At 39.7% G+C, this 115,343-nt stretch carries 112 protein-coding genes, 1 tRNA gene and 1 pseudogene (1 of these 114 running past the window's edge); 91 read left to right on the forward strand and 23 right to left on the reverse strand.

Translation table 11 applies throughout. The features are described 5' to 3' along the window. The first annotated feature begins 338 nt into the window (after positions 1-338). The 7 genes from GHI45_RS00455 to GHI45_RS00485 all read left to right on the forward strand — a co-directional run bounded on the left by GHI45_RS00455 (position 339) and on the right by GHI45_RS00485 (position 5,900). A tRNA-Arg gene (locus GHI45_RS00455) sits at positions 339-412 on the forward strand. 289 nt (positions 413-701) lie between these two features. Next, entirely contained in the window at positions 702-1,241 is a 540-nt protein-coding gene (locus tag GHI45_RS00460; RefSeq protein WP_147779194.1) for an HdeD family acid-resistance protein, read from the forward strand. A gap of 103 nt (positions 1,242-1,344) precedes the next feature. Further along, a complete protein-coding gene (gene truA, locus GHI45_RS00465) occupies positions 1,345-2,091 on the forward strand; it encodes a tRNA pseudouridine(38-40) synthase TruA (protein WP_147779195.1) in 747 nt (248 codons plus the stop codon). A 35-nt stretch (positions 2,092-2,126) separates the two neighbouring features. Further along, the gene (locus tag GHI45_RS00470) at positions 2,127-2,951 is read left to right on the forward strand and encodes a pyridoxamine kinase (protein WP_147779196.1); all 825 of its coding nucleotides are present in this window, start codon (positions 2,127-2,129) and stop codon (positions 2,949-2,951) included. A 92-nt stretch (positions 2,952-3,043) separates the two neighbouring features. Next, a complete protein-coding gene (locus tag GHI45_RS00475; RefSeq protein ID WP_147779197.1) occupies positions 3,044-3,520 on the forward strand; it encodes an ECF transporter S component in 477 nt (158 codons plus the stop codon). A gap of 1 nt (position 3,521) precedes the next feature. Beyond that, on the forward strand, positions 3,522-4,067 hold the full coding sequence (locus GHI45_RS00480) for a TIGR01440 family protein (RefSeq protein WP_147779198.1): 546 nt from the start codon (positions 3,522-3,524) through the stop codon (positions 4,065-4,067). A 219-nt stretch (positions 4,068-4,286) separates the two neighbouring features. Continuing rightward, positions 4,287-5,900 (forward strand): CTP synthase, encoded by a 1,614-nt coding sequence (locus GHI45_RS00485; RefSeq protein ID WP_147779199.1) that lies wholly within the window; start codon positions 4,287-4,289, stop codon positions 5,898-5,900. A 29-nt stretch (positions 5,901-5,929) separates the two neighbouring features. Here GHI45_RS00485 and GHI45_RS00490 read toward each other — a convergent pair whose 3' ends face one another. The 3 genes from GHI45_RS00490 to GHI45_RS00500 form a co-directional block, all read right to left on the reverse strand. Continuing rightward, a complete protein-coding gene (locus GHI45_RS00490) occupies positions 5,930-6,847 on the reverse strand; it encodes a PLP-dependent cysteine synthase family protein (RefSeq protein WP_147779200.1) in 918 nt (305 codons plus the stop codon). 108 nt (positions 6,848-6,955) lie between these two features. Next, positions 6,956-7,813 carry a DUF1003 domain-containing protein gene (locus GHI45_RS00495; RefSeq protein WP_147779201.1) on the reverse strand — a complete coding sequence of 286 codons (858 nt, stop codon included), beginning with the start codon at positions 7,811-7,813 and terminating at the stop codon, positions 6,956-6,958. A 377-nt stretch (positions 7,814-8,190) separates the two neighbouring features. Beyond that, positions 8,191-8,373, reverse strand: coding sequence for a DUF2929 family protein (locus tag GHI45_RS00500; RefSeq protein WP_147779202.1), 183 nt, complete (start codon positions 8,371-8,373; stop codon positions 8,191-8,193). A gap of 313 nt (positions 8,374-8,686) precedes the next feature. Between GHI45_RS00500 and GHI45_RS00505 the strand changes: the two genes are divergently transcribed. Beyond that, positions 8,687-11,821 (forward strand): DNA polymerase III subunit alpha, encoded by a 3,135-nt coding sequence (locus tag GHI45_RS00505; protein WP_147779203.1) that lies wholly within the window; start codon positions 8,687-8,689, stop codon positions 11,819-11,821. 25 nt (positions 11,822-11,846) lie between these two features. On the opposite strand, the gene GHI45_RS00510 is transcribed toward GHI45_RS00505, so the two are convergent. Continuing rightward, a complete protein-coding gene (locus tag GHI45_RS00510; protein WP_147779204.1) occupies positions 11,847-12,497 on the reverse strand; it encodes a hemolysin III family protein in 651 nt (216 codons plus the stop codon). Between the two features lie 291 nt (positions 12,498-12,788). On the opposite strand from GHI45_RS00510, the gene GHI45_RS00515 reads away from it, so the two are divergent. The 4 genes from GHI45_RS00515 (at position 12,789) to GHI45_RS00530 (ending at position 15,561) form a co-directional block, all read left to right on the forward strand. After that, entirely contained in the window at positions 12,789-13,625 is an 837-nt protein-coding gene (locus tag GHI45_RS00515) for a DegV family protein (protein ID WP_147779205.1), read from the forward strand. Further along, positions 13,618-14,472: an SGNH/GDSL hydrolase family protein gene (locus GHI45_RS00520; RefSeq protein WP_147779206.1), complete on the forward strand. Its 855-nt coding sequence runs from the start codon at positions 13,618-13,620 to the stop codon at positions 14,470-14,472. Before GHI45_RS00515 ends, GHI45_RS00520 begins: the two co-directional genes overlap by 8 nt. An 18-nt stretch (positions 14,473-14,490) precedes the next feature. Beyond that, complete coding sequence (locus GHI45_RS00525) at positions 14,491-15,171, forward strand: YpmS family protein (RefSeq protein WP_147779207.1); 681 nt, start codon at positions 14,491-14,493, stop codon at positions 15,169-15,171. A 114-nt stretch (positions 15,172-15,285) separates the two neighbouring features. Beyond that, the gene (locus tag GHI45_RS00530; RefSeq protein ID WP_147779208.1) at positions 15,286-15,561 is read left to right on the forward strand and encodes an HU family DNA-binding protein; all 276 of its coding nucleotides are present in this window, start codon (positions 15,286-15,288) and stop codon (positions 15,559-15,561) included. A 99-nt stretch (positions 15,562-15,660) separates the two neighbouring features. Here the strand turns inward: GHI45_RS00530 and GHI45_RS00535 are convergent, their stop codons facing one another. The 3 genes from GHI45_RS00535 to GHI45_RS00545 form a co-directional block, all read right to left on the reverse strand. Continuing rightward, positions 15,661-15,897 (reverse strand): hypothetical protein, encoded by a 237-nt coding sequence (locus GHI45_RS00535; RefSeq protein ID WP_153497372.1) that lies wholly within the window; start codon positions 15,895-15,897, stop codon positions 15,661-15,663. 122 nt (positions 15,898-16,019) lie between these two features. Beyond that, a complete protein-coding gene (locus tag GHI45_RS00540) occupies positions 16,020-16,643 on the reverse strand; it encodes a hypothetical protein (RefSeq protein WP_147779210.1) in 624 nt (207 codons plus the stop codon). A 116-nt stretch (positions 16,644-16,759) separates the two neighbouring features. Next, positions 16,760-17,587 carry an Rgg/GadR/MutR family transcriptional regulator gene (locus tag GHI45_RS00545; protein ID WP_147779211.1) on the reverse strand — a complete coding sequence of 276 codons (828 nt, stop codon included), beginning with the start codon at positions 17,585-17,587 and terminating at the stop codon, positions 16,760-16,762. 293 nt (positions 17,588-17,880) lie between these two features. Between GHI45_RS00545 and GHI45_RS00550 the strand changes: the two genes are divergently transcribed. Both GHI45_RS00550 and GHI45_RS00555 read left to right on the forward strand, forming a co-directional pair. After that, positions 17,881-19,026: a cysteine desulfurase family protein gene (locus GHI45_RS00550; RefSeq protein ID WP_147779212.1), complete on the forward strand. Its 1,146-nt coding sequence runs from the start codon at positions 17,881-17,883 to the stop codon at positions 19,024-19,026. 100 nt (positions 19,027-19,126) lie between these two features. Continuing rightward, on the forward strand, positions 19,127-19,786 hold the full coding sequence (locus tag GHI45_RS00555; RefSeq protein WP_228385974.1) for a C40 family peptidase: 660 nt from the start codon (positions 19,127-19,129) through the stop codon (positions 19,784-19,786). Between the two features lie 56 nt (positions 19,787-19,842). Here the strand turns inward: GHI45_RS00555 and cysK are convergent, their stop codons facing one another. Next, the gene (cysK, locus tag GHI45_RS00560; protein ID WP_147779214.1) at positions 19,843-20,778 is read right to left on the reverse strand and encodes a cysteine synthase A; all 936 of its coding nucleotides are present in this window, start codon (positions 20,776-20,778) and stop codon (positions 19,843-19,845) included. Between the two features lie 192 nt (positions 20,779-20,970). Between cysK and GHI45_RS00565 the strand changes: the two genes are divergently transcribed. The 4 genes and pseudogenes from GHI45_RS00565 to GHI45_RS00580 all read left to right on the forward strand — a co-directional run bounded on the left by GHI45_RS00565 (position 20,971) and on the right by GHI45_RS00580 (position 25,825). After that, entirely contained in the window at positions 20,971-22,071 is a 1,101-nt protein-coding gene (locus tag GHI45_RS00565) for a LysM peptidoglycan-binding domain-containing protein (protein WP_147779215.1), read from the forward strand. A 264-nt stretch (positions 22,072-22,335) separates the two neighbouring features. Then, a pseudogene (locus tag GHI45_RS00570) lies at positions 22,336-23,543 on the forward strand (extracellular solute-binding protein). A 61-nt stretch (positions 23,544-23,604) separates the two neighbouring features. Next, the gene (locus GHI45_RS00575; RefSeq protein ID WP_147779216.1) at positions 23,605-24,969 is read left to right on the forward strand and encodes a carbohydrate ABC transporter permease; all 1,365 of its coding nucleotides are present in this window, start codon (positions 23,605-23,607) and stop codon (positions 24,967-24,969) included. 28 nt (positions 24,970-24,997) lie between these two features. Continuing rightward, a complete protein-coding gene (locus GHI45_RS00580; protein ID WP_255514216.1) occupies positions 24,998-25,825 on the forward strand; it encodes a sugar ABC transporter permease in 828 nt (275 codons plus the stop codon). Positions 25,826-25,957: 132 nt separating this feature from the next. On the opposite strand, the gene GHI45_RS00585 is transcribed toward GHI45_RS00580, so the two are convergent. Genes GHI45_RS00585 through recU form a run of 3 tightly spaced genes read right to left on the reverse strand, consistent with a single transcriptional unit; the run spans position 25,958 to position 29,308 of the window. Further along, positions 25,958-26,587, reverse strand: a complete 630-nt coding sequence (locus GHI45_RS00585) for an MBL fold metallo-hydrolase (protein ID WP_147779217.1) — start codon at positions 26,585-26,587, stop codon at positions 25,958-25,960. Between the two features lie 2 nt (positions 26,588-26,589). Next, entirely contained in the window at positions 26,590-28,560 is a 1,971-nt protein-coding gene (locus GHI45_RS00590) for a transglycosylase domain-containing protein (RefSeq protein ID WP_370450739.1), read from the reverse strand. A 58-nt stretch (positions 28,561-28,618) separates the two neighbouring features. Next, complete coding sequence (recU, locus tag GHI45_RS00595) at positions 28,619-29,308, reverse strand: Holliday junction resolvase RecU (protein WP_147779219.1); 690 nt, start codon at positions 29,306-29,308, stop codon at positions 28,619-28,621. 85 nt (positions 29,309-29,393) lie between these two features. Between recU and GHI45_RS00600 the strand changes: the two genes are divergently transcribed. The 6 genes from GHI45_RS00600 (at position 29,394) to GHI45_RS00625 (ending at position 33,094) form a co-directional block, all read left to right on the forward strand. Continuing rightward, the gene (locus tag GHI45_RS00600; RefSeq protein WP_147779220.1) at positions 29,394-29,918 is read left to right on the forward strand and encodes an SLOG family protein; all 525 of its coding nucleotides are present in this window, start codon (positions 29,394-29,396) and stop codon (positions 29,916-29,918) included. A gap of 175 nt (positions 29,919-30,093) precedes the next feature. Beyond that, complete coding sequence (gene spx, locus GHI45_RS00605) at positions 30,094-30,483, forward strand: transcriptional regulator Spx (protein WP_147779221.1); 390 nt, start codon at positions 30,094-30,096, stop codon at positions 30,481-30,483. 2 nt (positions 30,484-30,485) lie between these two features. Continuing rightward, positions 30,486-30,764 (forward strand): UPF0223 family protein, encoded by a 279-nt coding sequence (locus tag GHI45_RS00610; protein ID WP_147779222.1) that lies wholly within the window; start codon positions 30,486-30,488, stop codon positions 30,762-30,764. Then, the gene (locus tag GHI45_RS00615; RefSeq protein WP_147779451.1) at positions 30,745-31,518 is read left to right on the forward strand and encodes an inositol monophosphatase family protein; all 774 of its coding nucleotides are present in this window, start codon (positions 30,745-30,747) and stop codon (positions 31,516-31,518) included. Before GHI45_RS00610 ends, GHI45_RS00615 begins: the two co-directional genes overlap by 20 nt. Positions 31,519-31,619: 101 nt before the next feature. Next, complete coding sequence (murA, locus tag GHI45_RS00620) at positions 31,620-32,903, forward strand: UDP-N-acetylglucosamine 1-carboxyvinyltransferase (protein ID WP_147779223.1); 1,284 nt, start codon at positions 31,620-31,622, stop codon at positions 32,901-32,903. Further along, on the forward strand, positions 32,903-33,094 hold the full coding sequence (locus tag GHI45_RS00625) for a DNA-directed RNA polymerase subunit beta (RefSeq protein WP_147779224.1): 192 nt from the start codon (positions 32,903-32,905) through the stop codon (positions 33,092-33,094). The genes murA and GHI45_RS00625 overlap by 1 nt, the downstream gene beginning before the upstream one ends. A 13-nt stretch (positions 33,095-33,107) precedes the next feature. Here GHI45_RS00625 and GHI45_RS00630 read toward each other — a convergent pair whose 3' ends face one another. Next, on the reverse strand, positions 33,108-34,334 hold the full coding sequence (locus GHI45_RS00630; RefSeq protein ID WP_147779225.1) for an MFS transporter: 1,227 nt from the start codon (positions 34,332-34,334) through the stop codon (positions 33,108-33,110). A gap of 270 nt (positions 34,335-34,604) precedes the next feature. Between GHI45_RS00630 and tig the strand changes: the two genes are divergently transcribed. The 3 genes from tig to GHI45_RS00645 all read left to right on the forward strand — a co-directional run bounded on the left by tig (position 34,605) and on the right by GHI45_RS00645 (position 37,397). Continuing rightward, the gene (gene tig / locus GHI45_RS00635; protein ID WP_147779226.1) at positions 34,605-35,888 is read left to right on the forward strand and encodes a trigger factor; all 1,284 of its coding nucleotides are present in this window, start codon (positions 34,605-34,607) and stop codon (positions 35,886-35,888) included. A gap of 305 nt (positions 35,889-36,193) precedes the next feature. Continuing rightward, complete coding sequence (pflA, locus tag GHI45_RS00640; protein WP_187230058.1) at positions 36,194-36,976, forward strand: pyruvate formate-lyase-activating protein; 783 nt, start codon at positions 36,194-36,196, stop codon at positions 36,974-36,976. Positions 36,977-37,079: 103 nt separating this feature from the next. Further along, positions 37,080-37,397, forward strand: a complete 318-nt coding sequence (locus GHI45_RS00645; protein WP_147779228.1) for a role in replication — start codon at positions 37,080-37,082, stop codon at positions 37,395-37,397. A 49-nt stretch (positions 37,398-37,446) separates the two neighbouring features. Here the strand turns inward: GHI45_RS00645 and GHI45_RS00650 are convergent, their stop codons facing one another. Then, a complete protein-coding gene (locus GHI45_RS00650) occupies positions 37,447-39,222 on the reverse strand; it encodes a L,D-transpeptidase family protein (protein ID WP_147779229.1) in 1,776 nt (591 codons plus the stop codon). Between the two features lie 381 nt (positions 39,223-39,603). Between GHI45_RS00650 and GHI45_RS00655 the strand changes: the two genes are divergently transcribed. From GHI45_RS00655 to pepT, 3 genes are read left to right on the forward strand one after another with little or no spacing between them, the layout of a single operon-like run. After that, complete coding sequence (locus GHI45_RS00655; RefSeq protein ID WP_147779230.1) at positions 39,604-40,548, forward strand: manganese-dependent inorganic pyrophosphatase; 945 nt, start codon at positions 39,604-39,606, stop codon at positions 40,546-40,548. Positions 40,549-40,584: 36 nt separating this feature from the next. After that, positions 40,585-41,373 (forward strand): DUF1803 domain-containing protein, encoded by a 789-nt coding sequence (locus GHI45_RS00660; protein ID WP_147779231.1) that lies wholly within the window; start codon positions 40,585-40,587, stop codon positions 41,371-41,373. A 34-nt stretch (positions 41,374-41,407) separates the two neighbouring features. Next, positions 41,408-42,649, forward strand: coding sequence for a peptidase T (pepT, locus tag GHI45_RS00665; protein ID WP_147779232.1), 1,242 nt, complete (start codon positions 41,408-41,410; stop codon positions 42,647-42,649). A gap of 308 nt (positions 42,650-42,957) precedes the next feature. Here the strand turns inward: pepT and recQ are convergent, their stop codons facing one another. Beyond that, on the reverse strand, positions 42,958-44,736 hold the full coding sequence (gene recQ, locus GHI45_RS00670) for a DNA helicase RecQ (RefSeq protein ID WP_147779233.1): 1,779 nt from the start codon (positions 44,734-44,736) through the stop codon (positions 42,958-42,960). Between the two features lie 195 nt (positions 44,737-44,931). Between recQ and adhP the strand changes: the two genes are divergently transcribed. Then, a complete protein-coding gene (adhP, locus tag GHI45_RS00675; RefSeq protein ID WP_147779234.1) occupies positions 44,932-45,957 on the forward strand; it encodes an alcohol dehydrogenase AdhP in 1,026 nt (341 codons plus the stop codon). Positions 45,958-45,989: 32 nt separating this feature from the next. Further along, positions 45,990-46,247 (forward strand): hypothetical protein, encoded by a 258-nt coding sequence (locus tag GHI45_RS00680; RefSeq protein WP_147779235.1) that lies wholly within the window; start codon positions 45,990-45,992, stop codon positions 46,245-46,247. 52 nt (positions 46,248-46,299) lie between these two features. Here the strand turns inward: GHI45_RS00680 and GHI45_RS00685 are convergent, their stop codons facing one another. Continuing rightward, a complete protein-coding gene (locus GHI45_RS00685; RefSeq protein WP_147779236.1) occupies positions 46,300-47,751 on the reverse strand; it encodes a UDP-N-acetylmuramoyl-L-alanyl-D-glutamate--L-lysine ligase in 1,452 nt (483 codons plus the stop codon). 64 nt (positions 47,752-47,815) lie between these two features. Between GHI45_RS00685 and GHI45_RS00690 the strand changes: the two genes are divergently transcribed. From GHI45_RS00690 to rpoC, 5 genes are all read left to right on the forward strand, one after another. Further along, complete coding sequence (locus tag GHI45_RS00690) at positions 47,816-49,483, forward strand: polysaccharide biosynthesis protein (protein WP_147779452.1); 1,668 nt, start codon at positions 47,816-47,818, stop codon at positions 49,481-49,483. 80 nt (positions 49,484-49,563) lie between these two features. After that, complete coding sequence (locus GHI45_RS00695; protein ID WP_147779237.1) at positions 49,564-51,447, forward strand: M13-type metalloendopeptidase; 1,884 nt, start codon at positions 49,564-49,566, stop codon at positions 51,445-51,447. Between the two features lie 27 nt (positions 51,448-51,474). Continuing rightward, a complete protein-coding gene (locus GHI45_RS00700) occupies positions 51,475-51,783 on the forward strand; it encodes an MGMT family protein (protein WP_147779238.1) in 309 nt (102 codons plus the stop codon). A gap of 343 nt (positions 51,784-52,126) precedes the next feature. Continuing rightward, positions 52,127-55,747 carry a DNA-directed RNA polymerase subunit beta gene (locus GHI45_RS00705; RefSeq protein WP_147779239.1) on the forward strand — a complete coding sequence of 1,207 codons (3,621 nt, stop codon included), beginning with the start codon at positions 52,127-52,129 and terminating at the stop codon, positions 55,745-55,747. Between the two features lie 173 nt (positions 55,748-55,920). After that, positions 55,921-59,559 (forward strand): DNA-directed RNA polymerase subunit beta', encoded by a 3,639-nt coding sequence (gene rpoC / locus GHI45_RS00710; RefSeq protein WP_187230057.1) that lies wholly within the window; start codon positions 55,921-55,923, stop codon positions 59,557-59,559. Positions 59,560-59,619: 60 nt separating this feature from the next. Here the strand turns inward: rpoC and GHI45_RS00715 are convergent, their stop codons facing one another. Beyond that, entirely contained in the window at positions 59,620-60,543 is a 924-nt protein-coding gene (locus GHI45_RS00715) for a diacylglycerol kinase family protein (protein WP_147779240.1), read from the reverse strand. 144 nt (positions 60,544-60,687) lie between these two features. Here GHI45_RS00715 and GHI45_RS00720 point away from each other — a divergent pair, with 144 nt between their 5' ends. From GHI45_RS00720 to GHI45_RS00770, 11 genes are all read left to right on the forward strand, one after another. Then, positions 60,688-61,374 carry an amino acid ABC transporter permease gene (locus GHI45_RS00720; protein ID WP_147779241.1) on the forward strand — a complete coding sequence of 229 codons (687 nt, stop codon included), beginning with the start codon at positions 60,688-60,690 and terminating at the stop codon, positions 61,372-61,374. Beyond that, complete coding sequence (locus GHI45_RS00725; RefSeq protein WP_147779242.1) at positions 61,371-62,105, forward strand: amino acid ABC transporter ATP-binding protein; 735 nt, start codon at positions 61,371-61,373, stop codon at positions 62,103-62,105. Before GHI45_RS00720 ends, GHI45_RS00725 begins: the two co-directional genes overlap by 4 nt. Before the next feature lie 127 nt (positions 62,106-62,232). After that, a complete protein-coding gene (locus tag GHI45_RS00730; RefSeq protein WP_147779243.1) occupies positions 62,233-62,943 on the forward strand; it encodes an adaptor protein MecA in 711 nt (236 codons plus the stop codon). Positions 62,944-62,946: 3 nt separating this feature from the next. Continuing rightward, positions 62,947-64,263 carry a glycosyltransferase family 4 protein gene (locus GHI45_RS00735; RefSeq protein WP_147779244.1) on the forward strand — a complete coding sequence of 439 codons (1,317 nt, stop codon included), beginning with the start codon at positions 62,947-62,949 and terminating at the stop codon, positions 64,261-64,263. Between the two features lie 344 nt (positions 64,264-64,607). Further along, positions 64,608-65,390: a Fe-S cluster assembly ATPase SufC gene (sufC, locus tag GHI45_RS00740; RefSeq protein ID WP_147779245.1), complete on the forward strand. Its 783-nt coding sequence runs from the start codon at positions 64,608-64,610 to the stop codon at positions 65,388-65,390. Between the two features lie 50 nt (positions 65,391-65,440). Further along, positions 65,441-66,697, forward strand: coding sequence for a Fe-S cluster assembly protein SufD (gene sufD / locus GHI45_RS00745; protein ID WP_147779246.1), 1,257 nt, complete (start codon positions 65,441-65,443; stop codon positions 66,695-66,697). Continuing rightward, positions 66,697-67,923 (forward strand): cysteine desulfurase, encoded by a 1,227-nt coding sequence (locus tag GHI45_RS00750; RefSeq protein WP_147779247.1) that lies wholly within the window; start codon positions 66,697-66,699, stop codon positions 67,921-67,923. The genes sufD and GHI45_RS00750 overlap by 1 nt, the downstream gene beginning before the upstream one ends. 29 nt (positions 67,924-67,952) lie before the next feature. Then, a complete protein-coding gene (gene sufU / locus GHI45_RS00755; protein WP_147779248.1) occupies positions 67,953-68,417 on the forward strand; it encodes a Fe-S cluster assembly sulfur transfer protein SufU in 465 nt (154 codons plus the stop codon). 29 nt (positions 68,418-68,446) lie between these two features. Further along, positions 68,447-69,844: a Fe-S cluster assembly protein SufB gene (sufB, locus tag GHI45_RS00760; protein WP_147779249.1), complete on the forward strand. Its 1,398-nt coding sequence runs from the start codon at positions 68,447-68,449 to the stop codon at positions 69,842-69,844. 19 nt (positions 69,845-69,863) lie between these two features. Continuing rightward, a complete protein-coding gene (locus tag GHI45_RS11545) occupies positions 69,864-69,941 on the forward strand; it encodes a polymorphic toxin type 50 domain-containing protein (protein ID WP_147779454.1) in 78 nt (25 codons plus the stop codon). A gap of 9 nt (positions 69,942-69,950) precedes the next feature. Beyond that, positions 69,951-70,151, forward strand: coding sequence for a hypothetical protein (locus GHI45_RS00770; RefSeq protein ID WP_147779250.1), 201 nt, complete (start codon positions 69,951-69,953; stop codon positions 70,149-70,151). A 517-nt stretch (positions 70,152-70,668) separates the two neighbouring features. Here the strand turns inward: GHI45_RS00770 and GHI45_RS11465 are convergent. Then, a complete protein-coding gene (locus tag GHI45_RS11465; RefSeq protein ID WP_255471376.1) occupies positions 70,669-70,794 on the reverse strand; it encodes a hypothetical protein in 126 nt (41 codons plus the stop codon). A gap of 234 nt (positions 70,795-71,028) precedes the next feature. On the opposite strand from GHI45_RS11465, the gene GHI45_RS00775 reads away from it, so the two are divergent. The 11 genes from GHI45_RS00775 to GHI45_RS00825 all read left to right on the forward strand — a co-directional run bounded on the left by GHI45_RS00775 (position 71,029) and on the right by GHI45_RS00825 (position 81,037). Further along, positions 71,029-72,207, forward strand: a complete 1,179-nt coding sequence (locus GHI45_RS00775) for an SLC13 family permease (RefSeq protein WP_147779251.1) — start codon at positions 71,029-71,031, stop codon at positions 72,205-72,207. A gap of 101 nt (positions 72,208-72,308) precedes the next feature. After that, positions 72,309-72,866 (forward strand): GNAT family N-acetyltransferase, encoded by a 558-nt coding sequence (locus GHI45_RS00780; protein WP_147779252.1) that lies wholly within the window; start codon positions 72,309-72,311, stop codon positions 72,864-72,866. 108 nt (positions 72,867-72,974) lie between these two features. Next, positions 72,975-73,178, forward strand: coding sequence for a helix-turn-helix transcriptional regulator (locus GHI45_RS00785; protein ID WP_147779253.1), 204 nt, complete (start codon positions 72,975-72,977; stop codon positions 73,176-73,178). A 12-nt stretch (positions 73,179-73,190) separates the two neighbouring features. Beyond that, positions 73,191-73,868: a hypothetical protein gene (locus GHI45_RS00790; RefSeq protein ID WP_147779254.1), complete on the forward strand. Its 678-nt coding sequence runs from the start codon at positions 73,191-73,193 to the stop codon at positions 73,866-73,868. Between the two features lie 152 nt (positions 73,869-74,020). Next, positions 74,021-74,230: a helix-turn-helix transcriptional regulator gene (locus GHI45_RS00795; RefSeq protein WP_147779255.1), complete on the forward strand. Its 210-nt coding sequence runs from the start codon at positions 74,021-74,023 to the stop codon at positions 74,228-74,230. A gap of 12 nt (positions 74,231-74,242) precedes the next feature. Beyond that, positions 74,243-74,842: a hypothetical protein gene (locus GHI45_RS00800; protein ID WP_147779256.1), complete on the forward strand. Its 600-nt coding sequence runs from the start codon at positions 74,243-74,245 to the stop codon at positions 74,840-74,842. Positions 74,843-74,927: 85 nt separating this feature from the next. Beyond that, positions 74,928-75,851, forward strand: a complete 924-nt coding sequence (locus tag GHI45_RS00805; protein ID WP_147779257.1) for an ABC transporter ATP-binding protein — start codon at positions 74,928-74,930, stop codon at positions 75,849-75,851. After that, positions 75,835-77,199, forward strand: a complete 1,365-nt coding sequence (locus GHI45_RS00810) for an ABC transporter permease (protein ID WP_228385978.1) — start codon at positions 75,835-75,837, stop codon at positions 77,197-77,199. Before GHI45_RS00805 ends, GHI45_RS00810 begins: the two co-directional genes overlap by 17 nt. Positions 77,200-77,245: 46 nt before the next feature. After that, positions 77,246-77,908, forward strand: coding sequence for a helix-hairpin-helix domain-containing protein (locus tag GHI45_RS00815; RefSeq protein ID WP_147779258.1), 663 nt, complete (start codon positions 77,246-77,248; stop codon positions 77,906-77,908). After that, a complete protein-coding gene (locus tag GHI45_RS00820) occupies positions 77,901-80,111 on the forward strand; it encodes a DNA internalization-related competence protein ComEC/Rec2 (RefSeq protein WP_147779456.1) in 2,211 nt (736 codons plus the stop codon). The genes GHI45_RS00815 and GHI45_RS00820 overlap by 8 nt, the downstream gene beginning before the upstream one ends. Before the next feature lie 140 nt (positions 80,112-80,251). Further along, positions 80,252-81,037 (forward strand): alpha/beta hydrolase family protein, encoded by a 786-nt coding sequence (locus GHI45_RS00825; protein WP_147779259.1) that lies wholly within the window; start codon positions 80,252-80,254, stop codon positions 81,035-81,037. 28 nt (positions 81,038-81,065) lie between these two features. Here the strand turns inward: GHI45_RS00825 and GHI45_RS00830 are convergent, their stop codons facing one another. From GHI45_RS00830 to GHI45_RS00840, 3 genes are all read right to left on the reverse strand, one after another. Then, positions 81,066-81,725 carry a Crp/Fnr family transcriptional regulator gene (locus tag GHI45_RS00830; protein WP_147779260.1) on the reverse strand — a complete coding sequence of 220 codons (660 nt, stop codon included), beginning with the start codon at positions 81,723-81,725 and terminating at the stop codon, positions 81,066-81,068. Between the two features lie 355 nt (positions 81,726-82,080). Then, positions 82,081-83,295: an MFS transporter gene (locus GHI45_RS00835; protein WP_147779261.1), complete on the reverse strand. Its 1,215-nt coding sequence runs from the start codon at positions 83,293-83,295 to the stop codon at positions 82,081-82,083. An 87-nt stretch (positions 83,296-83,382) separates the two neighbouring features. Continuing rightward, positions 83,383-83,589 (reverse strand): hypothetical protein, encoded by a 207-nt coding sequence (locus GHI45_RS00840; RefSeq protein WP_147779262.1) that lies wholly within the window; start codon positions 83,587-83,589, stop codon positions 83,383-83,385. A 356-nt stretch (positions 83,590-83,945) separates the two neighbouring features. Between GHI45_RS00840 and GHI45_RS00845 the strand changes: the two genes are divergently transcribed. The 12 genes from GHI45_RS00845 to GHI45_RS00900 all read left to right on the forward strand — a co-directional run bounded on the left by GHI45_RS00845 (position 83,946) and on the right by GHI45_RS00900 (position 95,341). Then, entirely contained in the window at positions 83,946-84,161 is a 216-nt protein-coding gene (locus GHI45_RS00845; protein WP_147779263.1) for a F0F1 ATP synthase subunit C, read from the forward strand. A gap of 43 nt (positions 84,162-84,204) precedes the next feature. Further along, positions 84,205-84,918 carry a F0F1 ATP synthase subunit A gene (gene atpB / locus GHI45_RS00850; RefSeq protein WP_147779264.1) on the forward strand — a complete coding sequence of 238 codons (714 nt, stop codon included), beginning with the start codon at positions 84,205-84,207 and terminating at the stop codon, positions 84,916-84,918. 9 nt (positions 84,919-84,927) lie between these two features. Continuing rightward, a complete protein-coding gene (gene atpF / locus GHI45_RS00855; RefSeq protein WP_147779265.1) occupies positions 84,928-85,431 on the forward strand; it encodes a F0F1 ATP synthase subunit B in 504 nt (167 codons plus the stop codon). A 1-nt stretch (position 85,432) separates the two neighbouring features. Further along, complete coding sequence (locus GHI45_RS00860; protein ID WP_147779266.1) at positions 85,433-85,960, forward strand: F0F1 ATP synthase subunit delta; 528 nt, start codon at positions 85,433-85,435, stop codon at positions 85,958-85,960. A gap of 15 nt (positions 85,961-85,975) precedes the next feature. After that, entirely contained in the window at positions 85,976-87,484 is a 1,509-nt protein-coding gene (gene atpA / locus GHI45_RS00865; RefSeq protein WP_147779267.1) for a F0F1 ATP synthase subunit alpha, read from the forward strand. 74 nt (positions 87,485-87,558) lie between these two features. Then, positions 87,559-88,431, forward strand: a complete 873-nt coding sequence (locus tag GHI45_RS00870; protein WP_147779268.1) for a F0F1 ATP synthase subunit gamma — start codon at positions 87,559-87,561, stop codon at positions 88,429-88,431. A gap of 259 nt (positions 88,432-88,690) precedes the next feature. After that, positions 88,691-90,100: a F0F1 ATP synthase subunit beta gene (gene atpD, locus GHI45_RS00875; protein WP_147779269.1), complete on the forward strand. Its 1,410-nt coding sequence runs from the start codon at positions 88,691-88,693 to the stop codon at positions 90,098-90,100. 106 nt (positions 90,101-90,206) lie between these two features. Beyond that, positions 90,207-90,641, forward strand: coding sequence for a F0F1 ATP synthase subunit epsilon (locus tag GHI45_RS00880; protein WP_147779270.1), 435 nt, complete (start codon positions 90,207-90,209; stop codon positions 90,639-90,641). A gap of 128 nt (positions 90,642-90,769) precedes the next feature. Then, on the forward strand, positions 90,770-91,411 hold the full coding sequence (locus GHI45_RS00885) for a hypothetical protein (protein ID WP_147779271.1): 642 nt from the start codon (positions 90,770-90,772) through the stop codon (positions 91,409-91,411). Positions 91,412-91,442: 31 nt separating this feature from the next. Next, entirely contained in the window at positions 91,443-92,366 is a 924-nt protein-coding gene (locus tag GHI45_RS00890; protein WP_147779272.1) for a glycosyltransferase family 2 protein, read from the forward strand. A gap of 105 nt (positions 92,367-92,471) precedes the next feature. Beyond that, the gene (locus GHI45_RS00895; RefSeq protein WP_147779273.1) at positions 92,472-94,301 is read left to right on the forward strand and encodes a hypothetical protein; all 1,830 of its coding nucleotides are present in this window, start codon (positions 92,472-92,474) and stop codon (positions 94,299-94,301) included. Positions 94,302-94,426: 125 nt separating this feature from the next. Beyond that, positions 94,427-95,341, forward strand: coding sequence for an L-lactate dehydrogenase (locus GHI45_RS00900; protein ID WP_147779274.1), 915 nt, complete (start codon positions 94,427-94,429; stop codon positions 95,339-95,341). 11 nt (positions 95,342-95,352) lie between these two features. On the opposite strand, the gene GHI45_RS00905 is transcribed toward GHI45_RS00900, so the two are convergent. From GHI45_RS00905 to GHI45_RS00915, 3 genes are all read right to left on the reverse strand, one after another. Continuing rightward, complete coding sequence (locus tag GHI45_RS00905; RefSeq protein WP_147779275.1) at positions 95,353-95,793, reverse strand: hypothetical protein; 441 nt, start codon at positions 95,791-95,793, stop codon at positions 95,353-95,355. 106 nt (positions 95,794-95,899) lie between these two features. Then, complete coding sequence (locus tag GHI45_RS00910; protein WP_147779276.1) at positions 95,900-96,640, reverse strand: amino acid ABC transporter ATP-binding protein; 741 nt, start codon at positions 96,638-96,640, stop codon at positions 95,900-95,902. Positions 96,641-96,661: 21 nt separating this feature from the next. Then, the gene (locus tag GHI45_RS00915; protein ID WP_147779277.1) at positions 96,662-98,809 is read right to left on the reverse strand and encodes an amino acid ABC transporter substrate-binding protein/permease; all 2,148 of its coding nucleotides are present in this window, start codon (positions 98,807-98,809) and stop codon (positions 96,662-96,664) included. Positions 98,810-99,046: 237 nt separating this feature from the next. On the opposite strand from GHI45_RS00915, the gene GHI45_RS00920 reads away from it, so the two are divergent. The 20 genes from GHI45_RS00920 to aroA form a co-directional block, all read left to right on the forward strand. Further along, a complete protein-coding gene (locus GHI45_RS00920) occupies positions 99,047-99,700 on the forward strand; it encodes a VTT domain-containing protein (RefSeq protein WP_147779278.1) in 654 nt (217 codons plus the stop codon). 109 nt (positions 99,701-99,809) lie between these two features. Further along, positions 99,810-100,706: a shikimate dehydrogenase gene (aroE, locus tag GHI45_RS00925; RefSeq protein WP_147779279.1), complete on the forward strand. Its 897-nt coding sequence runs from the start codon at positions 99,810-99,812 to the stop codon at positions 100,704-100,706. A gap of 17 nt (positions 100,707-100,723) precedes the next feature. Beyond that, positions 100,724-101,791, forward strand: a complete 1,068-nt coding sequence (gene aroB, locus GHI45_RS00930; protein WP_147779280.1) for a 3-dehydroquinate synthase — start codon at positions 100,724-100,726, stop codon at positions 101,789-101,791. A gap of 29 nt (positions 101,792-101,820) precedes the next feature. After that, positions 101,821-102,408 (forward strand): DUF1054 family protein, encoded by a 588-nt coding sequence (locus tag GHI45_RS00935; protein ID WP_147779457.1) that lies wholly within the window; start codon positions 101,821-101,823, stop codon positions 102,406-102,408. Positions 102,409-102,426: 18 nt separating this feature from the next. Beyond that, complete coding sequence (gene aroC / locus GHI45_RS00940; RefSeq protein ID WP_147779281.1) at positions 102,427-103,599, forward strand: chorismate synthase; 1,173 nt, start codon at positions 102,427-102,429, stop codon at positions 103,597-103,599. A 1-nt stretch (position 103,600) separates the two neighbouring features. Then, positions 103,601-103,855, forward strand: coding sequence for a hypothetical protein (locus tag GHI45_RS00945; RefSeq protein WP_147779282.1), 255 nt, complete (start codon positions 103,601-103,603; stop codon positions 103,853-103,855). Positions 103,856-103,959: 104 nt separating this feature from the next. Continuing rightward, the gene (locus GHI45_RS00950; protein ID WP_147779283.1) at positions 103,960-104,316 is read left to right on the forward strand and encodes a YxeA family protein; all 357 of its coding nucleotides are present in this window, start codon (positions 103,960-103,962) and stop codon (positions 104,314-104,316) included. A gap of 158 nt (positions 104,317-104,474) precedes the next feature. Further along, the gene (locus GHI45_RS00955; RefSeq protein WP_147779284.1) at positions 104,475-105,260 is read left to right on the forward strand and encodes an ABC transporter ATP-binding protein; all 786 of its coding nucleotides are present in this window, start codon (positions 104,475-104,477) and stop codon (positions 105,258-105,260) included. Next, positions 105,253-107,193 carry an ABC transporter permease gene (locus GHI45_RS00960; RefSeq protein WP_147779285.1) on the forward strand — a complete coding sequence of 647 codons (1,941 nt, stop codon included), beginning with the start codon at positions 105,253-105,255 and terminating at the stop codon, positions 107,191-107,193. The genes GHI45_RS00955 and GHI45_RS00960 overlap by 8 nt, the downstream gene beginning before the upstream one ends. Before the next feature lie 93 nt (positions 107,194-107,286). After that, positions 107,287-107,946 carry a response regulator transcription factor gene (locus GHI45_RS00965; protein ID WP_147779286.1) on the forward strand — a complete coding sequence of 220 codons (660 nt, stop codon included), beginning with the start codon at positions 107,287-107,289 and terminating at the stop codon, positions 107,944-107,946. Further along, positions 107,933-108,817 carry a HAMP domain-containing sensor histidine kinase gene (locus GHI45_RS00970; RefSeq protein ID WP_147779287.1) on the forward strand — a complete coding sequence of 295 codons (885 nt, stop codon included), beginning with the start codon at positions 107,933-107,935 and terminating at the stop codon, positions 108,815-108,817. The genes GHI45_RS00965 and GHI45_RS00970 overlap by 14 nt, the downstream gene beginning before the upstream one ends. Before the next feature lie 55 nt (positions 108,818-108,872). Beyond that, entirely contained in the window at positions 108,873-109,943 is a 1,071-nt protein-coding gene (locus GHI45_RS00975) for a prephenate dehydrogenase (protein WP_147779288.1), read from the forward strand. Between the two features lie 14 nt (positions 109,944-109,957). Continuing rightward, positions 109,958-110,506, forward strand: coding sequence for a GNAT family N-acetyltransferase (locus tag GHI45_RS00980; RefSeq protein WP_228385979.1), 549 nt, complete (start codon positions 109,958-109,960; stop codon positions 110,504-110,506). Continuing rightward, entirely contained in the window at positions 110,499-111,053 is a 555-nt protein-coding gene (locus GHI45_RS00985) for a GNAT family N-acetyltransferase (RefSeq protein WP_147779290.1), read from the forward strand. The genes GHI45_RS00980 and GHI45_RS00985 overlap by 8 nt, the downstream gene beginning before the upstream one ends. Beyond that, on the forward strand, positions 111,046-111,606 hold the full coding sequence (locus tag GHI45_RS00990; RefSeq protein ID WP_147779291.1) for a GNAT family N-acetyltransferase: 561 nt from the start codon (positions 111,046-111,048) through the stop codon (positions 111,604-111,606). Before GHI45_RS00985 ends, GHI45_RS00990 begins: the two co-directional genes overlap by 8 nt. Positions 111,607-111,740: 134 nt before the next feature. After that, on the forward strand, positions 111,741-112,376 hold the full coding sequence (locus GHI45_RS00995; protein ID WP_147779292.1) for an alpha/beta hydrolase: 636 nt from the start codon (positions 111,741-111,743) through the stop codon (positions 112,374-112,376). Continuing rightward, a complete protein-coding gene (locus GHI45_RS01000; protein ID WP_147779293.1) occupies positions 112,373-113,539 on the forward strand; it encodes a VOC family protein in 1,167 nt (388 codons plus the stop codon). The genes GHI45_RS00995 and GHI45_RS01000 overlap by 4 nt, the downstream gene beginning before the upstream one ends. 94 nt (positions 113,540-113,633) lie before the next feature. After that, entirely contained in the window at positions 113,634-114,221 is a 588-nt protein-coding gene (locus GHI45_RS01005; RefSeq protein ID WP_147779458.1) for a flavin reductase family protein, read from the forward strand. A gap of 67 nt (positions 114,222-114,288) precedes the next feature. Next, positions 114,289-114,489, forward strand: coding sequence for a DUF4649 family protein (locus tag GHI45_RS01010; protein ID WP_187230056.1), 201 nt, complete (start codon positions 114,289-114,291; stop codon positions 114,487-114,489). A 218-nt stretch (positions 114,490-114,707) separates the two neighbouring features. Then, positions 114,708-115,343: the 5' end (the start) of a 3-phosphoshikimate 1-carboxyvinyltransferase gene (gene aroA / locus GHI45_RS01015; protein ID WP_147779295.1), read on the forward strand. 651 nt of this gene lie beyond the right edge of the window; 636 of the gene's 1,287 nt are visible here — the first part of the coding sequence; its start codon is at positions 114,708-114,710; the stop codon falls past the right edge of the window.

Raw genomic sequence — 115,343 nt, forward strand, 5'->3', positions numbered from 1 at the left:
TTCGACTGTTTGCTTCAGCAAACTAGCGAGAATCGACAAGCCAGTCATAGCTATATGAATTCCTCAGTTCCTGAGGTCAACGGTACTCGTATAAAAACGGTTCAGTAGCTCAGCTGCGATTTCGACTGTTTGCTTCAGCAAACTAGCGAGAATCGACAAGCCAGTCATAGCTATATGAATTCCTCAGTTCCTGAGGTCAACGGTACTCGTATAAAAACGGTTCAGTAGCTCAGCTGCGATTTCGACTGTTTGCTTTAGCAAACTAGCGAGAATCGACAAGCCAGTCATAGCTATATGAATTCCTCAGTTCATGAGGTCAATGGTACTCATATTAAAAAGGTTCAGTAGCTCAGCTGGATAGAGCATTCGCCTTCTAAGCGAACGGTCGAGGGTTCGAATCCCCCCTGAATCATTGATAAATCATTACTTTTATTGGTTTATCCTTCGATGTTTTATTTAATCCTTCAACAATGGGTGCCAAACCTCATCCTCGCTTCGTGCGAGATGAAAAAGACGATACTTTCGTGGTATCGTCTTTATTTTTTGTGAAATATAATGTATAGAATTATATATATTTTTTTAATAGTTATAATTATTAATTTAAAATTCTAAATATTGCATTTGTAATCATATCGTGATAAAATTAAGTCATTGAAATAGGATTTATTTCGATAAATTAGGAGCATAAATGGAGGTTTCTTATGTCAAATGAATTAGAAAAAATTCATCGTAGTGTCGGATTTAGTGGTATTCTTTCTGTCATTTTCGGACTGTTGATTCTTTTTTTACCAAATAAAACAGCCAACATTATTGCAACAATCGTTGGTATTGGTTTTATCATTATTGGTATCATCTATCTTGCAACAAATTTCATTAAAAAGGGCGATGAAAAAAGTAAATGGGCTCGTTTAGGTCACATTTTACTTGGTTTTGTTTATCTTTTTGCAGGTTTGTTTGTCTTTATTGATGTCAATGCTGCAACGGATTACCTCTTTATGTTAGTGGGAATTCTTGTTGGTGTTGTATGGATTGTTGACGGAATTGTCAGCTTTACAACATTGAAAAATTTCACTAATAAATTATGGGCAATTTTGCTTGGAATTTTAAGCATTGTCGGTGGAGTTATCTTGGTTTTAATTCCAGTTTGGGGTGCAAAAACATTGTGGCTCTTACTTGGAATTGAATTTTTGATTATTGGTATTGTGAAATTAATTCACTATGCCACATGGCCAAAAAACTAAATCAAGTATAAAAACGTCTCAGACGTTTTTTTTTACGACAAGTGGACTTTGCTTTGATTTTGACAAAAAGCGTCTGAGCTACTTTTTTGCTATAATATAAAACATGACAAGATATAAAGCAATTATTGCTTACGATGGGACAAATTTTGCGGGCTTTCAGACTCAGCATCATCAAAGAACCATTCAAGAAGAAATTGAAAAAGTATTAACGAAATTAAATTCGCATGTGCCTGTGATTTTACAAGGGGCTGGTCGAACGGATTCTGGCGTTCATGCGGCTGCTCAAGTCATTCATTTTGATTTGGAGGGGGCACGCGATGTGGAACGGCTCCGCTTTGCATTGGATACACAGACGCCAGACGATATTGCTTTCAAAAAGGTGGAAATCGTCGCTGGTGATTGGCATGCCCGTTTTGAACCGCATGAAAAAATTTACGAATATTATCTGGAAAATGCGCAAGTGAGAAATCCATTTAATCGCTTGTATTATGCACATTTTCGTTATCATCTGGACGCTGACAAAATGCGCGAAGCCTTGTCATTACTGACAGGAACGCATGATTTCACTGGTTTTACAGCCAGTGGCTCTTCAGTCGATGACAAAGTAAGAACGATTAGCGAAGCCAGCCTTGTCGTCATTGATGATGAGCATATGAAGTTCGTTTTTCGTGGCAATGGTTTTTTGTACAAGCAAGTTCGAAACATGGTGGGAACCTTGATTAAAATTGGCAATGAGCGCATGCCTGTTTCACAAATCAATCAAATATTGGACAGTAAAAACCGAAAATTTGCAGGGCCGACAGCTGCACCAGAAGGCTTGATTTTGAAAGCCGTCATTTATCATAAATGATTGCATTTCATCAGCATTGAAGAAGAAGGAAAAAAATGAGTAAGAAAGTTTTGGCAGTGCACGATATTTCGTGCGTGGGAAGATGTAGTTTAACAGTGGCGTTACCAATTTTAAGCCATTTTGGCCTTGAAACGCGTGTGCTTCCAACGGTACTTTTGTCAACTCATACCGGTGGATTTACTGGTTTTACCTCTCTTGATTTGACCGATGAAATGAAAAAAATAATGGCCGCTTGGCAACCGCTCGATTTGCAATTTGATGCGATTTATTCGGGATATATGGCTTCTGCGGAACAAATTGATGTTTTGAAAACATTGATTTCGACTTATAAAAAGGCTGAAAATATCATGATTATTGATCCTGTCATGGCTGACAATGGTCAACTTTATCAGGTTTTTGATGCAGCTTTCGTTGACAAAATGGCTGAGCTTATTCCATTTGCTGACGTGCTGACACCCAATATTACAGAAGCTTGCTTGCTGACAGGCACTGCTTACGAGTCAGGTCTTCATAATGAAGAATGGCTGTCAGAAATTATTGGAAAACTCCATGCCAAAGGAGCAAAAGTGGTGGTTCTGACAGGTGTTAAATTAGAAACTGGAAAAATCGGTGTGGCTGTCAGTGCTGACAAGCAGTTGCAGATTTATACAGCTGAGGAAATTTCAGGAACTTATCATGGCACAGGCGATATTTTTGGATCAGTATTGACAGCTGGCATCGTGCAAGGACACAAGACTTTTGATGCGGCAAAGACTGCTGTGGATTTTGTTTTAGCAGCCATTCAATCCACGCCTGAAATGCAAGACAAACGCTATGGCGTTGAATTTGAGCAAGTTCTTGCAAGTGGAAAGTTTTTGTAATAAAATGTAAGACATAATAAAATGAGAAAGGCCGACGATGAAAAATGATGCAGCAGATGTGTTGATGCCGACCTCGATAATAAAGGAGTCTCATGAATACGCAACATCGCACATTTAAAATCACGCTGCTGGCAATCCTTGCGGCGCTTACTTTCGTCTTAGGCTGGTTTACAAAAATTCCTATTCCTGGCGGTTATTTTACGCTTCTCGATGCGGGGATTTTTACAAGTTCCATGCTTTTAGGCAAAAAAGAAGGCATGATAGTTGGGGCTTTAGCTGGCTTCCTGAATGATTTTTTAGCAGGCTATGCGGCTTATATGTTTTTTACCCTTGTTATTCATGGGCTTCAAGGATTTACAGGAAATTTAACCAAGCACAAATGGTTGAATTATATCATTTCGACAATCGTAATGGTCGGCGGTTATTTTATTGCCGACATGATTATCGCACACAGTTTGGGTGTTGCTTTGCCTGATTTATTCATCAATTTTGTTCAGACAACAGCAGGCTTTGTGATTGCATTGATTTTGACACCGCTCCTTAAAAAAGCGATTGGAAATAGAGGATAATATGGATTTTAAGAAATTAGAAACAGATACACAAATGATTATCGATGATGTTATCGAAAAATCTGGCATTAAAGCAGGTCAAATTTTTGTTTTAGGTCTGTCTTCAAGCGAAGTTAATGGTGGTTTGATTGGCCATGCTTCATCTGCTGAAATCGGTGAAGTAATTGTAGGTGTGATTTATAAGACCTTGAAGGCCAAAGGGATTTATTTGGCTGTACAAGGTTGCGAACACCTGAACCGTGCGCTTTTGATTGAACAAGAATTGGCTGACAAAAAAGAATTCGACATTGTGAGCGTCATTCCTCAGCTCAATGCGGGAGGAAGCGGTCAAGTTGCTGCTTATAAGTTAATGGAAAATCCCGTTGAAATAGAACATATCACAGCAGTTGCAGGTCTTGACATTGGAGATACCAGCATTGGCATGCATGTTAAACACGTTCAAATCCCATTGCGCCCCGTTTTGAAAGAACTGGGAGGCGCACATGTTACAGCGCTCAAATCACGTCCTAAGCTGATTGGTGGCGTTCGCGCAAAGTATGCAAATTAAAAAAATCCTTACTTTGAGAATAATTAGTTGACAAGTTCTGATGAATTCGTGTATAATTAAGTTCGGGCACTGGTTTTCAAAATGAAAGCTGGTAAATACAGAAGCTCCCCATAGGGGGAGCTTATTTTTGTTTTTCCCACTGATTAATTTGTAAATATCAAAAATCTCTTGTTTTTCGTAAGATGAACGAAGCGATTTGAGACAGAAAAAGGAGAAGTCATGTCAACGAAGTACATTTTTGTTACAGGTGGTGGTACATCATCAATGGGGAAAGGGATTGTTGCAGCGTCACTCGGACGTTTGCTTAAAAATCGTGGCCTTAAAATCGCTGTTCAAAAATTCGACCCATACCTTAATATCGACCCAGGAACAATGAGTCCATATCAACACGGGGAAGTTTTTGTCACCAATGATGGCGCTGAAACTGACCTTGATCTCGGTCACTACGAACGTTTTATCGATATTAACTTGAACAAATATTCATCTGTATCATCAGGTAAAGTTTACAACGAAATTCTCCAAAAAGAACGTAAAGGGGAATATCTTGGGGCAACAGTTCAAATGGTTCCTCACGTAACTGATACAATCAAAGAAAAGATCATGCGTGCTGCTACGACAACTGACGCCGATGTTATCATTACTGAAATCGGTGGAACAGTGGGCGATATGGAAGGAATGCCAATGATTGAAGCAATCCGTCAGATGAAATCTGATATGGGTGCTGAAAATGTCATGTATATCCATACTGTTCCAATTCTTTACTTACGCGCAGCTGGCGAATTGAAAACAAAAATCGCACAAAATGCGACAAAGACTTTGCGTGAATTTGGAATTCAAGCCAATATGCTCGTGCTTCGTACAGAAGTTCCTGTCACAAATGAAATGCGTAATAAAGTTGCCATGTTCTGTGACGTAGCTCCAGAAGCAGTCATCCAATCTGTTGACGTTGAACACTTGTACCAAATTCCATTGAACTTGCAAGCACAAGGCATGGACCAAGTGGTTTGTGATCACCTCAAAATCAATGCACCAAAAGCAGACATGACAGAATGGTCAGCCATGGTTGATAAAGTCATGAACTTGAAGAAAAAAGTCAACATTGCAATGGTCGGAAAATACATCGAAGTACCAGATGCTTACATCTCAGTTGTTGAAGCATTGAAACACGGTGGTTTCCCACTTGATGCTGAAGTCGATGTGGATTGGGTTAATGCCAATGACTTGACAGATGAAAATGTTGCAAAACGTCTTGAAAATGCAGACGGTGTGATTGTTCCTGGTGGTTTTGGTCACCGTGGAACAGAAGGAAAAATCGCTGCCATCAAGTATGCGCGTGAAAACGATGTGCCATTCCTCGGCGTATGTCTTGGGATGCAATTAACAACCATTGAATTTGCACGTAATGTCCTTGGCATGAAAGACGCCAACTCATTTGAATTAAATCCAGATACAAAATATCCAGTTGTTGACATCATGCGTGATCAAGTTGACGTGGAAGAAATGGGTGGTACACTTCGTTTGGGCTTGTATCCTGCGAAACTTAAACCAAATACAAAAACAGCGGCAGCCTATGACAATGCAGAAGTTGTTCAACGTCGCCACCGTCACCGTTATGAATTCAACAATAAATACCGTGATCAATTTGAAGCAGCTGGCTTCACATTCTCTGGTGTCAGCCCTGACAACCGTTTGGTAGAAATTGTCGAACTCTCTGACAAGAAATTCTTCGTGGCATGTCAATATCACCCAGAATTGCAATCTCGTCCAAACCGCCCAGAAGAACTCTATGCGGCATTTGTTAAAGCTTCACTCGAAGCATCAGAAAGTAAATAATAAAAAAGTCTGTGCAAACAGACTTTTTTTTATCGGTAAATATTTTTTGATAGATATCGATCACTCCCATCTGGGAAAATCGTAACTAATATACTTCCTTCAGGCAAGCGTTTGATTTCTCTTAAGGCAGCGGCAAAAGCAGCACCACTAGAACTTCCGACTAAGAGTCCTTCGTTTTTTGCAAGGAGACTGACCAGTTTGAACGCTTCTTCATCAGAGATGGTTTCGTAAGCACTGACAGCAAGCGATTTGACAAATGGTGGGATGAATTCCACACCGATGCCTTCAATGTCATGTCCGTGAGCGGGACCACCGTTCAAAATTGAGCCTTCGGGTTCAACGCCAATCAGTCGAATGTCGGGTTGAACCGATTGGAGATACGCACCGACACCAGCAAAGGTTCCACCGCTTCCAAGCCCTGCAACAAAGCTAGTGATTTGACTGCCTAAATCTTCGACAAGTTCTGGTCCAAGGCTTTTGAAATAGGCATCAGGATTGTCAAAATTTTCAAATTGCAAAGGCAGATAGGCATTTTCCATGCTGTCTCTCAAGTCTTTAGCTTTTTGAATGGCAGCAACAATGCCACCTTCTGTCGGCGTTGAAACAATCTCAGCACCTAAAGCCCGCATCAGTTGTTGCTTTTCAAGACTGAATTTTTCGGGAACTACAAAAATTGATTGAAGTCCCAGTTGCGACGCTGCCAATGCAAGTCCAATCCCAGTATTTCCAGCAGTAGGCTCAATAATTGTAGTTTCAGCGTTGATTTTTCCTTCTTTTAGGGCTTGTTCCAGTAAATACTTCCCCAAACGGTCTTTGACACTGCCACCTGGATTTAAAAATTCCAATTTGGCATAGATTTTTGAACCCTCTGGAATTCCATAGGCTGGATTTGTGATTTCAAGAAGCGGTGTATGTCCCACGGCCTCTAAGATTGAATGTATAATCAAAAGATACTCCTAACACTTTTTATCGTTCATTTCTTATTTTAACAAAAAGCAGACGGACTGACGATAAAATTATTTAAATACGGTGATTGAAAGCAATAAAAAACATTGTCAATGGACAATGTTTTCATTTACGGCGGCTAATTCTTCATCGTCGTCAGTATTTTCTTCAATATTATCAAGGGTTTCTTCGAAATCATCCAGTTGATCTTCGACATCATCAAGCCGTTCACGAATGTCTTGATTTTGTTGATAGACCTCGTTGAGCAAGATTTGAATGTCGCCAAGCATTTCGGTTTGGATTTTTTGAATTTGCATGTTGGACGTTTGATCGTCCATCATCAGATGATCCAGTTTTTCATGGAGGGCTGCAACGCCTTTTTCAGATTTGATGTTGGTCTGAAAGTCATTCTTGGCAGTCAAGCGGTCATGATCGGCTGCTCGATTTTGACTCATCATGATAAGTGGAGCCTGCATGGCAGCAGTGACAGAAAGAAATAAATTGAGCAAGATGAAGGGATATTTATCCCATTGAAGCCCAAAGAAGAGGCCTGTCACATTCAAGAACATCCAAACAATGAGAATGCCCGTATAAATCAAAATAAAATTCCATGAACCAACAAATTCAGTGACTTTGTCAGCAGCTTTTTCACCTAAAGTTTCTTGAGCTTCAAGTTGTTCTTCGACGTCATGAATTTCAAAGTTCGCTTTTTCAAGTTCTTCATTGAGTCGGTCATTGACAGTGAAATTTTTCTGTAAATCCAAGTGAAACAAGGTATCAAGCACTTCCAAACGGAATTTGACCTGATGTTCATTACAAATAAAACTATGCGAGTGTGAGGCTGGATAATCACGTTTGATCACCGTCTGCAAACTCGGGTCAAGATTTTCGAGATAGTCGCCGCCTGATACGCGGTGAATTCGTCCGTTGACCAGACAGATTACTTTATTAGATGCAAGTGGAGCCATAATTGGTGTGGCTTCGGCGTGAATAACAAAAATGCAAAACAGCACAACAAAAGAAGCAGGGTGTGGCTGTTTTTATTTTAGAACAGAGAAAGAAACAGGAGCGTGCAAAAAAGCGTCCTGCGCTAATAACCTTTGTGGTAAATCATCAAAATCTGCGTTCGGGGGTATAGGGGTGTCGCTATTCAAACTGAAGCACTCTCCTTTCTTTTGTTTCTTTTTGTTCTGCTTTGAGAACATTCCTTATTTATTATAACCTCTTTTGTCATTTTTTTCCTCTATAAGCATTATAAAGTATAATAAAGCATTTTTTGCAAATAAAATAACTCTAATTCGATAGGATTAGAGTAACTTTATAATTGTCATTGCTGACAAGAATTTTACTTGCTTTCAGAAGGTTCGATGACAGCAATATTGCTGACCAAGTAAACGAACAAACCGAAAATAAGTGAGACAATAAGCGTCCAAAACACATTGTCAGTAACGCCAGCAAGTGCTGTCATGATGTAGCCGGCAACTTGTCCGATACAAACTGACCAAAAAAGTGCAACAACAAGTTTCATTTTTTTGCCTCTTTCCAATAGGTTCTTCAAAGCCCAAGTATAATACAAAAGCTTGATAATGTCAAGTTTCTTCAAGAGTTAAAAAGCTTAAAACATGTCCGATTATGAAAAAGTACAAAGCCGATTGAAGCTTGTGAAATCAAGCTTTTAAGCGGTTTTTAAATTGAGACTCATCTTGAAAAAAAGTCAAGATTATGCTACAATAAAAGAACTAATCTCAAGGAGAAATCACAGCTTTTTTCTTTGAAAATAAGCTGAAAAGAGACCGAAAACTCTTTTTTTTTCGAGAGGACAAAAGTAAGAAAGGAGCCTCATGTTCGCTTTATTAAACACCAAAACAGAATACAATTTTTTGGACAGTGTTGTTCGTTTGGATGACTATATTGACCTCGCTCAACGTTATGGCTTTCATTGCATTGGGATTTGTGATCAAGGTAATCTGCACGCTGCCTACCAATTTATCAAAAAAACACAGCAAAAAGGAATGCAAGCAGTCGTTTCAATCGAACTGGCTTTTGAGCTTTTTGGTTTTCCAATGACCATTGCTTTTGTCGCGAAAAATACAGTGGGTTACAAAAACTTATTGCGGATTTCGACGCTCCACAATCAAGAACAAAGACGGTTTTCAGACATTCAATCTCATCTTGAGGGGCTTGCCTTAGTCGTTCCAGAAGCTTATAGCGACCTGTCAGCGCTGACAGAGCTATCTCAGCAGTACGAAATTTACGTAGGCATTACTCAGCAAACGCGACCAGAGACCGTTTTTCAGTTGCCTACCTTGCCATTCCCATCTGTGCGCTATTTAAGCCGTGCAGACAATGCCACACTTGAGGTCTTGCACACGGTGCGGGATGGTGCTACATTTGATGACACAAAAAATTTGGGCACACAGGAGCTCTTGCAAACGGCTGACACTTATGAAAAATACTATCAGAAGCATTTTCCACGAGCTTTGGCAAACCTGTCAGCACTGACAAAATCGATTGCTTATTCACTTGATGAGCAGCTCGAATTGCCTCGCTTTGACAAAAGTAAAAATCCTGCTGAACAGTTGAAGATGCTTGCCATGCAAGGCTTAGTAGATAAGCATTTGCAAACTGATGCATACGTCAACAGGCTAAATGAGGAGCTGTCTGTCATTCACCAAATGGGTTTTGACGATTACTTTTTGATCGTTGGTGATTTGCTTCGTTATGCCAGAGAAAATCAGATTTATTGTGGAATGGGACGTGGATCCGCAGCGGGATCGCTGGTGGCTTACGTCTTACAAATCACACAGGTTGACCCTGTTAAGAACCATTTGTTCTTTGAACGTTTCCTCAATCCTGAACGCGTCGCCATGCCCGATATTGATATTGACATGCCTGACGACCGTAGAGGACAGTTACTTGCTTACATGAAACAGCGCTACGGGAGCGTCCATGTGGCACAAATCGTTACCTTCTCAACTTTTGGGAAAAGACAAGCCCTGCGTGATGCCGGTAAAGCATTTGGCATGACCGAAATGGAGCTTGGACAACTGACGAAAATGTTGTCTCGCCGTTATGACAGTCTGTCTGCCGAATATGAGAATAACCCTAAATTTAAGGCTGAATTACTAAAAAATCCAAAACTTCACAAGATTTATGAGCTGGCAAGACGGATTGAAGGAATGCCAAGACAAACATCTACGCACGCCTCAGGTGTGGTCTTATCAGATGAGTCTCTGGTCAATTACGTGCCATTGAAGCCATCTGACGACTTAAGCCTGACGCAATATGAGGCACCAGACGTTGAAGCCTTAGGATTGCTCAAAATTGACTTTTTGGGGCTGCGAAATCTGACCTTGATTTCACAAATGCGTCAATTGGTCCAAGAACAAGAAAAAATAGATGTTGATCCGCTTCAAATCAATCTTGAAGATGAAGCCACTTTGGCATTGTTTAGAGCTGGAAACACCATGGGGATTTTTCAGTTTGAAAACCCACAAATGCGTCGTTTCTTGCGCAATTTAGCACCGACAAAATTTGACGACATCGTTGATGCAACGTCAATTTTCCGTCCCGGGCCAAGCCAATTTATTCCAGAATTCGTGGCCAGACGGCATGGAAAAGAAGCAGTCCCACTCATCGACCCATCAATCGATGAAATCCTTGGGACTACTTATGGAATCATGATTTATCAAGAGCAAATCATGCAGGTTGCCCAACGTTTTGCAGGATTTTCTCTCGGGAAAGCAGATTTGCTGCGTCGTGCCATTTCTAAGAAAAAGGGAAATGAATTTGAAAAACTGCGGGAAGAATTTTTAGCAGGAGCCATAAAAGAAGGGCATACTGCCCAACAATCCAAAAGCATTTATGAATTGATTGAGCGCTTTGCAAACTATGGTTTCAACCGCTCTCACGCTTATGCTTATGCAGCTCTGGCCTTTCAGATTGCTTATTTTAAAGTTCATCATCAGGCGGCCTTTTACGAAATCCAATTTCAAGACCGCAAACGAGAACTGATGATTGCAGATGCTATCGAAAATGGCCTTCAAATCGAGTCCCCATCCATCAATCAGATGCCTTATCATGACCGTGTTCGTGCAGGAAAAATATATCTTGGCCTTTCGCACATTCAAAATATTCCACGTGATTTTGCTTTTTGGATTGTGGAAAATCGTCCCTTTGAGTCTGTCGAGGATTTCATCCGCAAATGTCCTGAAAAATTCCAGAAAGTTGAACTAATAGAGCATCTGATTAAGATTGGAGTGTTTGATAAAATGGAAAATAATCGAGGAAAGTTATTAGCAAATGTGGCTAATTTGATTGATTATATCCAAAATATTCAACTTGACTTGTTTATCAATTCGCCTTTAAAATTCAGTTTTCAAGCCGCTGATGATTTAAGCCAAGCTCAAAAATATGAGCAAGAAAAAACGGCTTTAGGTGTCGGAATAACGCCACACCCATTGCAAAGTTTGGCTCAACACTATGCCGGCCAATTCAGCCCCTTTGCTGACTTAAAGAAAAATCAACGGGCGACAGTTTTGGGCGAAATTCAGTATATCCGAACGCATCGGGCAAAAAATGGACAAAATATGGCTTTCTTGACGATTTCAGATAGTCAAAATCAACTGGATATTACGCTGTTTCCTGAATTTTACAGAGCCTTTCAAAATCAACTTGAACAAGGAAAATTTTATTTTTTCACTGGAAAAGTGACAGAACGCAATGATAATTTACAGCTAGCTGCTGACAAGATTGCTCCGGCAGAGCTGACAGACCGCAAACTTTGGCTGAATTTGACTGACGCAAGTAAAAACACACGGCTCAATCAAATTTTACGGGAATTTCCAGGCAATCATCAAGTCATTTTACATTTTGCAGATAAAAAAACGACCACTCAAACCAACATTTACGTGGAAGAAAGTGATCAGTTAATCAAGCGCTTGACAGGTTATGCGCAGAATATTATTTTTAAATAAAAAACGAGCAAGGCTCGTTTTTTTATTATCCCATAAAGCCATACACAGAAAACCACATCAAAATGGCTGCGATAAGAACAAAGATATGCCAAACCACGTGTGCATAGGGGAATTTGTAGTGATAAAAGAGCGCCCCTAAAGAATAAGTCACTCCACCAGCTACCAAAAGCCAAAATTGGAGTGGCGTAATGGTATTCCACAAAGGATAGATTGCCAATAAAATCATCCACCCCATCAAAATATAAAGCAGGGTCGAAGACTTTGGAACGCTGTTCCAACGCGGTAAATAAATGGCAGTCAAGGTAATGCCGACAATGGCACAAGCCCAGATGACTCCAAAAATTGTCCAGCCTAACCAGCCTTTGACAGCCACTAAACAATAAGGTGTATAAGTTCCCGCAATCAAGAAGTAAATCCCGCTGTGGTCAAAAACTCGAAAAACTTTTACTGCTTTGGTAAAATGCAAACTATGCGCTAAAGTCGAAAATAAGAAGAGCAAGATTAAAGATGCCCCATAAATGCTTGCAGAAACAACCTGCATGGCTGAACCACTCGCATTGGCTTTGATTAAAAGTAAAACTAAACCAGCAATCGCAAGCCCCAAACCAATCCCATGTGTAATGGAATTGAAGACTTCATTGATGATTAGGTATTTACGAGATTCAATTTTTTCCATAAAACCCTCATTCTAAATTGAAACTAATATACTCGAAATTTTCTGTCAGTAATGACGAAAATAAAAAATGATAATAATACATCATTTTGCCTTAAAATATTAACTTGGCAAAGAAATTTTAACGAAAACTATCTTTTTTCGTCTTTCCACCTGAAAATTTGATATAATATATAATATCATAAATCGTATAGAAAAGGAAATGAGTTTTTTGACAGAAAGCTAGCTTCTGTCAGTACTGATGGATTTTTATTAATCAATTTGTAGTAAGTAGAAACTTAATTTGGAGACATTATGGCAATTAAAATTGTGACAGATTCATCAATTACGATTGAACCTAAAATCGTAGATGACCTGGACATTACCATCGTTCCGCTTTCAGTAATGATTGATGGCGTATTATATTCCGACGCAGATTTGGAATTAGATGAATTCATGGAAAAAATGGCAACTGCCAAAAATTTACCTAAAACGAGTCAACCACCCGTCGGTGTTTTTGCTGAGGTCTATGATAAATTATCTGAAGAAGCAGATGAAGTGATTTCGATTCACATGACAGATATTTTGTCTGGAACAGTTGAAGCAGCACGTCAGGGAAGTATTTTATCAGGAAAAAATGTAACAGTTATTGACTCTGATTTTACTGACCAAGCGCTCAAATTTCAAGTGGTTCAAGCAGCGAAAATGGCAAAAGATGGTGCAAGCAAAGATGAAATCTTAGCTGCAATCAAGAAAACACGCGAAAATACAGAACTTTATATTGGCTTTTCAACGCTTGAAAACATGGTCAAAGGTGGCCGCGTTAGCCGTATGACTGGACTTTTTGGAGCGCTCTTGAATGTGAAAGTTATCGGGACACTTAAAGACCATGAATTAGGTACTTTAATTCGTGGGCGTGGTAATAAAACCTTTAACCGTTGGCTTGAAGATTTAGCTGCTTCAATCAGTAGCTCAGGTCGTGCCATCAAAGAAATTGGAATTTCACACGTTGAAAGCCTCGAATTTGCACAAAATGCGAAAGACACCCTGCAAAAATTTGTTGAGAAACCCATTGCTGTTTTGGATACAAATTCGACCATTGCAACGCATACAGGACCTGGTGCGTGGGCAATCATGATTAGTTATGAATAAGATGAAAAAAATAGTGATACAAGTTGCTGGCTTCCTGCTGGCAACTTTACTTATATTTACTGCCCTATGGTTTTCAATTCCTAAAGCAGGAAATTTGCTGACCAATAAGACGGCAAGCATAAAAAATCAGAAAAATATTAAGCTCGTGGCGCTTGGAGACTCCCTAACAGAAGGCGTCGGCGATACAACAAAGCAAGGAGGATTTGTCCCACTCTTTGCTAAAGCAATCGAAAATTCAGAGCATAATACAATTACTGTAAGCACTCAAAATTTCGGTAAAGCTGGCGATACAAGCACTCAGATTTACAAGCGAATGACCACGAACACTAAAATTCAAAAGGCCTTGAAAACAGCAGATGTCATCACGCTGACTGTTGGTGGAAATGATGTCTTGAAAGTTTTTAGAGACAATATCACAGAGATTTCAAACATGAGTGAAAAGGACTTTGAGAAGCCCGCTGAGCTTTATCAAAAACAAGTTGAGGAAATATTTGCTCAGATTAGAAAAGTCAATCCCAACGCACAGATTTACGTGCTGGGTATTTATAATCCTTTCTATCTCAACTTTCCAGACATTAAAGCATTCCAAAATATCATTGATAACTGGAATGCGGCGACTGAGAAGGTCGTCAAGGCACAGCAGCGGGCCTATTTTGTACCAATCAATGATTTGCTCTACAAGGGTGCCGATGGACAAGCAGTCGATGCAATTGAGTCCAGCAAGACGTCAACGGATGAAATCGTCAATGAATTACTTTATTCTGGCGACCATTTCCACCCGAACAATACGGGCTATCAAATCATGGCAGATGCTGTTTTTGAGCGTTATGTCAAAGAAAATCACTAATCAAAACGGAGCACGTGCATGACCGAAAATAATGAAAATATAGAAACTCAAGCAGCAACTCAACCAATCGAAAAAAGAAGCCAGTCAAAAACCCCAAAAATAAAAAAAGAAAAAACAAATAAAAAATTCTCCATTTGGAAAATCCTCTTTTTGCTTTTACTTGCATTTAACTTAGCAGGCTTGATTTTTGTGGCTGTTCGAGTAACAAGCTTGAGAGATGAAGCCAGCTTGTCAAAAGTGACATCAACTGTAAAAAGTGGGCAAAAGATTGCCAGCATTTCAAGTACGACAGACAGTCTCAATCAAGTCATTAACAGCTATCTTGACAAAAATCAAAGCAAAGATTTGACTTATAAATTTTATATCTCTGATCGTTATGCTGTTTTCAATGCAGATTATAAAATTTTGGGGACAAAAGTGCCACTCTATATTTATTTTGAGCCGGTAGCCTTATCAGATGGTTCGATTAGCTTGAGTGTGTCGAGTATTTCGGCAGGTACATTGAGTTTGCCGACCTCAGAAGTCTTACTCATGGCTAAGTCTTACAAGCTTCCAGCATTTGTTGAAGTCAAAAGTTCAGCCAATCAAATCATTCTTCATCTGAATAAAATCGAGCTTGGCAATGATTTGTTTGTCAAAGCAAATCAAATTGACCTTCCTTCTGGAAAATTTATTTTTGATTTAATGAAAAAAGATTAAAAATCAATAAAAACGGTGTTAAATCGCCAATTTAGCTTGCAAAGACGGGCAATATTTGATAAAATAAACAGTGCCTAAGTAAAAGGTAAAAAATAAATGGAGGACATTTTTAAAATGGCTAACAAACAAGATCTTATCGCTGAAGTTGCAGCAAAAACTGGTTTGACTAAAAAAGATTCAGAAAAAGCAGTTAACGCTTTCGGTGAAGCAGTTACAGAATTCCTTGCTAAAGGTGAAAAAGTACAACTTATTGGTTTTGGTACTTTCGAAACTCGCGCTCGTGCAGCTCGTGAAGGTCGCAACCCTCAAACAGGCGCTGCAATCAAAATCGATGCAACAGTAGTTCCTGCATTTAAAGCTGGTAAAGCACTTAAAGACGCAGTTAAATAAGAATTAATTATAAAACAGAGACATCGCAAGCCTTGCGGTGTTTTGTTTTATTTCGTCATTACTGCGTCAAAAAAAGCTGTCAGTTCTGACAGCTTTTTCTTATGCGTTTTTCTTTTGAAAAAAGTAATTCAATAAGCCAATGAGTGACACCACAGCCCAAACACCTTCAAGTGCCACAAAGCCCCATTGTTGAAGATGGAGGGCATCCAGTGCCAAAATGGTTGAACCGATGGCATTGAGAAACAGATAAATCAGACTGCTGGCTTTCAAAAGCCCGATTTGTGCCAAAATAAAGGCAATCAAAATCAAGGCAGAGCCAAAAACTTGTAGTAACATGAGTATTCTCCTTAAAATTACGCCGTCGTGCTTACCTGGTACGGTGTTTGTCGTCAGGAGAAAATAACTTTTCTGTATCTATTATATCACATTTTTTAAAATGCTACTTTTTACTTTTTTATTTACCAATTTAAAGTGCCATAAGCAGCACTTGAAGCATAGTAGTTTGAAGTATAACTTGCTGATATTGAAGCAGAACCTTTAGCTCCAACCCCAATATTAATACTTCCACTACCTGTGGTAGTTTGAGTTCCAGTCTCATAAAAATCGCCGTTGATACTATAATAAATTCGATTGGCGTTTTCCAAGTTAAAGTAAATGTTTCCAGTAAATAATTTAGAGACGCCATTGTAAGTTCGATTCATATTAACATTCAATATTTTTACTATTCCATGAAACAGTCCGCTTTCAGATGTTTGGCAATAGAATAATAATATTGGTTTATAAGTGGCAGTTACTGTAAACTGAATAGACAATGTCCGATAAGTGTTCAAATCTCGTACTCTCAAATTGATACCTAGTTGGGTAGCTGCTGCAGATAAAGAAATTCCGTTATCTTTTGCGAATTGAGAAACAATTTGTGTTGAAGTCATACTATCACTAGGTGTTGCATCTTGATAGATATCTGCTAGTGCAGCATTTTGTGGGATTGTACTTACATCATCGGCATAAACCATGAGTGGTGCTACTGGAGATAGTAGTGCGATGCTTGTCAGAAGACCAGCAATAATTTTTTGTGTTTTCATAAGAAATTCCTTTCTGTTTAAGAAATGAGAGAGGTCTCATTTGTTTTTTATTTAATTTAATTATAATCAATAAAGCATTAGTCATATAAAATAACTCGTTCCTATACAGGAACGAGTTAAGATTTGTTTTTTAATATTTTTATTTTTTCACGATAATAATCACTTACTTGTTTACTGTCCAGTTTTTCAAAATTGTTTAGACAGCATTCAATTTCTTCATTGGCCTGTATGGAATCGCCAAAGCAATAGTCATGAATGGCATGGGCTAAATGGGATAATTGAGTTATAAAAAGGTCGTGTGTGATTTTTTTCCGATTACAAATTTTTAAGATGAAATCTGATAATCGCTTTTCTCCGCGAAAGTCCAAAATAATGCTGGCACGATAGGCGACCTGAAGTATTCTTCTACGATATTTAAAAATATCATAATAATTTTTACTTTTTTGCTCAAATCGGCTTAGAATTTCAATAATGTTATTTGTTTCAAGATTGTCTATCGTGAAATAAACTAAGCAAATTTGAAGATAGCCATATTGTTTTATACTTCCTAAAAAATCAAGTAATGCTTCAACTTCAGGGAGGCTCAAGTGAGAAAATCTCGCTTTTGCCATGATGGCAAACCAGTGGTATCCAGAGTCTCTTGCAGTGACATAGAGTTCTTGAAGTTTTTTAATGTCTTTTGCATAATCAGCTTCCTCAACTTCTAAAATAAATTCTTCTTGAAAGTCCATTGAAAAATTGTTAAGCATGAGTTCATACTCTGCTAAACTTACATTCATCTCTTGGAGCATGATATCTAGTGTTGCAAATCTAATTCCCACATGTCCATTTTCAAATCTGGAGAGTACTGAACGTGCTATCCCTATATTTTCAAAGTAGCTCATAGGAAGTCCTTTATCATTACGTATTTCTTTAAAAACTTGCCCATATCTTGAATAAACCATTTGGCACTCACTTTATAAAGTATTTTTTAAATTTCATTATATCACATTTTAAAAAAATCGACATTTAATTTTCGGATAAGTTTGCCTTTAGCTTCTGTTAAGTCATGTCGGTTATACTATATTTATTCCAAAAATATTTTTCATAAAAACTCCTAATAAAAACGGTACCTGAAGTGAGTGAGGGTACCGTTTTTGTGTTATAATTGAGGAATGAATGTTAGAAAACTCGTCAGCTTTGACGGGACTTTTTCTTTCATAACAAGTCTAGAAGCAGAAGAAATAGGAACAAAAAAATGATTTACTTTGATAATTCAGCGACCACAGCAATGGCGCCTGAAGCAATTAAAACTTACACTGATGTGGCCAGTCGGATTATGGGAAATCCATCAAGCCTGCACAATTTAGGAACTGTAGCAACGCGTTTATTAGACGCATCACGCCGTCAAATCTCAGAATTATTGGGCGTGAAGGCTCATGAGGTCTTTTTCACAAGTGGCGGTACTGAAGGCGACAACTGGGTTCTAAAAGGGGTGGCTTTTGAAAAACGGCCTTACGGAAATCACATCATTGTCTCAAATGTTGAACATCCAGCCATCAAAAACGCTGCTGAATGGTTAGCCACACAGGGATTTGAGATTGATTATGCGCCAGTTGATGACAAAGGTTTTGTCAGAACTGACAAACTCGCAGCCCTTATCAGAGAAGATACCATTTTGGTATCAGTGATGGCGGTTAACAACGAAGTGGGAGCCATTCAACCTTTGCGTGAGATTGCAGCATTGCTTGAAGACAAGCCAACCATTAGTTTTCATGTGGATGCAGTCCAAGGGCTTGGTAAAATTGCTGTGGAGGACTTTATGCTCCCTCGTGTTGATTTTGTCACATTGTCAGCTCACAAGTTCCACGGCCCACGTGGCGTTGGGATTTTGGTAATCAAAGCTGGAAAACGCCTGACGCCACTATTACACGGTGGAGGTCAAGAAAATAATCGACGTTCAACCACTGAAAATTTACCAGCCATTGCAGCAACTGCCAAAGCCATGCGTCTTGCGCTGACTGATGATGCCATGAAACGTCAGAAAGTCGCGGGTATGAAGCAAGTGATTTATGACGCTTTGAAAGCTTATCCAAAAGTCGTTTTATTTAGCGAAATGGAAAACTTTGCACCTAATATTTTGACTTTTGGAATTCGTGGCGTTCGTGGCGAAGTCGTTGTGCATGCGTTTGAAAATCATGAAATCTATATTTCGACCACATCGGCTTGTGCTTCGAAGAAGAACGCAACAGCTGGAACCCTTGTTGCCATGAATGTACCAAATAAAATCGCAACAAGCGCGGTCAGAATTAGTCTTGATCACACCAATAATATGGCTGAAGTTGAACAATTTTTGACTGTTTTTAAACAACTCTACACAGAATTTGATAAAATCGCCCGTTAAGCTGATTTTAAAAGTCATTGCTTAAAATAGAGTTATGAAAAAACAAAGCAAGACATCACAGCGCCGAAATACACAAAGCAATTTGGCTTTAAGAAAAAAGATGAAAAGAAAAAAACAGCGCCGTTTTTTAATGAGCATCGCTGTTTTATTGATGTTACTGGCTGGCGCTTTTTATAGCTTTCAACAGCTAGGAAACACGCAAAGTTCAGCAAGTAGCCAAACGACTTCGTCCACAAGTTTAAGCTCAAATTTGGGTATTCCAACGACTAGCTCGACGATTAAAGCTTATTTAAAAGTTGCCTCAAGCTTGAATTCGGGAAATGCAGTGATTGAAAAAACAATCAGTGAGGGCTTCAAACTGGTGGGCATTAGTCCTTATGTTTATGGCGGAGGGCGCACAGACGCCTCCGTAGCCAAAAATGAATATGATTGTTCGAGTTTTGTCGCGCAGATGTTTCGATTAGGCGGTCAATCTCTGGTCTATCAATATGCGGCTTCGACGACACTTCTTGCACAAACAGGAAATTCGGTGAGTTGGTCAAATAAAGCAAGAGGAGATTTGCTGGTTACTGCTGCAGATGCGACTGAAAATGAACAACACGTTGCAATATATCTTGGCGATGGGTACATCTTGCATGACTCAAACAGTACAGATGGGGTCAATATCAGTAAATTGACTGACGTTATTAATCCGTCAGTTTTAGGAGACATGACTTGGCAGCAACTTTTTGAAGCTGGTGTCGTTCGACGTGAAGTATAAAAAAATGCTAACGGAAGGTTAGCATTTTTATTATTTGGTCAGAAATGATGCTTGTATTAGTCAAAATCATATAAAACTGTTGAGAGGTAACGTTCGCCATTGTCAGGCAGAATGGCAAGCACTTTTTTACCTTTGCCTAATTTTTGAGCGACTTGGCGAGCGGCATAAATGGCTGCACCAGAGGAAATACCAACCAAGAAACCATCTGTAGCGCCCATTGCGCGTGCAGTCAAGATAGCGTCGTCACCTTTGACAGCGATGACTTCATCATAAGAAGTTGTGTCCAAAATGCTTGGAATGAAACCAGCAGAAATTCCTTGAATTTTGTGAGGACCAGCAGGATTACCTGACAAGATAGATGACTCAGCAGCTTCAACCGCATAAGTCTTGATGTTTGAATTTACTTTTTTGAGGGCATGAGAAACTCCAGTAATGGTACCGCCTGTGCCGGCACCTGCAACAAAAGCGTCAAGCCCAATGTTGTCAGCACTGATTGCAAAGCTGTCAATGATTTCTTGACCTGTTGTCGCTTCGTGAATGGCAGGATTGGCAGGATTTTCAAATTGCATGGCAAGGAAATAGCCTTTTTCATCAGCAAGTTCTTTAGCTTTAGCAATCGCAGCACCCATTCCGCCAGCACCTGGTGTTAAGACAAGCTCAGCACCGTAGGCTTGAATGAGTTTGCGACGTTCGATTGAAAAAGTCTCAGGCATGACAATCACGACCTTGTAGCCCAAAGCAGCACCTACAAAGGCAAGTCCAATTCCGGTATTTCCTGAAGTTGGTTCGACAATGGTTCCACCAGCAGTCAGTTTGCCGTCTTTTTCTGCTTGGCGAATCATGGCAAGAGCGATACGGTCTTTAACAGAGCCACCAGGGTTGAAACTTTCCAGTTTAACATAGACATCAGCTGCATTTTCATCTGTCTGTGCGAGTTTAAGAATTGGTGTTTTTCCGATTAGTTCAGTGATGTTGTCATAAATTTTGCTCATTTTTTGTGACCTCTTTCTTAGGCTTTTTATACCTCTATTTTACACTATTTTACGATTTTCGCTATAAAAAATATTTATGTCAGCATTAAAAAAATTTATAAGCAATACTTTTCAAGGTATCATTTTGCAAATGGATTAGAAATCTATTATAATAGGATTAAGCTTTAGAGTTGAATAGAAAGTGAGTAAGGAATGAAAAAGAAACATCAATTTGCTTTAGGGGCGTCTGTCCTCGCCCTGTCAGTACTGACAGGTGTCAAAGCACAAGCATTGTCTGTCACATCGATTGCGCAAGCTGTTACGCCCGTGGCCAATGAATATGGTTTATATCCGTCAGTTATGATTGCTCAAGGTATTTTGGAGAGTAGTCACGGTCAAAGCGGACTTGCAAATAATTACAACAATATTTTCGGCGTAAAATACACGTCAGGAAATCCTGTTTATCTGCCAACACAAGAATACATCAATGGCCAAATGCAAACTGTTGTTGAACCTTTTCAGGCTTATGGGTCACTTTATGAGTCATGTATTGCTCATGCGCAACTTTTACGTGGTTCAAAACTTTATGCAGGGGCTTGGCGTGAGAATACAAGCTCATATCGCGACGCAACTGCTTGGTTAGAAGGCCGTTATGCAACAGACCCTGATTATGCATCAAAACTGAATTACTTGATTGCAGAACTTGGTTTAACAGCTTATGACAATGGTGGTATCCCCTCATCAACACTGACAAGTGCTACGACAAGTAGCTCAGGCCAAAGCTATAAGGTTCAATCAGGCGACAGTCTCTCAGCCATTGCTGCTAAATATGGCGTCTCTGTATCAAGCCTTGTGTCAATCAATGGCCTCACCGACAGCAATAGCTTGCAAGTAGGACAAGTCTTGAAAATCAGTGGTTCAAGCACAGTGACAAGCACGAGTAGCCAAACAACGACAAGCTCAAGTGCAGGCACTTATACGGTCAAATCAGGCGATAGTCTTTCTTCTATTGCGAGTCAGTACGGCATGACGATCAGTCAGTTGATGTCTGCCAATTCGATTAGTGATGCAGATGTAATCCATATCGGAGAACGGTTATCCGTCTCTACGGCGTCTCCTGCAACACAGACAACGACCAGCAGTAGTAGCACAACCAGCAGCACGCAAAATTCCCGCTATGCGCATACCGTTATCTCAGGCGAAAGTCTCTACTCGATTGCGACCGCCAATGGAATGTCAGCAGAAAGATTGGCTGAAATCAACGGTATCGGGACAAATGAGACCATTTTACCAGGTCAAACCATAATGATATAAAATTAAAAAACTGTCAGTTCTGACAGCTTTTTTTTTGCTTAAAAATTGAAAAAATAAGAATGAATTTTCTAGTTTAGTATAGAAAACAGGAATATTTGTCCGAACTTTTACATTTGATACTGTAATTTAATTTCTACGTAATTTATTTATTACGTCAAATTTGGTAAAATGATTACAGATTTAGAAAACGATTTCAAAGATAATGAAATTGCTTCCTAAACGAAAGATATTTCTAAAACCCGTTTTCACTAGGAGGAAACAAAAATGAATTCTTGGAAAAAAGTTGCACTCGGCGGAGCATCAGTTCTTGCAATCGCAACACTTGCTGCTTGTGGAAGTTCAACAAGCTCAACTAGCTCATCATCATCTTCTACATCAAGTTCAACAAACCCTAAAGATATTAAAGGTTCAGTTAGCTTGATGGTCGATACTGCTACAGTACCTGCCTACAAGACACTTGCTGCAAGCTTCATGAAAGAATATCCTAACGTTAAAGTTACTGTTGCTACTAACCCAAATGGTTCAGCCAATGCTAAACAAGATATTGCCAAAGACCCTGCTAAATACGCTGATGTCTTCAAAGTTCCAAATGACCAACTCAAGTTTCATGGATTAAATCAAATGATATCGCGATTGCGGCTACTGCTGTAACTTGGAAAGGTAGCGTTTATGCTTACCCACAAGACCAACAATCTAATATCATTTTCTACAACAAATCTAAAATGAAAACTGCTCCAGCAGCTTGGACAGACTTCACAGCAGCTACTCCAATCGGTACTGACTTCTCTAACGCATACAACTGGTACCCAGCCTTCCTTTCAAATGGTACTGTTTTGTTCGGTAAAGATGGTGAAACTTTGACTGGTACAACTGCTGCCAATGCTCAAGGTGTTCAAGCTTTGAAATGGTTCGCTGCTCAAAAAGCAAATGCTGGTGTTAAAAACTCTGGTACTGCCCTTCTTGCAGACTTCCAAGCTGGTAAAACTTCAGCTGTTCTTGATGGCCCTTGGGACGCAACCAACATTCAAAAATTCCTTGGTTCTAACATGGGTGTAACAACACTTCCTACTATCGATTTTGGCTCAGGTTCTAAACAAATGCAAGCCTTCTCTGGCGTAGGTACACTTGCTATCAATGCCAAGACACCATCTGCTGACATTCCTGCAGCAAATGCCCTTGCACAATACCTCTCTAACGAAGAATCACAAATGGCTCTTTACAAAGCAGAAGCAGCCATCCCTGTATCAACATCAGCACAAACAAATTCTACAATTACTGCTGATCCAGTTGCACAAGCCGTTATCAAACAAGTTGCTAACGATACTTTGATGCCTAAGATGCCTGAAATGGCAACATTCTGGACAGAAGCCGCTCCTATTATCCAAAATGCATATCTTGGAAAAACACCTGCTGCTCAATTCCAAACTCAACTTACTAAATTCGTTACTGATATCTCAAAAGCAGTTAACTAATTTCATGATGATTAACGGGTGGGCAGAGCCCGCCCGTTTCTTTTTTTAGAAAGTACAAGATATGTTTAAAAGGAAAATAAAGCTTCCACCTGAAGCGACTTTCAAAGAAGTTTGGACGAAAGGTGATTTGGCGACCAAACTGAGCTTTTTCATTATGGGGACGGCCCAATTAAAAAATAAGCAATGGCTTAAAGGATTAGTCTTTTTATTCACTGAAATTTTCTTCTTTGCGTGGTTGATTATTGGCGGACTCTCTGCCTTGAGTGGCTTGTCAAATCTTGGTGCCAATAAAACCATTCACAGAACAGTCGATGCACAAGGATACCCCATCACAGTTCAACCTGACGCATCACTTCCAATCTTACTTTACGGAGTATTGGCAATTATTGTTGTTGCCTTGTTGATTTACATTTACTATGTCAGTCTCAAGTCAACCCGTCATCTTTTCGCTCTTAATCGTGATGGAAAACACATTCCAACTACGAAAGAGGATTTGAAATCACTTTTGGATGACCGAATTCATCAAACCTTGATGACCATTCCTTTGCTCGGAATTTTGCTCTTTACTGTTTTACCTTTGATGATTAACATTTTGGTCGCATTTACCAATTATGATTTTAACCACCAAATCGGTTTTTCATGGACAGGATTTGAGGCATTTGGTAAAATTTTCACCCAAGGTAATATCGCCAATACCTTCTTCTCACTTTTGATTTGGACAATCGTTTGGGCAATTCTTGCAACCTATACCACTTTCTTCTTTGGTATTTTATTAGCTTTGCTGATTGAGAAGAAAGGGGTCAAGTTCAAAGGCTTCTGGCGGACTTTGTTCGTTATCGTCTTTGCCATGCCTCAATTCATGTCATTGCTGATGATGAGTCAATTCTTTGCGGATGGTGGCCCAATCAATACGTGGCTGCAAAGCATTCATGTCATTGGCGCCAACAATCCAATTCCGTTTTTGTCTGATCCAACCTTTGCAAAAGTAACTGTTCTTTTGGTCAATATGTGGATTGGTATCCCAGTTTCGATGTTGCTTGCGACAGCTATCATTCAAAATATCTCTCAAGATCAAGTGGAAGCTGCAAAAATCGATGGTGCGAACACTTTCCAAGTTTTCCGTTCCATCACTTTCCCACAAATCTTGTTTGTCATGACTCCTGCCTTAATCCAACAATTCGTTGGGAATATCAATAACTTCAACGTTATTTATTTGTTGACAGGAGGGGCCCCCTTGAATGCCAACTTCTATCAAGCAGGATCAACAGACTTGCTCGTTACATGGCTCTTTAATTTAACCATGAAAGGCGGTATCGCCAATTATAATATTGGTTCTGCCATCGGTATCTTTATCTTTATCGTCGTTGCAGGCTTCTCATTGATTACTTATCGTCGGACATCAGCATTTAAAGAAGGAGCAAATTAAAATGAAATCTTAAAAACTTCAAAATCAAATTTCATTGGTATTAAGCTATATTGTGCTGACGATTTTGGCAGTCATTTGGCTGTTTCCTGTCCTTTGGATTATTCTGGCAAGCTTTTCACAATCAACAACAGGATTTGTCCAAACGTTCATTCCACAACATTGGACCCTATCAAACTATACAGGAATCTTCAATAACCCCCTCTATCCTTATGGAAACTGGCTTATCAATACGTTCTTGATTGCGGTTTTCTCAACGATTATCAGTACCATTTTTGTACTCGTGGTTTCATTCTCCCTCTCGCGTCTTCACTTCAAGATGAAAAAGACCTATATGCAACTGGCTTTGATTCTCGGAATGTTCCCAGGTTTGATGTCAATGGTCAGTCTTTATTACATCATGAAGGCTTTCAATATGCTCAATCTTGTCGGCTTGCTTTTGATTTATGTGGGTGGTGCAGGTTTAGGATTTTATATCTTCAAAGGTTTCCTCGATACCATTCCAGCGTCGATTGATGAAGCAGCCATCATTGATGGTGCGACCAAATGGCAACTCTTCATTCATATTACGCTTCCTTTGTCTAAGCCAATCATTGTTTATACAGCTTTGATGGCTTTCATCGGCCCATGGTTAGATTTCCTCCTGCCAATGATTTTGTTGGGGACAGGAAGTCCTAAAGGATGGACAGTCGCATATGGTCTTCAAAACATGATGACCAACGCCAGAGGTGCAGCAGGTGGATATTTCCCACAATTTGTCGCTGGGTGTATCATTGTCTCTGTACCAATAACCATACTCTTTATCATCATGCAACGTTTCTACGTCAACGGCATTACCGCTGGTGCAGATAAAGGTTAATTGTTAAAATCTTTGCTGCTGATGAAGTTGTCCAAAGTCGTTTCCTCCTAAATGGATATTTTTGAGCGATTAGGTCAGTAACAAGTTTTTTATACATCAAAAAAAGACGCTGTCAGTACTGACAGCGTCTTTTTAATGTCTAAAGAAAGGATTATTCGCTTTCTCGTATCCAATTTGTGTTGCTTGACCATGTCCTGGAAAGACTTGGATACGATCGGGCAGTGTAAATAACTTGCTCTTGATTGATTTCCGTAAGCTCTCATAATTTCCGGTCGGTAAATCCCAACGTCCAATAGCTTCTTTGAATAGGGTATCGCCGGTAAAAACAAGCTCATCATCTGGAAAATATAAACTGACACCACCAATCGAATGACCAGGTGTTTCTAAAACATGGAAGGAAAAACCTTTGATTTCGCTTTTCCTATCCACAGTATAGAATAAATCAGCATCTGGTGCGATAATATCTTGATGAAGAAGTAATCTTGAGGCATTTAACTCAGGTGCTTTGGGCCAAGCTTTCTCAGCCTCATGAAGATAAATCGTTGCTTGTGGTGCAAATGTCTTTAGTGACTCAAGCCCCATGATGTGATCAAAATGGGCATGTGTCAGTAAAATGGCGACCAAAGGCAAATTTAGATTGTCAAGTTCTGTCAACAGTTGCTCTGGATTTGAACCTGGATCAATAACCATGCACGCTTGAGCGTTGCTAAGCAGATAAGTATTTTCCTGAGCAATGGAATTAATAATTTTTTGTATTTTCATGATTAATTATTGACCGTTACATAGGAGCCATCATCGGTAACGGTGCTTGGAGCAGTCCAGTCTGTCACTGTCGAAGGATCAGGATAGAACATCGACATCATGCTTCTAAAGACGCTCGTCGCACATAAAATCGTATCGCCATAAATTGGGGTCATACGGTTTTTGTAACCTGTCCAAACGGACATCGAGTATTGAGGCGTGTAGCCGACGAAGTTTTCATCGGGCGAAACCATTCCTGAGATTGAACCGTATTTTTTGTCAATTTCGGCACGTTCAGTGTCATCGTAATTTGACGTTCCTGTTTTACCAGCGAGTGCTGTCAGTCCAGGAACATTTGCGTTTCCACCAGCAGAAGTTGAAATCGGAAGCTGTACGACACCTTTGAGCATGTCAGTAATGACATAAGCGGTAGAAGCTTTCATGGCCTGAGATTTTTCAGGTTTATAGTCAATTTCGCGTCCGTCAGAAAAGACAATTTTCGTCACATAATAAGGCTTCGTATAAACACCCTCATTGGCAAATGCAGCATAAGCAGAAGCCATTCGGACAGAATTCACACCTTTGGCACTTGACTTGGTCGAATGAGACAAATTACTTGAAATCGCATTTGACCAAACCAGTGGTGACAAGTCAATTCCGACTTTATTAAGAAAATCATTGGAATTGGTTAAGCCGACTTTAATCAATGTTTTAACGGCTGGAATATTCCGTGAGTATTGAAGGGCTGATTTAACAGTCATGGTTCCCAAATAAGAATTATTCCAGTTCTTAAGTGCGGTTCCATCAGGATAAGTTGTTGGTTCGTCGCTGACCGTATCCGCAGTAGAAGTGTAAATGCCATCTTCAAAGGCAGGCCCATAGTCAACGAGTGGCTTCATGGCAGAACCCCAGTCACGATTGGTTTGAACTGCCTCATTGGTACCAAAAGTAACGTTTGATGGTGTATTTCGACCACCAATTTGAGCCACGACAGCTCCAGTCTGGACATTGACTACTGTTGATGCGACTTGCAAATCTTTGTCAGGATAATTAACGTATGTGTCAGTATTGACAATGTTGTACAAGTTTTGTTGAGCAGCGGTATCTAAAGTCGTATAGACTTTAACGCCTGCATTTGCAGTATCGACACCGGCCAATTCGTCAGCTTGCGCTTTTGCTTCTTTGAGGAAGTTGTCCGCGTAACGTGGAATGGTAACACTCTGTTTCAAGGGCTGCAAACCATCTTTAATCGGTGTTGCAAGAGCAGTCTTGCGTTCTGCGTCAGTAATTTTTCCATACTTGTACATGGCTTCAATGACCAAATCTCGACGGTATTTAGCAGCAGTAGGATTTGTGTACGGATTGTAGGTTGTCGGCGCTTGAGGCATCCCTGCAAGGAGTGCAATTTGAGCGATTGACAATGCAGTTAAATCTTTTCCGTAATAAGCCTTTGCGGCTGTACCCATGCCGTAATAACCATTTGCCATGTTGACTTTATTGACGTATGCCGTGAAGATTTGCTCTTTTGTCCATTTTTGATCTAGTTGGAGCGCAAGCCATGCTTCTTGAATTTTAACACGTAAATTTCGGTCAGAAGCATCGGTTGAAAACATGCCCAATTTAATCAGTTGCATATCGAGCGTAGATCCACCATTGAGTGAGCCGCCCTTTAAGTTATGCATGAATGAACCTGCAATACGGACGGGATCAATGCCTCGCGTACTGAAGAAACGATGGTCTTCAATAGAAGTGACAGCATTTACCAACTGAACAGGAATATTGTCAGTTTCGACAAGGGTTCTATTTTCCGTCCCCATGGTAGCAATAACGTTACCTGAAGCATCTAAAAATTGACTAGATGGTGCAGACGAGAGTTTTGTTAAGTCCAATTTTGGCGCATCTTTCGCGTAATAAACAAAGATAGAACCGCCAGCAATTACCGCTAATAAAATTGCAGAAAAAAGTACAATAAAAAAAAGTTTAATTCCAGTGATCCACTTGGCTTTTGTCGAACGATGAGCTTTCTTGTGTTTTGATTTTGACGTATTTATTTTAATTTACCTCACAAAGTTTTTTTATGATATCTAAATAAGGAAGGCGCGGAATTTGCTCAGACGGAATTTCGTAGCCAAACTTTTGAATAAACGGAAGTGGAATTGATTTCAAGCCGTGCTTCTCATAGTAAAATTCTATCAGATTTGCTGAAGGAAGTAAATATGTTTTACCAAGTGTAGCAAAATGAAGCAAAACAAAGGCAATTCCGCCCTGTTTTAGAACACGTTCCATGTGAACGATTTGATGCTCATGGAAATTCTTCAGCGGAAAAACAGTTTTCTGCTGGGTTTCTTTGGCTTCAAAGTCAATATATTTCCCCTGCCAAACGCCTGAATAGTCTGTCGTTGACGCCTGTTTGAAGTAAGCTTCTGTGATTTTAGCGCGACTTCGTTTTGGATAATCCACTTTAACAATCTGAATGGGCGTCGGCTTTTTGTGAATGACCGCAAGCCCGCGACTCAAATAATAATTATTGGTCTCGTTGATTTCAGCTTCAAAATTCATGCCTCGCTTACCGAATTCGACCTTATTTGAGGTCTTGTCAGCACTGACAGAAGGTCTTTTGATCAATTTCAGCCGATTTTCTAGCGAAACTGTTGGACTTTTATCCGGAATGGACGCTTTGACAGGCGCTGTTTTCACGCTTTTTCTGATAGGGCGTGAAATGCCATTTGGATATTTTATCATCTTGACCTCCTGTTCTCTTTTTTTTTCATTTAAGACTTGTAGTATAATGTTTATTATAGCATAGTTTAGCGGGGATATCACATAAATGGACGCACTTTTAATCACAGGATACAGTAGTTTTGACCTTGGCATTTTTGACGAAAAGGACTTAAAAATAACCGTCATAAAAAAGGCCATTCGCAAGCGCCTGATTGCCTATCTTGAAAATGGCTTAAAATGGCTTGTTTTCACAGGTTCAATGGACTTTGAATACTGGGCTTTACTCGAGGCAAAGGAACTGCAAAAAGAGTATCCCTTCAACATTTCGACGATTTTTGATTTTGAAACACATGGCAAAAAATGGAACGAAGCCAATCAACAAAAATTAGCAGCATTTAAGACCGTTGATTTTGTCAAATATGCCTATGAAGATTATCAAAATCCGTCTCAATTTCGTCAGTATAATGAATTTCTACTGGAAAATACCGAAGGCGCCTTTGTCTTTTATGACGAGGAAAATGAAACACGTTTGCATTATTTGGTAGATAAAATGCGTGCAACGGAAGATTATGAACTCGACCTTCTCAATTTTGAAGATTTGCAAGAAATATTTGAAGACATGAACGAATAAAAGAAAATTATTTTCATTTTTTTTCATTTGCACTTTTTTTGCTACAACAATTTTGATATAATAGAAAAAAGTATCTAAAACGTTGGCTCATTTTTTGAAGGACGTTTTAATCTATTTTCTTTCCAAAATCATTTGGAAAGCTATAAAAAAACAGAAGAGAGTAGGATCAAAAAAAGTGATTGATTTGTATTTGTCTCCTTCATGTACGAGTTGCCGAAAGGCACGTGCCTGGCTACAAAGTCATAAAGTTCCATATATAGAACACAATATCTTGACTCAACCATTGACACCGGATGATTTAAGAAAGATTTTGACCAAGACAGAAAACGGGACTGAAGATATTATTTCAACCCGTTCCAAAGTTTTTCAAAAATTGGCTGTTGATGTTGATAATTTAACCATCAATGAACTGATTGACCTCGTGTCAGAGTTCCCCAATTTGTTGCGTCGTCCTATCATTACTGACGAAAAACGCCTGCAGATTGGTTTCAATGAAGATGAAATCCGCGCCTTTTTGCCTCGGGATTATCGTCGTGCCGAAATGTCTAGTTCGATAAGGAAATAAGGATGAAAGAGAATTATTCATATCCGATAGATTTGACATGGAGTACTGCTGAGATGACAGTGGTGCTTTCATTTTTAAATCAGGTCGAAAAATATTATGAAGCAAAAATTGAATGTGCTGATTTTTTAGCACATTACACAGCATTTAAAGAAATTGTTCCTTCAAAAATGCAAGAAAAGCAAATTGGGCGTGAATTTGAACAAGCAAGTGGCTATTCTATTTATGAAGCAGTAAAGGAAGTCAAAGCAAGTGAAAAAAAATATGTCAGCCATCAAGCTTGAACGAGCTAAACAATGGGTTCAAGAAGCTGGAATTTTTTTAAGAGACAATCTTTCAAATCCAATGGAAATAACCGAAAAATCAAGACATGATGATTTGGTGACGAATTTTGATACTGCCGTGCAAGAGTTGATTGTAGGGTATATTTTGAGTGATTTTCCAGAAGATTTGATTTTGGCGGAAGAGGATAAGAAGAGTCTGACTTTTTCTGTTGACATTCCACATTTGTGGATTTTAGACCCTATTGATGGGACAACAAATTTCATTGTGCAAAAGGACAAGTTTGCGATTATGCTTGCCTATTATGAATATGGTATTGGAAAATTTGGCATCATTCTTGATGTCATGAAAAACAAACTTTATTGGTGTGATGAGAACGACGCTTATCGTGATAAGGTCAAGCTCACTCAAAAGAAATATCAGCTTAGTCAAAGTTTGATTGGGGTCAATGCCTACATGTATCGAACCAATACAGGTGGTCTCTTGACGCTGAGTCTCAATACACTTGGCGTTCGGTCATGCGGTTCGGCTGGCATTAGTTATACCGAGCTGATTGAAGGTAAAATGATGGGCTATTTTAGCAATTTGCAGGTTTGGGATTATGCTGCAGGGCAGTTAATCACAGATAAATTGGGCTTTGTTACAAAAGCATTAGATGGGCAAGCGCCTCGATTTGATGGGCGGCAAATGATTTATACAGTGCCTGCAGATTTGCTTGATGAAGTCCAAGAAAAAATGAAACAAGACAACTTCTAATTGACCGAAACATTTTTTATGTTATAATAAATAAGCTTTTAAGCAGGTCAAATGTTTGGGTATTATTTACATTTGAAAGCGAACCGAAGGGAAATATTGAAATGGATAAAATTATTGTAAAAGGTGGCAATACACGACTTCAAGGTGAAGTTGAGATTGAAGGTGCTAAAAATGCCGTTCTTCCTCTGCTTGCAGCAACATTGCTCCCAAGTGAAGGCGAAGTGGTCTTAAGCAATGTTCCCATCTTGAGCGATGTTTTTATGATGAATAACTTGGTTGAACATTTAGGTGTTGACTTAGCATTTGACCAAGAAAAGAAAACAATCCACGCTAAAGCAGGAAAAACAATCGAAATTAAAGCACCATACGAATATGTCAGTAAGATGCGCGCCTCAATTGTTGTGATGGGGCCAATTCTTGCAAGAAACGGACATGCACGTGTTTCAATGCCAGGTGGCTGCTCAATCGGCTCGCGTCCGATTGATTTGCATCTCCGAGGTTTCGAATTAATGGGTGCAACAATCACGCAAAATGCAGGCTATATTGAAGCAAAGGCAGACCATCTCAAAGGGGCTCAAATCTACATGGATTTCCCATCTGTAGGTGCGACACAAAACTTGATTATGGCAGCAACACTGGCTGACGGTACTACGACGCTTGAAAATGCAGCGCGTGAACCTGAAATTGTTGATTTGGCAAACCTCTTAAACAAAATGGGGGCTAATGTTAAAGGTGCAGGAACAGATACCATCATTATTAAGGGTGTCAAGTCAATGCACGGTGCAAAACACGCGGTTGTTCAAGACCGAATTGAAGCAGGAACGTTTATGGTCGCTGCAGCGATGACACACGGAAATGTCTTGATTAAAGACGCCATCTCAGAACACAATCGTCCTTTAATTTCTAAATTGACTGAAATGGGCGTTAAATTTACAGAAGAAGCAAACGGAATTCGTGTGGTTGGGCCGGAACGCTTAAAAGCGACAACGGTTAAAACTTTGCCACACCCAGGTTTTCCGACAGATATGCAATCACAAATGACTGCTGCTCAAGCAGTTGCTGAAGGCGAATCAACCATGATTGAAACGGTCTTTGAAAATCGTTTCCAACATCTTGAAGAAATGCGCCGAATGGGCTTGAATGTAGAAATCACACGCAATACAGCATTGATTGAGGGAACAAAACAACTTCAAGGCGCAGCCGTTAAATCAACGGATTTACGTGCGTCAGCAGCTTTGATTTTACTTGGACTGGTTGCTCAAGGGCAAACAGAAGTGTTTAAACTCAATCATTTGGATCGTGGCTATTATAAATTCCACGAAAAATTGAAAGCTTTGGGGGCAAATATTGAACGTGTCAAAGCTGACGAAAACGAGGAAGACTAATGTTTAAAAAGACCATAAAATTTTTAGGAGTGAGAATATCTTTGTTGCTGCTCGTCTTGATTTTGTTGGTTGCAGCAGTTATCTTTGGCTTAATGCTCGGCTACGGCGTGCTTGGTGGCGGAAATGCCATACGTATTTTTGATCAATCCTTATGGCAAGACGTTATGACAAAATTAAATCCAAAAAAATAAAAGGCCTAGCCTTTTATTTTTTTTTGATTTGTTTTGCTGTTGTTAAAAAGTGTAAAAAGTTAGCCACGATAAACAAAGCACCCGTGATGAAAATTGCTCGGTAACCCCAAGTATTAGCAACATAAGCCCCAATCAGTGGGCCAAAGACACCGCCGAGAGACATGAAGGATTGATTGTAAGCAAAAATGCGACTGGTCATTTCACTTGGCGATGATTTTGTCATCAACGAATTGATCTGAGGTAACATAGCGGCATCGGAAATCCCAATCATAAAGCGAAGGAGCATGAGTACAAAAATGCTACTGACAAATGCTGTCGGAATTTGAACAATGAAGGCCAGTATAAATCCGCCAATCAAAACGTATTGAGGGCCGATTTTATCTCCGATTTTTCCAAAACGTGGTGCGGCGATAATGGTTGAAATTCCTGGCAGGGCAGCGATTATTCCGACGAGCAAGGTTGTGTTCCATGAGGTATGATTGATTTCACGAACAAAGAGTGCCATGATTGGATTGATGGAAGTATTGACGATTTGGATAACCATCGTTGTGATGAACATGCCAATCAAAAGATTTTTATTGGGTAAATCTTTAAAAGAATGGCTGGCAACTTGTTTGTCATTGCTGACAAGTTCGGTTGGTTTGTGATTTTCTGTCACTGCAAAGATGACTAAAATCGTAACGACGAAAAGAAAGAAACCAGTGATGAGAAAAGTGCCACGGTAAGAAAACATGGAAGAAATAATGCCGCCGAGTAAAGGGCCAATCAACTGACCTGAAGTGGTACCAGTAACGATGATGCCCAGCGCCCTCCCGGCTTTAGCTTTCGGCGTTTGGGTAGCAATTAAAGCAGTGGCATTGGAGATGAAACCTCCAAACAAGCCTTGCAAGGCACGTAACACAATCAGTTGCCAAACGTTTGTCACGCAAGCCATCAAACTGATGACAATGGCCATGCCAAGCGCAGCACGAATGAGCATGGGTTTACGCCCATATTTGTCGGCTAATTTTCCCCAGTAAGGAGAAACGAGTGCTGTCATGATGAAACTAATGGCAAAAGTAACACTCGATAAGATATTTAATGTTGCCGTATCAAAATGTCCGAGTTGTTCGATATAAAGCGGTAAAAAAGGCATAAAAGCGGAGAAGCCCATGCCTGCCATAAATACGCCAAACCAAAGAACAACAAGATTTCGGTTGGCCTCAGCTTCAATGCTGAGGGCTGTATTTTTTTTAGTCATACCGACATTATAGTACTTCCAAAAACTATTGTCAATAGTTAAAAAGTTATGAACGATATTTTAAGCTGTCCTTAATCTTAGTATATTTTAATTAAAAGATAAAAATAATTCGAATTTCATAAGAAAGAACTGTCGTAAAGACTTGAAATATAAGGTTTTTTATGCTATTCTTGAAAGGTATGAAATTCTAGGGGGAAAAAGTGCCGAACTTGTTTATAAATAAGGAAAAGGTTTACTGACAAAGGCCCCTAAAATAAGGAGAATCTAAAAATGACTGCAAGTTTTGAAAAAACTGGTGTTAACAATGGTACACTTTCATTTTCAATCGACCAAGAAACAATCAAAAATGGTCTTGATAAAGCATTTAATAAAGTAAAAGGGAACATCGCTGTTCCAGGTTTCCGTAAAGGTAAAATCTCTCGTCAAATGTTTAACCGTATGTACGGTGAAGAAGCTTTGTACGAAGAAGCTTTGAACGCTGTACTTCCTGAAGCTTACGATGCTGCTGTTAAAGTTGCAGCTATCGAACCAGTTGCACAACCAAAAATCGATGTTAAAAAGATGGAAAAAGGTTCTGACTGGGAATTGACTGCTGAAGTTGTTGTTAAACCTGAAGTTAAACTTGGCGACTACAAAGGTCTTGAAGTTTCAGTAGAACTTTCTAAAGAAGTAACTGATGCTGATGTTGAAGCACGTTTGGCTGCGAGCCAAAATAACCTTGCTGAACTTGTTGTTAAAGAAGACGTTGCTGCAAACGGCGATACAGTTGTTATCGACTTTGCTGGTTCAGTTGACGGCGTTGAATTCGAAGGCGGAAAAGCTTCTAACCACAGTCTTGAACTTGGTAGCGGTCAATTCATTCCTGGCTTCGAAGAACAATTGGTTGGCACTAAAGCTGGTGACGAAGTAGAAGTTAAAGTAACTTTCCCTGAAGATTACCAAGCAGCTGATTTGGCTGGTAAAGATGCTATCTTTGCAACAACAGTTCATGAAGTTAAGACTAAAGAAGTTCCTGAGCTTGACGACGAATTGGCAAAAGACATCGACGAAGAAGTTGAAACTTTGGACGAATTGAAAGAAAAATTCCGCAAAGAATTGACTGAACAAAAAGCTGAAGCTTTTGATGACGCTGTAGAAACTGCTGCTATTGATGCTGCTGTAGCTGCTGCTGAAATCGTTGAAATCCCAGAAGAAATGATTCACGAAGAAGTTCATCGCGCGATGAACGAATTCCTTGGTGGAATGCAACAACAAGGTATTTCTCCAGAAATGTACTTCCAAATCACTGGACAAACTGAAGATGACCTTCACAAACAATACGAAGCAGACGCTGACAAACGCGTTCGCACAAACTTGGTTGTTGAAGCTATCGCTGCTGCTGAAGACTTCGCTACATCTGATGAAGAAGTTGAAGCTGAAATCGCTGACCTTGCAGCTCAATACAACATGCCAGTTGAACAAGTGAAGAGCTTGTTGCCAGTTGATATGTTGAAACACGATATCGCTGTTAAGAAAGCTGTTGATTTGATCACTTCATCAGCAGTTGTAAAATAATTTTGAAATAAAATGAATGGTCAGTGCTGACAAAGCCTGATCATTTTTTTATTTTATTGATAAGTCTTGGATTAAATCGCCTAACTCTTAAAATCAAATAGTTGATGACATTGTAATTAAACTTTGTGAAAAAAACGTCAAAAAGTCCTAAAATGAGTTGAGAATTGATGAAAAATGCGGTATAATAAGTCTGTAAGGTTGTGATTTAATTAACTTTTCAAAATTTTTAATTTAAGATTTTTACTGAAAGTATAGATTAGATTGATTGGGTTTGTTGGCGCAAATCCGATGGATTGGAGACTGAAATGGTTGAAGATTATAAGCAAGTGACTGGAATGATTCATTCGACAGAAACTTTTGGAACTGTAGATGGCCCTGGGGTACGTTTTGTTGTGTTCGTCCAAGGCTGTCGTATGCGTTGTAAATATTGCCACAATCCCGATACTTGGGCGATTAAAAGCGATAAAGCAACAGAACGCACGGTGGAAGATGTCATGGAAGAAGCACGTCGTTTCCAAGGTTTTTGGGGCGAAAATGGTGGGATTACGGTCTCAGGTGGTGAAGCCATGTTGCAGATTGATTTTGTCACAGCACTGTTTACTTATGCTCATGAGCTCGGCATTCACACGACGCTGGATACAGCTGGCCAACCCTATAAGACCAACGCTTATGTAACGGAACGCATTGATGACTTACTTGCAGTGACTGATTTGGTCTTGCTCGACTTGAAAGAAATCAATCCCGAACGTCATAAAGAATTGACAGCCAATAAAGTGGACAATATCTTAGAATTTGCTCAATATCTTTCAGATTCTGGGAAAGCCATGTGGATTCGTCACGTCTTGGTTCCTGGCGAATCAGACTTTGATGAAGATTTGGTAGAACTTGGCAAATTTGTCAAAACCTTAAACAATGTCTTGAAATTCGAAATCTTGCCTTATCATACAATGGGCGAATTTAAATGGCGTGAATTGGGCTGGAAATATCAACTTGAAGGCGTACAGCCGCCTACAAAAGACCGCGTTCATAATGCCAAAGAAATCATGAATACCGAAAGTTACCAAGATTATTTAGAACGAATAAAATAAAAACTGTCAGTACTGACAGTTTTTTTCTCAAATCTGGGAAAAAAATGAAAATCCTAAAATCTGGGTTTATAATGAATGTATCAAAATAAAGTGAGGCTTTAAGATGATTGCAAAATTTAAAAACCAAGTTGTCGAGGTTTGGGAAGTTTCAAAAACAGGAGCGCGTCCTGACTGGGTGGTCGAGGCTTTTAAAAGAGAACATTTTCTTTGGCATGACAATCGTTTACGGATTCGCATGGCTTTTGTTCAGCCACACGCAAGCTCAAATCTTTTGTCAGGTCTGACTGGCGGTGCTGGAGGCTATGTCGCTGGTTTTGGCGAAGTTGTCATGGCTGACGATGGAGATTTTATTGACCGGACAAACGGAAAAATCGTTAGCCCAAAAGCATTTGCCAAGAAATACAGCCCTATCGATGAATAAAAAGCTTGTCAGAACTGACAAAAAACTCACTGGTGTGAGTTTTTTAATTTTATCTGATGATGACTGGAACACCCGTGCGTAGATTAGAATAAATCCATTGGGCATCTGGGATAGAGAGACGGATACAGCCGTGGGACATACCAGACCTACCAAGTTGCTGAGCTTCAGCCACATTGACGCTACCGTTCGGATTGAGTGTAACCGAGTGGAAGAGGTAAATGCCATGCCCTTTCCAAGATGTATATGTTTTGGCGATATTAAAGCCGTATTCATGTAAGTAAGGGGCTCTTTCTGCTTGAACAGCAAAATTACCAGAAGGGGTAACGCCTAAACTTGCTTTAGCAGTCGAGGTGTACATGATAAAGAGAACTTGGTTGTTAGATTTAACGTAAAGTCTTTGTTCTGATTTATTAACATAAATGGAAATGTTTGAATAATTTCTCAAGTTAGGATATGCCTTTTGACTTGATGGCAAATTCCAGTAAGCACCTGTCATTGGCGTCATCTTAATCAGACTGCCTGGACTCAAATGGAAGGTGCTTCCGTTGATTTTTTTATAGCCAGAATTTGATTTTCCTGACAGGTAAGCATTGGCTGTGCTACCAGATTGGGCTGTTCCCTTAGGAACCAGTTTGATTTTAAATCCTTCTGCCCGCAAGCTGAGTGAACTAGTTCCAGAGTTTGCTCCATTTTTAGCCCAACCTAGCCAACCTAGACTTTGTACATGTGTCGTGTATTGAATATCAAAATATTTTGCCAGATCGCCAGTTAACTTGACATTCAAGGTCTCAAGGCGAAGGGCACGTCTTGAAGTACCTGCAACGGCACCATTTGAAACAGCGGACTGCCAACCGATATTTTGAACTTGCGTTTGATAAACGACACTTCCAGATAAGCCTTGAGGCTGATTTGGGATGGAGATTTTCAATGCTTCGACACGAAGTGAACGCCCGGAAGTACCTGCAAGCGCCCCGTCTTTTACGGGAGCTTGCCAACCAATATTTTGCACATGGGCTTGGTATTGCAGGGTTGGTTTATATAAATAAGCAAATTTATTGCCACTAGCTGTAGGAGCAGCTGCTCCTTTTTTGACCAGTTGAATTTGAATGGCTTCAATCCGATAAGCCATTCCAGAAGAACCAGCAATAGCGCCATCTTTTGCATAAGCTGTCCACCCTGCATTTTGGATATGGACACGATAATAAACAGAATATTGGCTTGCCAGTTGGCCAGTCAGACGAATTTTGACCGCTTCAGTTCGAAGTGCCTGGTTTGGAGCTCCAGATACAGCTCCGTCTGCCCGTTCAGCTTGCCAGCCTGAATTTTGCAAGTAGCTTTGATAAGCAATGCCGCCGGTAATCTCATCGGGTAAATTTGTCAGACTGATTTTCAAGGCTTGGAGCCTTAAGCTTTGTCCACTTGTTCCCATTGAAGTCCCGTCAGTGACTGGACTTAACCAGCCCTTGTTTTGAACTTGGGCAGTGTATTCTACCTGAGGAACTTTCTGCTCTGTCGTACTGTTTTGATTTTGTCCCGCGTCGGATGGGGGAGTTGATGTATTTGTTGCTGAACTTGTCGAAGTGAGAGAAGAACTTGAACTACTTGCGCTAGATGGTTCAGAAGATGAGCTACTTGAAGCACTCGTTGAACTAGAAGTACTCGCTGAGCTTGAAGAAGCTGGTGTTGTATCTGGAAGTGAGCTTGAAGATGCACTTGTCAGTTCTGACGAAGAAGTGGTTAAGTCATCTGCCAAGCTGACCGTGCTTAAAATTGGACTGACCAGCAGACAAGAAAGCCCCAATAAGATGAACTTTTTTCTTTTCATAATTAAAAACTCCTTATTATATATCCTACAGTTATTTTGTCATAAAAAAAGAAATATTGCAATGCTTTCGTTATAATTCTTGAAAATTTAATGCTTATCCAAATACAAATAACACAGCAAGCCAGCAATCACGAAAAAATAAACCAGATGAGTCTGAAATCTGGCAAAATATGATTTAAAAAAAGAACCAAGGACATTAAAATAGCACTCATCAGTCCTCCAATGAACATCTTGTATTTTTTTTCCATGTTGTCTCGCTTTGTGTAATAATTATACTACAAAATGAAAGTCCTGTCAAAATTTATTAGGAATGAAAGTATGAAATGTTCTTCCTTTTTTGATATAATAAAAATGAATATAATTTAAAAAGAGGTATTAAACATGTCAGACAAAATTTTAGTCTTTGGTCATCAAAAACCAGACACTGACGCTATCGGTTCATCAATGTCATTTAGCTACTTGTCAAACCACCGTAAACACGTTGCATTGAACACAGAAGTTGTTGCACTTGGCCCTGCCAACGAAGAAACTCAATTTGCACTTGACACATTTGGTCTTGAATTGCCACGTATCGTAACATCTGCAAAAGAAGAAGGCGTGGACACTGTTATCTTGACAGACCACAACGAATTCCAACAATCAATTTCAGATATTGAAGATGTAACAATCATGGGTGTTGTTGACCACCACCGTATTGCTAACTTCCACACAGCAAGCCCATTGTTCATGACAGTTGAACCTGTTGGTTCTGCATCATCAATCGTTTATCGTAAATTCCTTGAAGAAGGCGTTGAAATTCCTAAAGCACTTGCAGGAATGATGTTGTCAGGTTTGATTTCTGATACATTGCTTTTGAAATCACCAACTACTCATCCAACTGACTTTAAAGTGGCTGAAGAATTGGCTAAAATCGCTGGTGTTAATCTTGAAGAATACGGTCTTGCGATGCTTAAAGCAGGAACAAACTTGGCTTCTAAAACAGCTGAACAATTGATTGATATTGACGCTAAAACATTTGAACTTAATGGAAAACAAGTCCGTGTTGCCCAAGTCAATACTGTTGATATTCCTGAAGTTTTGGCTCGCCTTGACGAAGTTAAAGCTGCAATCACGAGCTACATGACAGCTGGTGGCTTTGATGACTTTGTTTTGATGATTACAGATATCGTTAACTCAAACTCAGAAATCTTGGCACTTGGTTCGGACATGGATAAAGTTGAAGCTGCTTTTAACTTTAAACTTGACAATGACCACGCCTTCCTTGCGGGTGCTGTTTCACGTAAGAAACAAGTAGTACCACAATTGACAGACGCTTTTAACGCCTAAGCATTTCTGAAGAACCCTTGAGTTCTGAGAGGAAGCATGAAAATTACAATATATAATGAAAATCGACTGACCCGTCAGCCGTTTTTCAAATCTTTGATTGCTTATTTAGCTCAGACTGACGATGTCAATTTGCGTCAGTTGCATCACGTTTTTAAGGCTGAAGACAAGTTAGACCGTAAGTTAGACGCTTATATTGCTGCTGGTTTGATTGAACGTCAAAATCGGCGCTATCGCAACAGCTTCAAAATTTTCACTGATGAAGATTTTGAGTTGTCAAATTTTGAAAAGACTAGTACTCCTCAAATCAATACTTACGACCGTCCGTTTTTTGTTGAAAGCGGAAGTCAGATTGAGACACTGCTCAATCAGTCTCTCATTTTTCAGATTTTAGAAAATGATATCAATCAAATCAAGCTGCATTTTACGACTCGTTTTGATTTTAAAGAAAACCCAACAGACGACACCGTTCCCGCGACTTTGGCTAATTATTTTATTAAAGTTGCTGAAAATCTGCCGTTGACTGCTTTTGAAGAAGGCATTTATCATATCATGGGCGATACTGATCCCAATTATGCTCTAAAATACATGACCAGCTTTTTATTGAAATTTTCAAAAAAAGACAGGGTTAAAAGTAAGCCAGATATTTTTGTCAAGGTTCTTGAAAAATATGGCTTGATTGAAGCAATCAATGAGAAAGAGTATGCCTGTCTAATTGACTTTGAAGGCGAGTCGCCTGCTCTTGTTCAGTTTGAACAGGCAGATGATTTTATTGTGGCACAGTTGAAGCAAAGTAAAAGATTAGCGTCATGGATTGAAATTGGCTGAGCTAAAAAATTTTTTATAGTGAAAAGGAAACCAAATGAAATACGAAAAATTGTTACCACGTTTTATTGACTATGTTAAAGTAAACACACGTTCTGATGAAAACTCAACGACCGTTCCTTCTGTTCCATCACTCGTTGAATTTGCACACAAAATGGGCGAAGAAATGAAAGCCATTGGTGTCAAAGATGTTCATTATCTTGAAAGCAATGGTTATGTTGTTGGGACAATTCCTGCAACGACAACTAAAAATGTCCGTAAAATCGGTTTGATTGCACACATGGACACGGCTGATTTTAATGCTGTTGGAATTAACCCTCAAATTCTCGAAAATTATGATGGAAAATCCATCATCGAACTTGGAACTTCTGGTTTCACGCTTGATCCAGCTGAATTTCCAAATCTTAAAAATTATGCTGGGCAAACATTGATCCACACTGATGGAACAACTTTGCTTGGTTCTGATGATAAGTCAGGTGTAGCAGAAATCATGACTTTGGCGGATTATCTTTTGAACATTGAACCTGATTTTGAACATGGTGAAATCCGTATCGGATTTGGCCCTGATGAAGAAATCGGAACAGGTGCTGACTTGTTTGATGTCGCTGATTTTAATGTTGATTTTGCCTATACGGTCGATGGTGGCCCACTTGGCGAACTTGAGTATGAAACATTCTCAGCAGCGGGTGCGGTGATTGATTTCCAAGGTAAAAATGTCCACCCTGGAACAGCCAAAGACATTATGGTCAATGCCCTCCAAGTTGCAATGGATTATCATGCCCAATTGCCTGAGTTTGACCGTCCTGAAAAAACAGAAGGGCGTGAAGGTTTCTTCCATCTTTCTAAACTTGAAGGAACAGTTGAAGAAGCGCGTGCTCAATACATTATTCGTGACCATTCGGAAGAAAAATTTGAAGCACGTAAGGCTTTGATGGCTGAAATTGCTGATCAAATGAATGCTGAATTTGGTGTTGACCGTGTCAATGTTGTCATTAAAGACCAATATTACAACATGGCTCAAATCATTGAAAAAGACATGTCTATTATTGACATTGCACGAGAAGCAATGGAAAATCTTGGCATTGAACCAAAAATCGAACCCGTACGTGGTGGAACAGACGGTTCTAAGATTTCATTCATGGGACTTCCAACACCAAACCTTTTTGCAGGTGGCGAAAACATGCACGGTCGTTACGAATTTGTTAGTTTGCAAGCCATGGAAAAAGCAGTAGATGTTTTGCTTGAAATCATGAAATTAAACAACAAAGTTGAAAAATAAGTTTATACTAGTTCATCTTTAAAAATACTGAAAGTATTTTTATTAGATGAACTGCACATATACTGCCTTGCGCAAGCCTTTTGCTCTTGTTGCTTTAGCAACTAAGCAAACGGACAAATGTTTTAAGCCTTTTGCTCTTGTTGCTTTAGCAACTAAGCAAACGGACAAATGTTTTAAGCGTAAAACGCAAACTTTGCGACTGCGACTAACGAACTTGTTCGTGTAGCGAGCATCGACAGCGAAGCAACTTTTAACGTATTTTTAAAAGTTAAACAGTATTAAAACATGAATAAAATAAAAAAGCTGATTTATTCAGCTTTTTTGTATGCAATCAATTTGTCAAGAAAGGTGTGACCGTATTTTTTGAGTTTGACAGGACCGACACCTGAAACATCAAGCATTTGTTCTTGAGTCTGAGGCAGTCGGCTTGCCATGTCTTTGAGACTGGCGTCTGAAAAAATCATGAATGGTGGTACGCCCTCTGATTTGGCAATGTCAAGGCGGAGCGCTCTAAGTTCTTCAAAGAGACTTTCAGAGAAGTTGTCAGCACTGACAGGCCTTTTGTCAGCGATAAGTGTAGCCTTACGATAGACTTTTTCTTGTCCCCGCAATACTTTTGCTCCTTTTGGAGATACACTCAGCAATGGAAATTTACCTACACTGACGGAAAGATAATTTTCTGCGGTCAGAAAATCAATTAATTCGCTGACGGCTTTTTGAGAAATACCTTTCATAATGCCAAAAGTAGAGAGTTTTTCAAAATTCCAATGTTCAAGTGCCTTATTTTTTGAGCCAACCAGAACCTGAGTGACTGCGGTTTTGCCAAAACGTTCTTGCATTCGTATCACGCAGGAAAGGACTTTTTGTGTCTCAATCGTGATGTCAACTCTCTCTCGCTGGTCAGTGCAATTTTGACATTTGCCACAATCATCGCCGTCATCCCCGAAATACTGTAAAATATAACGTTGCAAACAGCCTTCAGAATTCGCATAGCCTTGCATTTGGCGGAGCTTTTCATAGTCGTTTTCCTTGTGACTTTCATCGGCTTCCGATTGTTCAATAAAATAATTTCGGAGGCGGACGTCATTTGCCGAATAAAACAAAATGGCATCGGATGGCAAGCCATCCCGACCTGCACGGCCGGCTTCTTGATAATAAGCTTCAATAGTTGACGGAATTCCATAATGAATGACAAAACGAACATTACTTTTGTTAATACCCATGCCAAAAGCGTTAGTAGCAACCATGATTGGCTTTTCGTCATAGAGAAAGGCATCTTGATTGGCCTGGCGGACTTTTTCGGAAAGTCCAGCATGGTACATGGTCGCTTGGAAATGTGCTTTATTTAATGCCTCACAAATGCTCTCGACATCTTTTCGCGTTGAGGCATAAATAATGCCAGATTGGTCGGTATGTTTTTTGAGGTAATTTCGCAGATATGTCCGTTTATCTGAACCCTTAACGACTTCAAAGCGAAGATTTTCACGTAAAAAGCCAGTTTGGACAGTGTTGTCAGCGCTGATGGACAGAAGTTGCTGAATGTCACGACTGACAAGTGGCGTTGCGGTAGCTGTCAGTGCCAAAAGCGTTGGCTGCGTCGGCAAATCGCGTAAATGATGGGCAAATTCGACATAAGATGGTCTAAAATCATGCCCCCATTGACTGATACAATGGGCTTCGTCAATGGCAACCAGTTCAATGGGGAGTTGCTTGAGAAAAATGTTGAAACTGGTCATTTCAAAGCGTTCAGGAGCAACGAATAAGATTTTGACGTGGCCTTGTTCGACTTGCATCATGCGATTTTGAGTCTCAAATTCATCAAGGGTTGAATTGATAAAAGTAGCTGGAATACCTGCTACATTGAGTTGGTCAACCTGGTCTTTCATCAGACTAATCAAGGGCGAAATGACCAAAGTTACCCCATCCAGTAAAAGAGCTGGTAGTTGATAACAAATCGACTTTCCTGCACCAGTCGGCAGAATGCCTAAACTGTCAACTCCTGCTAAAATTTGTTCAATAATTTGTTTTTGGCCCGCCCGAAAGGAGTCGTAACCAAAATTTTCTTTTAACGCTTTTTCTAAGTTCATCACTCCTATTATACGTGAAAGAAATGAAAAAAGAAATCATTCTTAATTTTTGAATTAAAAATCAGATAAAACTTGAAAAAATAAAAATGAAAGCGTATAATAAAATTAAATAAGTTAGTGAAATCACAAACTAATTACTGAATTTTTGTCATTAAACAGTCAACAAAATAAAGATAATATAAGGAGATTTTCAAAATGAAAGCAGCAGTAGTAAGACAAAACCCAGACGGCTATGCCGATATCGTTGAAAAAGAACTTCGTCCCATCAAAGCAAATGAAGCCAAACTCAAAATGGAATATTGTGGTGTCTGCCACACAGACCTTCACGTTGCAGCGGGGGATTATGGCAATATGGCTGGAACAGTCCTCGGTCACGAAGGAATTGGGATTGTGACCGAAATTGGTAGCGATGTGAAGTCACTCAAAATCGGGGATCGTGTTTCTGTCGCTTGGTTCTTTGAAGGTTGTGGACACTGTGAATATTGCGTTTCAGGTAACGAAACATTTTGTCGTGAAGTTAAGAATGCTGGTTATAGCGTCGATGGCGGAATGGCTGAAGAAGCAATTGTCACAGCTGATTATGCCGTGAAAGTTCCAGAAGGACTTGACCCAGTTAAAGCCTCATCAATCACTTGTGCTGGTGTAACAACTTACAAGGCCATCAAAGTTTCAGGCATTAAGCCAGGTCAACCAATCGTCATTTTCGGTGCAGGTGGACTTGGAAACTTGGCCATTCAATATGCCAAAAATGTCTTTAATGCAAAAGTCATTGTTGTTGATATTAACCAACCAAAACTAGATTTGGCTAAGAAAATCGGTGCCGATGTGATTATCAATTCGGCAGAAGTTGATCCGATCAAAGCCATCAAAGAAAATACACCTGGCGGACTTGGTGCAAACGCTTCTGTAGTTTGCGCAGTTGCGCGTGTTGCCTTTGAACAAGCCGTTCATTGCCTTCGTCCAATGGGGAAAATGGTTGCCGTTGCCCTTCCTAATTCAGACATGTCATTGTCAATTCCAACAACGGTATTTGACGGTGTTGAAGTTGCGGGTTCTCTTGTCGGAACACGTCTTGATCTTGAAGAAGCATTTGAATTTGGCCGTCAAGGATTGGTTACACCAATCGTTGCCACACGCCCACTTTCTGATGTCAATGCCATCATTGACGAAATGAAAGCAGGAAAAATAGAAGGACGTATGGTCATTGATTTTACAAAATAAAATCTGAAAATATTGAAAAGGAGTATCTTTATATGGAGTCATTAATCAATTATACCAGCGAAGAATTTCACCGTTTGTCAGAGTTTAAGCAAGAAGAAATCACAAATAATTTCAAACGTGCCATTTTGTACAAGATGAAAGAAAAAAACTTGGATATTGATACTGTTGGAACCAAAGCAGGTTATACTGGTCGTCAACTCAGCACCTTGCTTCATTCTGATACCGTCAATTATGAAACGCATGCGGAGTTGCAACGGATTTTAGCTGTTGTCAATGCCTTTCCTGATTGATAATGTTGAAAAAATAAGATGAAAAAAACGACTGTCAAAGTCGTTTTTTGATTTACAAATATTTTTCAGCCGCCGCCGTATCTCCAAGATAAGGTTCGCGTTTTCCCATATAAAGTTGGAATTTATCCGTTCCTTTTCCTGCGATGATGACTGCGTCATCTGCCGTGTGGCTTCTTGAAATGGCTTCTTTTATGGCAAGTTCACGGTCTTTGACGAAATCAACTTTTCTGCTCACATGACTGGCAATTTCGTCAGCGATGACAGCAGGGTCTTCACGGTTGGAGTCGTCGGTTGTCAAAACAACATCAAGGCGAGGGTGTGCTTCAATCACGTCCCCAAAGTCTTTACGACGGCTTTCGCCTTTATTTCCAGTAGAACCAAGGACTAGAATCAATTTTCCTGTGTGATGTTCTTCAACCACTTGAACCAAATTTTTCAATGAGACACCATTGTGTGCATAGTCCACATAAATGTGGGCGCCGTTGTTTGCTGTGAGTAATTCCATGCGTCCAGGAACGACAGCTTTTTTGAGGCCTTCACGAATTTGGTCAAGGCTTGCTCCCAGGTGTGATGTCATCAATGCAGTGGCCAAGGCGTTTTCTTGATTGAAACGTCCTAAGAGGCGAATGTCAAAATGTCCAGCGATTTTACCACTTGTGACAAAATCAAATTGACCGCTGTCAGTAATGATATTTTCTGACCCTTGTCCGTAAAAATCCGCAGGCACATTAAAGGCTTGCAATTTTTGTTCGACCAAATTGAAATGACTCATTTCATGATTGGCAACAAAATAACGTGCATGTTCAATCAGCATACTTTTACAGTAAAAGTAGTCTTCCATGGTTGGATGTTCATTGGCACCAATATGGTCTGGGAAGAAGTTGGTAAAACCAGCGACGTCAAAGTCTAAGCCGTAAACACGTTCGGTTTTGTATGCTTGGCTCGATACTTCCATGACCAAATGGGTCATGCCATTGGCAACTGCTTGGCTCATCATATCAATCAAATCAAGACTTTCTGGTGTTGTCAGTTCTGACTTGAAATAATGTTTGCCGTCCAATGTGGTTTGGGCAGTAGATAAGAGCGCCGTTTTCCCACCATTCATCTCATCCAAGATGGATTTGGCAAAATAAGCTGATGTTGTTTTTCCTTTGGTTCCAGTGATGGCAAGGATTTTCAACTTGTCCTGAGGACGACCGTAAAAAGCTTGAGCAATTAAACTCATGGCCCGTTTGACATTGCTGACAATGATGGCAGGAATATCAACTTCATAGTCGGTTTCAGAAATATAAAAAGGAATGGTCAAATCTGCCAAATAATCTCTTTTAAAGTTAATTCCTTTGGCAAAAAATAAAGTCTGGTCGTCTGTTTTACGGCTGTCGTAGGACAGGCGATTAAAAAATGTGTCAGTGCTGACAGTGTAGTAGTAGTCATTTTCAAGAACAATTTCTCTAAAATTGTTATCTTGTTTCAAGATTTCAAGAATTTGTAGTAAACTTATCATATCTTTATTATAATATTTTCTTTGAAAAAAAGCTAAATTAGGGTAAAATAGAGGAATGGAAAATATAGAACAGATTGAAGAGATAGAAAATTCAGCCCTCACTGCTCAACAAGGTGCCACAAAAGCGAAAGCTCAGATGCTTTCGGGTACCGCTTGGCGAACAGGTGCTGATATGTTAGGAAAGGTGTTGGGGGTTGTTTACATCATCCCTTGGTATGCTTGGATGGGGCAAGCCGGTAACCAAGCCAATGCACTTTATAGTATGGGATACAATATTTATGCCCTCTTTTTGTTGATTTCAACTGTTGGTATTCCTTCTGCGGTTGCACGAGAAGTAGCGCGTTATAACACGCTTGGCGACCCCAACATGAGTTATCGTTTGGTCAGACAAATGCTTGGCATTATGACGATTTTAGGCGTTTTCTTTGCCGTTATCATGTCGGTGTTTGCGGCGCCATTAGCCAATCTACTTGGCGGAAGTGCTGCATTGGTTCCAGTCATTCGGAGTTTGTCGCTCGCCATCTTACTTTTCCCGTCCATGTCCGTTATTCGAGGCTATTTCCAAGGGCTCAATCAAATGAAAGCCTATGCCATTAGCCAACTTTGTGAGCAAGTGGTGCGGATCATTTGGATGTTGGTAACAGCTTTTGCCATCATGAAACTTGGTTCAGGAAACTGGCAAGCTGCCGTTACACAGTCCACGTTGGCTGCATTTATCGGAATGATTGCTTCCTACGCTGTGTTGATTTTCTACCTTTGGAAATCAGGAAATCTGAAACATCTGATTTCGCCTGGTCCTGCCAGAAGTAAAATCAATCCCATGCAAGTCATGAAAGAGACGATGAGAACAGCCGTTCCCTTTATTGTCTTAGGATCTGCAACACAAGTTTTCCGCTTGATTGATAACTCGACTTTTATGCACTTTATGCCGATGTTTACGAGCTTTAGTCACAGCACTTTAATGGATTATTTGAGTTATTTTTCTGCCAATACGGATAAATTAACTTTGCTTCTCTTAGGCGTTGCTTTGACTTTAGGTTCTGTTTCTGACCCATTGATTACAGAGCATTATGTGCGGGGCAATAAGCAAGCCTTGTCAACGCTAGTCGGCTACAATTTCCAATTGTATGTTGGCTTTATGTTGCCTGCAATTATTGGTATGTCATTGCTGACAAAACCGATTTATACCTTGTTTTATCAAATTCCATCGACTTTCCAAATTGCTTTATTTGTCTTTACGGTTTTACAAAGTTTCTTACTTGGACTTTACATGTTGGTTTATCCACCATTGTCCGTCATGGATCACAAACGCTTGGCCATGAAATTTTTCGTGGAAATGTTGGTTGTGAAATTGATTTTACAAGTGCCAATGATTTGGCTCTTCCATAGCTATGGCCCACTGATTGCAACGACCATTGCCTTTGTCTTTGGAGATTATCTCTTCATTCGCAAACTCAAACGCTTGACTAATTTCTCTGTCAAAAATACCGTTCGTGGTATTCAGGGCGCAGCCTTATTGACTTTGATTATGGCGATTGTCGTCATTATTGTAGAAAGCATTTTGGGCATGTTCTTTGGGAAAAGACCAGGACGAATGGCTTCTGCAATTATCCTTGCTTTGAGTGGTGGTGCTGGCTTTTATGTTTATCTATATCTGGCCGCACAGCTTGGACTTTTGGAAAAATGGTTCGGCGAAAAAGGCAAGAGCTTACGCCGCAAATTGCATATCTAAAAATGAGAATGAAAAGCCTGAAAAGGCTTTTTTATGATATAATGATAGTGTTCTAAATAGTAGAAATATTGGAGAAAATTATGACAAGAATTCAAGATAATCTTTTTGAAGCAGTCAACGCAGATTGGCTTGCAACCGTTGAAATTCCTTCTGATAAACCAAGAATGTCAGCATTTGATGAATTGGTGCTGGAGATTGAAAAAAACTTAACGTCAGACCTGACAGAATTGTCAGTCAACCTGCCAAAAGAAAATAAGGAATTACTTGAAGCCATCAAGTTTTACCTGAAAGCAGGCGATTGGGCAAAACGGAATGCTGATGATTTTTCAGCAGTCAAAAAAGAATTACAAAAAATAAGCGACTTGAAAGACTTTGAAACTTTCAAAGCACAAGCGGGCGATTTGATTTTGCATTCGCAAGCAGCCATGCCTTTTGGACTCGCAGTCGAGTCTGATATGATGGACGCCATTCATCATGCTCTTGTCTTAACTGGGCCAGGGCTCATCTTGCCAGACACGACTTACTATGCAGATGAACACCCACGCAAAGCAGAGTTACTTGATTTCTGGGCAGAAAATTCAGCAGAAATTCTTGCTGCATTTGGGTTTGAAGACGCAGAAAAAATTGCAGCAGATGCGGTTACTTTTGATAAACTTTTAGCACCATTCTCAAACACATCTGAAGAGTGGGCGAAATATGCTGAATTGTACCATCCTGTCAGTGCTGACAGCTTTTTGTCAACAGCAAGCAGCCTTGATTTTAAAGCCATTATTGAAACCCTTGTGGGCACAATGCCTGATAAAATCATTGTCTTTGAAGAACGCTTCTATGAAAACTTTAACCAAATTGTCAGTCCTGAAAATTGGAACTTGATTAAGGCATGGATGCTGACAAAAGCAGCCCGTAAGGCAACCAATTATCTGTCAGAAGACTTGCGTGTAAAAGGCTCTGCTTACAGCAGAAAAGTGTCGAACGTCGCAGAAGCACGCAAACAAGATAAACATCAACTTGATGTTACTGAATCTTATTTCAGCCAAGTGATTGGACTTTTCTACGGTAAAAAATATTTTGGTGACGAAGCAAAAGCTGATGTCAAAAACATGACGGACAAAATGATCAAAGTCTATCAAGATCGTTTGCGTACGAACGCATGGTTAAGCGAAGCAACACGATTGAAAGCCATTGAAAAATTAGATGCTATCACAGTAAATATCGCCTATCCAGATCAACTTCCAGAATATTACAGCCGTTTGAAAACAGGTACAGGAAGTCTCTACGAAGATGTTGTCAGCTTTGACGAAATTTTGACTGCTCGTCATTACGAAAAATTCTCACAAGAAGTGGACAAAAAAGAATGGCAAATGCCTGCACACATGGTCAATGCCTACTATACTTCTGACAGCAACAGCATTTTCTTCCCTGCTGCTATCTTACAAGCGCCATTCTACAGTTTGACACAGTCCAAATCACAAAATTATGGTGGGATTGGTGCAGTCATTGCCCATGAAATTTCTCATGCCTTTGACAACAATGGTGCTCAATTTGACAAAGACGGTAATTTGAACAAATGGTGGTCAGAAGCAGATTATGCTGCATTTGAGAAGAAACAAGAAGAAATGATTGCTGAATTTGACGGTGTTGAAACAGTTGCTGGCCCTGCCAACGGAAAACTTATTGTGTCAGAAAACATTGCTGACCAAGGAGGAATTACGGCAGCGCTGACAGCAGCTCAAAGCGAAGATGACGTCAATTTGGTTGATTTCTTTGAACAATGGGCAAGAATTTGGCGCAACAAAGCCAGTTTGGAATTCCAACAAATGTTGCTGTCAATGGACGTTCATGCTCCAGCAGCACTGCGCGCCAACATTCCACCGACAAATCTTGAAGAATTCTATGAAACTTTTGGCATTGTCAGTACGGACAAGATGTATCGTGCTCCAGAAAATCGAGTTAAGATTTGGTAATCCAATCAAGACTCAAAAGGACAAACCATGGATTATGATGATTTAAAACCTGAAACCAAACGGATTTTAGCAGAAATAAAAGCCATTCCGTATGGTTCTGTCAGCTCTTACAGGGATATTGCCATAAGGGCGGGTCTTATCAATGGTGCAAGGCAAGTTTCGAGAGCCTTGCATGGTCTATCCGATAAGTACGCATTGCCTTGGTGGCGCGTGATTAGAAGTGATGGAAAAATTGGACTGACAGGGGCAGGAAAAAATGAACAAATTCGTCTGCTGCGACTGGAAGGTTTGGAAGTTTCAGAACTTGGAAAAGTAATGTTAAAAAAACACGATTGAGGTCGTGTTTTTGTTTTTTTCAGGCGCTTGTTCTATCAAAAATAGGAAGACGAAACCTTGTATAAATTGACAAAAAATGCTATAATAGTAATAATGGTTTGTCAGCAAAACCCAACGGATCTCTTGTCCCTGCGGGTCTTGTAAGCAGCGAAAAACGTTTGTTTCTCGTTGCTTTTTTGGCGTTTTTTTACCATGAAATTTGAAAAGTTAACAAAAAGACAAACTACTAAATTTTCAGATTTTTTAATGAAAAACTCACTAAATTGACAGATTAAACTTATTTTACACTATTTCTGACCTTTGAAAATGGGGAGAAATAGATAATTATTAGAGGAGAAACAACTTGGCAGGACATGACGTACAATACGGTAAACACCGTACAAGACGCAGTTTTTCGCGCATCAAAGAAGTAATCGGATTGCCAAATCTGATTGAAGTTCAAACTTCAAGTTATCAAAACTTTCTCGACACTGGCCTCGCAGATGTATTCAAAGAAATGTTCCCAATCGATAACTTTGCCGGAACAATGGAACTTGAATTCATAGGCTACGAAATGAAAACACCTAAATATACAGTTGAAGAAGCTCGTGCGCACGATGCAAACTATTCAGCTCCTATTTATGTGACTTTCCGTCTTGTGAATAAAGAAACTGGCGAATTGAAAACTCAAGAAGTTTTCTTCGGTGATTTCCCACTTATGACTGAAATGGGGACATTTATCAACAATGGTTCAGAACGTTTGATCGTCAGCCAGTTGGTTCGTAGTCCTGGGTCATATTTCCATCTTAAAACAGACAAAAACGGTCTTGAAAGTTATGGACATACGACAATTCCTAACCGTGGGGCTTGGTTCGAACTTGACACAGACGCTAAAGGCGTTGGTTACGTCCGTATCGACCGCACACGTAAATTAACATTTACAACAATGGTACGCGCACTCGGATTTTGTTCAGATGAAGAAATCCGTGAATTGTTTGGCGAAAGTGAATTACTTGAAACAACTTTAGGTAAAGACATTCACAAAAACCCATCAGACACACGTACAGAAGAAGCACTTAAAGACATCTATGACCGTTTGCGTCCTGGTGAACCTAAGACAGCCGATAGTTCTCGTGGGCTCTTGGTAGCACGCTTCTTCGATCCAAAACGTTACGACTTTGCACCTGTTGGACGTTACAAATTCAACAAAAAATTGGCGCTTAAGAACCGTTTGCTCGGATTGACTTTGGCAGAACCAATCGTTGACCCTGAAACTGGTGAAATTGTCGTTGCTTCAGATACACTTGTAACACGTGATGTTTTGAATATCATCGAACCATTGCTTGAAGCTGGATTAAACACAGTTATTTACCAACCTTCTGAAGATGGTGTAATGCTTGGCGAACCAATCGAAGTTCAAGCCATTAAAGTATATTCACCAAAAAATCCAGAACGCGTCATCACTTTGATGTCAAATGGACAAGTTCCTGCTGAAGACCGCGTTTTGAAACCAGCCGATGTGATTGCTAATATCAACTACTGGCTCGGACTTTTCGAAGGAATCGGCAAAGTTGATGATATCGACCACTTAGGTAACCGTCGTATCCGTTCCGTTGGTGAATTGCTCCAAAACCAAGTTCGTATTGGACTTTCACGTATGGAACGTGTCATTCGTGAACGGATGTCATCTACTGAAAATGAAAATATCACACCTCAAGGTTTGATTAACATTCGTCCTGTTACAGCTTCAATCAAAGAATTCTTTGGTTCATCTCAACTTTCACAGTTCATGGACCAACACAATCCTTTGTCTGAATTGTCACACAAACGTCGTTTCTCTGCCTTAGGCCCTGGTGGTATCTCACGTGACCGTGCTTCATATGAAGTACGTGACGTTCACTATACTCACTACGGTCGTATGTGTCCTATTGAAACACCTGAAGGACCAAATATCGGTTTGATCAACAACTTGTCAACTTATGCCAAGATTAACGAATATGGTTTCATCATGTCTCCATTCCGTCGTGTTGACCGCACAACTGGTATTGTAACTTCAGACGTTGAATACTTGACAGCTGATGAAGAAGACAACTATACTGTTGCCCAAGCCAACTCTCGTTTGACAGCTGACAATCATTTTGCCAGCGAAACAGTTATGGCCCGTCATCAAGGGAACAATATCGAAGTTGAATCAGCAAACGTTGATTACATGGATGTTTCACCTAAACAGGTAGTTGCGACAGCCGCTGCATGTATTCCTTTCTTGGAAAACGATGACTCAAACCGTGCCCTTATGGGAGCCAACATGCAACGTCAAGCCGTACCATTGATTGACCCACACAGCCCTTGGGTTGGTACTGGGATGGAATACCAAATCGGTCACGACTCTGGAGCTGCTGGTATTGCTAAACATGATGGTATCTGTGAATATGTTGATGGTAATGAAGTAAGAATTCGTCGTACAACAGGCGAACTTGACATTTATAATGTTACAAAATATCAACGTTCAAACTCAGGAACTTCTTATAACCAACGCCCACTTGTTGCTCTTGGCGACAAAGTAGAACAAGGCGATGTTGTCATCAATGGTCCTTCAATGGTCGATGGCGAATTGGCTTTGGGTAACAACCCACTTATCGCCTACATGACATGGGAAGGTTATAACTTTGAAGATGCCGTAATCATGTCAGAACGTATGGTTAAAGATGATGTTTATACATCAATCGCCATTGAAGAATACGAATCAGAAACACGCGATACAAAGCTTGGCCCTGAAGAAATTACTCGCGAAATTCCAAACGTTGGTGATGAAGCAATCAAGAACCTTGACGAAGACGGAATTATCCGTATTGGTGCTGAGGTTAAAGATGGCGATATTCTTGTTGGTAAAGTAACACCTAAGGGTGAAACAGATCCAACACCAGAAGAACGTTTGCTCCGTGCAATCTTCGGTGAAAAAGCACGCGAAGTTCGTGATACATCACTCCGTGTTCCTCACGGCGGTGGCGGTATTGTTCACCAAGTTCACGTCTTTACTCGTGATAACGGTGACGAATTGCCTTCAGGTGTCAATACACTTGTTCGTGTCTTCATTGCGCAAAAACGTAAAATCCGTGTCGGAGATAAAATGTCTGGTCGTCACGGGAACAAGGGTGTCGTTTCAAACATCGTTCCTGTTGAAGATATGCCATACCTTCCAGATGGAACACCTATCGATATCATGTTGAATCCACTTGGTGTGCCATCACGTATGAATATCGGACAAGTTAAGGAACTCCACTTGGGAATGGCTGCACGTATTTTGGGTATCCAAAACCGTGAAGCAGGTAAAGATGAAGACTTCTATGTTGCAACACCAGTCTTTGATGGGGCTTCCGATGATGAAATCTGGGAAACTGTTAAAGAAGCAGGGATGGCAGCTGATGCTAAGACCGTGCTTTATGACGGACGTACAGGTGAACCATTTGATAACCGTATCTCTGTTGGTGTCATGTACATGATCAAGCTTCACCACATGGTTGATGATAAACTTCATGCACGTTCAGTAGGTCCTTACTCACTCGTTACTCAACAACCGCTCGGTGGTAAAGCACAGTTCGGTGGACAACGTTTCGGTGAAATGGAAGTTTGGGCACTTGAAGCGTATGGTGCATCTAATGTCCTTCAAGAAATCTTGACTTACAAGTCAGATGACGTTATTGGACGTACACGTGCCTATGAAGCGATCGTTAAAGGCGAACGCATTCCTCGTCCAGGTCTTCCAGAATCATTCCGTGTCCTTGTAAAAGAATTACAATCACTCGGTCTTGACATGAAAGTCCTTGATGCAGATCACAACACAATTGATTTGCGTGAATTGGATGATGATATGGATAACCGTCAACCAGAACCAGAAATCACAGCTGAAATGCTCGAAGCTCAAGAAGCACGCGTTGTTGAAGCTGAACAAGAAGAACAAACTTTGATTGATACTGATAAAGCATAAGCATTTTTGAAATAGCGTAGCTATTTCGTTATAAGATAATTGAAAACAGTTGTTTTATAACGGAATAGCTACGTCAAAGAAAAAATTCAATCATTTTTAGATTGCAAAAAATATTTTGCACTAAAACTTAAACTGATCAACAGTATCATATTTTATAAGAAGTGGAGAAAAAATTGGTCGATGTAAATAAATTTGAGAGTATGCAGATTGGTATCGCATCTCCCCAAAAAATTCGTTATTGGTCATATGGTGAAGTTAAAAAACCAGAAACAATCAACTATCGAACACAAAAACCAGAACGTGAAGGACTTTTCGACGAAAGAATTTTCGGCCCACAAAAAGACTGGGAATGTGCATGTGGAAAACTTAAAGGTGTTTTCTACAAAAATCAAGTTTGTGAACTTTGTGGTGTTCAAGTAACAACTGCTAAATCACGTCGTGAACGCATGGGACATATCGAACTTGCTGCCCCAACATCACACATCTGGTATTTCAAAGGAATTCCATCACGTATGGGACTTGCTTTGGACATGAGCCCTCGTGCGCTTGAAGAAATCATTTATTTCGCAAGCTACGTCGTAATTGATCCTAAAGAAACTGATCTTGAAAAGAAACAACTTTTGACTGAACGCGAATATCGTGAACAACTCTTGAAAAATGGATTTGGTTCATTCGTCGCTAAGATGGGTGCAGAAGCCATTCAAGATTTGTTGAATGATGTCGATTTGGACAAAGAAATTGCTGAACTCAAAGTTGAGTTGAAAGTTATTTCTGGTCAACGTCGTGTTAAAGTTATTCGTCGTTTGGACGTTTTGTCAGCTTTCCGTAAGTCTGGCAACCGTTTGGAATGGATGGTACTTAATGTCCTTCCAGTTATTCCACCTGATTTGCGTCCAATGGTTCAACTTGATGGTGGTCGTTTTGCCACATCTGACTTGAACGATTTGTATCGTCGTGTTATCAACCGTAATAACCGTTTGAAACGTTTGATGGAACTTAATGCACCAAATATTATCGTTCAAAATGAAAAACGTATGCTTCAAGAAGCTGTCGATACTTTGATTGATAATGGTCGCCGTGGTCGTCCAATTACTGGTCCTTCTAACCGTCCATTGAAATCATTGTCACACATGCTTAAAGGGAAACAAGGACGTTTCCGTCAAAACTTGCTTGGTAAACGTGTTGACTACTCAGGTCGTTCAGTTATCGCCGTAGGTCCAACACTTAAAACTTACCAAATGGGTCTTCCACGTGAAATGGCAATCGAATTGTTTAAACCATTCGTTATGTCAGAACTTGTAAAACGTGAACTTGCTGCTAACATTCGTGCTGCAAAACGTAAAGTTGAACGTCAAGACTTTGAAGTTTGGGATGTCCTCGAAGATATCGTTAAAGAACACCCTATTTTGATGAACCGGGCACCTACGCTTCACCGTTTGGGTATTCAAGCGTTCGAACCTGTATTGATTGATGGGAAAGCAATGCGTCTTCACCCATTGGCCTGTGAAGCCTTTAACGCCGACTTTGACGGTGACCAAATGGCCGTTCACTTGCCTTTGTCTGAAGAAGCCCAAGCTGAAGCACGTCTTTTGATGCTTGCTGCAGAACACATCTTGAACCCTAAAGATGGTAAACCAGTCGTTACACCATCACAAGATATGGTCCTTGGTAACTATTACATTACTATGGAACAACACGACCGTGAAGGTGAAGGAATGATTTTCTCTTCTGCTGAAGAAGTAGAAATTGCACGTACAAATGGTGTCGTTCACTTGCACACACGTATCGGTATTTTGGCAAGTGCTTTGGATCGTCCTTGGACTGAATTCCAACAAGATAAAATCTTGATCACAACAGTTGGTAAAGTGATGTTTAACTCAATCATTCCTGTCGGAATGCCATTCATCAACGAACCAACTGATGCTGCTTTGTCTAGCGCAACAGATGACCGTTTCTTCATGGGAGCTGGTGAAGATATTCACGCTTTCCTTGAAAACTTGCCAACTGTATTGCCATTCAAGAAAAAATACTTGGGTAAAATTATCGCTGAAGTCTTCAAACGTTACGGAACAACAGCAACATCAATGTTCCTTGATGAATTGAAAGACCTTGGTTACCACCAATCAACATTGGCTGGTTTGACTGTGGGGATCGCAGATATTCCAACGGTTGAGAAAAAACCTGAAATCATCGAAGCTGCGCATGCTAAAGTTGCTCAAATCACAAAACAATTCCGTCGCGGTTTGATTACTGATGAAGAACGTTATACACACGTTTGTGATGTTTGGCGTGATGCAAAAGAAGCACTTGAAAAAGAACTGATTGCGCACCAAGATATTTCTAACCCAATCGTCATGATGATGGACTCTGGAGCCCGTGGTAACATCTCAAACTTCTCACAACTTTCTGGTATGCGTGGATTGATGGCAGCTCCTAATGGTAAAACAATGGAACTTCCAGTTATTTCAAACTTCCGTGAAGGTTTGACAGTACAAGAAATGTTCTTCTCTACCCATGGTGCCCGTAAAGGGATGACCGATACGGCCCTTAAGACAGCCGAATCTGGTTACTTGACACGTCGTTTGGTTGACGTTGCGCAAGACGTTATCATTCGTGAAGAAGACTGTGGAACTGACCGTGGACTTTTGGTTCAAGAAATTGCCAATGGTAAAGAAATGATTGAACCATTGTTCGAACGTTTGGTTGGTCGTTATACTAAGAAATCTATTTTCCATCCAGAAACTGGTGAATTGATTTTGGGTGAAGACCAATTGATCACAGAAGAAATTGCAAACCAAATCGTTGATGCCGGCATTAAAGGTGTAACAATCCGTTCAATCTTTACATGTAAGACAGCACACGGTGTATGTAAACACTGTTATGGTATGGATATGGCTACTGGCGGAACTGTTGAAGTCGGTGAAGCTGTTGGTATCGTTGCCGCACAAGCCATCGGGGAACCTGGTACACAACTTACCATGCGTAACTTCCACTTTGGTGGTGTTGCCGGTAATGCCGATATCACACAAGGGCTTCCTCGTGTCCAAGAAATCTTTGAAGCACGTAATCCTAAAGGGGAAGCAACAATTACTGAAGTAACGGGTACCGTTCAAGCATTTGTTGATGATCCTGCTACACGTACACGCGAAATCACAATCAAGGGTGAAACAGATACACGTTCATACGTTGTTCCAATGTCTTCACCACTTAAAGTTGAAGAAGGCGAATTTATTCACCGTGGTGCACCACTTGTTGACGGTTCTATTGAACCAAAACACTTGCTCCAAGTTCGTGATGTTTTGTCAGTTGAAACTTATCTCCTTGCCGAAGTTCAAAAAACTTACCGTGGCCAAGGGGTTGAAATCGGCGACAAGCATATCGAAGTAATGGTACGTCAAATGTTACGTAAAGTCCGTGTTATGGATACTGGTTCAACAGACCTCCTTCCAGGTACATTGATGGATATTGATGATTTTGAAAAGAGCAATGAGTCTGCTTTGTTGAATGGTGAATTGCCTGCAACAGCACGTCCAGTTCTTATGGGGATTACAAAAGCCTCACTCGAAACAAATTCATTCTTGTCAGCTGCCTCATTCCAAGAAACAACACGTGTCCTTACTGACGCTGCGATTCGCGGTAAAGAAGACCACTTGCTTGGTTTGAAAGAAAATGTCATCATCGGTAAGATTATTCCTGCCGGTACTGGTATGGCACGTTACCGCAATTTGGAACCATTGTCAGATTTGACAAATGCGCCTGAAGTGGTAAAAAAAGAAGTTGAAACTGTAGCTCCTGAAGCTGCTAAAAAATAAACAATAAAAAAACGAGCAAAAGCTCGTTTTTTTATTTTGTCAGTGCTGACAGATGAATAATCAGTAAATGATGGTTCGTTTTTCTGTTGATAAGGTCAAAGGATCATTTTTGAGGATTTCGTGCGTCTCTCCGTCAATTTGGACGGGTTGATTGACATCGGTGGTTACTGTAAATGTCTTTGAGATACGATGATCAAATAAAGGATTTGTCAAATGTGTGCCTTTGAGTACTTTAGGGACAACTGGAAAAATTTTGCGCATGGGATGACGATCGAATTCAACCAAATGAATTTCTGCGTTCGAATTACTTGCCTCAGGCGAAATTTTGACACCGCCACCGAAATAAGGATGTTTGGTAAATGTCATCAAAAAGGCTCTGGCATATGCTTTTTCTTGAACTTTATTGTCGTTTGTCAGAGCTGACAAGTGGACAGCAAACGGTTTTTTTGTAAATAAAACATGGAGAGCTGTCATCAAATACGCCAGTTGTCCAAGTTTGATTTTATTGAGCCAGGTTTTGAGTTTTCCTTCATTGGCTGATTTGACAATTTGTGCGTCAAGGCCAATGCCAATGTTATTTAAGGCATAGCCAGAAAGCTGATGAGAACTGTATTTGATGATGTATATGTCATGCTTTTCTTGGCGTTCAATATTTTTGAATGCTTCAATCGGGTCAAGTGAAATATGCAAGCTTCGCGCGAAGTCATTGCCCGATCCTGCAGGAATATAGGCAAAGGGAATATGGTCAGGGAGAGCATCAATGGCAAGTGAAATGGTGCCGTCTCCTCCAATAATCAAGAGCTGATCGGTACTTGTTTTGAGTTCTAAAATAGCATTGATAAGTTGAGCTTCCTGCCCAATTTCTGAAGTGGCAAAAAGTTGATATTTAATCTGATTTTCATTAAAATAAGGGAGTAAAACATCAAGCGTATGTGCCCCTTTTTTAGCACCAGAATTTGGATTTGCAAGAATGAAATAAGTCATGCTCTTATTCTACCAAAAAATCAGACAAATATTCACATAAAAAATTAGGAAATAAGGAAAATGGTTTGAATTTTTATGCAAAATGGGTTATAATTATACTTAATATAAAAAAATATTGAATAAAATAAGAAAAGAGAACAAATTATGAGTTGGAGTTTTATTCCTGAATACTTACCGTATTTTAATGACGGTGTCATCTTTACCATCATTATCTCCGTCTTTGTCGTTATTTTTGGAACAGTGATTGGGATTTTAGCCGCACTTGGAAAAATGTCAAAAATTGCACCCTTGCGTTGGATTTTAAATGCCTACATCGAAATCTTCCGTGATACACCAATGTTGGTTCAAATTGCCTTAGGTTATGCCATTCTTGGTGTGTCAAATTGGCCAACCATTCACATTGGGATTTTATCAGAAGACTCAAACCGTCTGGCTGTAGGGATTTTGATTTTGTCCCTTAACTCAGGTGCTTATATGGCTGAAATTGTGCGTGCGGGGATTGAAGCAGTTCCTGCTGGCCAAAAAGAAGCAGCTTACTCACTCGGTATTCGTCCAGCCAAAGCCATGATGAGTGTCATTTTGCCGCAAGCCGTTCGGAACATTTTACCAGCTGTTGGTAATGAATTTGTGACCATCATCAAAGATAGTTCGCTCTTGTCAACTATCGGCGTTATGGAAATCTACTTTGGTACACAAACAGTAATCACGTCAACCTACCAAACAATCACACCACTTTTATTGGTTTCTGTTTATTATTTCGTTGTTTGTTTCGCGCTCAGCCGCTTGCTTGCACGATTTGAAAAGAAACTTGGAAAGGGCTATGCAAAATGAGTGAAAATTTAATTGAAATCAAAGGTTTATACAAAAGTTTCGGAAAAAATGAAGTCTTAAAAGGACTAGATATCGCGATTAAAAAAGGCGAAGTCGTTGTTATGATTGGGCCTTCTGGTTCGGGAAAATCCACTTTCTTGCGGACCATGAACTTACTTGAAACACCAACCAAAGGCGAAGTTTATTTTGAAGGAACAAACATTGCTGATAAATCCGTGGATGTTTTTAAACACCGCGAAAAAATGGGCATGGTTTTCCAACAGTTTAATCTTTTTCCAAACATGACGGTTCTTGACAATTTGACATTGGCTCCTGTTAAAACAGGAAAAATGACCAAAGATGAAGCGACAGCAAAGGCAAAAGAATTGCTCGAACGTGTCGGACTATCTGAAAAGGCTGAGGCTTATCCACAAAGCTTGTCAGGTGGCCAACAACAGCGTGTTGCGATTGCACGTGCCTTGACCATGGCACCTGATGTCATGCTCTTTGATGAACCAACTTCTGCACTTGATCCAGAAATGGTTGGCGAAGTATTAAACGTCATGCAAGAATTGGCTAAAGAAGGCATGACCATGGTTGTCGTCACTCACGAAATGGGCTTTGCTAAAAATGTAGCAGACCGCGTGCTGTTTATGGCAGATGGTGTCATTGTTGAAGAAGGCAAACCTGAAGCTGTCTTTGATCATCCAAAAGAAGCTCGGACACAAGATTTTCTTGCTAAAGTATTATAATCAATGAGCTGTCAGTGCTGACAGCTTTTTGTTTTCTCAAAATCAAATATGAATAAAGTTTTAGTAGAGACTGTGGTATAATTAAACTAAGAACCAAAAGAGGAACTTGAACAAGAAAAGAGAATCTATGAAATTTGAAAATATAAATGATAATACAATTAAGATAAGTCTGACCTTTGAGGATTTGTCAGATCATGATGTCAAGCTCTCTGATTTTTTCCAAAATCAACAAGTTATCGAGCAGTTATTTTATGATTTGGTTGAAGAATTAGGACTAGAAAATCGCTTTAATCAGACAGGATTATTGACTTTCCAAGTCCAACCGCATCCAAAAGGCGTTAATTTAATTGTTTCTGAAGAAGTCTTAGGAGAAGATGGAACTGGCGAAATTCCAGATGATCCAGAAGAATTTGAAGAATTGATGAAAGGCTTTTATAGCAAGCTAAATGAAATTGGCTCTGATATGGCTGCCGAACGTGGAATCAAAGACTTTAAACCTGGACTTGGTGCAGAAAATGCTACCGAAAATGAGGATAAAAAAGAACGCGATTTTATTTTTTATGCCATTGAATTTGCTCAACCAATGGCCCTTTTTTCAGCAGTAAAAAACGTTGTTTTTGAAGAAGAATTATCTGAGCTTTTCCAATTTGACGATAAGTTTTATTTGGTTGTTTTGGATAGTATTAAAGCCAAAGGACAGTTGCAAATTGATGCCATGCGGAGTCGTTTGTTGGAATATGGTCAACTTTCGCCTTACGAACGTGATTACTTGCAAGAATATGGAAAATGCCTGATTGAAACCAATGCAATGGCTATTCTCAGAAAAATTAAAGGCTAATTTATGACAATATCAGCAATCCCTTTTTCACTTAAATTTTTGATTGTTTTGGTGATTACATTTTGTATTTCGCTTATTTTAACGCCTTTGATGACATTTGTCTCTAGAGCCATCGGCGCAGTTGATAATCCAAATGCCAGAAGAATAAATACAAAACCCATGCCATCGGCTGGAGGTTTGCCTATATTTATTTCTTTTGTTATCACAACTTTGGTTATTTTACCTTTGATAGTTCATGCACAGCCTTCAATGTTGGGCGTGGCTCCTGCAAAATCAGGCAGCGGGCCACAGTTGCAAACCTATTATAGTTATATCCTACCCTTTGTGATTGGCGCAGCTATCGTTGTCATAACGGGTTTGATTGATGACATCAAAGAGATTTCGCCAAAGATGAAAATGCTTGGACTGACGATTGCAGCAAGCTTCATTTGGTTTTTCACGCATGCTCGATTTGACAATATCAAAATTCCTTTTGGTGGCCCTTTGCTTATTTTTCCAGCTTGGCTCTCGTTTATCTTTACCGTTTTCTGGATTTTGGCTATTACCAATGCCATCAATCTGATTGACGGGCTAGACGGGCTTGCAAGTGGGGTATCCGTGATTTCATTGCTGACGATGGGCTTAGTTTCTTACTTTTTCCTTCCCAGTCCAAATGTCTTTTTGCCAATTACAATCTTTACATTAGTCGCTGCCATTATGGGCTTTTTCCCTTATAATTATCACCCAGCCATTATTTATTTGGGTGATACAGGTGCTTTATTCTTAGGATTTATGATTTCGGTGGCTTCTTTGCAGGGCTTGAAAAATGCGACTGCTGTTGCTGTTTTGACCCCCCTTTTAATTTTGGGGGTTCCGATTACGGACACGGTCATGGCTATTTTACGTCGTAAGCTTAATCGCCAGAGTATCACATCAGCGGACAAGCGTCATTTGCATCATCGTTTGATGGCACTCGGTTTTACACATCGCGGAGCTGTCCTTGTTATTTATGGCATTGCTGGCATTTTTGCCTTTATCTCCGTGATTTTGCAGGTTTCATCACGTTTTGGTGGGATTTTGCTCCTTGTTGCTTGCCTGTTTGGTTTGGAAATCTTTATCGAGCTGGTCGGAATTTTGGGAGAAAATCGTCAACCCATGTTGAAATTATTACGTTTCATCGGAAATTCAGGCTACCGTGATGCTGTGCTAACGCACACAGATTACGAGAAAAATGAGGCTGAACGAGATACAATTGAACTTGAAAGTCCACTCATTAAAGAGGAAGAAAATCAAGTCAAAAGACCTCAACATTTGAGTCGTGTTGAAAAAGATAAAAAATAGGAAATAAACAGCTTAAACCTACCAATTAAGCTGTTTTTTTGTTAGAATAGAACTGTTTAAGTAAAATGTCAAATCTAATTGACAGAATACAAAAACGAATACAAATTGATTATTTAATACTGTTTAACTTCTAAAAGCATAGAAGTTAAAGTTTGCGTTTTACGCAGCGGTGCATGTCCGTTTGCTTAGTTGCTAAAGCAACAAGAGCAAAAGGCAAACCACTTCTTGCGCACGCGCAAGGCAGTATATTTGCAGTTAATCTACTAACCGACTTAAAAGTCGGTTAGAGGTTAACTAGTATAAGTTGTTTAAAATAATAAAAAAGTTGTCAAAGAAGGAGCGGTATGTCAGTTTTAGAAATTAAAGATTTACACGTAGGCGTTGATGAAAATGGCGTTCACACATATATTCTCAAAGGTGTAAATTTAACAATTAACACAAATGAAATCCATGCAATCATGGGGCCAAACGGAAATGGGAAATCAACGCTTTCTGCGGCAATCATGGGAAATCCCCATTATCATGTTACAAAGGGAGAAATCCTTTTTGATGGCGAAAATTTTTTGGAAATGACAGTTGATGAACGTGCACGTTTGGGGCTTTTTCTGGCCATGCAATATCCAAGTGAAATTCCTGGCATTACCAATGCCGAATTTTTGCGCGCTGCCATCAATGCACGTCGTCCAGAAGATGACAAAATTAGCGTCATGAAATTCATTAAAAAATTGGACGCAAACATGTCCCTCTTGAACATGAAAGAAGAAATGGCTGAACGTTATCTGAACGAAGGCTTTTCTGGTGGCGAAAAGAAACGCAATGAAATTCTTCAACTTTTGATGTTGGAACCTACTTTTGCCATCTTAGATGAAATCGACTCAGGACTTGATATTGATGCCCTGAAAGTAGTAGCTAAAGGTGTGAATTCAATGCGTGGCGAAAAATTCGGTGCCATGATTATCACTCACTACCAACGTTTATTGGATTATGTGACCCCTGATTTTGTTCATGTCATGATGGATGGGCGCGTGGTCAAATCAGGTGGTGCAGAACTTGCACTTCGTCTTGAACAAGAAGGATATACAGGAATTGCTGCCGAACTTGGTTTAGATTACAAAGAAGAAGAATGAGGAGGTCTTGAAGGCGAGGACAGTATGATTTGTGCTTTGCCGAAAATTGTATGAACGAAGAAATTTTAAACTTTTCACAAGCTCATGCGGAGCCGAAATGGTTGCAAGAACTCCGTCTCAAATCAGCAGATACTTTCAATGAAATTCCGTTGCCATTTATCGAAAAAGTAAGACTTGAACGCTGGAAACTTGATGAATTTAAGCTGGCAGAGTCTCTTGAAACAGGAAATGTGCCAACATTCACAGAACTTCCTAATCACCCAATGCTTGTTCAAGTTGGTTCACAAACCATCATGGAACAAATTTCACCTGAGCTGGCTGACAAAGGCGTAATTTTCACGGATATTTCGTCAGCGCTGACAGAAATTCCAGAAGTAATGGAAAAATATTTTGCCAGTCTGGTAAATTTCAATGAAAACAAATTGACAGCATTAAATGTGGCTGCCTTTAACTCAGGTGTGGTTCTTTATGTTCCTGACCACGTTGAAGTGATGGAACCAATTGAAAATTTATTGTTCCATGATTCTGAAAGTGATTTGCCATTTTACAAGCATGTTTTGCTCGTTGTTGGGAAAAATAGTAAAGTTGAATACTTGGAACGTTTGCAGACGCTTGGCAAAGGCAAGGAAAAAATCAAAGCCAATGTGGTTGTAGAAGTCATTGCTGACAAAGGCGCGCAAGTTAAATTTTCTGCCATTGATGAATTGGGCAAACAGGTCACAGGATTTATTACCCGTCGCGGTTTGATTGGTGATTCTGCAAGTATTGACTGGTCAATTGGTGTCATGAATGACGGAGAAGTTGTTTCTGATTTTGACAGCGAGTTACGTGGTCAAGGTAGTCATTCCAATATTAAAGCAGTTGGGATTTCATCAGGCAAACAAACGCAAGTAGTTAACACGCGTGTGACCAATTATGGACGCAATTCAGTCGGTCATATTTTGCAAAATGGGGTCATTTTGGAAAGAGGAACGCTGACTTTCAACGGGATTGGTCACATTATTCATGGCGCATCTGGTGCTGATGCACAACAAGAAAGCCGTGTTTTGATGTTGACAGATAAAGGACGTGGCGATGCCAATCCAATCTTGCTGATTGATGAAAATGACGTTACCGCAGGCCATGCCGCATCTGTTGGACAAGTTGATGAAGAAGACTTATTCTATATGCAATCGCGTGGAATTGATGAAGAGACTGCTAAAAAATTAGTCATTCGTGGCTTCTTAGGATCAGTAGTTACTGAAATTCCAATCAAATCGGTGCGTGAAGAGTTTATTGCAACAATCGATAGAAAGCTGGACATCTGATGTTCGATGCTGAAAAAATTCGTCAGGATTTTCCAATATTAGATCAAGTCGTTAATGACGAAGCATTGTTCTATCTTGACAATGCAGCAACAACGCAAAAACCCTTGTCAGTACTGACAGCCTTGCGTGATTACTACGAAAGTGACAATGCAAACGTCCATCGCGGTGTTCACAGCCTGGCAGAACGAGCAACGGCTGCTTATGAAGCTTCACGTGAAAAAGTGCGTGCCTTTATCCATGCAAATTCGACAAAAGAAGTGCTTTTCACACGCGGAACGACAACTTCGCTCAATTGGGTCAGCAAGTTTGCTGAACAATGCCTGACGAAAGACGACGAAATCCTGATTTCCATTATGGAACATCATTCCAATCTAGTGCCTTGGCAACAAGTGGCTGATAAAACAGGTGCCACATTAAAATTTGTGGGCATCAAAAATGGCCAACTGGACATGGAAGATTTGAAAAACAAGCTGTCAGCAAAGACAAAATTTGTCAGTATGACGCAGGTTTCAAATGTTTTAGGCTGCATCAATCCCATCAAAGAAATTGCACAGCTGGCTCACCAAAATGGAGCTTATATGGTTGTTGACGGCGCTCAATCTACACCTCACATGCAAATTGATGTGCAAGATCTTGACGCTGATTTCTTTGCTTTTAGTGGACATAAAATGCTCGGCCCAACAGGAATTGGCGTTCTTTATGGAAAAGAAGAATTGCTCAATCAAATGGACCCTGTTGAATTTGGTGGCGAAATGATTGACTTTGTCTATCAAGATTATTCGACCTGGTCAGAATTGCCCTGGAAATTTGAGGCGGGAACGCCCAATATTGCGGGGAGTATTGGTTTGGGTGCTGCCATTGATTATCTGTCAGCGCTGACCATGCCTGCTGTTGAGGCGCATGAGCGTCAACTGATGGATTATTTAATGCCAAAACTTCGTGCCATTGATGGCTTGACCATTTATGGACCTGAGGATAATGCCAATCGCAGTAGCGTGATTGCTTTCAATCTTGAGGGCTTGCATCCACATGATTTGGCGACAGGGCTTGATATGGAGGGCGTCGCAGTCCGTGCGGGACATCATTGTGCGCAACCATTGATTGAGGTCTTAGAGACCAAAGTAGGAGCAACAGCGCGTGCCAGTTTTTATGTTTATAACACAAAAGCCGATTGTGATAAATTTGTAGAAGCGCTCCTTGCGACAAAAGCATTTTTTAGCTTTTAATCAAATAAAATATTAAAAAGGACAAGAAAATGTCACTTTCAAAACTAGATAATTTATACCGTGCAGTTATTCTTGACCATTCGGCTCATCCTAGACACGCGGGGCAATTAGCAACGGGTTGTCAGATTGATTTGAACAATCCAACCTGTGGTGATGTGATTCGACTGACGGTCGAATTTTCTGAGGATAAAATTAAAGATATTGCTTTTAGTGGGCACGGCTGCACAATCTCTACAGCTTCTGCGTCAATGATGACAGAAATTGTCATCGGAAAAAGTAAGGCTGAAGCACTTGATTTGGCGCACATCTTTTCTGACATGGTGACAGGTCAAGAGGACGACCGTCAAGAATTACTTGGCGATGCTCAATTTTTAGCAGGCGTCTCCAAATTTCCAGCCCGCGTCAAATGTTCGACATTGGCATGGAATGCCTTGAAGAAAGCATTGGACGATGACCAGGAAAAAGCAGAAGCAGTTGTCAGAGCTGACCATTAAAAGAGAAAACGAACAGGAAGGTAAATAATATGACTGAAGAAATCCCAGAGTTGGGAGAATATAAATTTGGCTTTCATGATAATGCTGAATTAGCATATACAACTGGACTTGGTCTGACTGAAGATGTCATTCGTGAAATCTCTGCAACCAAAAATGAACCAGAATGGATGCTTGATTTTCGTTTGAAATCATTTGAAGCATTCAAAAAAATTGATTTGCCAAAATGGGGGCCAGACTTAACAGAAATTGATTTCGACGACATCGTCTATTATCAAAAACCCTCAGCCAAAGCAGCAAGAAATTGGGACGATGTTCCAGAAGAAATTAAAGCTACCTTTGAGCGCATTGGTATTCCAGAAGCTGAACGTTCATATCTGGCGGGTGCATCTGCGCAGTATGAGTCAGAAGTGGTGTACCACAATATGAAAGAAGAATTTGAAAAATTGGGCATTATCTTTACGGATACTGACTCAGGACTTCGGGATTATCCTGAAATTTTCAAAAAATATTTTGCAAAATTGGTTCCGCCAACAGACAACAAATTGGCCGCTTTGAACTCAGCCGTTTGGTCAGGTGGCTCTTTTGTCTATGTGCCAAAAGGTGTCAAATGCGAAATCCCAATTCAAGCATACTTCCGGATTAATAATGAAAAATCAGGTCAATTTGAACGCACCTTGATTATTGTTGAAGAAGGTGGCTCAATTCAATACGTTGAAGGCTGTACAGCACCAACTTACAGTGCAAGTTCACTTCATGCGGCTGTCGTTGAAATCTTCGTTGAAGAAGGCGGCTATATGCGTTATTCAACCATTCAAAACTGGTCAGACAATGTCTATAATTTGGTAACGAAACGTGCCAAGGCAGAAGCCAATGCTACAGTTGAATGGGTGGACGGCAACCTCGGCTCACGTGTCTCAATGAAGTACCCATCCGTTTATTTGGATGGCCCTGGCGCACGCGGAACCATGCTTTCGATTGCTTTTGCGGGAGAAGGTCAAAACCAAGATACAGGTGCCAAAATGATCCATAATGCACCGAACACGTCAAGTTCTATCATCTCAAAATCCATTTCAAAAGGTGGAGGAGCCGTGAACTATCGTGGTCAAGTAAAATTTGGACCTAAATCTAAAAAATCAGCTTCCCACATTGAATGTGATACCATCATCATGGATAACATTTCCAAATCAGATACCGTACCATTCAATGAAATTCATAATTCACAAGTCGCACTTGAACATGAAGCAAAAGTATCAAAAATTTCAGAAGAACAACTCTACTATCTGATGAGTCGTGGCTTGACTGAAAAAGAAGCAACCGACATGATTATTATGGGCTTCATCGAACCCTTTACAAAAGAATTGCCAATGGAATATGCCGTCGAACTCAACCGTTTGATTTCATACTCTATGGAAGGTTCTATCGGTTAAGTAAAACAAACCCAGTCGTATCAAGGATTTAGAGACATCGAAATTTACAATACATCATGATAAAAAAGGTATACACGTTGTTCCATCCCATCCATAGGAGATTAAAATGAGGATTGAACTTAATAAGCTAGTAATGCTAAAATTGAAGAACGGCAAAACATACAAAGGTATGTTTACTGAGATTTTTCAAAAAGAAGACTGGGATACTGAAAAAGACCATTTTGGTTTTGAAGTTTATAATCAAAACGGTAATGGATATGAAATAGATCCAGATGATATTGAGTCCATCGAAAAATTAGCTGACTAATAATCAGAACAACATTATTAAAACGAGAAACGAGCGCTTTTCACACAAGATAAGTATGTTTACTTATTCGTGTGGAGGTGCTTTTTGCTTCTCGTTTTTCTTTTGGGAACGCATAGCGGGGCACAAATTACCTTAATGTCATACCTCCTTATGAATAAGTTTCAGATTACAGGCCCGTGGGTGCAACTCCTGCTGTTCCCATCCATATGAGCACACGTCAACTGCTCAAATAAAATCCAACGAGTTCGTAACTCGTAAAAGAAACGTGAGGAGAATAAAAATGAAACGTGAGGATTTGAAAAATCTCGGGCTAACTGATAACAGATTGATGATGGCATGGAGATGTACGGTTTTATAGATTGATTTTAACAAACCCAGGCGTATCAAGGATTTAGAGATTCGAAAAAAACTTTTTTATGAAAAAGAGCAGAAAATACAAAAACTCAAGTTCATTAGACTTGAGTTTTTTTGATACAAAAAAACACCTTTCGGTGTTCTTATTTCATCATAAGAAGCATTATTTAGCTTCTGCAGTTGCTTTAACTTCTGGTTTCACAACAGTTTTAACACCGACTTTGTCGAAGTGTTTGTTTCCGCCGCTTTTACGGTTACGTTTACCAGCTTTTCTTGATTTATAAGCCATTTTGGATTCCTTTCCTTATCTGAATGCCAAATTGGCACCATTTATTTCTTCATTTTATCATATTTACCCTTTTTTTTCAAGATTTGCGTTGGACAATAGAACAAACATGTCAAAATATGTTTTATTCTTTTCAAATGATTTTTTTTCAATAAAATATAAAAAAGGCTTTGAAATTTTATCAGTTACTGTTATAATTAAAGATGTGTGTTTTTAACAATAAAGTTAGGGGAAAAGATGGAACATACCTCGTCAGAAGCAGGATTTCGGAAGCTTTTAGCCAAAATTTGGCAATTTTTTTATTCAGATAAAGTTTTCTTGATTTCTTTCTTCATCGCACTTAATGCCATGGTCTTTGGCCAAGCGCATTTCACTACGGAATTTTTTGACTGGAAGGTCATCGCAACAGTTTTTGGGCTAATGCTTGTCATTGGTGGTTTTAGAGGATCAGGCTTGCTTCGTTATATCGGAGAAACCATGGTTAGTAAATCAAAAACGACAAGACAACTGGTTCGTTTTACGACAAATTTGACCTTTTTCTTGGCTGTTTTCTTTACAAATGACTTAACGATTTTGACCATGTTACCTTTGTATTTGTATATTACAAAGCATGTTGAAAATCGAAAAAGCGTTTATTTGGGAGCGGCATTCATTGTACCTGCTTGTCACATGGGTTCAACCTTGTTACCTTTTGGTAACCCGCACAACTTGTACGTGTACAATTTCTTCCACTTATCATCAAATAATTTGGAATTCTTCAAAGGAACTTTTCCAATGTGGATTTTAGGTTTGATTGTTTTAAACCTTGCTTGTTTATTGATTGATAAGGATCCCATTCATGTGGATACAAAACCTAAGAACTTCAATATTGTTGAGGTCATGGTTTTTGTGGCTTTGATGGTTTTGATGGCAACATCAGTCTTTACAAAAGTTGCAATTGGTGGAATTAATTTCTACTGGATTGCGACTGGGATTACAGCACTTATTGTCTTTTTATATAAGCGTGAATTGTTCAAAACGGCAGATTATCATTTGATTTTGACCTTCATGTGTTTCTTTATTATTGTTGGAAATCTTGTTGATATTCATCAAATCACAACTTTTGTTTCAAACATTGGTGCAACACCTCAAGGTGCTTTCTTAGGCACAGTCTTGATTAGTCAAGTGATTTCAAACATTTCATCAGCAGTCTTGATGTCGCCATTCACATCACACGGAATGGCCGTTCTTCTCGGTGCAGATGTCGGTGGTGTCGGAATGCTGACTGCTTCGATGGCAACTTTGATTGCTTATAAGGTCATCGTTGTTCAAGCACATGGCGAATTGGCAGGTTTTGCTAAATATTTTGCCTACTGTATGGTTGGTTTCTTGATTGTATTGACCTTACTTGGACTTCTTGTTGTTTCAGTAATTTAAGAATTGTAAGCTGGCTTTGCCAGTTTTTTTTGATTTAAAAATGTTTGTTCTTCGCAGTAAAAACGAGTATAATAAAGCAAATATCAGAAATTGGAGTGCTTATGGAAATCAGATTTGCAACAAAAAAAGATGCAGCAGCTTGCCTTGAAATTTATCGTCCTTACGTCGAAAAAACGGCCATTACTTTTGAATATGATGTTCCAAGCGTGACCGAATTTGCCAAAAGAATTGAAGCAACGGCTGCTGATTTTCCGTATTTTGTTGCCTTGGAAGAGGGCAAAATCATTGGCTACGCCTACGCGTCCCGTTATCGTGAACGCAAGGCTTATGATTGGGTTGTGGAGCTGTCGATTTATGTGGACGAAAATGAGCAACATCACGGAACTGGAAAAATTTTGTACAAAAAATTATTGTCAGCTCTGACAAAACTGAATTATCAGCGTGCTTATGCCTGCATCACTTATCCGAACGAAAACAGCGTGGCATTTCATGAACATCTTGGCTTTCATTGGATTGGCGTTTTTGAAAAATCAGGCTACAAGTTTGAACAATGGTGGGGCATTAGCTGGATGGACATTGAACTTCAAACAAGTGACGAAGTCAAGCCAGTCAAGCTTCTGTCAGCTCTGACAGAAGATGAAAAGAATGAATTATTATAAGACCGATAGGTCTTTTTTTGTTTGCAAAGCCCAGATAATGTCACTTATAGTTGACATTTGATTGAATAAATCATATACTCATTACAATACCAAAAAAGGAGTACTGAAATGAATGGCAAAAATTTTAAGTTGAAAGCGGAGCGAACACTCAATGGCATGACCCAACAAGAACTCGCAGACGCAGTGGGCGTAACCAGGCAAACGATTGTTGCGGTTGAGTCGGGAAAATACAATCCGACCATCAGTCTCTGCAGACAGATTTGCAAGGTACTTGGGAAAACGCTCGATGATTTGTTTTGGGTGGAGGATTAAAGGGGAGTAAAAATGGATAAGTTTGTGAAAAATAACAGGTCGATTTGGGGGATTATTCTTTTTCTAATCGGGCTTATTTGGGGACTTGGCGTTGGTTTTATATTGGATATTTGGTTGAACCCGATTGCGATAGCTTTAGTTGTCATCGGTGTACTTTTATATATTGCGAGTCTGAAAGTCAGTGAAGAGGATATGAAGGCTATTTTTTCTCGCACTTGGATTTATGATGAGCGCCAAAGAATGGTTCGGCATCAAGCCTATACGCATGGTTTCTTTATTCTTGCCGCGCTCGTTTATGTAGGGAGGATTATTCAGATTTTCAGTCCAAAGCTGGATCCAGATTATTTAATAGCCAGCATTGCTCTGACCTTCCTTATCATCATAGGCGAAATGATTTTACGCAATGCCTTTGAGAAAGAGTCAAGCAATATTCCTATCATGCCCTATGTATATGGCATATGTTTCGTGCTTGGTGTGGGTTTAATTGTGCTTGATTTTGTGCGGTTTGATTCTCGTTCAAATGACATTTTCTCAAGGTTTTTAGAGCTTTTTTGGGGAATTTATTTAGTAGAGTTTGGTTTGCTTTCGCTTGGGCGAAATCTGTGGAATAATAAGCATCAAAAAGACGATGATTACTCGGATGATTATGACCATAAAGAGGAACATCAAGAGAATGAAATATTTTTTTGACACTACCACTTGTTTGTCTGACAGAATTAAGAAATGCTTGAAAGACCGTTAGGTCTTTTTTTGTCAAAAAAAAAAATAAGTCACATATAATTGACTTTTAGAATGATATATCATATAATGTACGCAAAAGAATAGAAAAATAAAGTGAGCGAATGGCGAATAAGAATTTGAAATTAAAGGCGGCACGTACTCTGCTTGGCTTGACGCAAAATGATTTGGCCGAACGTGTGGGCGTGACTAGGCAAACCATCGTTGCGGTGGAGTCTGGTAACTATAATCCGACCATCAGCCTCTGTCTTGATATTTGCAAGGTTTTGGGAAAGACATTGGATGATTTATTTTGGCCGGACACATCAGCATGAAAGGAAAATGCGATGAAAAAATATTTTAAAAATCAGTTATCTCTTGTTGGCGGCACTTTTGTGGTTATCGGTGTCATTTGGATGATTATTTTCGGTGGACTGTTGGGTTTTTGGTTCAATCCCATCGCAATCCTGCTGATGTTTGTGGGCCTTATTTGTTTTGCCATAGGACAGAAGCGGGCGCAAACTTTTGAAATGCCCTACTCAAAAAAGTTTGATGAACGGCAACGCATGGTGAGGGGAAAGGTATTCACACACGGCTTTCTTCTGTTTGCCCTTGTCAATTTGATTGGAATTTCCTTGTTGACTTTGGATTATAAAATGGCTCGGATGGTGTTCATCGGTGGCTTTTGTCTGGTCTTTTTCATAGTACTTGGCGAACTGATTTTGCGTGGCGCATATCAAAAACGTGGCGTGGGTTGGGCATATCATCCGCGTTGGTATATTTTTTATATCTTTTTGGGTCTTCTTTTCTTTCATATGTTCAGACAGTCTTTAAGGCTATCAGGTACATTGGATTTTAACAGTTTTGCTCAGCTATTTGACAGTATTATTTTTCTTGAGGTTGGTATTCTTTCTTCTGCGAAATATCTGTGGGATAAAAAGCATTAAAAATTCCCAGATATGAGAATAAATCGAGAATTGCCTTATTCTATGGTAAAATAAAGGCAAGAATTAAAAGATAAAAGGGGATAGGATGACCTTAAAAATTGAAAATATCACCAAACGTTTTGGAGAAAAAATTGCGGTCGAAGCTTTGTCAATGCAAGTTGAACCAGGGCAAATTTTGGGACTTATCGGACAAAATGGGGCAGGAAAAACAACGACTTTTCGCATGATTTTGAAATTCATCAGTGCTGACACAGGCTCAATCAGTTGGAACGGTGGCCCAATTACGCAAGAAGTCAAGCAAAAAATCGGCTTTTTACCTGAAGAACGTGGCCTCTACCAAAAGATGACCGTTGAAGACCAAATTTTGTATTTTGCGGAGTTGCACGGCATGAAACGTTCAGACGCACGTATCAAATTGGCCGACTGGATGAAACGACTTGAAGTTGTTGGAAAACCGACAGACAAAGTACAGACCTTGTCAAAAGGAAATGCCCAAAAGGTTCAATTTATCGCAACATTGCTTCATGAGCCAGAATTTCTTATTTTGGATGAACCATTTACAGGACTAGATCCGGTCAACACGGAACTCTTGCGCAATGAAATCAAACGCAGTCGTGATAATGGTGCAGCGGTAATTTTCTCAAATCACAACATGAGTGATGTGGAACTTTTATCAGATCAACTTTTGATGTTGAAAGCAGGAAAAACAATCCTTCATGGCAGTGTTCAAGCCATTCGCGAAAGCTATGGACGCACGCGAATTTATCTGGAGTCGCCAGTCACGGATGACGAAATCAAGGCAATCGCTGGTGTAAGGTCAGTCGAAAAACAAAGTTCTGGCCGTTTAATCACCATTTCGGAAGCTGAAATTGGCCGTCAGATTTTCCAAAAAGTCGCCGAAAATGGCTACGTGCAAGCTTTTGTTCAAGCACCACCGTCTTTAGATGAGATTTTCCGACTGGAAGTCGCCACTGTGGACAAGGAAGAAAGTCATGGAGGAACCTTATAAAATGAAGCATCAAACTTGGCTTGTCGCCAAAAATATTTATCGGAGTCGAATTAAAGGTGCAGGATTTTGGGCATTGGTCGTTTCTCCTTTCCTACTTGCTGCTGTTTATTTAATCATTGGACTGATTGTATCTTCTGGTGTCAATGCTACGCCACAAATTGCAGTTGTCAATGAACCCGCCTTGAGACAGGTTTTGCAAGCTGACAAAAATCTGAAAGTGGATTTGACGGATGTCAGTGATGAAGCCAGTGCCAAAACAAAATTAACTGACGGAAAAATTGATGGTTATTTGACCATCAATTCGGGAGCTTATACCATTGTTACCAGCAGTAAAACTGCTGTCAAAGTTGATCAGACTGCCTTTCAGTCAGCGCTGACAGAAATTAAAATCAGCCAAACAGCTAAAAAATTGGGCTTGTCAGCTGCTGATGTGCAAAGTTTATTGACGCCAGCGTCGCTTCAAATGCAAACTCAGACGACCACAGGAAAAACAAGTGGTGGCGATGATCGTGCTGGCGCTAATATTGCGGTTGGAACCATCGCATCAGTCTTGATTTTTGTGCTTTTGATGATGTATGTCGGCATTATTGGACAAGAAATCGGGAACGAAAAATCAAGTCGTATCATGGAAACTTTGCTGGCAGCGACCAGCTCAAATGTTCAATATTATGGAAAAATCATCGGAGTCATTCTACTAGCACTGACGCAAATCGCAATCTATGTAGTTGGCTTTAGTATCGCTTATCCATTTATCAAAACACAAGACGCAGTCAAACAAATCCAAAGCATGCTGTTAGGCATTGATGTTGGTTTTGGGATATATCTTATTTTGATGGCTTTGGTCGGCATTTTAGGCTATTTGTTCCTTGCCTCAATCGTCGCCTCTTTAGTTAATGAACAAGCACAGGTGCAACAGGCCACACAACCGATTGCCTTTCTTTCAATGATTGGTTACATTGGCGGAATTGCTGGTGCAGCTGTTCCAGGAAATCTGGTTTTGAAAATCTTGAGTTTTGTCCCATTTGTCAGTCCAACCTTGATGACTTCACGTTTTGCCATTCAATATTCGACCACGGCTGAAGCATGGACAGCGCTTGGCTTGCAACTTGTGGCAACCATTTTGGTGGCTAAAGCAGGTGAGAAAATTTACGCCAGAAATGTTTTGTCTTATAGTGATGAAAAGATTATTACACAGTTGTTCATAAATATAAGGGGTAAAGAAATCAAATCGCAGAAAAATACTTCAAAAAATCAAACTTGGAAACAAAGAAAATTACAACCTTGGCGGATTATTTTGGCTATCCTTATCATTATCTTGATTATTTTGTTCAAATTTTTCTTCAAATAAAATCTAAAACCAGTGATTATTCATTGGTTTTTTCGTACTAAAAAGTATGGAAAAACTCATTCAATGGTTACAAAACCACCAAAAAATGCTGGTCATGTCAGCAGTCGTTTTTATCGCAGTCGGAATTTTTTACTTTGTCAGTTCTGACAAGCCCGCAACGACGCTTTCTGTGGACGATTTATACGCTGTCAGCACTGACAGAAGTAGTAAGCTGGATAAAACGCAGTCCTCGCAGGAAAAAAGTGCAAACACTAGGATTAAAGTGGATCTGAAGGGCGTGGTCAAAGCTCCAAAAGTGTACGAACTTTCAAGCGAAAGTCGGGTCAATGACCTGATCCAAATGGCAGGCGGTTTTATGTCTGACGCCGATCAAAATAGTGTCAATTTAGCTTCAAAGCTGAAAGATGAAGCAGTGATTTATGTGGCAAGCAAAGGTGAAAATCAGTCTGTTCTGACCAATTCAAGCGGACAATCTCAGGCAGCTGCTTCAAATCTTGAAAGCAGTCAAAAGGAAAAGGTTAATATCAATACAGCCGATGCAACGACTTTGCAGACTTTGAGTGGCATTGGGAGTAAAAAAGCACAAGATATCATTGACTATCGCACTCAAAATGGAAATTTTAAAACGGTTGACGAGTTAGGAAAAGTCAGCGGTTTTGGCAGTAAAACATTAGAAAAATTGAAAGATTTGATTACGATTGATGAATAAAATTCATTTTCCGCTTATTTATCTGGCTTATTTATTGCTGTTGATTTATTTTAGTATTTTCAGTTTTCAAATTCCCTTACTATTTTTACTTGTTTTTTCGCTGATTTTTCCAATAAAAAAGAGACAGTATCTTGTCCTACTTGTTTTGACCTGCTTTTCTGCATATTTTTTCTGGGTCAAACAGGTTGCCGCCTTTGAAAAAGCACATCAACCGACTCAAATAAGTCAGATTAGTCCCATGATTGATAGCTTGCAGTTAAACGGCAATCAACTTAGCTTTCAGGCAAGCTCTGACCACCATAAGTTCCAAGTCTATTATCTCTTGAAAACAGAAGCTGAAAAAAAATACTTTCAAAAACTTGATAAAAATTGTGAACTGACGGTAGAGGCAAGTCTCTCAGTTCCTGAGACACAACGCAATTTCAATGGTTTTGATAATCAAAAATTTTTGGCAACAAAAGGCATTTATCGGCAAATCAAAATCGAAAAAATTATTCGTATTCGAGAAAATGAGCGCCTCAATTTGCGCCGTCTGCGCCGACAAGCCATTGTCCATATTCAAACGCATTTTTCTCCAAGAGTAGCAACTTATATGACAGGGCTTTTATTGGGTTATTTACCGAAAGAGTTTAGCGAAATATCTAGAATGCTCAGCAGTCTTGGTATCATTCATTTATTCGCACTCAGTGGCATGCATGTCAACTTTTTTGTAGATAAAATCAGGAAAATTCTCCTGCGTTGTGGCTTGACGCAAGAAACGGTCAAAATTCTGCTTTTGCCCTTGTGCTTTTTTTATGGTGCCATGGCTGGATTTTCTGTCTCAGTCATCCGAGCCTTGATACAAAAAAATCTTTCTTTTAAAAGCTTAGACAATCTGGCAATGGCGCTAATGATAGTCATGCTTTTGATGCCGTCAAGTTTGTTAACTGTTGGCGGCCAACTGACCTTTTTTTACGCCTTTGCACTTGCCATGTTGCAGGGAAAATTTGTCGGAAAAAATAAGATGATCAATAGTCTGGCTACGGGAAGTGTTTTGTCAGTACTGACATTGCCCCTATTGGTTGTCCAGTTTCATGTTTTTCAACCCTTGTCGATACTTTTGACTTTTGTATTCGGAATGTGTTTTGAACTTCTGATTTTGCCACTTTTATTTATTGCCTTTGCTCTTTCATTTCTTGGTTTATTTTTGCCTATTGACTTTATTTTTCAAGGCTTTGAAAAAATACTTGCTTTTCTTGATGGACTCTTTCATTATCCAATGGTTTTTGGGACGCTTCAAAATTGGCAATTTTTGTTGCTTCTCATTTGTATTGGTTTGTTAGTTGATTTTTGGCGGCAAAAAATGAAACGTCGGTTGCTCATTTTGGCTCTTTCTATTCTCTTCATTTCTGGTAAATATCCTCTATTTCCAAGTATTACAATGATTGATGTGGGACAGGGCGACAGCATCCTTTTGCAAGACAGTTTCAATCGACACACCATTTTGATCGATACAGGTGGAAAAGTAACATTTGAACAGCCAGACAAGTGGCAGCAGGCAAGCCAGAAAAGCAATGCTGAAAACACACTTATTCCATATCTTCAAGCTGCGGGAATTGGTAAAATTGATCAGTTGATTTTGACCCATACAGACGATGACCATGTTGGCGATTTTGTTAAACTGGCGGATAAAATAAAAATAAAAGAAGTCTGTGTCAGTGAGGGAGAACTGAGCAATCCTTCATTTATCAAAAAATTAAAGCAAGCTAATAATATTAAGGTGAGACTTCTGAAAATGGGCGATCAACTTCCTATTTTTGATGGACATTTGCAGATTTTGTCTGCTGGATTCACTAAAAAAGGTGATAATAATGATTCTGTCATCACTTACGGCAATTTTTTTGGCAGTCGATTTTTATTTACAGGGGATTTAGAAAAAGAGGGCGAGAGTGAATTGCTCAAAGCCTATCCTCACTTGAAAGTTGATGTTTTAAAGGTGGGACATCATGGTAGCAAGTCAAGTTCATCTGTTGATTTTATTCAAAAAATACAGCCAAAACTGGCTTTGATTTCTGTGGGCAAAAACAACCGCTACAAACATCCTAATCAAGAAACGCTGGCTACCTTGGATCGTCAGCGGGTCGAAATCCTTCGAACAGATGAAAATGGAAGTATAAAACTAATAAAAAAATTAAAAAAATGGAAAATATTGACAGTAAAATGATATAATTTATCAAAGATAAAAATTAGCCCAGCGCCTCGGTGTGACATCAGTGTCATACGACAGGCGCGTTTATACTATCCCAACTAAAAAGGCATTATTTTTAGTCGGTCCAGTAGAGGATAACAAAGAAGGAGTAACAATTGGCACTTATAAATCTTGAATACTTTAGTGAAGTTCTTGGCATGAACCGTAATGTTAAAATTATTTATCCTGAAGCCAGTAAGGTAGAACAGTTTACAGGAGAGGACATTCCTGTTTTGTATCTGCTCCATGGTATGTCAGGAAATGAAAATTCATGGCTTAATCGTTCTGGAATTGAACGTTTGGTTCGTAAAACCAATCTTGCCATCGTGATGCCTTCTACAGATTTGGGCTTCTACATCAATACGACTTATGGAATGAACTATTTTGATGCGACAGCGATTGAGTTGCCTCAAGTCATTCATAACTTTTTCCCAAATTTGTCAACCAAACGCGAGAAAAATTTTATTGCAGGGCTGTCTATGGGAGGCTACGGCGCTTTCCGTTTGGCTTTAGGGACTGATCAATTCAGCTATGCGGCAAGCCTCTCAGGCGTCCTTACATTCGATGGTATGGAGGGTCATTTGAACGATAGTGAAGCGAGCGCAGCCTATTGGGGCGGTTTATTTGGAAGTTTTGAGCAATTTAAGGGGTCAGAAAATGAAATCTTGACCTTGGCTGAAAACTACCCAACGGAAAAACCAAAACTTTACGCGTGGTGTGGTAAACAAGATGGGCTCTTCTTAGGCAATGAATATGTAGCAAGTCAACTCAAAAAATTGAATTATGACTTGACTTACGAAAGTTCAGACGGCATTCACGAATGGTATTATTGGACAAAAAAAATCGAAAGCGTTCTGGAATGGCTTCCTATTGATTATGTTCAAGAAGAAAGAGCAATATAAAAAAGATTTGGCATTGCCAAATCTTTTTTTAATTCACATAATTTTCAAGATAGGGAAGATTATAAATCATAATTAAATTGTCGATAATGTCGATAACGCCCTCTTCTTTGAGGTCATGGATAATCCGATTGACGCTTGTTCGGGTAGAGATACCACAAAAATTGGCGATGTCTTCGTTTGTAATTGCGAAATTGATGAGGATGCCGTCTTTTTTCTGAATTCCAAAGCTATCAATCAAATTATAAATGCAAACGCAAACGGCGCCTTTTTTACCATTGGTCATCATTTTCTGCAAAATTTCAAGAAAAGAAGACAATCTGAACTGATAAAACTCATCAACAATTCTAAGAAGTTCAACGTCAGCGCTGACCCATTCCCAAAAAGCTTTCCGTGGCACTCTGTAAAAGGTTGCCTCCTCGGTTTCAACGCGAACATTGAATAAGGCGAAAACATTATTGGTCTGCTTGTTTTCGAGTAAAGAAATGAAATCGGGTTCGGTCACATAAGCGATATTAAATTCGCGTCCGTCCCGCAAGATATTGCTGATTTTGGCAACACCTTCTTTTAAAATGTAAATGTATTCTGACTCGATGCCTTGATACATGACATAGGTATGTTTTTTTCTGGTTACTGTCCCGATCTGCTTTTCTTGTAGCATTTCCATCAAGTAATTGAAATTTTGAAGCATTGAATTATCTTTCTAATACTGTTTAACTTATAAAAAAACGTTAAAAATTGCTTCGCTGTCGATGCTCGCTACACGAACAAGTTCGTTAGTCGCAGTCGCAAAGTTTGCGTTTTACGCATAAAACATTTGTCGGTTTGCTTAGTGACTAAAGTCGCAAGAGCAAAACGCAAACCATCTCTGCGCTTACGCAAGGCAGTATATCTGCAGTTGCCATTTGGCGTTGTTGCTTCAGCAACTTACAGCCAATGGACAGCGTAGTAATCTAATAAAAATACTTTCAGTATTTTTAAAGATGAACTAGTATAAGCGCTCAATTTGCCGTCTTTTTTGTTCTTAATTATACACCTTTTATGGCTTAAGCTCTCTTGTTTTGTTTCTTACCATGAATCAAGTAATAAATGACCCAAACGATAAGGACTGCTGGGGCGCTATAGAGATAGAGATTTTGGAAACCTTTCATGCCATGGCCAAGCATGGGAATCAAGGCACCCAAAATGATTGGACCGCCACCAACACCTAAATCCAGAAAGCCAAAGAAAGTAGAAGTAGCAACGCCAATGCGTTCTTTGTTTGAATCACGAATTGCAACAGCTTGACCAAACGGTGCAACACCACCATAACCGAGACCAAAAGCGCTCCCTGCGACTAATAAAATCATAAACGCCGTTGCTGGCGTAAAGAAACCTGCAATTCCGACAAGAAGCATGGCTACCGCAAAGAAAAAGAAGGTAGGGTGCCAAACCCAGTTATCGCCTTTTGTATCAAAAATCCGTCCGGTAAATGGGCGTGAGAGGAAGATGAAAATGGCGTACATCGTAAAGAATAAAGAACCTGCCAGTGGAATTTTGAGGTCTGTTGAGAAAGTTCCCATTCCTGTTAAAATGGCCGAATCAATGAAACCAGCAAGAAAGGCAACGATTGAAATTGGCAGAGCTGATTTTTCAATGTAACGATTAAGTCCTTGCGGTTGATTTTGGAGGGCATGAATTCGTTCTGCTTCGGATAATTCTTTAACATGAACGAAGAAAATCAAAACAAAAGTTAATGCTAATAAAGCAAGTGCAATTCCCAAAAGGACATTAAAACCAAAATCAGAATAAATCATAATCGATAAGGCAGGACCAACTGCAGCCGCCAATGTGACGGATAAGGCATAGTAGCCAATTCCTTCACCACGACGGCGCGCCGGAACCACATGACCGGCAATGGTTCCAGAAGCGGTCGCACCGATTCCGAAACCAGCCCCTTGAATGATTCGGATTAAGAAAAGGAGTGGGATATTTGTCGTTAAATAATAACCAAATGTCAAAACGAGAAAAATAATGCCACCAATATAAAGCAGCTTTTTCATTCCCAGTTTGGTAATGGAAAGGCCAGTCCAGACATGGCCAATCAAAGCCCCAATGACAAAAATACTTGATAATGACAAACTAATAACTGTTGACTGATGCAGTTGAACAAGTGCGTAAGTTCCGATTGAAGAAGTCAGAACGTAAAAGACGATGTAAAATAAAAAGCTGATAAGCGTATTTATAATGAAAGTAGGGGTAAAGATACTTTCTTTTTTCATGATGTTTCCATTTCTATTGAGGTGGCTTTTGCCTGTTTTTTCCTATTTAATTGACATAAAAAAAATTGTCAGAGCTGACAGATTTTTTTAGTTGTTGACTTGTTTGATATTTCTGACCACAAAAGCAAAAGTATTATCGTCGGTTGTCATAAAGCCTTGATGTGCATTGACATAGGAAATCGCACTATTGATATTATCAAATTCCCGGATAACACTAGGGATATTTGCATCTCCCATATAATCACAAGCTGCATCTTCTTCGAAACTAGAAAGACCTTTAAATTCAAATCTCATTGTATTGACTCCAATATTTATAATTTTCGTTGTTTACTCTGTAACTGTGACGAGTTCACCAGCGAATGTTCATATTTTATAAAAAAATTGGACATTCTTCCACAACATTATTGAATATTAAATCAGCATAACAAATGGGGTTAACAAATGTTAATGGTAGAGAAACACTTGCATGGCAGTTATAAGTAGTAAATGGACTACGAGCTTTTGAGATAATCTATGATTACTAGTCGATTTGTAAAATAATTATCTTTATTTTCATGCAAAATTTTGACAAAAAGTTAGAATAAGGCTATAATTTTTAAGTAATATCAAATTGCGAAATAAGAAATTTCGCTAATAGAAAGAGGTCTCACATGACAATTATTCTTAATTCTCTTGGAGCTATCGCCATTGGTCTTGCCGCACTTGGTGCAGCAATCGGTGACGGACTCATCGTTTCAAACTTCCTACAAGCGGTTGCTCGCCAACCTGAACTTGAAGGAAAATTACGTGGTTCTATGTTCATGGGTATTGCCTTCGTCGAAGGTACATTCTTTATCGCCCTTGCGATGGCTTTCCTTTTCAAGTAAGAATTTGTTCTCAACGAATGATTAACTAGAAAGGGGATGGAATATGGAATCAACTTGGACCTTCAATATTGGCCCGATTGCATTTGACGGCACTGTCACAGTAATGACTGCTGTCACAATTCTAATCGTCTTTGGTCTAATATTCTGGGCTAGCCGCAATATGCAGCTAAAACCTTCAGGTAAACAAAATGTTCTTGAGTGGACAGTTGATTTTGTCAATGGTATCGGAAAAGATATGCTTGGCAGTAAAGAATCACCTCGTTTTTCACTTTTGAGTTTTACCCTGTTCTCATTCCTTATTGTTGCTAACTCGATTGGTTTGGTTACAAAATTGAGTACTACAAATGATGTATCCCTCTGGAAGTCCCCAACTGCAAATGCTACTGTGGACTTGACTTTGGCCGTAATCGTTGTGGTGCTTTCCAACGTTTTAGGGGTTCAAAAATTTGGCTTTGGAAAATACATAAAAGTCGCATTTTGGAAAGATCCTAAAGCTTTACTTCCAATGAATATTTTGGAAGAATTCACGAATACACTCTCTCTTGGACTTCGTCTTTACGGAAATATTTTCGCTGGCGAAATCATGCTTGGACTGATTGCAGGAATGATTTCCGCATCAGCTTTCATGTATCCAATCGCGATAATTCTTGAAATTGTTTGGATTGCTTTCTCACTTTTTATCTCAGCCCTTCAGGCCTATGTCTTTGTCTTATTGACAAACTTGTACATCAGCCACAAAATCTTAGAAGAAGAATAGGAGTAGAATATGTTTACATTATTAGAAACTGCTCCGAACACCGTTATTGGTAACGTGATCGTTGCGAGCGGAGCGTTTATTATCTTGTTGGTTTTGCTTCGTGTCTTTGCATGGAAACAAATCACAGGAATTTTTGAACAACGTGCGAAAAAGATCTCTGACGATATTGATTCTGCTGAAGAATCAAAAGTTGAAGCAGCCAAATTGGTTGCCCAAAGAGAAAATGAACTCGCTGGCTCAAAAGCAGAAGCAGCAAATATTATTCAAACAGCTAATGATACTGCGACTCAAAACCGCAATAAAATCGTAGCTGCAGCAAATGAAGAAGCTGCCAATACAAAAAAACGTGCACAAGGTGAAATTGAACAAGAACGCAAAGAAGCGCTCAACTCAGTTAAAGGTGATGTGGCTAATATTTCAGTCAAAATCGCTGAAAAACTGATTGGTCAATCACTTGATCCTCAAGCACAAACTGAATTGATTGACACTTATCTCGCTAAAATAGGAGAATAAGATGACAAAATTAAATTCACAAAAATACAGTAAAGCCCTTCTTGAGGTCGCAAAAGAACAAGACAAGGTAAATGAAATTTTGAATGAAGTGTCAGAGCTGACAAAGCTTTTTGACGGTTCAAATTTGAAAACTTTCTTTGCAAGTGATGTCTATTCTTTTAAAGTAAAATCTCAAGTTATTGAAACACTTAATCAATCTGCATCTGAATTGATGCGCAATTTTTTAAACACTATTCGAGCAAATGGACGGATCGCTGATTTATATGAAATCTTGACTGAAGTCAAAAATTTGGCGGATGACCTGTTTAAAATCGCTGATGTCGAAGTGGTCACAAGCGTGGCATTAACTGAGACACAAGTCGAAAAGATGCGTCAGCTTGCCCAAGCAAAATTTGATTTGAACACCGTTAATATCATCAATCGAATTGACGAAAAAATCATTGGTGGCTTTGTGATTAACTCTCGCGGAAAAATTATTGATGCTTCAATTAAGACTCAACTTGCGAAAATCGCGCAAGAAATATTGTAAGAAAGGAGTAAATCTTTGGCAATCAATGCAAATGAAATCAGCTCGCTGATTAAACAACAAATTGAAAATTTTACACCAGATTTCGAAGTTGCTGAAACTGGTGTCGTTACCTATGTTGGTGACGGTATCGCCCGTGCTTACGGTCTTGAAAATGCAATGAGTGGTGAACTTGTTGAATTTTCAAATGGCGTGTTTGGTATGGCGCAAAACCTTGATGCTACTGACGTTGGTATCATTGTACTCGGTGACTTCCTCTCAATTCGTGAAGGAGACACTGTAAAACGTACAGGTAAAATCATGGAAGTTCAAGTGGGTGAAGAACTCATCGGACGTGTCGTAAACGCACTTGGACAACCAGTTGATGGACTTGGTGAAATCAATACTGGTAAAACTCGTCCTGTCGAAGCAAAAGCTCCTGGTGTTATGCAACGTAAATCCGTTTTCGAACCCCTTCAAACTGGTTTGAAAGCCATTGACGCCCTCGTTCCAATCGGACGTGGACAACGTGAATTGATTATCGGGGACCGTCAAACAGGGAAGACATCAGTTGCAATCGATGCAATTTTGAACCAAAAAGGTCAAAATATGATTTGTATCTACGTGGCAATCGGACAAAAAGAATCTACTGTTCGTACACAAGTAGAAACACTCAAAAAATACGGTGCAATGGATTATACCATTGTCGTAACAGCATCTGCTTCACAACCTTCTCCATTGCTTTATATCGCTCCTTATGCTGGTGCAGCAATGGGTGAAGAATTCATGTATAATGGTAAACACGTTTTGGTCGTTTATGATGACTTATCAAAACAAGCCGTTGCTTATCGTGAACTCTCACTCTTGCTCCGCCGTCCACCAGGACGTGAAGCATACCCAGGTGACGTTTTCTATCTCCATAGCCGTCTTTTGGAACGTGCTGCTAAACTTTCTGATGATCTTGGTGGTGGTTCAATGACTGCTTTGCCATTCATCGAAACGCAAGCAGGAGACATCTCAGCTTATATCGCGACAAACGTTATCTCAATCACGGACGGACAAATTTTCCTTGAAAATGATTTGTTCTATTCAGGTGTTCGCCCTGCCATCGACGCAGGTTCATCTGTATCCCGTGTTGGTGGTGCTGCACAAATCAAAGCCATGAAGAAAGTTGCTGGTACTTTACGTCTTGACCTTGCGTCATATCGTGAACTCGAAGCCTTTACTCAATTTGGTTCTGATTTGGACGCTTCAACACAAGCCAAATTAAATCGTGGGAAACGTACTGTTGAAGTGTTGAAACAACCATTGCACAAACCATTGGCTGTTGAAAAACAAGTCTTAATCTTGTACGCTTTGACACACGGCTTCTTGGATGATGTTCCAGTTGAAGACATTCTTGATTTTGAATCAAAAATGTCTGACTTCTTCGATGCAAATTATGCTGACTTGTTAAATGTCATCACAGAAACAAAAGATTTGCCAGAAACTGACAAATTGGACGAAGCAATCAAAGCATTTAAAAACACAACAAATTACAATAAGTAAAGGGGGTTAGTTGTGACACTGTCAGAGCTGACAAGTCTAAATCGCAGCGCTGACAGCATCACATAAGTACAAATATGCCAGCTTCACTTAACGAAATTAAAACAAAAATCGCATCAACTAAAAAGACCAGTCAGATTACAGGTGCCATGCAAATGGTCTCTGCAGCAAAATTGCAAAAATCTGAAAGTCATGCTAAAAAATATCAAATTTATGCGTCGAAAGTTCGACAAGTAACCGTTGATTTGATTGCTCATGATAAAGGCCCTTCAAAAAACCCAATGCTCTTGAAAAGACCAGTAATAAAGAAAAAAGGTTACTTGGTCATTACATCAGACCGTGGGCTTGTTGGAGGCTATAACGCAAATATTTTGAAATCCGTTATGTCAGAGCTGATGAAAGAAAAGGACGAAGACTCATTTTCTGTCATGGCACTTGGTGGAATGGGCGCTGACTTTTTCAAAGCTCGTGGGATTAAAGTCGCTTACGAATTGAGAAATTTGTCAGACCAACCTTCATTTGACGAAGTCAGACATATTGTTTCAGAAGCCGTTGACCTTTATCAAGCCGAAGAATTCGATGAATTGTATGTTTGCTACAATCACCATGTCAATTCTTTGGTTAGTCAAGTTCGCATGGAAAAAATGTTGCCCATCAGTTTTGACACTGTTGAGGAAACACCTTCAAAAGCGGAAACTTTATTTGAATATGAACCAGACCGTGACAATATTTTAAATCAATTATTGCCACAATATGCTGAAAGCATGATTTATGGCTCAATTGTTGATGCCAAAACGGCAGAACACGCTGCAGGTATGGCAGCAATGCGTACCGCTACCGACAATGCGCACAATGTCATTAACGATTTAACAATTCAATACAACCGTGCCCGTCAAGCTGCAATCACGCAAGAAATTACGGAAATTGTAGCAGGAGCCGCAGCGCTTTAAGGAAAAATAAGCTGTCACTATGTTGACAAAGCGCGTGAGCGCTACCTCGAGAATTTTTCTAGTAGTGAGAATACCAACAGCTTTGCTGTTGAGTATTCCGCGCAGTGGGAAATCATCTCGTAGTCAGTCCTTACAGATGTGAAGACTCCAAAGGAGACAAGCAAGCTGTTAGAACTGTCACGAGAAAGTTCCCCGAGCATTCACTACTAGAAATATTTCTCAAAAAAAAAGATTAAAAATAAAACAAGGAGGAAATACATTGAGTTCTGGTAAAATTACTCAGGTTATCGGTCCCGTCGTTGATGTGGAATTCCCTAGCGACGCAAAATTGCCTGAGATTAATAATGCCCTCGTCGTTTATAAAAACGTCGATGGTCTTAAAACGAAAATCGTGCTAGAAGTTGCGCTTGAACTTGGTGACGGTGCAGTTCGTACCATTGCCATGGAATCAACTGACGGCTTGACTCGTGGACTCGAAGTCCTCGACACTGGAAAACCAATTTCAGTTCCCGTCGGAAAAGAAACACTTGGACGTGTGTTCAATGTTCTCGGAGATACGATTGACCCAGGCGAAAATTTTGCAGCGGATGCAGAACGTAGCCCAATTCATAAAAAAGCACCAACATTCGATGAATTATCAACAGCTAACGAAATTCTCGTAACTGGGATTAAAGTTATCGACTTGCTTGCCCCTTATCTTAAAGGTGGTAAAGTTGGACTTTTCGGTGGTGCCGGTGTTGGTAAAACCGTTCTTATCCAAGAATTGATTCACAATATCGCTCAAGAACACGGTGGGATTTCAGTATTTACCGGTGTTGGAGAACGTACACGTGAAGGAAATGACCTTTACTTCGAAATGAAAGAATCAGGCGTTTTAGCTAAAACAGCCATGGTCTTTGGTCAGATGAATGAACCACCTGGAGCACGTATGCGTGTTGCTTTGACTGGTTTGACACTTGCCGAATATTTCCGTGATGTTGAAGGACAAGATGTCTTGCTCTTTATCGACAACATCTTCCGTTTCACGCAAGCCGGATCAGAAGTATCAGCCCTTTTGGGTCGTATGCCTTCTGCCGTTGGTTACCAACCAACACTTGCAACTGAAATGGGACAACTTCAAGAACGGATCACATCAACTAAAAAAGGTTCTGTTACTTCAATCCAAGCCATTTACGTCCCTGCCGATGACTATACTGACCCAGCGCCAGCTACAGCCTTCGCCCATTTGGACGCAACAACAAACTTGGAACGTCGCTTGACTCAACAAGGGATTTATCCTGCCGTTGACCCATTGGCATCATCATCTCGTGCATTGACACCTGAAATTGTCGGTGAAGAACACTATGCTGTTGCGATGGAAGTTCAACGTGTCCTTCAACGTTATAAAGAATTGCAAGACATTATCGCCATTCTTGGGATGGACGAATTGTCTGATGATGAAAAAGTATTGGTTGGACGTGCGCGTCGTATCCAATTCTTCCTTTCACAAAACTTCAACGTTGCTGAAACATTTACTGGTATTCCAGGTTCTTATGTTCCTGTTGAAAAGACAGTGGAAGACTTTAAAGCTATTCTTGATGGTAAATATGACTCACTCCCTGAAGATGCCTTTCGTGGCGTAGGTCCTATTGAAGACGTCATTGAAAAAGCTAAAAAGATGGGATTTTAATCAATGAACTGTCCAAAAGGACAGAAAATTGATACTCATTTGTCTTTGAAAGTTTACTTTCAACAGTGACGGAAAACTTGACTTGAGAGAGCATATTGGAGGAAAAATGGCTGAAGATTTAGAAGAAATGACAGTTCAAGTCATTACACCTGATGGCCTTGTTTACGATCACCATGGCCTCTTTGTCTTGGCTCGCACAACTGGTGGGGAAATGGGGATTTTACCTCACATGATTTCTACCATTGCGGCTCTGGAAATTGATGAATTGAAAATTCGTCGTCCAGAAGACAAAAAAGGGAAAGTTGATTATGTAGCAGTAAATGGCGGAATTATCGAGATTAGTCATAATTTGGTTACGATAATTGCTGACTCTGCTGAACGTGAACGTGACATTGACGTTTCTCGTGCTGAACGTGCTAAAATCCGTGCAGAACGTGAAATCGAAAAAGCGAAAGCTGCTTCCAAAGTTGATGACGTTAAACGTGCAGAAGTTTCACTTCATCGTGCTTTAAATCGCTTGAATGTTGCAAAACATCTTTAATTGATACTGCAAAAGAAAATTCTATGATTTGTTCATAGGATTTTTTGTTTCTTAGACTATACATTGCACAAATGTTGCATTCATGATAAAATGATTAAGTAAAACAAAAAGAACGAGAAAGGTGGGAAATGGATTCAAAAGCTTTTAAAAATTTACTGTTTGAGCTCAATCGACTCGAACAAAAAGTTCATCAAATGGATGACTTGAAACGTGAATTAGCGATAGAAGTTGATCGACAAATCAATCGGAAAGCGACAATCCTTTCCGGCCTTTTTTCCGTTCTTTTAATTTATGTGTATTCAGTGGAGTTTTCAACACTCTTCAAAGATGAAGCCATTCATGTCTCATTTTTTGCTTCTTTTTTGCAAATGTTTCTGATTGGCTTTATTGCTTGGGGCTTCGGCTTGTTTTTAAAAGTTGTCTTTACTGAGCTTTGGTCGAAAGATAAAATTCCAGGTGGAAGGAAATCAATCACTGCACATACAAAGGCCAAATTCGCTGCAAAAGAAAAAGTCATTTTGATTGAGATTGATCACATCTTATCCCAAGAATTGATTGTGGATTCACACTTGCCGTATCAATATTTGAATACGAGAAGTTTGAACTATTTGATTGATGTGTCAAATCAGCAGGAATTGGACTCGGTTGATGCGGCCATCCAATTGTTAGAATTGGAAATAAGAAATCCGAAGGCACATCGTTATTTATTGCCGGATGAAAATTTGATTACCTATGCCAAACGAATGACTGCTTTGCAACTCAATAAATAAAAAATAAATTAGACTAGTGGAAAGGCAGATTATGCCATTATTATCACTCATTGTTCCTTGTTTTAACGAGGAAGAAGGGTTGCCCGAATTTTTTAAACGGACAGAAAAAATCCATGCTCAACTTGGAATAGATTTTGAATATTACTTTGTCAATGACGGCTCAACTGACCGAACGCTACAGGTTTTGAGGCAGATGGTAGCTGAAAACAAAGACGTGCATTATCTTTCTTTGTCCAGAAATTTTGGGAAGGAAGCTGCAATGCTTGCTGGATTAGAAGCGTCAAGCGGGGATTTTGTCACCATTTTAGATGCCGACTTACAAGATCCACCCGAACTTTTGCTTGAGATGTTTGAAAAAATCCAAGCTGAAGATGTGGACTGTGTTGCAGCCAAAAGGACGGATCGTTCTGGAGAACCGGTCATCATTTCCCTTTTTTCACGGCTGTTTTATAAGCTCATCAACAAAATGACTCAAACGCCAATCATTGATGGGGTAAGAGATTTCCGCTTGATGACACGACAGATGACCGATGCGATTTTGAGTTTGACCGAGACCAACCGTTTCTCAAAAGGCTTGTTCACATGGGTCGGATTTCAGACCGAATATGTCGAATTTGCCAATGAAAAGCGGACAACTGGCGAAAGTAAATGGAACTTTTCATCTAAAGTTCGTTATGCGATTGACGGCATTGTCAACTTTAGTGAGGCACCTTTAGATTTTGTGACATATAGCGGACTTTCAATGGTTGTCATGACTTTGTTAGCCATTATTGTGTTGATTATCCGTCAACTCTTTTTCCATCGGTCTGTCTCAGGTTGGACGTCGATGGTTGTAATTATGCTATTTTGCTTTGGTTTTACTTTGCTAACCTTGGGCGTGATTGGAAAATACATCAGTACCTTATTTTTGGAAGTCAAAAAGCGTCCGATCTATATTATTAAAGAGAAAAAATAGCCTTTTTTATATGTATATAATATTTCAAAACGAAACTATTGTAACAAAACAAAAATAATGATAAAATATGAGTATTGGAAAAGTTATCTTAGAAAGGAGAATGCGATGACAAAAAGAAAAATAAATCACTGGTTTGGAAATAATAAATTTGTTTATCCACTCCTTTTACTCTTTACGGTGGCTGTCAGTCTTGGCTTATTTTCACAATCTGTGCGTGCAGAAGAAGTCAGTTCAACTGCCAATCGTTTGGAAGCTGGCTCGACATTTACTGTCAAGGATCCTTTTACACATTGGACAGATCCAAGTCTGTGGCATAATTATGGCAGCACAATTGATACATCAGACGGTTCTTATTCGTCGATTTTGGTCAATAATCAGGCTTCATCGGTTGGTTATGCCTTTTTGGAAAATGATGTGGATATGACAAAGAGTTTTGACTTATCAGGTCAATTCTCTTTTAAAGCTCATTCGGGGACGGATCCATTTAAAGCTGGCGATGCACTTGGCTTTATTTTGACGCCGGAAACTTTTGATAAAATTCAAGCGAACCGTGCTAATGCAGCAGGTTCAAACATTGGGATTGGTGGACTTTCCCAGTCGGTCTTTGCGGGACGTGATTTATTCCAAAACCGGTTGGTAGATAGCTTAGGTACAGGTGCGATTGATAGTGCCTCAAATGACATCTCCATTCGACAAACGGATGCGACTGGTGCGTTGATTTGGACAAATTATGCTAATCTTTCAGTTCCAGATACTGGCAATCAAGACTATCAGGTCTCAAATGTAATGACCATGAATTGGCAACCAGAAACTGTCAGTGCTGACAAGACTCAAGTGACGGGACAGTTGACCTACACTATCTCATCAGCAACTGCGGCCACTCAAACCATTAGCCAAACGCTGACACTTTCTAGAACAATGAAAATTGGTGTTGTCGGTGGGACAGGCGGAAATTATGGCTGGCTCAAGTTGGATTATTTTGTTGAACCAACACGTGTCTTAAATCAAGCAACCGTTCGTTATCTTGATGTAGATAGTCAAGAAGAAATCGCGACAGCTTCAACAATCAATGCTTATGAAGGTGATGTTTTATCTGTTAATTTAACAGAAGATGAAGCAATGCGCGCAGAAGGATATGGCTTTGTTGCACCAACACTAGCAGATTATCGTTTTGTATCTTCAGAGAAAATGGTCATGAATGCGACTGGAAGCAATCTTATCACTGTTTATTACAAAAAAATTCCAGATTCGACAGTCAGTTTTGATTTTGCTTGGACGGATAAAGATAATACAGCAGCATTGCCACAGACGATTGTATTGACAGGACGTCCTGAAGCGACGATAACAGCGCCAGAGCTTACTTTAGCTGATGGTATCAGCATTTCATCTGTTGTCAGCGCTGACGGCACAAGCTACGCTTCTATAGCCGAAGCGATTGCAGCTTATCCGCTCTTTAAAGAAAATGAAAATCCTCATTTTACCATCAATTTACAAAAAGCCGCTGAACCTAGCCCAATGCTACCTGCCATTGATGACGTGACGTCAACACCAATAACACCTTCAAATACAGACGATTCAGATGAAACAGCTCAAACAAATTCTACATCGCCACATGGTTTGATTGACCAGATTGAGTCGATAAATCCAATCTCAGCAGAGCAACATCCACTCCTTGCCTTCATTCCAGCTTTGTTTTCTCCAAAAGTGACACAAGAAAGTCAAGAGAAGAAAACAGCTACTGCTGCACCAATAGCCGTAAATGATACTGAAGAAGCATCCGATGCTAAATCAAATAAGAAGCGTACGGGTGTTGATAAGGAAGCTTATTTGCTCAAGGTAAGATTAATTGGAACGAGTGGAATCGTTGCTGGTGGAGCTTCGTCAGCGGCCCTCCTTTTCTTCCTTAAAAAATGGATTTTATTCTTGAGAAAGTAAAAGTTTGAATTGTATATAAAATAATAAAATATATTACAAAAAGTCAGCATTCTGGCTTTTTTTGTGTTAAAATAGAGCCATTATTTCCTTAGAAATAAGAATGAATTGAGATTGGAGATTTTATTATGCGTAAAGTAGGAATTATTGGTTTGGGTCATGTTGGCGCGACAGTTGCTGTAAATATCGTTCAAGGTGGTTTTGCTGATGAATTGATTTTGATTGACAAAAAGCCTGAAGTGGCTGAAGCCGAAGCGATTGATTTGCAAGATTCATTGGCTCTGCAGGCATTTCACACCAAAGTTTATACCGGTAGCTATGCTGATTTGGCAGATGCGGACATTGTCTTGTCAACTTTGGGGCATATTGAAGCACTCAAGCCGGGTGGAGACCGCTTCACTGAACTTCGATTGAATGCTGAAGAAATCAAACAAGTGTCCGAGGACTTGAATGCGTCTGGTTTTAAAGGAATTTTGATTGCAACGACCAATCCTAATGATGTGATTGTTGATATGTACGCCAAGTATTTAAACTTGCCTAACCAACGAATTTTGGGGACAGGGACTTATTTGGATACGGCACGTATGAAACGGCAAGTGGCTGGACATTTAGGCTTAGACCCCCGTTCTATTGAGGGATATTCGCTTGGCGAACATGGCAATTCACAATTTGTCGCCTGGTCAACAGTCCGTGTTGGTGGGCGTCCCTTTACCGAAATCGCGGCTGAAAAAAATTTAGACTTAGATCAGATTGAAGAAGCTGCGCGTCAAGGTGGCTTTGCGGTCTTTAACACCAAGCATTATACGAATGTTGCCATTGCAGCAGCAACGGTTGGTTTGATGAATTTGGTTTTCTCAGATGCTAAAAATGTAGCGATTTGTTCACATTATGATGAAAAATTTGTCTCATATATTTCGACACCGGCTTTGATTGGTAAAGCTGGTGTGGAGGCATTGATTGATTTGCCACTAACTGCTGAAGAACAAGTGAAACTCCAAGCATCAGCAAATGAAATTCAAGATAAAATTAAATTATTTGGATAAGAAAAACCCTGTCAGTACTGACAGAGGGGTTCTATTTTTTTTATAAAAAGTCGGTATAAGTCATCGATTGAGCCATTTACATCTGTTTTTGAGAAATAAATCGCATCATCAAAGCCATTGATTTTAATCTCAAAACCTGTCATTATTCTTCCGTGATATAAATGCCCCTTCACATCGGTGACATCATGCCATAAGAAAGGCCCCCTTTCGTTCTTAGTATCAGGTAAATAGACGAAATAGTTTTTGTCATTGTAGAGGATAAATTTGCTTCCTTTTTTAATCCAACGCAGAATGCAATACACAGTGTATACAGCGAAATTTATTGTGAAAAAGTAATTTGCGATAACTAGAGAAAGTGTTATTACGATGACTGAAATGAAGATACCGAGAAATGAGCTAAACTTAACTTTAGATGGGACATATCCGCCATCATTTGAATTTTTTTCAATCATCAAAAATCCTCTTTCTTGTATAAATTAACTCTATTATAGCTTTTTCTGGTGGAAAATACATTTTGTAAAATAAGAAAAACCCTGTCAGTACTGACAGGGTTTTTAATTAAGCATTTAAAACTTTTGATAAGAAATCTTGCAAACGTGGATGTTTTGGATGATCAAAAAGTTCTTCCGGTGTGCCGTCTTCAAGGATAACACCGCCATCTGTGAAAATGACGCGGTTGGCAACTTCACGGGCAAAGCCCATTTCGTGAGTCACAATCAACATGGTCATACCTTTGCCAGCCAAATCTTGCATAACTGCAAGAACGTCACCGACCATTTCAGGATCAAGCGCAGACGTTGGTTCATCAAAGAGCATGACATTTGGATCCATGGCAAGCGCGCGAGCAATGGCTACACGTTGTTTTTGTCCACCTGAAAGCATGGCTGGCATGGCATCTTTTTTGTCCATCAGACCAACAGTTTCAAGCAATTTGATTGCTTTGGCTTCAGCTTCAGCTTTGGTCATTTTCTTCAGCTCAACAGGAGCATAAGTGATGTTTTGAAGGACGGTCATGTTTGGAAAAAGGTTGAAATGTTGGAAAACCATTCCGACATTTTGACGGACCAAATTCAAGTTGGTATTTTTGTCTGTCAAGTTGTAACCGTCAATGATGATGTCGCCAGATGTAGCAGTTTCAAGTCCATTTAATGTCCGAAGGAAAGTTGATTTACCAGAACCAGAAGGGCCGATGATACAAACAACATCGCCTTTATTAAATTTTGTTGAAATACCTTTTAAAACTTCATTTTTTCCATAGTATTTATGCAGGCTGTTGACTTCAATTTGTGTTTTTGTCATTCTATTTTTTCCTCCTTGTTCTTATTTCAATTTCTTTTCGACGTAACGGCCGAGCCACATGATAATCAAGAGAATTACCATGTAAATCACACCGATAATTCCATAAACGCGGAAGGCTTGGAAGTTACGGGCAACGATGATTTGTCCTGTTTGGAGTAATTCAACCAAACCGATAACAGAAACAAGTGTGGTATCTTTTGTTGTGATGACAAATTGGTTAATCAAACTTGGAATCGTGATTTTAACCGCTTGTGGCAAGATGACTTTACGCATGGTTTTCACATAAGGAATACCAAGTGAGCGAGAAGCTTCCATTTGGCCGACAGGAACGGCTTTGACACCGCCACGGACGATTTCAGCAATGTATGATGACTCGTTGAGTGTCAAGGCAATGACACCCGCTGTGAACTCGTTGAGTGGCGATTGATGACCAGTAATCATTTGAATCAAGTTTGGAATACCATAGAAAAGGAAAATGGTCAAAACAAGGAGTGGCAATGAACGGTTAACGTCCACATAGACACGTGAAATTCCACGTAATGTTTTACTTGGAGAAACTGAGAAGAGTCCGAAGATGATTCCGACAATCAAAGCTAAAACAAATGAAATAAGTGCTAATTCAATCGTAACTTTAAGTCCATTAAGGATTTGTGACCAGTTGTTTTGAATAATTCCCCAAACGGTTGTTTCATCAACAGTAGAAGTTTCAGTCGTATCTGTACCAGTTGAGAGGTATTTTGCAACGATTTCATCGTATTGACCATTGGCACGAAGTTGTGCTAAACCGTCGTTAAACATTTGGATAAGTTCAGGATTTTGTCCTTTTTTAACAGCAAATCCATATTGACCATCGGCAATTCCCTTAAGTGGTGTTTTGATTTGTTTGCCTTGTTTGATGGCATATTGAATGACAGGTTCATCATCCATGACAGCTTTGATTGAGCCATTGTCAAGTGATGAATACATGGTCGTTGCATCAGTGAAAGCTTTGAGTGTAAAGCCATATTTTGAAGCATTTTTACTCAAATAATCATAAGAAGCAGTTCCGTTTTTAGCACCAACGGTTTTCCCTTTGAGGTCATCCCATGACTTGATGCTGTCGTCAGTCTTGGCGACACCCAATGTCAGATTAGCTGAGAAGTAGGCATCTGAGTAATCAAATACTTTTTTACGGGCGTCAGTAATGGTCATTCCTGACATCATTCCGTCAGCATGGCCAGCTTGGACAGAGTCAACGGCCGATTGGAAACCGATGAAGTTCCATTTGATTGTAAAGCCTTGATTTTTGGCAATGGCATTGAGCAAATCAACGTCAATACCTGTGTATTTTTTATCTGTGCCTTGGAATTCGAAAGGTGCAAAACTGTTATCTGAAGCAATCGTGTAAGTTGCTTTTTTTGGTGTTGCTTTTTTTGTTGTTCCGATGTAATTGGCTAAAATCTTGTCATAAGTACCGTCAGCTTTCATGGCTGTGAAAGCTTTGTTGAAGCCGTCAACAAGGTTTTGGTTCTTACCTTTCATGACCGCAAATCCATAGCCACCCGGCATTGAAATTGAAGGCATGTTGATGGCCAAATCTTGACCTTGTTTGATGGCGTAAGAGATGACAGGATAGTCGTCCATAGCCCCAACAATATTTCCTGCACTTAAAGCAGCATACATGTGCGTGCCATCAGAATAAGTTTTGATGGTATAGCCATACTTTTTCTGATTGTCTTGAAGCCAAGTTTGTGATGCAGTTCCATTTTTGGCACCGACTGCTTTTCCTTTTAATTCAGAAAATGATGTAATTTTTGTGGCTTGCGTTGTTGCGATTGTCAGCGCTGACGTGTAGTAAGGTTCTGAAAAATCGAAAGTTTTCTTACGTTCATCAGTGATTGACATTCCGGCGATAACACCGTCGACTTGTCCACCTTGCAAGTTTTGAAGTGCGGCATCAAAACCTGGAAAGCTCATTTCGAGTTTCCAATCATTACGCTTAGCGACCTCTTTCATGATGTCAACGTCGATACCCGACCATTGTTTATTTGAATCTTGGAATTCAAAAGGTGCATAAGAATTGTCACTTGCAATTTTGACAGTTGTTGAAGCATGTGCTGAACTCGCAGAAATTGAAAATCCAGTGAAGATGGCTAATAAAGTAGCCAATGATAATAAGAACTTTTTCATTTATTCCCCCTATTTTTATATTGGAATATTATATCACAAAAGCTGATGATTTCCAATAGGATATGTGAGAAGATATAACATGAACCAATCAATAAATGACATTATTTGAATTTCTCATCAATAGATTAGAAATACTCAGAGCTTGCAGAAAGTGTTTGTATAAAGCGTTGAATTAGTGTAAAATTAAAAAAGTGGAAGTCCACTAAATCAATAGTAGAAAACTAGGATATTAAAAAAATGTTTATAAATCTTTCAATCTTTGGCTTTTTTAATGATTGGATGACCAATTTTGCGCAAATGCCAAATGGACACATTTGGATTTACGTTTTGCTGGGCGCCATCATTTTCATTGAAACAGGCCTTGTCGTCTTCCCCTTTTTACCGGGAGATTCGATTTTGTTCTTTGTCGGCTCACTTGCTGCCATGTCCAATGGAAAACTTTCATTGCTTTGGTTGATTGTGACTATGGGAGCGATTGCCTTTGTAGCTAATCTGCTGAATTATGAGATTGGCCGTCGCTTTGGCGATGTTATTCCCAAACATCCCAAACTGAATCGTTTTTTGAAACCTGAATACATGGAAGAAGCACATCAGTTCTTTAAAAAATGGGGCGCTTGGGCTATTTTCCTGGGCCGTTTTATGCCAATCATTCGGACAGTTGTTCCTTTTACAGCAGGCGCTGGAAAAATGCCACATAAAAAATTCATCTTTTTCAACTTGATTGGTGGATTTGCATGGGTAATCGTTGCTTTGGGTGCCGGTTATCTGTTTGGTCAAGTGCCATTTATTAAGAAGAACTTTGAGTTGGTCATGATTGCCATCGTCATCGTCTCACTCTTGCCAGCATTGATTGGTGTTGCAAAACGCTTTTTTGCAGGAAAAAAAGCATAAGTTTTATCTTACAAAATGAAATCGATGTTAGAAAAGTGTATAATAGTATTTACAACTTATAAGACAAGTGTAAATGCTATTTTTTTACCATAAGAACGAGGAAGATGACGTGGAAATTTCAGGTTATACTAAAATGGCAGCAGTCGTTGCGCGGCCAATTCAACATTCTTTGTCGCCATTTATTCACAACGCTGCTTTTCAAAAGACGAAAACAGACGCTGTTTATTTGGCTTGGGAGGTCTCCGATGAAGATTTGCCTGCCATGATTAACAATGTCAAAAAATTAAAAATGTTAGGACTCAATCTGTCCATGCCCTTTAAACAAGCAGCCATGCCTTACATGGACGATTTGACGCAGGAGGCAAAACTGATTGGTGCCATTAACACTGTGGCCTATAAAGAGGGAAAATTGATTGGACATAATACTGACGGAGCTGGATTTTTTAAGGCTTTAGAGCAGCATGATTTTTCCATCGCCAATCAATCCATTGTCATTTTAGGAGGCGGTGGTGCAGCCATTGCGATTATGGCACAAGCGGCCTTATTAGGTGCGTCAAAAATTACTGTGTTTGCACGCCGCTCCCCCTCTTTCGCACCACTTGAAGAACGAATTGCGCAGCTGTCAGCGCTGACAGGTCAAAAGATTGATTTGTTTGAGCTTCCGTCAGTTGATAGGGATACTCAAGATCCAGCAGTTGTACATTTTCAAGAGGCCGTCAGCCAGACGGATCTTCTTGTCAATGCGACTTCGGTGGGCATGGACGGTGTTAGCCTTCCCTTATCCAATAAAATCAAGCTCAACCGAAAGACCATCGTGGTTGATGTCATCTACAAGGTGATGGAAACGCCTTTTTTGGTATGGGCTGCGGCGCAGGGCAATCAAACCTATAACGGTCTTGGCATGCTCTTGTATCAAGCTGCAGAGAGTTTTAAACTCTGGACGGGAAAAACCCTGCCTTGTGAAGAAATTAAAAATGAATTAAAAAAGAAGCTCGAATTGCTCTAATTTTAAAGGAAAATGTGATGAAATTAAAAATCGAATTAGAAACACACCCTTACGAATTGAACATTGAAAAGAACAGTCTGAAACATATCGGACAATGGGTGTCAAGCCTTTGGAAAAAACAAAAAATTGTCTTGATTTCGGATACCAATGTCTTTCCATTGTATGGCAAGCAGGTAGAGGACGCATTGACGCTAGATGGATTTGAGGTTACAAGTTTCGTTTTTGAAGCGGGCGAAGCCAGTAAAAATTTGGCTACAGCGGAGTTGGCTTGGGACTTTTGTGCGCAAGAAAATCTAACACGAACGGATGGCATTATTGCACTTGGTGGTGGTGTTGTAGGCGATTTGGCGGCATTTGTTGCCTCAACTTATATGCGAGGCATTCATTTTTTACAGGTGCCGACCAGTTTAACAGCACAAGTGGACAGCTCAATTGGTGGAAAAACAGCAGTAAATTCGAAACGTGCCAAAAACATGATTGGGACATTTGCTCAGCCAGACGGTGTTTTGATTGATCCATTGGTGCTCAATAGCTTGGGCGACCGCGAATTTAAGGAAGGCCTTGGTGAAGTCATCAAGTGCGCCTTGATTGGCGATACGGAACTATGGCAGTTGCTTGATGCGACCGAAAATGCCGACTTGCTCCGAGAAAAATATGCCGAAGAAATCATTTTCCATTCTTGTCAGGTCAAGCGCAATGTTGTCATCGCTGACGAACATGACAATGGTGTCCGTCTTTATCTGAATTTTGGCCATACCATTGGTCATGCGATTGAGGCTACTTCTGGTTATGGCAAGGTCATGCATGGTGAGGCAGTTGGAATTGGCATGGTTCAAATTACTAAAATTGCTGAAGAAAAAGGTCACTCACCAAAAGGTCTAAGCCAAAAAATTTCCGAGATGTTGGAAAAATTCGGACTTCCGCTTACTTACCAACCTTGGAATGAAGCAGAGCTTTATCAAGCATTGCTCCATGATAAAAAAGGCCGCGGTAAACAAATCAAAATTGTCCTTGTACCAGAAATTGGTCAGGCAGAAATTCATGTCATTGAATTTGAAGAAATGAAAGATTATTTAAAAAAATGAATGTAGAACTTAAGAAAAATCCGCCCAAAATGTTTGATGAACAGTCCTTTAAAGTGTTTGAAATTGATGGCCTAGACGCAAGAATGACAGCAATTAGAGCAGAAATTCAACCGATTTTTCAGGCCTGTGGGGAGAAGTTCTTGTCAGTACTGACAGCAAAATATCCCACGCAAGATTTTTTCTTACACATCGCACAACACCGCAGAAGAACGGCCAATGCGCCGGAAAATACCTGGTCGGCAATTTCGACCAAACCGCGTGGTTATAAAATGGAAGCTCATTTTCAGTTGGGGATTTGGGGAGATTATGTCTTCATGTATTTGTCCATGATTGACCAGCCAAAAGATCAAAAAAAATACGCTGAAGCATTGAAAAATGTGAAATTGCCACAATCGTTTGTTGTTTCTAAAGACCATACGAAAGCTGAATTTTTCCCAAATACTGAATTTTCAGCGGCCAGAGAACGCTTTGGCAAAATTAAAAAAGCAGAACTTGAATTTGGACGGATCTGGGAAAAGTCACGTTTTGACGGTCAACAAAATGAGAAAATTTGGTCAGAAATGTTAGAGACGCTCGACCAATTACTTCCGATTTATGAGAAGTTGATGAAGGAATGAGAACCAAAGGAGAAATAAATGAGATATTTTACAGCTGGTGAATCACACGGGCCACGTTTGACGGCCATTATTGAGGGCGTTCCTGCTGGTTTGCCTTTGCTTGCCGAGGACATCAATGTTGAATTAAAACGCCGTCAAGGTGGTTATGGGCGCGGTGGCCGCATGAAAATCGAATCTGACCAAGTCGAAATCACGAGTGGTGTGCGACATGGAAAGACGATTGGAAGTCCAATTACCTTGTCGGTCATCAATCGAGATTTCAAAAATTGGCAACAAATTATGGCAGCCGAAGAAGTGGATGAAAAAGTCAAAAAGCAACGCCGTTTGACCAAACCACGCCCTGGCCATGCAGATTTGGTTGGTGGCATGAAATACGATTTTGATGATTTACGAAATGTTCTTGAGCGTTCAAGTGCGCGTGAAACGACCATGCGCGTGGCTGTTGGAGCTGTAGCTAAAAAATTGCTGCATGAACTCGGAATTGAAATTGCGAATCATGTGGTAAATTTCGGTGGTTTTGACCTGTCGTCAGCACTGACAGAACCCATGAGCGTTGACCAAATTAAAGAGACGGCAGGACAAAATGATTTGTCTGTTGTTGATTTGGCAAAAGCAGATGAGATTAGGACTTATATTGATGACATTAAAAAAGCCGGCGATACAATCGGTGGAATTGTCGAAGTTCGTGTGGAAAATGTTCCAGCGGGACTAGGCTCTTATGTCCAATTTGATCGCAAGCTGGACGGAAAAATTGCCGCCACCGTTGTTTCAATCAATGCATTTAAAGGAGTCGAATTTGGCCTTGGCTTTGAAGCAGGTAAGCTGAAAGGTTCTCAGGTTATGGACGAAATTGTTTGGAGTGAGACAGATGGTTATAGCCGAAAAAGCGATCGTTTGGGGGGCTTTGAAGGTGGCATGACCAATGGACAACAAATTATTGTTCGTGGGGTCATGAAGCCCATTCCGACCCTTTACAAGCCATTGATGTCAGTTGATACCCAAACGCACGAGCCTTATAAGGCCTCAGTGGAACGCTCTGATCCAACGGCCTTGCCGGCTGCCGGCGTGGTTATGGAAAATGTGGTTGCCACAGTTTTGGCACAAGAAATATGTGAGAAATTCCCGTCAGATAATTTTGCTGAACTTCTGTCAGCACTGACAAGCTATCAAAAACGATTGGAAGAATATTAAAATGAACCCCGATGAAAATCAAATCAAAGTCGTTGTCAATAAAAGAGAAACCATGATTTTTGACGACATGTTACAATGTAATCAATTTATCGACAGTTTTACCATCGATTTTGCGGATAACATTATTTTTGGTGCGCCGAAAGACCTACACCCTGATTTTGTTCAAATGTCCATCATTTTTTATAACCCATATCAAGAAAAGCCCAATGGACAAGAAGTGGTTCTGCTTGATGTTGATATGCCAAAGAAAAACTAGTTTAAACTGGTTTTTTTATTTTATTACAATATTGTAAGTTTGAAAGTTTCCCTTGCTGATATAATAAAAGTATAAAGAAATACACAAAGAAAAGAGGGAGAAAAATGAAAAAAATACTCATTGGTCTTGTAGCATTGCTTGCCATCTTGATGGGCGCGGGTTTTATGTGGTATCAGTCAAATTACGGCGGTCAAGCTTATTATGTCCAAATCAAAGCAGACGGAAAAGAAATTACCGACCTGACGAGTGACGGAGAAAAAATGAAACGTTACGAATATCAACAAATAGGTTATAGTGATAAAGGAGCAGCACAAAGCTTTACTTACACTGCCAGTCACAATTTGAAACAAAAGGCCTATCTTAAAATAACTTACAACAAATCCAAAGGCGTAACCAGTTGGAATGAAGTCCAAGCGGACAAAGTTCCTAAATTAGCACGCGACAAAATAAAAGCAGAATAAAAAGTTGATAATCACGAGGAGGGAAAAAATGACCTTATTTCAATTAAATTTAGCCTTATTAACACTGACTTTCGTTTTAGTTTCAATCATGATGTCATGTGTCTCGTACAGTATAACTCAAGTAAAAAAAAGACTAGCCAAAGAAAAGGAAGAGCAAAATGTTATTAGAAGTTCGTCATATAAAGAAAGTATTTAAAACACGATTTTCCAAAGAAGAAACAACAGCGCTTGTAGATATTGATTTCAGCGTGGAAAAAGGGGAATTCATCGCTATCATGGGAGAGTCGGGTTCAGGGAAAACGACCCTGCTCAATATTTTATCCACACTAGAAAAGCCTACTCAAGGCAAAGTTTTGCTAAAGGGAGAAGAAATAACAGCCATCAAAGACAAGGATATTTCAGCTTTTAGGCGTCAACATCTCGGCTTCGTCTTTCAAGATTTCAACCTTTTAGATACCCTGAATGTTCGTGATAATATTTATCTTCCTTTGGTACTTTCCAAAGAAAAGTTACCTGAGATGAAAAAGAGGCTCGATTTACTTGCGCCTAAGCTGAATATCGTTGACTTATTGGATAAACAGCCTTTTGAATTATCAGGCGGTCAAAAACAGCGTGTTGCAGCAGCGCGTGCATTGATTAGCCATCCTGATTTGGTCTTGGCTGATGAGCCGACGGCGGCGCTTGATTTCAAAAATTCGGAAAAATTACTGGATTTGTTTGAAGAAATCAATCAAATAGGACAAACCATTATTATGGTGACTCACTCCAGCTTAGCTGCTAGCCATGCGAAACGCGTGCTATTTATCAAAGACGGTGTTTTATATCACCAACTTTATCGAGCAGAAAAAAGCGCACAAGAATTTGCTAAAGAGATTACCATGTCGATGACGGCCTTTCTAGGAGCGCCAGAACAAGAGGATCATGAAGGAGAGGGGCATGCTTAGTTTAAAACTTGCGGCGCGTAACATTCGAAAAGACATGAAAAGCTTTGGCCCATTTCTAATCGCCTGCTTGACCATGTTCGTCATGCTCTTTGTAGCAGCTTCGATTGCCTTTTCACCATCGGTCACCAAATTGCCATTTGCAGGTGCTGTCGTTGGACAGTTGATGATTTTGGCCCTCGTTGTCTTGGCTATTTTTGGAGCAATGATTTTGATTTATTCTTATCGTTTTCTCCAACTGCAACGGTCACGTGAATTTGGACTTTACGATATTTTAGGATTTGGTAAAGAAAAAATTGCACTGGTTTCATTTTATGAACTCCTGATGATTTATCTGATTACTCTGGTGTTTGGTAGCGTGATTGGGATTGCTTTTTCCAAATTCTCATTCTTAATTTTTGTTAATATCATCGGTGGAAAGACTTTTAATTTGGTCATCAATCCCGTCAGTTATCTTGTGGTTGCAGCAATTTTCCTCGTTTTCTTTCTTTTGCTTTTGATTATTGGTTGTTTCATCATTTGGAAATCATCAAGTCTTGATCTCTTGAGAGAAGCCAGCAAAGGTGAGAAAGAACCGAAAAGCAATATCATTTTCGCTCTCTTAGGGATTGTTTTACTGGCTGTTGGTTATTACATGGCCGTTTCAGTTGAAAATCCAGTAAAAGCGTTGAGTCAATTTTTCATTGCGGTTATTCTGGTCATCTTTGGGACTTACTTTTTCTATGTGAGTTTTACCGTTTGGTATTTGAAACGCAAGAAAAAACGGGCCTCTTACTACCAACCAAATAACTTCATCACGACAAGTTCAATGCTTTATCGGATGAAAGCCAATGCTGTCGGCCTTGCAAACATCACGATTTTACTTTCGATGGCCATTGTTACAATGGTGGTAACCGTTGGTATCTTTTTCGGAACGGAACACTCGCTTACCAAACAGTATCCGATGGAAGCACAAGCCGTTGCTTACAATATGTCAAAAGAAGCACTGGCAAATAAAATCGAAAGCGTCTCAAATGAAAAGCAAATCCCTATTGAAGATTTGAAAGTTATTGAGACGCAATCTAATTTGATAGTTGGCACACAGACAAAGGACAAAACGCTTGCGGTTGAAAAATGGAACGCAAATGCGAACCAAATCAATTTTTCGATTGTCAGCCGTGACGATTTGGTCAAACTTGGCAATTCAGTCCCTGAATTGACCAATCAACAGCTTCTTGTTTATACGATTTCAGGTAAGGAGGCCGCTTTTAATCAGTTAGACTGGTATGGAAAGAATTACCAGGTTGACCGACTAAAGACGCTCAAAAACTATCCACTTCAATCCACATTTATGGATACAATTTTGATTGTCAGCAATGACGATAAAACATTGAAAGAGATGTCGCAGGCTTATAATGAAACCATTGATGGTTCAAAACTGCTTCAAACCGTTGCCTTATTTGAGATTGCACCAACAAAAGCGGATACTTTTGGTCTGGCCTTGGCGAAGAACACGTCTAATTTGTCTATGTATTCGCGTACGGAAGTACTCAAGAGCGCTAAGAGCGTGATTGCAGGATTTGTTTTCATCGGCTTTATCTTGGGCATCAGCTTTATTTTGGGGGCAGCTTTGATTATCTATTACAAGCAGCTTTCAGAAGGCAGTCAGGACAAACGCTCGTTCAAGATTTTACAAGAAGTTGGCCTGTCCAAAACAGAAGTTCAAAAGACAATCAAATCACAAGTTCGAATGCTCTTCTTTTTACCGATTGTTGTTTCGATTATCCACTTTGGCTTTGCATACATCATGATTAGTAAAATCATCGAAGCCTTTGGTATCACTGATACAGTACTGGTTGCTTGGGTCAGTATAGGGACGATTTTAATCATCGCCATATTGTACTATCTGATTTACAAATTAACTTCACGGGTTTATTATAAGATTGTGGAGCGCTAAAAAGAGTCTGTCAGTACTGACAGCTTTTTTATTTTTAGAATATTTTGATAAAAAACGTTATAATTGTTAAAACGAATAGAAAGAAGAGAAATCATGGATAAAATATTTATTGTTGAGGATGACGAGGCCATCGTGAAATCAATTAAATTAGCATTAAAAGATGAGTTTTCTGTGAGAAGTGTCTCCAATTTCCGTGCGGTCAAACAAGAAATATTAGAATTTGAAGCCGACCTTGTCCTAATGGATATCGGATTACCCTTCTATAGTGGCTTTTATTGGACGACTGAATTGCGTAAAATAACTCATCTTCCAATCATTTTTATCTCATCTTCCTCGGACGATATGAACCAAATCACAGCCATGAACCAAGGGGCAGATGATTTTGTAACGAAACCTTTTTCGCTGTCGCTTTTGCGGGCAAAAATTAAAGCCTTATTGAGACGTTCCTACGCTTTTGCAGGCAGTGAAAAGCTTGATTTTTTGGAGTTCTCACTGTCGGAAAATATTGTCAGTACTGACAAGCAACAAATCGAGCTGACCACTTCTGAAAATAAAATTTTGATGCTGCTTTTTCGAAAAAAAGGCGAAGTGGTCAGCAAAGAAAGCATTTTGCAAGAGCTTTGGCAGACCGATGAGTTCATCGATGTCAACACTCTCAATGTCAAAATGACGCGTTTAAGAAAAAAAGTTAGCGAAATTGGACTGGATCAGCATATTGTAACGAAACGGGGGGCCGGATATGTATTGGCGTAGCTTTTTAAAGGCAAAACTGCCACAGATCAGTGTTTTTTGCTTAATTTTGGTCATTTACATCATCAATTTTTTACTCTGGGATTTGCCACTGATTGCCTTTTTTAACTGTAGTTTGCTGGCGCTACTCGTTTTCATTATTTACTTATTGTTTTCTTATTCACGTTGGAAAAATGCGCAAATTAAGCTTTCTGATTTGGAAAAAGAGAATGAAGATTTAAAGCAGAGTCTGGATGAGCAAAGTAGAATAACGCAAGACTTTACAGATGTTATTCGGGTTTGGTCACATCAGATGAAAGTGCCACTTTCTGCTATTGATTTGATGTCACAAACTCAAGTTGATGAGAATGAACTTAAAAACCAAGTTTTTTTATTAGAAAATTATTTGAAAATTTTGCTGGAATATCAACGAATAACCAATCTTTCAACTGATTTTAAATTTGAAAAATTTTCAGTTTCAGAGCTTTCAAAAAAAATCATCAAGAAATACAGCCATTTTTTCATACAAAAAGGCTTAACCATTCGTTTTGAGATACAAAATGACTGGTTTGTCAGTACTGACAAACGTTGGTTTGAACTTGCATTAGAGCAATTTATCAACAATGCCGTAAAATATACTAAAACTGGTGGCGTGACCATTGTGATTGAGCCAGGTCGGATTGAAATTCAAGATACTGGAATAGGTATTCTGGCCGAAGACTTGCCCCGTTTATTTGAGCATGGTTTTACAGGATTTAACGGCAGAATTCAACAAAAATCAACAGGACTTGGCTTGTATTTGGCGAGACTGATTTTAGAAAAGCTGGATTTTTCCGCTCAAATTCAATCTGAGATTGATAGTGGAACGCAGGTTTCAATCGTCAAAAATCAATAACAAATGAGAAAAGATGCTTCAAAAATCTTTTAAATGATAAGAAAAGAAGAATAAGATGAAAAAAGTGATGATTATAGGTCTGGGACTAATTGGGAGTTCCATGGCATTAGCAATTCGAAGGGAATATTCAGCGGTTGAAATTTATGGGATTGACACAGAAGCAACGGCAACTTTTGCCTTAAATGAGGGCATCATTCAAGCAAAAGCGAGTTTGGAAGATGCCAGTCAGATGGACTTTATTCTTTTGGCAACCCCGATTGATGTGACTTTAAAGTTAATGGATGACTTGTCACAGCTGACATTTTCTCATTCTGTCCTCATTTCAGATACCTGTTCAACGAAAAATGAAATTATGATGAAGGCAAAAGAAGTTTTTTCTGATAAAAATGTGAAATTTATTGGGGGGCATCCCATGGCAGGTTCTCATAAATCTGGTGTTCATGCGGCGGATGTCAATTTGTTTGAAAATGCCTATTATGTCTTGACTGAAGAAAATCAAGACCTGCAAGAGCTTCTTTGCGGTTTGCATGCCAAATTTATCATTGTTGACGCAAAAGAACATGATCAAGTCGCAAGTCAAGTTTCACATTTTCCTCACATCATAGCCTCATCTTTAGTTCAACAATCCAATCAATATGCCAAACAGCACCCATTGGTCAAACATCTGGCAGCTGGTGGTTTTCGAGACATGACACGAATTGCTGAGGCAAATAGTCGCATGTGGACTTCTGTTTTACTGTCTAATTCTAAAGAGATTTTTGAGCGAATCAACGACTACAAACAGCAATTAGATCACGTTTCGCACATCATTAGCCAAAAAGATGAATCTGCCATAAGAAAATTCTTTGATTCTGGCAAAAAAATGAGACAAGAAATGGAAATCTTGAAAGGCCGAGGTGCCATTCCAAATTTTTACGATTTGTACCTGTCTGTTCCGGATGAAAAAGGCGTTGTGTTACGTGTGTTGGCACTCCTACAAGACATTTCCATCACCAATATCAAAATCAATGAAGAAAATCGTGAAGATATTCATGGGCAACTTCAGATTAGTTTCAAATCAGCAAATGACTTAGAAAAGGCTAAGGAAATTATTAGAGTAGCGACTGATTTTACGATTGGAGATTAGAAAATAAGATGAACATGAGTGTAAAATTAGCAGAACATTTGAATTTTGAGACAGAACGGCTAAAACTTAGAAAAATAAAGATGGCGGATGCCACAGACCTTTTTGAAATCTGTGGTAATCCATTTGTTGTTGCAAATACTGGCTCAAAAGTCGATGCAAATATAATAGAAACCAAAGAGAACATTGCAAATTATTTTATACCGCAAGGGTTGTCAATATGGGCACTGGAGCTTAAAAGTAAGCAGAAAATGATTGGCTTCATTGAGCTTCATGTCAATCATGACCAAGGAGAGATGGGCTGGATGCTCAATCAAAGCTATTGGGGACATGGATTTGCACCAGAAGCAGCCATATGTCTGCGAGATTTTGCCTTTCAGACCTTAAATCTGTCAGTGCTGACAGCCAGTTGCGATACGGAAAATCCAAAATCAAGTCGTGTCATGGAAAAAATTGGCATGAAAAAAGTTGGTCAAACATGGAATTATTTACGACTAGAAGAACAATCTGTTTTGAGTGATTATTATGTCTTAGTAAAAAATGAATACGAGGAAAAGTATGAATAAAGATCTGATTTTAGCACAGCACCAAGTTTTTGAGACTGACCGGCTCATCTTACGCAAGGTAGAATTGGCGGACGCTCCTGCCATATATGACTACGCGAAAGACGAAGAATGCGTCAAATTTATCACGATAAAACCGAGTCAAAGTCTTGAAGAAACTCAAATCGGCATTGCCACTTATTTTATGGAAAATCGACTGACATGCTGGGGAATTGTTGATAAGACGACAGATGAGTTTCTTGGAACCATTGATATGCGCGTGAATGGCGACAGTGGAAATTTTGGCTGGATATTGAACAAAAGTCATTGGGGACGCGGGATTGTGCCGGAAGCAGCGCAAACTCTTGTGGATTTTGCCTTTAATGAATTGGGACTCAAGGTAATTACAGCGGAACATTTTGCAGAAAATCAAAAATCAGGTCGTGTCATGGAAAAAATCGGCATGAAAAAAATGGGACAAATCTATCTTTATGTTGACAAACTTGAACGCTCCGTCTTATGTGATTACTGGGCTTTGACAGGGGAAGAATACGAGAAAATGCATGGATAAAAATCTGATTTTGGCAGAACATGAGGTCTTTGAAACAGAACGCCTTATTCTCCGCAAGCTTGAGATGACGGATGCTGAGGATTTATTTGAAATTTTTAGCAATCCTGAAATTGTCCGTTATGTCACCTTTCGTGCGCACCATTCGATTGAGGAAACCAAAGCAGAGCTTGCCAATAAATTGCTGCCCCAGAGGCTGATGATGTGGGGAATTGTTGAAAAGACAAGTCTGAAAGTGATTGGCATGATTAGTCTTTATGTCAAAGCTGACAAGGGCGAATTTGCTTGGAGTTTAAATCAAAAATTCTGGGGAAAGGGGCTTATGCCGGAAGCAGCGCAAACTCTTGTGGATTTTGGTTTTAATGAATTGGAGCTCAATGTACTAACAGCGGAACATTTTGCAGAAAATCAAAAATCAGGTCGTGTCGTGGAAAAAATCGGCATGAAAAAAATGGGGCAAATTTATGCTTATATCAAGAAGTTAGAAAAGTCCGTCTTATGTGATTACTGGGCTTTGATGCTGGAAGAATATCGACAAGAAAGAAATGAAAAATAGGTGCGTAGCACTTATTTTTTTATGAGTAAAAAAACTTGACGTTTACAAACGTAAATGTTATATTGTAGATACAGTTTACAAGCGTAAACGATAAAACAATAATAAAAAAAGAACAAATAATAATGAGGAGAATGATGGCAGATTTTTATATTGAGACAGGAAACAAAAAATTAGCACCCGTCCTTCTCTTACACAGTACGGGTGGTGACGAATTTCAACTTTTGCCGATTGCACGTCAACTTTTTGAAAATCATCCTCTGATTGCTATTCGGGGGCGAATTTCTGAACAGGGTATCAATCGCTACTTTAAGCTCAAAGGCCCAGCGTTCACGAAAGAAAATTTTGATTTGGCCTCGTTAGCCGAGGAGTCGGACTGGCTGATTTCAAAAATCAATCAGCTTCTTAATGAATATGAGCTTGACGGATCGCAACTGATTGCTTTGGGCTATTCAAATGGCGCAAATGTAGCCCTGAATATGCAACAAAAGGGACTGGTCAGTTTTGACAAAATCATTGCATTTCATGCCATGCAGCTTGAGGATTTAGTGCCCATTTCAATGCCAAATCCTCCTAAAATTTGGCTAAGTCATGCCGATAATGATTCCATTGTCAGCAAGGATAATTTTGACGCATTGACTGAAAACTTGAGTCTTTCAGGCTGTCAGCTTGAAATTTATAAAAGTCAGGCGGGACATCAGTTGACCGCCTCTGAAATAGCAGCAGTTCAAGCATGGATGGCTTCACAGCCCGAGAAAAAGGAGACATTATGACAGGAACAATCGAAAAACCATACATTTTAGCAGGTGTTCATCACGTTACAGCTATCACATCAAGTGCGCAAAAAAATTATGATTTTTTCACTAATATTTTAGGATTGAGACTTGCAAAACTAACGGTCAATCAAGATGATTACGAGACTTATCATTTGTATTTCACTGGCGAAGACGGAAAAAGTCCAAACATGACCTTCTTTGACTTTAAAAATGCCCCCCAAGGAATGCACGGTGTTAATAGTATCGAACGTGTATCATTCCGTGTGGCAACAGACGCCTCGTTGACTTATTGGCTTGACCGTTTCGAACATGCACATGTCAAACATGCTACAATTTCCAGCAAATTTGGACAAAAAACTCTGGAATTCGAAGATTTTGATGGTCAAAAGTATCAACTCATTTCAGATGAAAAAAATACAGGAGACGTGGCACTTGATCGGCCATGGATGTTGTCAAATGTGCCAGAAGAACATGGTATAATTGGCTTAGGACCCGTTTTTGTCAAAGTAGCAGATGCAGAACAACTGCGGACGATTATGGAAACTGTTTTTGGCTTTCATTATGCAGGGCATGAAAATCAAATGCACCTTTTTGAAGTTGCAAATGGAGGAAATGGAGCTGCACTTATTCTTGAAGAAGCAAATGAAAATGAGGTTTATGCCTATCAAGGCTTTGGAACCATTCATCATTTGGCATTAGGTACCGCAAATCCCGAGACCTTGCATTATTGGATTGAGCGCATTCGTTCCTTTAGATTGCCGCATTCAGGATTGGTTGACCGTTTTTACTTCTCTAGTGAATATGTGCGTGTTGCGCCTGGCGTCTTGTTTGAAATTGCCACTTTTACACCAGGAATTGGTGCTTTAGAAATGGCAGAAGCTAAAGAAGGTGTGGTTGACAGCTATGAAGAAGCCTTGATGACATCAGGATTTTGGATTGATGAAAGCAAAGAAGAAGCAGGAAAAAATCTGAGTTTACCAGCGCATCTCTTTCCTGCAGAAGAAGCTGAAAAAGCACGTTTAGCTTCAAGTTTACGCCCACTGGATACAAAAGATACTTTGCGTGATCGGCGCCAAGATAAACTTTGGACACAAGAAAAAGTGCTAGAACGCATGGAAGGCGAGAGCTTGGCTGCATTTGAAGCACGCTATGTCGAATAAATGGATTAAAAATCTGAGCCTTTCAGGCTTGGAGATGAACGTGGTTTTAGCGAACGGCACGTTTATCTCTAAACCTGAAAGAAATGAGGAAATGATGAAAAAATACAAAGCAGATGACTTAACGCAGCAACAAATTTACAAACTTCTTTCCGGAAGTGTCGTGCCACGGCCGATTGCTTGGCTAACGACTCAAAATTCAGATGGCCTTGTCAATCTTGCCCCATTTAGCTTTTTTTCGGTGGCATCCAGTCAGCCTCCCTTACTTTCAGTCAGTTTTACAGCTGAAAAAGACAGCTTTAACAATCTCCTAGCTACAAAAGAAGCGGTTGTTCATCTTGTCAGCACGGACAATCTTACTCAAATGAATGAAACGGCTGCAACTTTACCAGCAGAAATCAGTGAAGCAAATGCTTTTGACATTGAACTGATTCCCTCCGAAATGCTTACTGTCCCAAGTATCAAAAATAGTAAGGTTCGCTTTGAAACGCGCTTGTTTCAAAACATTGAGCTGCCACAGGGACACTTGGTTTTATTGGAAGTGATCAATTTTATCTTTGACGAGGCTGTCATTGATGACGAAAAATTTTATGTCGATGTCAAGGCACTTGATCCTGTCGCAAGGCTTGCTGGAAATCAGTATGGCAAACTTGGCGATTTATTTGAGCTTGAACGACCACATTGAATGAAAAAAGCGATGGTTTAAGAATACGTAAAATGCTATAATAATCTAAAAAAGAAAGGAGAAAATGATGAAAATTACCTATCACGATGCCAATCAACAAAAAACGGCGACCTTTGAAAATATGGCTGATTTTATCATGCTCCAAATGCGGGAAGTACCTGCACTTGAAGATCATTTGACGATTGACCAGCTTGAAATTTCGGGCGAAAAGGTTGATTTTACAGGCTCTGTTCTTGATTTGTTCAATGCATATTCAAACAAAATTTAAGAAAAAATTGCTGTGAATAGCTTGATGATTAAAGAGAAATAAAGCTTGCCTTTTCATAAGGCAGGCTTTTTTTTGCGATTGCTTTGATGAAGGCTATATCTGGCATTTTTGCTGAATTGTATAGATTATTTCGTCAAATGCCATTGCGGACATAAATCAGACGCCGACTTGTGTTATAATTGAGGTAAGATTTGTAATTTTGATGATTGGAAAAGAAGATGAAATTAGAAACACATGCACAAGGATTAAAAGGAACCATTACTGTCCCTGGGGACAAATCAATTTCACACCGTTCAATTATGTTTGGAGCCATTGCCCAAGGCAGAACAGAAGTTTCTGATATTTTACGGGGCGAAGATGTTATTTCGACCATCAATGCTTTTCGTGCAATGGGCGTCGAGATTGAGGATGATGGCGACAAGATTATCATTGAAGGCAGGGGATTTAAGGGCTTAAAAGCACCACAAACACCGCTTGACATGGGAAATTCTGGAACAACGACGCGTTTGATTTCAGGAATTTTGGCGGGTCGTCCTTTTGATTCAGAACTTTTTGGAGATGATTCTCTCTCAAAACGTCCTATGGATCGCGTGGCGCAGCCGTTGCGTCAAATGGGAGCGAAAATCAAAGGGCAAACGGCGCGTGATTTGCCACCACTCAAGATTAGTGGGACGCAGCAGTTGCAAGAAATTGATTATAAATTGCCCGTTGCTTCGGCTCAAGTCAAATCGGCACTCATTTTTGCAGCTTTGCAGACGGATAAAAAATCTGTCAGTCGCATTGTTGAAAAAGAAAAAACACGCAATCATACAGAAGATATGTTGCTTCAATTTGGTGGCGAATTGGCGATTTCA

Source organism: Lactococcus sp. dk101 (genome assembly GCF_009601055.1).
Lineage (GTDB): Bacteria > Bacillota > Bacilli > Lactobacillales > Streptococcaceae > Lactococcus.

Bases quoted from the DNA above. Each gene is read 5' to 3' on its own strand.
- GHI45_RS00460 (WP_147779194.1), top strand. From the start codon at position 702: ATGTCAAATGAATTAGAAAAAATTCATCGTAGTGTCGGATTTAGTGGT.
- truA (WP_147779195.1), top strand. From the start codon at position 1,345: ATGACAAGATATAAAGCAATTATTGCTTACGATGGGACAAATTTTGCG.
- GHI45_RS00470 (WP_147779196.1), top strand. From the start codon at position 2,127: ATGAGTAAGAAAGTTTTGGCAGTGCACGATATTTCGTGCGTGGGAAGA.
- GHI45_RS00475 (WP_147779197.1), top strand. From the start codon at position 3,044: ATGAATACGCAACATCGCACATTTAAAATCACGCTGCTGGCAATCCTT.
- GHI45_RS00480 (WP_147779198.1), top strand. From the start codon at position 3,522: ATGGATTTTAAGAAATTAGAAACAGATACACAAATGATTATCGATGAT.
- GHI45_RS00485 (WP_147779199.1), top strand. From the start codon at position 4,287: ATGTCAACGAAGTACATTTTTGTTACAGGTGGTGGTACATCATCAATG.
- GHI45_RS00495 (WP_147779201.1), bottom strand. From the start codon at position 7,813: ATGGCTCCACTTGCATCTAATAAAGTAATCTGTCTGGTCAACGGACGA.
- GHI45_RS00500 (WP_147779202.1), bottom strand. From the start codon at position 8,373: ATGAAACTTGTTGTTGCACTTTTTTGGTCAGTTTGTATCGGACAAGTT.
- GHI45_RS00505 (WP_147779203.1), top strand. From the start codon at position 8,687: ATGTTCGCTTTATTAAACACCAAAACAGAATACAATTTTTTGGACAGT.
- GHI45_RS00510 (WP_147779204.1), bottom strand. From the start codon at position 12,497: ATGGAAAAAATTGAATCTCGTAAATACCTAATCATCAATGAAGTCTTC.
- GHI45_RS00515 (WP_147779205.1), top strand. From the start codon at position 12,789: ATGGCAATTAAAATTGTGACAGATTCATCAATTACGATTGAACCTAAA.
- GHI45_RS00520 (WP_147779206.1), top strand. From the start codon at position 13,618: ATGAATAAGATGAAAAAAATAGTGATACAAGTTGCTGGCTTCCTGCTG.
- GHI45_RS00525 (WP_147779207.1), top strand. From the start codon at position 14,491: ATGACCGAAAATAATGAAAATATAGAAACTCAAGCAGCAACTCAACCA.
- GHI45_RS00530 (WP_147779208.1), top strand. From the start codon at position 15,286: ATGGCTAACAAACAAGATCTTATCGCTGAAGTTGCAGCAAAAACTGGT.
- GHI45_RS00535 (WP_153497372.1), bottom strand. From the start codon at position 15,897: ATGTTACTACAAGTTTTTGGCTCTGCCTTGATTTTGATTGCCTTTATT.
- GHI45_RS00540 (WP_147779210.1), bottom strand. From the start codon at position 16,643: ATGAAAACACAAAAAATTATTGCTGGTCTTCTGACAAGCATCGCACTA.
- GHI45_RS00545 (WP_147779211.1), bottom strand. From the start codon at position 17,587: ATGGTTTATTCAAGATATGGGCAAGTTTTTAAAGAAATACGTAATGAT.
- GHI45_RS00550 (WP_147779212.1), top strand. From the start codon at position 17,881: ATGATTTACTTTGATAATTCAGCGACCACAGCAATGGCGCCTGAAGCA.
- GHI45_RS00555 (WP_228385974.1), top strand. From the start codon at position 19,127: ATGAAAAGAAAAAAACAGCGCCGTTTTTTAATGAGCATCGCTGTTTTA.
- cysK (WP_147779214.1), bottom strand. From the start codon at position 20,778: ATGAGCAAAATTTATGACAACATCACTGAACTAATCGGAAAAACACCA.
- GHI45_RS00565 (WP_147779215.1), top strand. From the start codon at position 20,971: ATGAAAAAGAAACATCAATTTGCTTTAGGGGCGTCTGTCCTCGCCCTG.
- GHI45_RS00575 (WP_147779216.1), top strand. From the start codon at position 23,605: ATGTTTAAAAGGAAAATAAAGCTTCCACCTGAAGCGACTTTCAAAGAA.
- GHI45_RS00585 (WP_147779217.1), bottom strand. From the start codon at position 26,587: ATGAAAATACAAAAAATTATTAATTCCATTGCTCAGGAAAATACTTAT.
- recU (WP_147779219.1), bottom strand. From the start codon at position 29,308: ATGATAAAATATCCAAATGGCATTTCACGCCCTATCAGAAAAAGCGTG.
- GHI45_RS00600 (WP_147779220.1), top strand. From the start codon at position 29,394: ATGGACGCACTTTTAATCACAGGATACAGTAGTTTTGACCTTGGCATT.
- GHI45_RS00610 (WP_147779222.1), top strand. From the start codon at position 30,486: ATGAAAGAGAATTATTCATATCCGATAGATTTGACATGGAGTACTGCT.
- GHI45_RS00615 (WP_147779451.1), top strand. From the start codon at position 30,745: ATGTCAGCCATCAAGCTTGAACGAGCTAAACAATGGGTTCAAGAAGCT.
- murA (WP_147779223.1), top strand. From the start codon at position 31,620: ATGGATAAAATTATTGTAAAAGGTGGCAATACACGACTTCAAGGTGAA.
- GHI45_RS00625 (WP_147779224.1), top strand. From the start codon at position 32,903: ATGTTTAAAAAGACCATAAAATTTTTAGGAGTGAGAATATCTTTGTTG.
- GHI45_RS00630 (WP_147779225.1), bottom strand. From the start codon at position 34,334: ATGACTAAAAAAAATACAGCCCTCAGCATTGAAGCTGAGGCCAACCGA.
- tig (WP_147779226.1), top strand. From the start codon at position 34,605: ATGACTGCAAGTTTTGAAAAAACTGGTGTTAACAATGGTACACTTTCA.
- pflA (WP_187230058.1), top strand. From the start codon at position 36,194: ATGGTTGAAGATTATAAGCAAGTGACTGGAATGATTCATTCGACAGAA.
- GHI45_RS00645 (WP_147779228.1), top strand. From the start codon at position 37,080: ATGATTGCAAAATTTAAAAACCAAGTTGTCGAGGTTTGGGAAGTTTCA.
- GHI45_RS00650 (WP_147779229.1), bottom strand. From the start codon at position 39,222: ATGAAAAGAAAAAAGTTCATCTTATTGGGGCTTTCTTGTCTGCTGGTC.
- GHI45_RS00655 (WP_147779230.1), top strand. From the start codon at position 39,604: ATGTCAGACAAAATTTTAGTCTTTGGTCATCAAAAACCAGACACTGAC.
- GHI45_RS00660 (WP_147779231.1), top strand. From the start codon at position 40,585: ATGAAAATTACAATATATAATGAAAATCGACTGACCCGTCAGCCGTTT.
- pepT (WP_147779232.1), top strand. From the start codon at position 41,408: ATGAAATACGAAAAATTGTTACCACGTTTTATTGACTATGTTAAAGTA.
- recQ (WP_147779233.1), bottom strand. From the start codon at position 44,736: ATGAACTTAGAAAAAGCGTTAAAAGAAAATTTTGGTTACGACTCCTTT.
- adhP (WP_147779234.1), top strand. From the start codon at position 44,932: ATGAAAGCAGCAGTAGTAAGACAAAACCCAGACGGCTATGCCGATATC.
- GHI45_RS00680 (WP_147779235.1), top strand. From the start codon at position 45,990: ATGGAGTCATTAATCAATTATACCAGCGAAGAATTTCACCGTTTGTCA.
- GHI45_RS00685 (WP_147779236.1), bottom strand. From the start codon at position 47,751: ATGATAAGTTTACTACAAATTCTTGAAATCTTGAAACAAGATAACAAT.
- GHI45_RS00695 (WP_147779237.1), top strand. From the start codon at position 49,564: ATGACAAGAATTCAAGATAATCTTTTTGAAGCAGTCAACGCAGATTGG.
- GHI45_RS00700 (WP_147779238.1), top strand. From the start codon at position 51,475: ATGGATTATGATGATTTAAAACCTGAAACCAAACGGATTTTAGCAGAA.
- GHI45_RS00715 (WP_147779240.1), bottom strand. From the start codon at position 60,543: ATGACTTATTTCATTCTTGCAAATCCAAATTCTGGTGCTAAAAAAGGG.
- GHI45_RS00720 (WP_147779241.1), top strand. From the start codon at position 60,688: ATGAGTTGGAGTTTTATTCCTGAATACTTACCGTATTTTAATGACGGT.
- GHI45_RS00725 (WP_147779242.1), top strand. From the start codon at position 61,371: ATGAGTGAAAATTTAATTGAAATCAAAGGTTTATACAAAAGTTTCGGA.
- GHI45_RS00730 (WP_147779243.1), top strand. From the start codon at position 62,233: ATGAAATTTGAAAATATAAATGATAATACAATTAAGATAAGTCTGACC.
- GHI45_RS00735 (WP_147779244.1), top strand. From the start codon at position 62,947: ATGACAATATCAGCAATCCCTTTTTCACTTAAATTTTTGATTGTTTTG.
- sufC (WP_147779245.1), top strand. From the start codon at position 64,608: ATGTCAGTTTTAGAAATTAAAGATTTACACGTAGGCGTTGATGAAAAT.
- sufD (WP_147779246.1), top strand. From the start codon at position 65,441: ATGAACGAAGAAATTTTAAACTTTTCACAAGCTCATGCGGAGCCGAAA.
- GHI45_RS00750 (WP_147779247.1), top strand. From the start codon at position 66,697: ATGTTCGATGCTGAAAAAATTCGTCAGGATTTTCCAATATTAGATCAA.
- sufU (WP_147779248.1), top strand. From the start codon at position 67,953: ATGTCACTTTCAAAACTAGATAATTTATACCGTGCAGTTATTCTTGAC.
- sufB (WP_147779249.1), top strand. From the start codon at position 68,447: ATGACTGAAGAAATCCCAGAGTTGGGAGAATATAAATTTGGCTTTCAT.
- GHI45_RS00770 (WP_147779250.1), top strand. From the start codon at position 69,951: ATGAGGATTGAACTTAATAAGCTAGTAATGCTAAAATTGAAGAACGGC.
- GHI45_RS11465 (WP_255471376.1), bottom strand. From the start codon at position 70,794: ATGGCTTATAAATCAAGAAAAGCTGGTAAACGTAACCGTAAAAGCGGC.
- GHI45_RS00775 (WP_147779251.1), top strand. From the start codon at position 71,029: ATGGAACATACCTCGTCAGAAGCAGGATTTCGGAAGCTTTTAGCCAAA.
- GHI45_RS00780 (WP_147779252.1), top strand. From the start codon at position 72,309: ATGGAAATCAGATTTGCAACAAAAAAAGATGCAGCAGCTTGCCTTGAA.
- GHI45_RS00785 (WP_147779253.1), top strand. From the start codon at position 72,975: ATGAATGGCAAAAATTTTAAGTTGAAAGCGGAGCGAACACTCAATGGC.
- GHI45_RS00790 (WP_147779254.1), top strand. From the start codon at position 73,191: ATGGATAAGTTTGTGAAAAATAACAGGTCGATTTGGGGGATTATTCTT.
- GHI45_RS00795 (WP_147779255.1), top strand. From the start codon at position 74,021: ATGGCGAATAAGAATTTGAAATTAAAGGCGGCACGTACTCTGCTTGGC.
- GHI45_RS00800 (WP_147779256.1), top strand. From the start codon at position 74,243: ATGAAAAAATATTTTAAAAATCAGTTATCTCTTGTTGGCGGCACTTTT.
- GHI45_RS00805 (WP_147779257.1), top strand. From the start codon at position 74,928: ATGACCTTAAAAATTGAAAATATCACCAAACGTTTTGGAGAAAAAATT.
- GHI45_RS00810 (WP_228385978.1), top strand. From the start codon at position 75,835: ATGGAGGAACCTTATAAAATGAAGCATCAAACTTGGCTTGTCGCCAAA.
- GHI45_RS00815 (WP_147779258.1), top strand. From the start codon at position 77,246: ATGGAAAAACTCATTCAATGGTTACAAAACCACCAAAAAATGCTGGTC.
- GHI45_RS00820 (WP_147779456.1), top strand. From the start codon at position 77,901: ATGAATAAAATTCATTTTCCGCTTATTTATCTGGCTTATTTATTGCTG.
- GHI45_RS00830 (WP_147779260.1), bottom strand. From the start codon at position 81,725: ATGCTTCAAAATTTCAATTACTTGATGGAAATGCTACAAGAAAAGCAG.
- GHI45_RS00835 (WP_147779261.1), bottom strand. From the start codon at position 83,295: ATGAAAAAAGAAAGTATCTTTACCCCTACTTTCATTATAAATACGCTT.
- GHI45_RS00840 (WP_147779262.1), bottom strand. From the start codon at position 83,589: ATGAGATTTGAATTTAAAGGTCTTTCTAGTTTCGAAGAAGATGCAGCT.
- GHI45_RS00845 (WP_147779263.1), top strand. From the start codon at position 83,946: ATGACAATTATTCTTAATTCTCTTGGAGCTATCGCCATTGGTCTTGCC.
- atpB (WP_147779264.1), top strand. From the start codon at position 84,205: ATGGAATCAACTTGGACCTTCAATATTGGCCCGATTGCATTTGACGGC.
- atpF (WP_147779265.1), top strand. From the start codon at position 84,928: ATGTTTACATTATTAGAAACTGCTCCGAACACCGTTATTGGTAACGTG.
- GHI45_RS00860 (WP_147779266.1), top strand. From the start codon at position 85,433: ATGACAAAATTAAATTCACAAAAATACAGTAAAGCCCTTCTTGAGGTC.
- GHI45_RS00870 (WP_147779268.1), top strand. From the start codon at position 87,559: ATGCCAGCTTCACTTAACGAAATTAAAACAAAAATCGCATCAACTAAA.
- GHI45_RS00880 (WP_147779270.1), top strand. From the start codon at position 90,207: ATGGCTGAAGATTTAGAAGAAATGACAGTTCAAGTCATTACACCTGAT.
- GHI45_RS00885 (WP_147779271.1), top strand. From the start codon at position 90,770: ATGGATTCAAAAGCTTTTAAAAATTTACTGTTTGAGCTCAATCGACTC.
- GHI45_RS00890 (WP_147779272.1), top strand. From the start codon at position 91,443: ATGCCATTATTATCACTCATTGTTCCTTGTTTTAACGAGGAAGAAGGG.
- GHI45_RS00895 (WP_147779273.1), top strand. From the start codon at position 92,472: ATGACAAAAAGAAAAATAAATCACTGGTTTGGAAATAATAAATTTGTT.
- GHI45_RS00900 (WP_147779274.1), top strand. From the start codon at position 94,427: ATGCGTAAAGTAGGAATTATTGGTTTGGGTCATGTTGGCGCGACAGTT.
- GHI45_RS00905 (WP_147779275.1), bottom strand. From the start codon at position 95,793: ATGATTGAAAAAAATTCAAATGATGGCGGATATGTCCCATCTAAAGTT.
- GHI45_RS00910 (WP_147779276.1), bottom strand. From the start codon at position 96,640: ATGACAAAAACACAAATTGAAGTCAACAGCCTGCATAAATACTATGGA.
- GHI45_RS00915 (WP_147779277.1), bottom strand. From the start codon at position 98,809: ATGAAAAAGTTCTTATTATCATTGGCTACTTTATTAGCCATCTTCACT.
- GHI45_RS00920 (WP_147779278.1), top strand. From the start codon at position 99,047: ATGTTTATAAATCTTTCAATCTTTGGCTTTTTTAATGATTGGATGACC.
- aroB (WP_147779280.1), top strand. From the start codon at position 100,724: ATGAAATTAAAAATCGAATTAGAAACACACCCTTACGAATTGAACATT.
- GHI45_RS00935 (WP_147779457.1), top strand. From the start codon at position 101,821: ATGTTTGATGAACAGTCCTTTAAAGTGTTTGAAATTGATGGCCTAGAC.
- aroC (WP_147779281.1), top strand. From the start codon at position 102,427: ATGAGATATTTTACAGCTGGTGAATCACACGGGCCACGTTTGACGGCC.
- GHI45_RS00945 (WP_147779282.1), top strand. From the start codon at position 103,601: ATGAACCCCGATGAAAATCAAATCAAAGTCGTTGTCAATAAAAGAGAA.
- GHI45_RS00950 (WP_147779283.1), top strand. From the start codon at position 103,960: ATGAAAAAAATACTCATTGGTCTTGTAGCATTGCTTGCCATCTTGATG.
- GHI45_RS00955 (WP_147779284.1), top strand. From the start codon at position 104,475: ATGTTATTAGAAGTTCGTCATATAAAGAAAGTATTTAAAACACGATTT.
- GHI45_RS00960 (WP_147779285.1), top strand. From the start codon at position 105,253: ATGCTTAGTTTAAAACTTGCGGCGCGTAACATTCGAAAAGACATGAAA.
- GHI45_RS00965 (WP_147779286.1), top strand. From the start codon at position 107,287: ATGGATAAAATATTTATTGTTGAGGATGACGAGGCCATCGTGAAATCA.
- GHI45_RS00970 (WP_147779287.1), top strand. From the start codon at position 107,933: ATGTATTGGCGTAGCTTTTTAAAGGCAAAACTGCCACAGATCAGTGTT.
- GHI45_RS00975 (WP_147779288.1), top strand. From the start codon at position 108,873: ATGAAAAAAGTGATGATTATAGGTCTGGGACTAATTGGGAGTTCCATG.
- GHI45_RS00980 (WP_228385979.1), top strand. From the start codon at position 109,958: ATGAGTGTAAAATTAGCAGAACATTTGAATTTTGAGACAGAACGGCTA.
- GHI45_RS00985 (WP_147779290.1), top strand. From the start codon at position 110,499: ATGAATAAAGATCTGATTTTAGCACAGCACCAAGTTTTTGAGACTGAC.
- GHI45_RS00990 (WP_147779291.1), top strand. From the start codon at position 111,046: ATGGATAAAAATCTGATTTTGGCAGAACATGAGGTCTTTGAAACAGAA.
- GHI45_RS00995 (WP_147779292.1), top strand. From the start codon at position 111,741: ATGGCAGATTTTTATATTGAGACAGGAAACAAAAAATTAGCACCCGTC.
- GHI45_RS01000 (WP_147779293.1), top strand. From the start codon at position 112,373: ATGACAGGAACAATCGAAAAACCATACATTTTAGCAGGTGTTCATCAC.
- GHI45_RS01005 (WP_147779458.1), top strand. From the start codon at position 113,634: ATGAAAAAATACAAAGCAGATGACTTAACGCAGCAACAAATTTACAAA.
- GHI45_RS01010 (WP_187230056.1), top strand. From the start codon at position 114,289: ATGAAAATTACCTATCACGATGCCAATCAACAAAAAACGGCGACCTTT.